Below are 115343 nucleotides of genomic sequence, written 5' to 3'. Positions count from 1 at the left end.
ATGTCCACCGGTAATGCCAAACGCATCGTGCATCACCAGAATTTGTCCATCGGTCACGTTGCCTGCGCCAATACCAATCACCGGAATCGCCAGTGCCTGCGTTACGCGCTGGGCCAGGGCCACCGGTACGCATTCCAGCACCATCAGCTGTGCGCCTGCGGCCTCAAGCGCCAGCGCGTCAGCCATAAGCTGCTCTGCACCGGCTTCATCACGTCCCTGCACTTTATAGCCGCCAAAAATATTTACGGACTGTGGCGTTAAGCCCAGATGACCACACACGGGCACGGCGCGTTCGGTCAGCATGCGCACGCTGTCGGCCAGCCATGCGCCGCCTTCCAGCTTCACCATATTGGCCCCGGCGCGCATGAGCTGCGCCGCGTTATCAAAAGTTTGCTGTGGTGTGGCATAACTCATGAAAGGCAAATCGGCTAACAGGAGCGCGTGAGGCGCACCACGACGGACGGCGGCGGTATGGTAAGCAATATCACTTACCGTGACGGGCAGCGTGGAATCATGACCCTGCACCGTCATGCCAAGCGAGTCACCAACCAGCAGAACCTGAATGCCTTCGTCAGCAAACAGGCGGGCAAAACTAAAATCGTAAGCGGTCAGCGTCGCGAATTTTTTACCGCTCGCTTTGCACTGACGCAGATGAGAAAGGGTGGTGGGTTTCATGACGATCTCAGCTCAGAAATTCAGATGGACGCATTTTACTGTATCGCGTTGCTGAGCGGAATCTGTGACGCGCGAATAGATGGTCAGCTGTGCCAGGGACGGATGCTGGCGCAGTCAAGCGTTGCCATAAGCGGCTGGAGCGGACGGCCATCAGGCAGGCGCAGATCGGGCGCAATTTCCAGCAGCGGCACCAGCATAAACGCACGGTTCAGCATATCGTAATGGGGGACGATCAGGCGTTCGCTGTGAATCTGCTCTGAACCAAACAGCATAATATCAATATCCAGCGTGCGTGGCCCCCAGCGCTCGGCTTTACGCACCCGGCCATGTTCCCGCTCGATGCGCTGCGTCTCATCCAGTAAGGCCTCAGCCGACAACGTGGTCTCGAGGGCCACCGCCGCATTGAGATAATCGGGCTGATCGGGTGGGCCATAAGGTGGCGTGCGGTAAAAGGACGAGGTGGCGATGCGCTGAACACCGGTGAGCGCATCCAGCGCTGACAACGCTGCATCAATCTGATGCAGCGGATCGGCAAGGTTACTGCCTAATGCCAGATAAACGCGCGTCATGACGCGTTAGAGTTATCACGACGGGGCGCGGAAGAACGACGACGCGGGCGGCGCGTACGGCTGCGCGGTGCCGGATCGTCTCCCAGCGTGTTGAGCATGGTTTTCTGCTGCGGCGGCGCAGCGACCTGGAACTCTCCCCACCACTTACTCAGGCGCAGCAGCTCCGGGTTATTTTCCACTTCAGCCCGCAGGGCCAGCAGATCATAAGCCGCACGGAACTTCGGATGCTCCATCAGCTTCCAGGCGCGTTTACCGTGACGACGGGACATGCGTAACTGCAACTGCCAGATATCACGAATCAGCGACGTAATGCGCTTAGGGATGGCCAGCGCGCGGCAGGCTTCATCCAGCGTATCATTCATCGCCAGGGCAAACGCATCGTAATAAGTCAGGCCGCTTTCCTGCGCAATGCGCTCGGCGGCTTCAAGCTGCGGATACCAGAACATGGCCGCGAACAGAAACGCCGGATTGACGCGCATATCATTTTGAATGCGGTTATCCGTATTCTTTAGCACCTGGGCGAGCATGCGCTCCATATGGCTGTCGCCCTGTTCGGTAAAGTTGCGTGCCAGCGTAGGGAACAGCGGCTGGAATAACTGATATTCACACAGTTTTAGCCAGGTACTGTAGCCATAACCGGCCTGAAGCAGCTTTAGCGACTCTTCAAACAGGCGCGCAGCAGGTACATCGCGTAACAGCGATGCCAGGCGGGGAATGGGCTCTGCCGTTTCAGGAGCAATGCGCATATTCAGTTTGGCCGCGAAGCGCGCGACGCGCAGCATGCGCACCGGATCTTCGCGATAGCGTGTTTCCGGATCGCCGATCAACCGAATGATGCCTTGTTGCAGATCGTTCAGGCCGCCAACATAATCCCGCACCGAAAAATCGGCCACGCTGTAATACAGGCTGTTAATGGTTAAATCACGCCGCTGGGCATCATCTTCAATACTGCCGAAAATATTGTCCCGTAGCAGCATACCGCTCTGGGCACGCTGGGAATTGTTGTGATCTTCGCTGTTCTCTTCAATCTGATGATGACCGCGGAACGTAGCCACTTCGATCACTTCCGGACCAAACATCACATGTGCCAGACGAAAACGGCGGCCAACCAGACGGCAGTTGCGGAACAGTTTACGCATCTGCTCCGGCGTGGCGTTTGTGGTCACGTCGAAGTCTTTAGGCTTCTGCCCCAGCAGTAAATCGCGAACGCCACCGCCCACCAGGTAGGCCTCATAACCGGCTTTATTCAGACGATACAGCACCTTGAGGGCATTTTCGCTGATGTCTTTACGTGAGATGGTGTGGCTTTCACGAGGAATGATGGTCATATGACTCTCAGGTTCAACCTCTGCTGGTGCTTCCTCGTCATCACGCTTCAGGACTTTCCGGCAAAAATTAGCGACTCGGGTAAAAATGGGACACCTCGACAGTGACAATTAGGGTGTAGGTAAAATCAGCGGCTAATCATAGCCTGTTGTGAATCATTTGAGAATGCTGTTGTCTATGCATCCGCTCTCAGGGCGTTATCATGCGGTATCAAAGCGATATTCCACTGCTTCACAGCATCAGACAGCAGTTTCTCCTGAGAATCGTCCTGCCAGCCTTCGCTGACCGGCTGTCCCAGAAACCGTAAGGCCTGCACCAGGCACGGGCGCGGATCGCCATCCGGCAGCGTGGGCGCATGATTTTGCTTAGAAAGTTTGTGTCCGTCAGCAGTGATGGCCAACGGCAAATGCAGATAATCCGGAACGGCCCAGCCAAACTGTCGATAAAGGGCAATCTGCCGCACCGTCGGCTCGATTAAGTCTGCGCCACGCACGATCTCGGTGACGCCCTGATGATGGTCATCAACCACCACGGCCAGATTGTAGGCAAACAGGCCGTCGCGACGATGAATAATAAAATCCTCTTCAGCCAGCCGCCGATCGGCCACAAGCGTGCCCCGTAACCGGTCTTCAAACTGGAAAACCGGCGCATGCTGACGCAACCGCAGTGCCGCATTCTCCGGACCTGAACCTGCATCCCGGCAGTGCCCGTCGTAAAAACCACCCAGTTGCTGAATGCGGCTTCGGCTGCAGGTGCAGTAATAACTCTGCCGGTGCGCTCTTAACCACTGCAGGGCGTCCCGATAAGCGTCATGGCGCTGTGACTGCCACATGACTTCACCGTCCCAGTGCAAACCGTACTGTTCTAGCTGACGCAGAATACGCGTGGCGGCCCCTGCGACTTCACGGGGAGGATCAATATCCTCAATGCGCACCAGCCAGCGGCCATGCTGCGCGCGTGCGCTAAGGTAACTGCCTAAGGCAGCGATCAGCGATCCAAAGTGGAGTTCACCAGAGGGAGACGGCGCAAAGCGCCCGATACAGGATGAGAATGCCATAGGTTTCATGAACCAGACGGCGGAAAAAGAGGGTCTTTTCCCGCCGCATGGCTGCAGTCAGACGGCAACATTAGCCCGCCATTTGCTTCTCACGAATTTCTGCCAGTGTCTTACAGTCGATGCACAGATCGGCCGTCGGACGCGCTTCAAGACGGCGGATACCGATCTCAACGCCACAGGAATCGCAATAGCCAAAGTCGTCATCTTCAACTTTCTTCAGCGTTTTTTCGATCTTTTTAATGAGCTTGCGCTCGCGATCGCGGTTACGCAGTTCCAGGCTGAATTCCTCTTCCTGAGCGGCACGGTCAACCGGGTCCGGAAAGTTAGCGGCTTCATCCTGCATGTGTGTAACGGTGCGATCAACTTCGTCCCGCAATTGATTACGCCAGGCTTCCAGAATCTTGCGAAAATGGTCCAGTTGCGCGTCATTCATATACTCTTCGCCCGGCTTCTCCTGATAAGGCTCCACCCCAGCGATGGCGAGAATACTCAGGGACGATGTTTTACGGTTTTGCCCTTCTTGCATGTTGTTTCTCCTGGATAACACGCACTATACCCTTCGATTGCCATCGGCCAGTATATTCACACTAACCTTCATTGATGACGCACTCTTGGGTACATCGATCCCCCAACGGGGAAAAACAGGCCGCTATAAATAACAGAAGCTGTCAAGGTTGGCAATTATTCCTGCGCCCATCTTGACAAGCCTGTGAGGAACAGCGTAGTTGGCCCCTGACAGAAGATAGTCCTATCACAGAAGGATGCCACTGATATTACAACGTTACGTCAACAGCCGTTGTAATAAACATGCCTTCTGATGACAGTTCTGCCCGGTACGCCAAAATTTCCACGCCACTCAGCCGCGCCTGTACCAGTTGTTCTGCGTAAGCCGCATCGATGTGACGCGCCGGGGAAACGTCCTCAATCCCCGAGTGCAGAACGGCAAACAACAAAACGGCCCGATGACCTTCTGCCGCAGCCTGACTCAGCTCGCGCAGGTGTTTTTGTCCTCGAATCGTCACCGCATCCGGAAAATAGCCTTTACCTTCCTGTAAAAGCGTTACGGATTTCACCTCAATATAGCACTCAGGTCGGTCCTGTGCTGTAAGCAGGAAATCAATTCGACTTTTTTCGCTGCCGTATTTTACTTCAGCCCGACACGCTTCGTAGCCCGACAGCGGCAGAATTCGGTTTTCGCTTAACGCCTCCTTTACCAGTTGATTCGCGCGCAACGTATTCACGCAAATCCAGTGGCCTTGCTGCGTCTCGGTCATCTCCCAGCTGTGCGGGTACTTGCGTGTCAGGCTGTCGGACGTGGAGTACCACACGGTATCACCCGGCGTAGCACAGCCGGTCATGGCGCCGGTGTTGGCACAATGGATGGTGAGCGTCTCGCCTTCCGGCGTAATGACATCCGCCAGAAAGCGTTTGTAACGGGTAATCAGACGTGCCGGTTTGAGGGCGGGGGAAAAAAGCATAGGGCTCCTGATTATGACTGTAACGGCCAGGTGGCCAGTGTCCGGTAGCGCGTCCGCCCTTTTACGTACTCTGAGGCAAAAAGCGAAAACTGACTGGCCGTAAAGCGCCAGAGAAAGCCGCGAGGGGGCAGGGCAACGGGTTGCGTTGCCGAGCGCAGCAGGGTGATGTGTGGATGAAAAGGCTGAGCGGGCTGCTCACAGCCGTGCCGGGCGGCCTGGGCGCGCAGCAGACTTGCCAGCTGCAGCAATCCCCGGGGCGGGCGCTGACAGCCCAGCCAGACCACGCCGGGGCGCGGCCAGTGCCCCGCATCATCTAACGTCACATCAAAAGCAGGCTGATGGATGCGCGAGGCCAGGGTTTGCAGCTGTTTTGAGGTCTCCGCTGAGACCTCGCCCAAAAAAGCCAGCGTCAGATGAAGGTTCGCGGCCGCAATCGGGCGACCTGCCTCCTCACTGAAGGTCTCAGCTCGCCACTGCACCAGTTGCTGTTGCAGGTCTTCGGGTGGGGCAATAGCAAAAAATAAGCGCTGTAACGCCATGGCGGTCTCCGGTAATCCTCACGGATGAGTGCTACAATGCGCGCCATCTTAACACAGCCATTAGCGGAGTTTTTGGTGAGTGATCTCCCCGTCAGCGCGGTGTTGCCTGACCTGCTGAGCGCCCTTGATCAGGCCTCGAACGTCCTGCTGGCTGCGCCTACCGGCGCAGGTAAATCCACCTGGTTACCCCTTCAGCTGTTACAGCACAAGGCGCTGTCAGGGCGCATTATCATGCTGGAGCCACGCCGACTGGCCGCGCGCAACGTGGCGCAACGGCTGGCTGAGCTACTGGGCGAACAGCCCGGCGCCACGGTGGGTTACCGCATGCGCGGCGAAAACTGCAGCGGACCCATGACCCGGCTTGAGGTAGTGACCGAAGGTATTCTGACGCGCATGTTGCAGCAGGATCCGATGCTGGATGGCGTGTCGCTGGTGATTCTGGATGAATTTCATGAGCGCAGCCTGCAGGCGGATCTGGCGCTGGCGCTGTTACTGGATGTTCAGCAGGGATTGCGTGACGATCTGAAAATTTTGCTGATGTCAGCCACGCTCGATAATACTCGCCTGGCGACGCTGCTACCGGACGCGCCGCTGATTGCCTCAGAAGGTCGCAGCTATCCGGTCGAACGGCGTTATGCTCCGTTGAGTCCGAGCCTGCGTTTTGACGAGGCGGTAGCGCGTGAAGTCGCGCAGTTGCTTCGACAGGAAAGCGGCTCGCTGCTGCTTTTTCTGCCCGGCGTGGCAGAGATAGCGCGCGTAAAACGCGAGCTGGAAACCCGTGTCGATGAGGATGTCGATTTAACGCCGCTTTATGGCGCGCTTCCGCTGGCCGCTCAGCAGCAGGCTATTTTGCCTGCCGCCCCCGGACGCCGCAAAGTGGTGCTGGCGACCAATATTGCCGAAACCAGCTTAACGATCGAAGGTATTCGCCTGGTCGTGGACAGTGCCCAGGAGCGACGCGCGCTGTTTGATGCACGCAGCGGCGTAACGCGGTTGCAGACTCAGCGCATCAGTCAGGCGTCGATGACGCAGCGCGCCGGACGTGCCGGACGACTGATGCCGGGCATCTGCCTGCACCTGACTTCACAGGAGCAGGCGGAACGGGCGCCTGCACAGGGCGAAGCCGAAATCCTGCACAGCGATCTCGCGTCGTTGTGGCTGGAACTGCTGCAGTGGGGCTGTACGGATATTGACCAGCTACAGTGGATCGATCGGCCACCCGAAAAGCACTTACGGGCAGCGCAGCAGCAGCTGATGCGCCTTGGAGCGCTGGATGAATCAGGACGACTGAACACACAGGGCAGACGCATGGCGCAGCTCGGCAGTGATGCCAGGCTGAGCGCGATGTTATGTGCCGCAGGGCGTGATACCGATGCGGTGGCCAGCGCGGCACTACTCGTCGCCGTGCTGGAGGATCCGCCCCGCGCGGGCAGTGTTGATCTACGTGATGTTCTCTGTCGGCCTTTACCGCACTGGTTGCGGCGCGCGCAGCACTGGCAAAAACGCCTTGGCGTCACAGGCGGACGGGTCAATGACGCGCATTTTCCCGCGTTGTTAACGGCGGGATTTCGCGATCGTCTGGCGCGCCGACGCGATAACAGCGGACGCTATCAGTTAGCCAACGGACTGGGGGCAGGGCTGGACGAACAGCAGGCGCTCACGCGTTACGAATGGCTCATTGCGCCTGTCTTATTACAGGGCAGCAGCGCCCCCGATGCACGTATCCTGCTGGCCCTTCCCGTCGAGCTTGCGGCATTGACGCAGGCCTGTCCACAGCTAGTCGAGCAGCGTACCGACGTGGAATGGGATGACGAGAAGGGCACGTTGCGCACCTTACGCCGTGAGCAGATTGGCGAACTGATACTGAAGACTCAGCCGCTTGCCCGACCGGATGCCGAGGCGTTACAGGCCGCGCTGCTACGCTGGGTCGCTAAAAAGGGGTTATCGGTACTGGGATGGACGCCGGAGGCTGAGCAACTGCGGTTACGTATCCAGTGTGCTGCCCAGTGGCTGCCCGAAGAGAACTGGCCCGCCGTCGATGAGGCCAGCCTGCTTGACTCGCTGGATCGCTGGCTGCAACCGCAGATGAGCGCCGTGCGGGATCTGAAGAGTCTGCAGTCGGTCAATCTGGTCACTGCGCTCTTACATTTGCTCACATGGTCACAACGTCAGCGGCTGGATACTGTGCTGCCAACTCATTACACTGTGCCCACCGGAAGTCGGCTGCCGATTCGCTATGATGCAGATAAACCGCCTGCGCTGGCGGTGCGTATTCAGGAAATGTTTGGCGAAGCCAGTAATCCTGCCGTCGCAGAAGGTCGCGTGCCGCTGGTGCTGGAACTGTTATCGCCCGCCCAGCGTCCCTTACAGATCACCCGCGATCTGGCGGCGTTCTGGCGCGGTGCCTATAAAGATGTGCAAAAAGAAATGAAAGGGCGTTATCCCAAACATCCCTGGCCCGACGATCCGGCCTCCGCAATACCGACCCGGCGGACGAAAAAGAATACGTCACAGGGCGGGCCCGCTGTTTAATTCAGAGGGTTCTGCCATGCGACAGTGAAGAAAGCAGTTAGAGTAGCGGCGCAGCCGTAAGCTATGCCTGGAGAATGAAACCAATGTCTGGGAACGATCGCGAACCTATTGGGCGCAAAGGAAAACCGTTGCCACCGCGCAACAGCGCCCGCCGTGGGCGGCGCAGAGACATCGATAGTGATGTCGCTCAGGACGATTTTGATGATGATTACGAGGAGGAAGCGCCGGTGCCACGTAAAGGTAAAGGTGGAAAACCGCCGCGCGGCAAACGCCGTTGGCTGGGATGGTTTATTAAGCTGTTCCTGGTATTTGTAGTGGTCATGGCCGCGTGGGGCGTATACCTCGATTCGGAAATTCGCAGCCGCATTGACGGTAAAGTGTGGCAACTGCCCGCTGCTGTCTACGGTCGTATGGTCAGCCTCGAACCTGGCATGGCCTACAATAAAAGCGAAATGATTGCCCTGCTGGAAGGCACGCAGTACCGCGAAGTCTCGCGCATTACGCGTCCGGGAGAATTCTCGGTCAAAGGTAACACCATTGAACTGCTGCGTCGTCCGTTTGATTTCCCGGACAGCAAAGAAGGGCAGATTCATGCCCGAATGACATTCAGCAAAGATGAGCTGAGTGAGATTAAGAACGTCGAAACCGGGCGTGATTTTGGTTTCTTCCGGCTTGATCCTCGTCTGATTACGATGCTGCAGTCACCCAATGGTGAACAGCGCTTGTTCGTTCCCCGTGCCGGTTTCCCTGATCTGTTGGTGGATACCTTAATCGCAACGGAAGATCGCCACTTTTATGAGCACGACGGCATCAGCCCGTACTCCATTGGCCGTGCCTTCCTGGCGAACATCACTGCCGGAAAAGCGGTGCAGGGCGGCAGTACGCTTACCCAGCAACTGGTCAAAAACCTGTTCCTGACTAATGAGCGTTCGCTGTGGCGTAAAGCCCGTGAAGCCTATATGGCCGTGATCATGGATGCCCGTTACAGCAAAGATCGTATTCTGGAGCTTTACCTGAACGAGGTGTATCTCGGTCAGGCAGGTAACGATCAGATCCGCGGTTTCCCTCTGGCCAGCCTCTACTATTTTGGCCGCCCGGTTGACGAGCTGAGTCTCGATCAGCAGGCGATGCTGGTGGGCATGGTGAAAGGGGCATCGCTCTATAACCCATGGCGTAACCCGAAACTGGCCCTGGAACGACGTAATCTGGTGCTGCGCCTGCTGCAGCAGCAGAAAGTGATCGATCAGGAACTGTACGACATGCTGTCGGCCCGTCCGCTGGGCGTGCAGCCGAAAGGCGGTGTGATTACGCCACAGCCTGCCTTTATGCAGATGGTGCGTAATGAGCTTCAGGCAAAACTGGGCGACAAAGTCAAAGATCTGTCGGGCGTGAAAATTTTCACCACCCTGGATCCGGTTTCTCAGGATGCGGCCGAAAAAGCCGTTGTAGACGGTATTCCCACCCTGAAAAAACAGCGCGGTCTGAAAGATCTGGAAACCGCAATGGTGGTCGTTGACCGCTTTACGGGTGAAGTTCGCGCGATGGTCGGTGGGGCCGATCCGCAGTTTGCCGGGTATAACCGCGCGTTGCAGGCGCGCCGATCCATCGGCTCGCTGGCGAAACCGGCCACCTATCTGACCGCGCTGAGCCAACCCAACACTTACCGCCTGAACAGCTGGATTGCGGATGAGCCTATTGCGCTGAAACAGCCGAATGGCAGCATCTGGAAACCCATGAACGACGACCGGCGGTTTAGTGGCAAAGTGATGCTGGTCGATGCGCTGACGAACTCTATGAACGTGCCAACGGTTAACCTGGGCATGACGCTGGGACTGAATGCGGTGGTGGACACCTGGACGAAGCTGGGTGTGCCTAAAGATCAGCTGAATCCGGTTCCGGCGATGTTACTGGGCGCACTCAACCTGACGCCTGTGGAAGTGGCTCAGGCCTTCCAGTCCATTGCCAGCGGCGGGAATCATGCAGAACTGTCAGCCGTGCGTTCGGTCATCGCGGAAGACGGTACCGTGCTGTACCAGAGCTTCCCGCAGGCGCAGCGCGTAGAACCGGCACAGGCGGCTTACTTAACGCTGTATACCATGCAACAGGTCGTCGATCGCGGTACCGCCCGGGCGCTGGGGGCACGTTTCCCGAATGCGCATCTGGCAGGGAAAACCGGCACCACGAACGATCTGGTCGACAGCTGGTTTGCCGGGATTGATGGTAAAGAAGTGGCGATCACCTGGGTTGGCCGTGATAACAACCAGCCGACCAAACTCTATGGTGCCAGCGGGGCGATGCAGATTTACCGCCGCTACCTGGACAATCAGGCTCCGATGCCGCTGCAGCTTACGCCGCCGGAAGATGTGACGATGATGAACATCGATACTGCGGGTAACTTTGTTTGCGGTTCAGGAAGCAGCACATGGCGCACGCTGCCTGTCTGGACGCTGGATCCAAATGCGCTCTGCCAGCAGCAGCAACAGCAGGTTCAGCAAATGCAGCAACAGCAGCAGATGCAGGACCAGCAACAGCAGCAGTTACAGCAGCAGCAACAGCAGGAACAAAAAGACAGCAACGGCGTTGCCGGCTGGATAAAAGATATGTTCGGTAAATAACCCGTCAAACGCGGATGAAAAAGGCACTTCGGTGCCTTTTTTTATTCCACATCAAAACCCCTTGTTATCGCCCGTGAAACGACGCCACGCCGGGGAATTCTGCTTGCAGAAATTGCGAGACTTCGCATATTATCCAATCGTTATAATAATCATTATCGTTTCGATTCGCTTAATCATCCCCATTTGAGAGACACCTTCATGACAGCGCGTTCTATCCCTTTTGCTTCTCCATCCGGCGTATTTACGCGTCGGCCTCTGGCTTTGATCATTGCCCTGGTGACCAGCGGCGCAAGCGTAATGGCTTACGCTGAACAAACGGTGGTGGTATCTGCAAATGGCGGTGGTGCGGTGGCGCAGGAAAACGCGTGGGGCCCGGCGCCCACCATCGCCGCAAAACACAGCGCCACCGGCACCAAAACGGACACGCCGATTGAAAAGAATCCGCAGTCGGTTTCTGTGGTGACGCGGGAAGAGATGGAGATGCGCAGCGTCACCAGCGTGAAGCAGGCCTTTAATTACACGCCGGGTGTGCTTACCGGTAACCGCGGCAGTTCAGGCGTCTATGATGCGTTGTCAATTCGCGGTTTTAGCGAAACCAACACCAACCAGTATCTCGATGGGTTAAAGCTGCAGGGCGACAACTACTCGGAATTCGCTATTGATCCCTATTTCCTGGAGCGGGCTGAGCTGCTGCGCGGGCCGGTGTCGGTGCTGTACGGTAAGAGCAACCCGGGCGGTGTGGTCGCGCTGGTCAGTAAACGTCCCACCCAGGAAACGCTGCGTGAAGTGCAGTTCCAGATGGGCAATCACAATCTTTACTCCACCGGCTTTGATTTTGGCGGTGCGATCGATGACGCAGGCGTTTACAGCTACCGTCTGACAGGCCTGGCGAGCAGCCAGGATGCCCAGCAGGCGAACAACAAGCAAAAGCGCTACACCATCGCGCCGTCCTTCAGCTGGCGACCAGACGAAAACACCCGTCTGGATCTGCTGACCTACTTCCAGAATGAACCGGACACGGGTTATTACGGCTGGTTACCGCGTGAAGGCACTGTCGTGCCCATTACGCGTCCTGATGGCAGTCAGTACAAACTGCCCACCAACTTTGATGAAGGGGAGAAGAGCAATCGCATCTCCCGTAACACCAAAATGGTCGGCTACAGCTTTGAACACCGTTTTGATGAGACCTGGACGGTACGCCAGAACCTGCGTTATGCCGAGTTAACGACGGATTACCGCAGCATTTATGGCAATGGATTTAACGCCGCCACACAGGAAATCACGCGAGGTTATGCCACTTCAGACGAAAAACTGAATGAGTTCGCCGTCGATAACCAGGCACAGGCAAAATTTGCAACCGGTCAACTCGGCCATACGCTTTTGCTTGGGGTGGATTATCAACGCATGCGTAATGATATCAAAGCAGCGTTTGGTTCAGCATTTCCTTTGAATGCGGTTGCTCCTCAGTACGGTAATGATTCGCTTAACGGCACGCCTTTCCCCTATCGTTATCTGAACAAACAGGAACAAACCGGCCTTTACGCGCAGGATCAAATGGCGTGGGATCGTTGGGTGCTGACGTTAGGCAGCCGTTATGATTACGCGATGACATCTGCGTTAAATCGCGACACCAATACCGAAGTCAAAAATCATGATCAGGCCTTCACCTGGCGTGGCGGCGTAAACTACGTTTTCGATAACGGTATCGCGCCTTATTTCAGTTATAGCGAATCCTTTATCCCAACGGCCGGGACGACAGTGAGCGGGCAACCTTTCGACCCATCGCGCGCTAAGCAGTACGAAACGGGGGTGAAATATGTGCCGAAAGATCGTCCTGTCGTGGTTACGGCTGCGATTTATGAACTGACTAAGTCTAAAAATTTAACAGCCGATCCTGACCATACCCTTTTCAGCATCCAGAGCGGCGAAATCCGTTCTCGCGGTGTCGAACTGGAAGCCAAGGCGGCCCTCAATGCCAACGTCAACCTGACCGCGTCTTACACCTACACCGATGCTGAATATACGGAAGATACACAGCTCAAAGGCAAAACCCCGGTGCAGGTGCCTAAGCACATGGCCTCGCTGTGGAGCGACTATACCTTCCATGAAACGGCGCTGTCCGGCGTAACGGTGGGCGCGGGCGTCCGTTATGTGGGCGAAACACAGGGGTTATACAGTGCGGGTCCCGACGTGAACCAAAACTTCACCGTCGCGGGTTACACTACCGTCGATGCCGCGTTGAAATATGATTTAGGCCGTTTTGGTTTGCCTGGCTCAACGGTTGGCGTTAACGTTAACAACCTGTTTAACCGTGACTACGTTGCCAGTTGCTACCGTGAATACGCGTGCTACTGGGGCGCAGAGCGACAAATTGTCGGCACCGCCACGTTCCGGTTCTGATCGATGAGGGCGCTTCGGCGCCCGTTTACAGGGATAACCATGCAGCTTCCGCAGTACCAACAGACCGCCTTCCGACTGGATAACGCCAGCTTTCGCGTACCGGGCCGTACGCTCCTTCATCCCGTTTCTCTCGCTTTTACGCCAGGTAAAGTCACCGCGCTGATTGGGCACAATGGTTCAGGGAAATCCACGCTGTTAAAAATGCTGGGGCGGCATCACGCGGCCAGCGAAGGGCGGGTTCTGCTCAACGAACAGCCTGTTGATCGCTGGAGCAGCAAAGCGTTTGCCCGTGAGGTCGCCTATTTGCCGCAGCAGTTACCGGCTGCGGAAGGCATGACGGTACGTGAGTTGGTGGCCATTGGGCGTTATCCCTGGCATGGTGCGCTGGGGCGCTTTACGCAGGACGATCGCGAGCGGGTCGCGCAGGCAATCGCGCGGGTTGGACTAACGCCATTCGCCTCGCGGCTGGTCGACAGCCTCTCCGGTGGTGAGCGCCAGCGTGCATGGCTGGCAATGATGGTCGCTCAGAACAGCCGCTGCCTGTTGCTGGATGAACCTACCTCTGCGCTGGATATTGCCCACCAGGTGGATGTGCTGGCGCTGATTCAGACGCTGAGCCATGAACATGGCTTAACGGTCATTACCGTCTTACACGATATTAATATGGCGGCTCGCTATTGTGACCATCTGGTCGCCTTGCGCGGCGGCGAACTGATTGCAGAAGGTGGACCAGAACACATTATGCAGGCAGATGTGTTGCAGGCGATTTACGGTATCCCAATGGGCATCTTCCCCCATCCTGGCGGCGGCGCGCCGGTGAGTTTTGTGTGTTAAGGATACGATAATGCCGGATTTATATCGCCGTCGCCTGCTGATGGCAATGGCGTTGTCGCCTCTCATCCCGTCTTTCCCATCGCCTGCGGCACAGCCTGACAGCGACCGCGTTATTGCGCTGGAGTGGCTGCCCACCGAGTTACTCCTGGCGCTGGGCGTGAACCCGTTGGGTGTGGCGGACGTGCATAACTACAACGTCTGGGTCGGACAGCCGCCATTGCCTGCGGGCGTGGTGGATGTCGGGTTACGTACCGAGCCAAATCTTGAGCTGATGACCCAGATGCATCCCTCGCTGATTCTCTGCTCGAACGGTTACGGTCCACCGAAAGATAAGCTGCGGCGCATTGCGCCGATCATGGGGTTTGACCTGCACAATGGCGATGGCAAACCGCTGAGTCGCGCACGGGCCTCATTGCGGGCGTTGGCGGCCCGACTGGGACGGGAGGCGCAGGCTGAGGCGCATCTGCAACAGGTGGATGCGGAGATTGCGGCGGCGCGTCAGCGTCTGGCGCCGCACGCCGGTCGGGCCATTTTGCTGATGTCGCTACTCGACAGCCGCCACGCTATTACCTTCGGTAAAAACAGCTTATTCCTGGAAGTGATGGCGCTTTTGAATCTGAAAAATGCCTGGCAGGGCGAAACCAGTTTTTGGGGCAGCGCCGTGATTGGACTGGAACGGCTGGCCGTTTTCCATGACGTAGAGGCCATCTGCTTCGATCATGACAATGATGCTGTGATGCAGCAACTGTCGCGAAGTCCGTTATGGCAGTCCATGCCGTTTGTTCACAGCGGCCATTTCCAGCGCGTTCCGGCGGTGTGGTACTACGGTGCGACCTTGTCAGCCCTGCACTTTATTCGCGTGCTGGAACGTGCGCTGGAGAAATCGTAATGCGTCATCGTTTTTTCCCGTTAGCCGTGACAGGTACGCTGTTCTTCCTGGCGTTGATGTTAACCGCGATCAATCTGCAACAGGCGCTGCCCACGAACCAGTGGTTGCAGGCGCTGTGGACACCGGACAGCAGCAACATTGAGCAAATGGTCTTTCACTACAGCTTACTGCCGCGCTGGTCACTGGCGCTGCTGGTGGGGGCAGGGCTGGGGTTAGCCGGATTACTGTTTCAGCAGGTGTTGCGCAATCCGCTGGCCGAACCGGGCACGTTAGGCGTTTCATCCGGCGCGCAGTTAGGAATGACCGTCGCGACCTTATGGCACCTGCCGGGTGGGGCGCTGGCTCATCAGTTCGCCGCGTCGGGTGGCGCGCTGTTGGTCGGTGCGCTGGTGTTCAGCGTGGCCTGGCGCAAACGTCTGTCGCCCGTTACGCTGATTCTGGCAGGGCTGGTTCTCAGCCTGTACAGCGGCGCAGTGAACCAAATATTTGCCATCTTTAACCACGATCAACTGCAGAATATGTTTCTGTGGAGCACCGGCACGTTGAATCAGATGAGCTGGGACAGCATTACCCAACTCTGGCCACGTCTGGTGCTGGCGCTGGTGCTGTCTCTGGCACTACTGAGACCGCTTACGCTGATGGGGCTGGACGATGGCGTCGCCAAAAATCTTGGGTTAGCGCTGTCTGCTACGCGGCTGGCCGTCCTGGTTCTGGCCATCTTGCTGAGCGCTCAGTTGGTGAGCGTAGCGGGGATCATTGGCTTTATTGGTTTATTTGCACCGCTGCTGGCAAGGCTGCTGGGTGGACGGCGGTTACTGAGCCGCATGCTGCTGGCCCCCCTGATTGGTGCACTGCTGCTCTGGCTGGCGGATGCCTGCGTACTCTGGCTCACGGCGCACTGGCGCGAGGTCTCCACCGGAACCGTGACGGCGCTGCTGGGCGTGCCCATTCTGTTGGCGCTGTTACCTCGCCTGCGAACCGGATCCGTTCCGCCTGCGCTGGATCAGGGGGACAACGTGCCGGTCGAGCGATACCGTTACGGGCGCTGGACGCTGGTGGGATTGCTGATGCTGGGCGGACTGACATGGCTTTGCCTGGCCTTTGGGCGCGATGCGCATGGCTGGGTTTGGACGTCTGGCGACATGCTGCAACAGTTGTTACCCTGGCGCGCGCCGCGAGTGCTGGCGGCACTGGAGGTCGGCCTGATGCTCGGTGTGGCGGGCAGCCTGATCCAGCGCCTCACCGGTAATCCCATGGCCAGTCCTGAAGTGCTGGGCATCAGTTCCGGCGCGGCCTGCGGTGTGGTCATGATGCTGTTCTTTGTTCCCGGCAACGCGCTGGCATTTCTGTTGCCGGCAGGTGCGCTGGGGGCGGCGATAACGCTGGCGGTTATCATGCTGGTCGCCAGTCGTGGTGGTTTCTCACCGGAACGTATGCTACTGGCGGGTATGGCACTCAACAGCGCCTTTGTCACCATTCTGATGCTGTTGATGGCAAGTGGCGATCCGCGTATGGCGGGGTTACTGACCTGGATATCCGGATCAACTTACAACATCAGTGCTACGCAGGCGCTGCAAAGTGCAGGCTTTGCGGCTGTTTTAGTGGCATTAGCGCCACTGGCCAGCCGCTGGTTAACCATTCTGCCACTTGGCAGCATGACCGCACGGTCTGTCGGTATGGCACTGAGGGGTTCACGACTCGCCCTGTTGCTGTTAGCGGCGGCCTTAACGGCTTGCGCCACGCTGACGATTGGGCCGCTGAGCTTTGTCGGCTTAATGGCACCCCATATGGCCCGTATGTTGGGCTTTCGCCGCGCGCTGCCACAGGTGTTACTGTCTGGCGTGCTGGGGGCCGGGTTAATGGTGGCCGCAGACTGGTGCGGGCGCATGCTGGCCTTTCCCAGTCAGATTCCGGCGGGCCTGATGGCGACCTTTTTGGGCGCACCCTATTTTATCTGGCTACTGCGCCGTTCACGTTAAAAAAAGACCGGCTCAGCCGGTCTTTTCTCATCAGAGCTTCGCGAAACAGCGCCGGGCCGCCTCGACGGTGTGCTGAATATCCTCATCAGTGTGTGCCAGCGACATAAACCCGGCCTCAAAGGCGGACGGCGCAAAATACACGCCTTCTTCGAGCATCAGGTGGAAGAAGCGCTTGAAGCGTTCCACGTCGCACTGTGTCACGTCCTGATAGCAGGTGACGCTGTCGGCATCGGTAAAGAACAGGCCAAACATGCCGCCAACCTGATTTACCACCACGGGAATATTTTCCTGTTTGGCTGCCTCAACCAGCCCCTGAGCCAGTTGTTCAGTCAGACGGTTCAGCCTGTCATGCATACCTGGCTGCGCAATCTGTGTCAGGCAGGCATAACCCGCGGCCATAGCTACGGGATTACCGGACAACGTACCGGCCTGGTAAACCGGCCCGGTCGGTGCCAGCGCGGACATGACCTCGCGACGGCCACCGAACGCACCCACTGGCATGCCACCGCCGATGATTTTGCCCAGGCAGGTGAGATCCGGCTTCACGTTATAGTGCGCCTGTGCGCCGCCCAGCGCCACACGGAAGCCTGTCATCACTTCATCAATAATCAGCAGCGCACCGAACTCATCGCACAGGGCACGCAGGCCCGGCAGGAAGTCAGGCTGCGGAGGGATACAGTTCATATTGCCGGCAACAGGCTCAACGATAATGGCAGCGACAGCCGTGGGATACTGTTCAAAGGCCGCACGAACAGAGTCCAGATCGTTATAGGTGCAGGTCAGCGTATGCTTAGCAAAATCGGCGGGTACGCCCGGCGAGTTGGGTTGGCCCAGCGTCAGCGCACCTGATCCGGCTTTCACCAGCAGGTGGTCGGCATGGCCGTGATAGCACCCTTCGAACTTGATGATCTTATCGCGTCCGGTAAACCCGCGCGCCAGACGAATCGCACTCATGGTCGCTTCGGTGCCGGAGTTGACCATGCGCACCATTTCCATACTCGGTACCAGGTCACATACCAGCTGCGCCATGGTGACTTCCATCTCGGTCGGCGCACCAAAGCTCAGGCCGCGCTGGGCTGCCTCAATCACAGCCTGACGAATGCCTTCGTTGTTATGTCCCAGTACCATTGGCCCCCATGAGCCAACATAGTCGATATAGGCTTTGCCATCGGCGTCATACAGACAGGCGCCATCAGCATGCTCAATGAACAGCGGAACGCCGCCGACACCGGTAAACGCACGGACCGGCGAGTTCACACCGCCGGGGATCAGGCGTTGTGCTTCGGCGAACAGTTTTTCAGACTTACTCATTTTCGGCTCCAGCAGTTCATATAATTTCGGGCTATTCTACGGAAGAGGGGCGGCCGACGAAAGCCAGATATCCCTGCGTACGACTTCTCCGCGTCAATCCGGCACAGAGTGCGAAGCTGAGCGCTTGATTGCGGCGGGTCGCTGGCAGATAATAGCAACATTGAGGTCGTTTTCTGACCCGGACGTTTACGGAGTAACTCATGAGTGATGAAGTAGTAGCACTGCCGTTGCAGTTTACCGACGCAGCAGCCAACAAAGTGAAAAATCTGATTGCTGACGAAGATAACCCGGCGCTGAAGCTGCGTGTGTATATCACTGGTGGTGGTTGCAGCGGCTTTCAGTATGGTTTCACCTTCGACGATCAAATGAACGACGGTGATATGACCATTGAAAAGCAGGGCGTTTCGCTGGTGGTGGATCCAATGAGTCTGCAGTATCTGGTAGGCGGTTCGGTGGATTACACCGAAGGTCTGGAAGGGTCGCGCTTTATCGTAACCAACCCGAACGCCAAAACCACCTGCGGTTGCGGGTCTTCCTTCAGCATCTGATCATCAGGCCGCTCTCTCCGGGCGGCCTCTTACCATTCTATTGTCACCAGTCTGTCGTTCGTCGTGCGGCTTCCCTGACGCTTCAGCACCGTTTGCGTCACGCGCGGCTGTGCGCTGCTCTGGCGACCGCAGTCAACCTGTGGCGAAGACGGGCTTCGCACGCTGTTGACTTCGCAACGTGAATAGATAACAAGTCTGGCATTGATAGAGCCGGTCGTGGATCCCGCGCACGCCTGCTGCGCGATCACAAGCCCTATGGCCAGAAGCAGGGCTTTAGTCATAGTGAATTCCTGGTGTAGTCAAAAGCGCATCGCGCAGAAGGACGGCGGGCTTACATGGCACGCGTCTCTTAAATAACGTTAACGGCAGTGAAAATGATTACTTTAATCGGCAGGGCAATATTCAGTGGCCTGAAGATGCCTTTGGGGCGGGATGCAGTGCCTCACAGAGCTGCTCTGCGGCTAACAGGATACGCGGGCCCGGACGGCTGAGCCAGTCCTCGTTAATGGCAATGATGCGTACGTTGAGCTGTGGCCGCCAGAACTGCGCAAGCGTTTCAGCCTGTTGCGAACCGCCCGTTGTCACAATGACCTGAGGGTGGCGCATCAGGACCTGCTCCCGGCTCACCTGAGGCCAGCTCACCGGACTTGCGGCAAAAATATTTTGCCCTCCACACAGGCCGATAATGTCATTTTGCAGCGTCGCTTTAGCCGCCGTATACATGGGGGAAAGACCAAACTGCACAAAAACGCGTACGGGGGGGTGCGGACGGTAGCGTTGGCGCAAGGCTGCGACCTGCTGGCGTAGTTGCGTAGCGGCCTGTGTAGCACGCTGGGGGGACGGGCTCCATCGGGCTAATCCAGCCAGCGAATGAATCATGTCATCCAGTGTCGAGGTGGCGACCCATTCCACATGAATCCCTGAGTGCACTAACTGCGCCACCTGACGGGATGAGGTGCCGCCGGGCCATGCCAGCACAACATCGGGCTTAAGCTGTAAAATGCGCTCAAGATTCATCCCCTGCCAGGTCGCGACCTGCTCAATCTTTTGTGCTTCAGCGGGATAACCCGACCAGGCACTGACCGCAACCGGCGTGATGCCGGCGGCAAAAGCCAGTTCAGTCAGGTGAGGAGCCAGGGTGATGACGCGGGGCGGTGCAGCAGGCAGGCTGCTGCAAAACAGCAGCAGCCAGCAAAACAGCAGGGATTTAGCCATGTGCCAGGCGGGCCAGCAGATTTTCCACCATCAGGGAGGACTGCTTAGCGGCAACGCTCAGGAACTCATCGAAACTCAGGTGCGATTCCTGATCGGCCACATCGGAGATCGCGCGGACGACCACAAACGGCACGTTAAACTGGTGGCAGACATGGCCGATAGCGGTGGCTTCCATCTCAACGGCAATCGCCTGTGGGAACGTGGCGCGAATGCGGGCCAGAGGGGCTGCGCCATTGATAAACGCGTCACCGCTGACCACCAGGCCGCGAACCGCGTTGAGATTCAACTGCTGAATACAGGCTTCTGCGGCGGCGATCAGCTTACTGTCTGCGGTAAAGGCCGCAGGGCAGCCCGCCATCTGGCCCGGTTCATAACCAAAGGCTGTGACATCGGCATCGTGATAGCGCACTTCATCGGACACCACAATATCGCCTACCTTTAACGAAGAGGCTAAGCCGCCCGCTGAGCCGGTGTTAATCACCAAATCGGGTTTGCACAATTGCAGTAACAATGTGGTGCCCATAGCGGCCGAGGTCTTACCAATGCCGGATTTCAGCAACGCAACGTCCACACCATTCAGTGTGCCAGTGTAAATTTCACAACCAGCCAGAGACAGGGTCTGGCGATTTTCAATTTTGTCTCGCAGCAGGGTAACTTCCTGCTCCATTGCGCCAATGATGCCTGCTTTCATTTTACGTCTCGCTAATGTAATGGATGTCAATATCAGGCATAGTCTATCATGGCAGTGACGGGATTATTTCACGAAAAAATAAGGGGACAGCTATGGCGACGATCAATTTCAGGAAGAAGATCAGCTTCACTCGCCCTTATAGCAACCGTAAAGATCCACAGGGGGAATATTTTATTACCCGCCATTTCGAAAGCGATCGTGGGCGGATCATTAATTCAGCGGCAATTCGTCGACTGCAACAAAAAACCCAGGTATTCCCGCTTGAGCGCAACGCCGCCGTACGTTCCCGTCTGACGCATTCGCTTGAAGTGCAACAAACCGGCCGGTATATCAGCAAAGAAATTCTGCAGACGCTAAAGATGCAGGGTGGACTGGCAAAATATGGTCTGGATGACATGGAAGGGGCGTTCGAAAGCCTCGTCGAAATGGCCTGCCTGTTACATGATGTAGGTAACCCACCGTTTGGGCATTTTGGCGAAGCCGCCATTAATGACTGGTTTGAAGATAACCTGCCCGCTGAACTGGTCGATCCGCTGGTTGCGGGTGTTGAAAACGAGGCGCAGCGCGCGGACTTTGATCGCATGAACGCCATGATTCGTCAGGATTTGTGCCACTTCGAAGGGAATGCTCAGGCTATTCGCATGGTGCATTCGCTGCTGCAACTCAACCTGAGCTATTCTCAGGTAGCCTGTATCCTGAAATATACCGCGCCCGCATGGTGGCAGGGGGAAAAACCGGCTCAGTTTAGCGTATTAATGAAAAAGCCGGGCTTCTATTTATCTGAGCGGGAATATATCGATGAGCTTCGCACCGCCACAAATTTGACGGAACACCATCGCTTTCCGCTGACCTATATCATGGAAGCCGCTGACGACATCTCCTATTGTATTGCCGATTTAGACGATGCCGTTGAAAAAGCCATATTTAACGTGGACAGTCTGTATGAATATCTCAGCAAGGCCTGGGGAACAATAAATAATAACGATGCCTTCAGTCGTACAGTGGGGGAAGCGTGGCGCGAAGCGGGCAGTAAAAAACGCCGTAGCCGTAGCGATCAGTTTTTTATGTCGCTGCGGGTCAATGTTCAGAATGTTTTGGTCACCTACGCGGTGAAACGTTTTATTGATAATCTGCCTGCCATATTCGAGGGGCACTTCAACCATGCTTTATTAGAAGACGAAGGTGAAGAGGGCCGTTTATTACAGATTTTTAAAACCGTGGCGCGCCAGCAGGTGTTTAATCATTCCGAAGTTGAGCAACTGGAACTGCAGGGTTATCGGGTAATTAAGGGCTTGCTGGAAATATATCAGCCGCTGATGTCGCTCAATTATGAAGCGTTTACCACACTGATAAATGAAGACTTTTTACGCCATCATCCCATAGAGACCCGACTGTTCCATAAACTGTCTGGCAAACACCGAAAAGCCTATTTGTATAAAATGCGTACATTGGTTGTTGAGCATAAATATGAGCGTTTGTTATGGGAACGTTATTATCGTTTTCGCCTGATTCAGGATTACATTAGTGGCATGACGGATCTCTATGCCTGGGATGAGTATCGTCGCTTAATGGCGGTGGAATAACCCGAGAATTGTAAAGAGCGCGAATAAATTTTTACTTTTGCCTAAAACTTTTAGAGGAACTTCGCGCTAAAACATTTATCTCAACATTCGACCACAGCAATGGTCAGTATATCCATCATTGTGAGATACCAAAATGAAAAAAACCTCGTTAATGTTAAGCGCCCTGGCGCTTAGTCTTGGCATGGCACTGACCCCTGTGAGTGCTTTCGCTGCGGAAACATCCTCTTCCGTGTCATCCACCAACAGCCAGCAGTTGCCGAGCCTTGCGCCAATGCTGGAAAAGGTTATGCCTTCAGTCGTGAGTATCAGCGTTGAAGGAAGTACGACGGTCAAAACGCCACGGATGCCGCAGCAGTTTCAGCAATTTTTTGGCGATAATTCGCCTTTCTGCCAGGACGGTTCGCCGTTCATGGGCTCACCGCTTTGCCAGGGCGGTGACGGTGGCGGTGCCCCTGCCGCGCCAGATACGCAGCAGCAAAAATTTAGAGCGCTGGGCTCTGGTGTCATCATTAACGCTGAAAAAGGCTATGTGGTCACCAATAACCATGTGGTAAACGACGCGACGAAAATTCAGGTAAAACTGAGCGATGGTCGCAGTTACGATGCCAAAGTGATTGGTAAAGATCCCAGCTCGGATATCGCATTAATTCAGCTGGAAGGTGCTAAAAATCTTACCGCGATTAAGATGGCCGACTCTGACAATTTACGGGTGGGCGATTACGCCGTGGCGATTGGTAACCCGTATGGTCTGGGTGAAACCGTTACGTCTGGTATCGTGTCCGCGCTGGGACGCAGTGGCCTGAATGTTGAAAACTATGAGAACTTTATTCAAACCGATGCGGCCATCAACCGGGGTAACTCGGGTGGCGCTCTGGTAAATCTCAACGGCGAGCTGATTGGCATCAACACCGCTATCCTGGCACCGGACGGCGGCAATATTGGTATTGGCTTCGCCATCCCGAGCAACATGGTGAAAAACCTGACGGCACAAATGGTGGAATACGGTCAGGTTAAACGCGGCGAGCTGGGCATTATGGGGACCGAGCTTAACTCTGAGCTGGCGAAGGCGATGAAAGTCGATGCGCAACGCGGTGCATTCGTCAGTCAGGTCGTACCGAACTCCGCGGCGGCGAAGGGCGGTATTAAAGCGGGTGACGTCATTGTGTCGATGAACGGTAAGCCGTTAACCAGCTTTGCTTCACTGCGTGCCGAAGTCGGCTCGTTGCCGGTAGGAACCACGCTGAAACTTGGCATACTGCGTGACGGTAAACCGCTGGATGTGACGGTTCAGCTGCAGCAGAGCACGCAGGACAAGGTGCAGTCCGCCACCATTTACACCGGTATTGAAGGCGCGGATCTGAGCAATAATTCAGGTAAAGAGAAAGGCGTTCGGGTTGACAGCGTGAAAGCGGGCAGCGCGGCGGCCAGAATTGGCCTGAAAAAAGGCGACCTGATTCTTGGCGTCAACCAGCAGGCCGTCAGCAATCTGGGCGAACTGCGTAAAATCCTCGATACCAAACCACCGGTACTGGCGTTGAACGTGCAGCGCGGAGACAGTTCACTGTATCTGCTGGCGCAGTAATCACAGGCAGGGGTTTATCAGGCGGACTTCGGTCCGCCTTTTTTATGGCGACGCGCACAAATGTGATGGTCGCCGCATTTCTGTTAATGCCTGCCAGGCCTTGTGCAGATGCACAATGTTCTCCCGGTATCGCGCGTCTATGCTGTTTTCCCCCTCTTTATGACTCAGGAGTACAGGATGGCAACCTGTCATCTCGACGCACGACTGGCGCAGGAAATTGTCGCGCGCACTATGAAAATCATTGATGGCAATGTCAACGTTATGGATGCACGAGGACGGATTATTGGCAGCGGTGACCGGGAGCGCATCGGCGAATTACATGAGGGTGCATTGTTAGTGCTGTCTCAGGGACGTATTGTGGATATTGACGATGCGGTGGCCCGGCATCTGCATGGAGTCAGGCCGGGAATTAATCTGCCGTTGCGTATCGACGGGATGATTGTTGGAGTGATTGGTCTGACGGGCGAGCCGGGTGCGCTGCGTCACTATGGTGAATTAGTCTGTATGGCCGCAGAGATGATGCTGGAGCAGGCGCGGCTGTTGCACATGCTGGCGCAGGACAGCCGTCTGCGGGAAGAGTTGGTGCTCAATCTCATTCGCAGTGACGCGCTCTCCCCGCAACTCACCGAATGGGCGCAGCGCCTCGGCATCGATCTTAATCAGCCCCGAATCGTGGCGGTGATCGAAGTGGACAGCGGGCAGCTTGGCGTTGACAGTGCGATGTCAGAATTACAGCAGTTGCAGACGTTATTGACGACACCGGCGCGGGATAACCTGATTGCCATCGTCTCACTAACCGAAATGGTCGTGCTGAAACCGGCATTAAATGCACACGGACGTTATGATCAACATGATCACCGCAGGCGGGTCGAACAGCTTATGCAGCGCATGAAGGAAAGTGGTCATCTGCGCATGCGTATCGCGCTGGGCAATTTTTTTACGGGCATGGGCAGCATTGCACGTTCATATCGTACTGCGCGAACAACGATGGCGGTGGGAAAGCAGCGTATGCCCGAGGTTCGCAGCTATTTTTATCAGGATTTGATGCTGCCGGTCCTGCTCGACAGCTTACGGGGTGGCTGGCAGTCAAATGAACTGGCGCGTCCGCTGGAAAAGCTAAAAAGCATGGACAGCAACGGTTTGCTGCGACGCACGCTGAGTGCCTGGTTCAGCAACAACGTGCAGCCCGGCGCGACGTCGCGTGCGCTTTTTATTCATCGAAATACCCTGGAATACCGTTTAAATCGTATCGCTGAATTGACGGGACTCAACCTGGGCAAGGTCGACGATCGCCTGCTGTTGTACATCGCGATCCAACTGGATGAGCAGGGCTGAAAGGGCCCGAAAAAACGAAGAGGACAGACTGATGCGCGCACTGAGTTGGGGATGTGGCTTACTGATACTTGCGTTCACCTGCCAGGCGGCGGCGGCGGACACGCTGATTTTTCTCTCGACAAAGGCTTTGCTCACCACACCACAGGCCATCCAGAATCAGCAGGCAAGCCCACGTACGCAGCAAGCCTGGCAACAGCTGAAACAGCAGGCGGATAAGGCGCTTAAGCAGCCCGATCCCAGCGTCATGGACAAAGGTCTGGTGCCCCCCAGCGGCTCGCGACACGATTATCTCAGCCTGAGCGCGTACTGGTGGCCGGACGCCCGGCAGAAAACGGGGCTTCCGTGGAGCCGTCGGGATGGCGAGGTGAATCCCGACACAAAAAACAACCAAACAGACGGGCTGCGTTTTGCGCGTTTTAGTGCCGATGTGCAGGCACTGACGCTGGCCTGGTTCTTTTCGGGCGATGTACGCTATGCCAGTAAAGCTCAATCGATGATCCGTCACTGGTTTATCGATCCTGCCAGCCGCATGAACCCCAACCTTAACTTTGCGCAAGGCGTGCCGGGCATCAGCACGGGCCGGCATGATGGCGTACTGGATGGGCGTTATTTTGCCACCCGCATTGTTGATGCGTTGATATTGCTGCGTCAGTCACCTGGCTGGCGTGCAGGCGACGAGGCCGCGCTACAGCGCTGGTTCCACGACTACCTTACCTGGCTGCAAACCAGTAAGCTGGCGCGCCAGGAGCGGCATGCGGCCAACAATCACGGTAGCTGGTATTGTGTTCAGGTGGCCGGGATTGCCGCTTACCTGCATAACGATGCCGTTATGAGGGACATGATGGCGCTGGCTAAAACGAAGATCGGTGGGCAGATAGCGCGTGATGGCACGCAGCCGCTTGAACTGGCCCGCACCCGCTCTTTTCACTACAGTTTTTTTAATTTACAGGCGCTGACTGCGATAGCGGCCTTGTCGTCTCAGCGCGGTGGGGACGATCTCTGGCACTACTCTGGCAAACAGGGCGGCTCGCTGCTGGCTGCGTTGGATTATATGGCACCGTTTAGTGATTCTGCGCGCCGCTGGCCATGGAAGACGCGCGACCGTAACAGCGGACGCGTCATTCCCCTGCTTATGCTGGCGGATAATGCGCTGGGTTCTGCACGCTATCAATCCTGGATTGACCGGTTTGACTGGCGTGAGGCGACTGAAGATGTCTTGCGTGAAGGGGCGTTGCTGCGGCAGGAGTAGCAGGGCATAAAAAAGGCCCGCCGCACAAAGTGACGCTCACTCAGGACGGCAGGCTATAGTGCGTTTGAAGGGATTAACGACCGCTGCGGGTCAGTTTTTCCAGATCGGATTCAATTTCCGCGATCTTGTGTGACACCACGCCTTCCAGATGACGCAGATCGTCCAGAATTTTACGTTTCAGATCGACTTCAACCTGATCGCGCTGACAAATTTGATCCAGCTCATCAATGACATAGCGCAGGTTAGGGCTGATTTCCTGCACTTCACGGTAGCCCTGCGACGCATTATCGGCGACGACCGTTTTACGCTGACGAGGATATTTAAATTTCACGCTTTTAGCGAAAAATTCGCCTTTATCTTTGCGGAAATAAATTTTCAAAATATCGTTATTCGCTTCCTGACGCAGGCTGTAGCGATCGATATCGTCGGGGTTACTAATGCCTAAGCTCTTAATATTGTCATACATAACGTTTTTTCCACCAAATGATAAGCGCGCAGAATTGTTCATGACTTAATGACTGTAGACATAAATAACATGAATCAGTGCGCAACAGGATTTAACTGGCGCGAATTATGACCTGGATGAAAAGTAAACGCACCCGTTGGTTCGCGTTGAAAAACAACATTACCCGTAACAGCTGTAAACAAAAGATGACGGGCTGTCAGGCAGCCCGTCCACAAGCTTAGTCGATCGTGCGCAGCAATTCATTAATGCCGGTTTTGGCCAGTGTTTTGGCATCCACTTTTTTCACGATAACCGCGCAATACAGACTGTAGCTGCCATCTTTTGACGGCAGATTACCCGAGACGACGACCGATCCGGCAGGTACGCGTCCGTAATGAATTTCACCGGTTTCGCGGTCATAAATTTTGGTGCTTTGACCAATATAAACGCCCATTGAAATAACGGAACCTTCTTCAACAATCACGCCTTCAACAATTTCAGAACGTGCGCCGATGAAGCAGTTATCTTCAATAATGGTCGGATTAGCCTGCAGAGGCTCAAGCACCCCACCGATGCCTACGCCACCAGATAAGTGGACATTTTTACCAATTTGCGCACAGGAGCCCACGGTGGCCCAGGTGTCCACCATCGTTCCTTCGTCAACAAAGGCACCGATGTTCACATAGGAAGGCATCAACACGGTATTACGTGCAATAAAGGCACCTTTACGCACGGCGGCGGGCGGTACGACGCGGAAACCGGCGGCTTTAAAGCGCGCATCGTCCCAGTCAGCGAATTTCATTGGCACTTTGTCGTAAAAGCGTGTTTCTGCGCCTTCCATGACCTGATTGTCATTGATGCGGAAAGAGAGCAGAACGGCTTTTTTCAGCCACTGATGCGTTACCCATTCACCGTCGATTTTTTCAGAAACGCGCAGCTCACCACTGTCCAGTTTGGCGATAACCTGATTAATCGCGTCGCGGGTTTCAGTATCCACACTGGTCGGGGTGATATCAGCGCGACGTTCGAAGGCAGATTCAATAACACTCTGTAACTGTTGCATATTTTTTCCTGATCTGTCATTTGTGGTGCCGGTCAGCGACCAGCACAGGTAAAAAGTGAAAGTTCACAAATTGAAGCGGGTCACACTTTATCGTTTGGATTAAGGGCCTCTGTCAACCGTTGTTGCAGGGTCTGGCGCATTTCCTCATCCAGTGCCCGGCGTTCGCTATTGGCCAGAATAAACAAATCTTCGACACGTTCTCCAATGGTACTGATGCGCGCGCCATGCAGTGATACGCCGAGATCGGCAAACACCTCGCCGACGCGCGCCAGCAAGCCCGGCTGATCGAGCGCCACCAGTTCCAGATAACTCCGGCGATCGGTATGCGTCGGCAGAAAGTTTACTTCGGTATCCACGCTGAAATGGCGGAGTCGGGCAGCCTGACGGCGGGTACGTGGCGGCACCCAGTCTGACTGCGTAATCGCCTGTTCCAGCGCCTGAATGATCAGCGCATGACGATCGGGAGCCAGCGGGCTGCCATCCGGCTCCAGCACGATAAACGTATCCATCGCCATACCATCGCGGCTGGTAAAAATCTGCGCATCATGCACGCTGAGATTGCGGCGATCCAGCTCACCGGCCACGGCGGCAAACAGGTGGGGCCGGTCCGGGCTCCAGATAAAAATTTCTGTACCGCCTCGTGTAGCCTGTGGGCTTACCAGCACCAACGGTTTACGCAGATCGTGTTCCAGTAAATGGCGCGCATGCCAGGCGATCTGATTCGGCGTATGACGCAGGAAATAGTCGGCACGGCACCGGTTCCAGATGTGGTGCAGGCGGGCTTCATCGATGTTGTCCATGCGCAACAGTGCCAGCGCCTGTAAACGGTGATGACGGACACGCTCACGGAGATCCGGGCTGTTCTCCATGCCGCGGCGCAGCTGTTTTTCAGTGGCAAAGAACAGTTCTCGCAGCAGGCTTTGCTTCCAGCTGTTCCACAAGCTTTCATTAGTGGCGCAGATGTCGGCAACGGTCAGGCAAACCAGATAACGCAGCCGGTTCTCGTTCTGCATGACTTCGGCGAACTGTTGAATGACCGTAGGATCCTGAATGTCGCGGCGCTGCGCGGTAACTGACATCAGCAGATGATGACGAACCAGCCAGGCCACTAACTGGGTTTCACGTGAGTTAAGACCGTGCATCTCCGCAAACGCCAGCGCGTCCTGCGCACCCAGCACGGAGTGATCGCCGTTACGCCCTTTCGCGATGTCGTGTAACAGCGCAGCCATTAACAGTAATTCCTGTTGTGGCAGGCGAGGCCAGAGTTCAACGCACAACGGATGTTGCGGGCGCGTTGCTTCATTGGCAAAGCTCTCCAGTTTCTGCAACACCCGGATAGTGTGCTCATCGACGGTATAAGCATGAAATAAATCAAACTGCATCTGCCCGACAATGTGGCCCCAGAGCGGCGTATAGGCCCAGAGCACGCTGTGGCGATGCATCGGTACCAGCGCGCGACTGACCGCACCGGGATGACGCAGAATCGACATAAACAGGCGACGCGCTTCAGGCAACTGGCATAAGGGTTGCTCAAGATGACGTCGTGTATGACGCAGGCGGCGCAGTGTAGTGGAGTAGATCCCTTTGATGTTTTCATTGCGTACCATGACATAGAACATACGCAAGATCGCCTGGGGTTCCCGATCAAACAGGGTTTCATCACGCAGATCGATCAGGTTACCGCGCAGCTGGAAATCGTCATCAATGGCATAAGGTTTTTCATTGGTGGAGAGCGCCAGAATGGCCTCATCGAACAGTTGCAACAGCATCTGGTTAAGCTCACCGATGCGCCGCGTGACGCGGTAAAAATCTTTCATCATGCGTTCGACCGGTTCGTTGCCTTCTCCCTCATAATTCAGGCGCCGGGCAACGCTGAGCTGGCGGTCAAACAGCAGGCGGTTATCGTACCGTGGCAGAGACAGGTGCAGGGCAAAGCGAATGCGCCAGAGAAACGCCTGGCACTCATTCAGCTCGCTGCGCTCTGCGTCCGTCAGGAAACCAAAGCCTGACATCTCATCCAGCGTGGTCGCGCCAAAGTGGCGACGGGCAACCCATTGTAAGGTATGAATGTCACGTAACCCGCCGGGGCTGCTTTTGATATCCGGTTCCAGGTTATAGCTGGTACCGTGATAACGTGTATGGCGTTCCTGCTGCTCGTCGATTTTGGCGGCAAAAAAGCGGGATGATGGCCAGAAGCCATCGCTGAAGACATTTTTTTGTAATTCCAGAAACAGCGCGACATCGCCGGTCAGCATTCGGGCTTCAATCAGATTGGTCGCCACGGTCAGATCGGACAGCCCTTCCAGCAGGCACTCTTCGAGGCTACGTACACTGTGGCCGACCTCCAGCTTGAGATCCCACATCAGCGTCAGTAGCGCGCTGGCGCTCTGCGCCGCCTGCTCATCCAGCGGTTGACGGCTGAGAATTAAGATATCAATATCGGAAAGGGGATGCAGTTCACCGCGGCCGTAACCGCCGACGGCGACAAGCGTGATGGCTTTCATGCTGTCGAAGCCAAAAAAACGCCACAAACGGCGCAGCAGGCGATCGATAAACAGCGTTCGGGCGTGAATCAGATCTTCGACAGGCTCACCGGCATCAAACGCCGCCGCCAGGTGCTGCTGGAAGCCCTCCAGACGTTGCTTTAAGACGTCGCGTGTCAGCGTATCGTCTTGCCACTCGCCAGGGGAATCATTCAGGCCGTTTTTCACTTCTTGCGACAGGCTCATGCAACGCTCTCATCATTAACCATAAAAAAACCGGCAGAGCGCCGGCTTTTTTATTCGTGGTGGAATTACTCCTGGTTAACTAACACCGCAGGCAGGGTGTCGTCTTTTCGCAGGGTTAAAATCTCACAGCCGTTATCCGTCACCACAATAGTATGCTCGTACTGCGCCGACAAGCTGCGATCTTTGGTTTTCACCGTCCAGCCGTCTTTCATGGTACGAATGCGGTAATCACCGGCGTTCACCATCGGTTCAACGGTAAAGGTCATTCCTGCCTGCAGGACCACTCCGCCGTCATCCGCGTCGTAATGCAGCACCTGAGGCTCTTCATGGAAGCCTTTGCCAATGCCGTGACCGCAGTATTCCCGCACGACAGAGAAGTCATTCGCTTCGACGTATTTTTGAATCGCGCGGCCCAGCTCGCGCAGCCGAATGCCCGGCTTAACTAAACGCAGTGACAGATAAAGGCTTTCCTGCGTCACGCGGCACAGACGTTCGCCCTGAATGGTGGGTTTACCCACGATAAACATTTTGGACGTATCGCCATGGTAATCGTCTTTAATCACGGTCACGTCAATGTTAACGATATCCCCGTCTTTTAACGGGCGATCGTCACTGGGAATGCCATGGCAAACCACTTCATTCACTGAGATACAGACAGATTTAGGGAAACCGTGGTAACCCAGGCAGGCAGACACCGCCTGCTGCTTCTCGGTAATGTGCGCATGACAAAGGCGATCCAGTTCGCCCGTCGTCACGCCAGGCTGCACGTGCGGTTCGATCATTTCAAGCACTTCCGCAGCCAGCCGACCTGCGACGCGCATTTTTTCGACTTCTTCAGGAGTTTTTATTGAGATTGCCATTAAATTATTCCGCTGTTGCTGAAATTTTCAGCAATAATGAACGCTGTGCTGTCATGTTAACAGCAAGCCAAAAGGGCTGCCAAACGGAGAACGCATCGCGCGCCATAAGCGAACAATTATTGGCGTCCAGAGCCTGATTGTGGTATAAAGCGCGCCGACGATTCTCTGTGGGCTGCAAGGTCAACGGGAACCGCAATAATCTCACTATGTGTACTAAAACACACATGTATCGACACATACGCCGGGGTGCCTTGAAAGAGGTCGGTTGTATGGGATACATGGAGGCCCAACCCCAATTAAACTAGAGGTAGTAATCATGGCAACTGTTTCCATGCGCGATATGCTCAAGGCTGGTGTTCACTTCGGTCACCAGACCCGTTACTGGTGCCCAAAAATGAAGCCATTCATTTTCGGTGCGCGTAACAAAGTTCACATCATCAACCTTGAGAAAACCGTACCAATGTTCAACGAAGCTCTGGCTGAGTTGACCAAAATCTCTTCCCGTAAAGGTAAGATTCTGTTCGTTGGTACCAAGCGCGCTGCTGCCGAAGCGGTAAAAGAGTCTGCACTGAGCTGCGACCAGTTCTTCGTAAACCACCGCTGGTTGGGTGGTATGCTGACTAACTGGAAAACCGTTCGTCAGTCTATCAAACGTCTGAAAGAGCTTGAGACCCAGTCTCAGGACGGCACTTTCGACAAACTGACCAAGAAAGAAGCGCTGATGCGCGCTCGTGAGCTGGCCAAGCTGGAAAACAGCCTGGGCGGTATCAAAGACATGGGCGGTTTGCCGGATGCACTGTTTGTTGTCGATGCTGACCACGAACACATCGCAATCAAAGAAGCAAACAACCTGGGCATCCCAGTATTTGCTATCGTTGATACTAACTCTGATCCGGATGGCGTTGATTACGTTATCCCAGGTAACGACGATGCGATCCGTGCTATCAACCTGTACCTGACTGCCGTTGCGACTACCGTTCGCGAAGGCCGTTCTCAGGATCTGGCTGAGCAGGCTGAAGAAGCGTCTTTAGAAAACGCTTAATTAAGGTTTGCTCTGTAGAAGAGCCCTTAGCATTCAGATGTGATCTGTAAGGGGCCAAACATGGCCCCTTTATTTTATCCAAGTCTGTAACGCCCCTGTTCAGGTCGGCGGGACAGAGTAAATTTTCCGCAAATAAGTACCTGTTGATGCACCCGTGCTCAGGTACGAACCGAGGATTCTGGAATGGCTGAAATTACCGCTGCACTGGTAAAAGAACTGCGTGAGCGTACTGGCGCAGGCATGATGGACTGCAAAAAAGCGCTGACTGAAGCGAGCGGCGACATCGAGCTGGCGATTGAAAACATGCGTAAGTCTGGCGCAATCAAAGCAGCGAAAAAAGCAGGTAACGTTGCTGCTGACGGCGTGATCAAAACCAAAATCGTTGGTAACTACGGTGTGATTCTGGAAGTAAACTGCCAGACTGACTTCGTTGCAAAAGATGGCGGCTTCCAGGCATTTGCTGACAAAGTGCTGGACGCGGCTGCGGCTAACCGCATCACCGACGTTGAAGCGCTGAAAGCACAGTTTGAAGAAGAGCGCGTTGCACTGGTTGCCAAAATCGGTGAAAACATCAACATTCGTCGCGTTGCAGTGCTGGAAGGCGAAGAGCTGGGCAGCTACCTGCACGGCGCACGTATCGGCGTTCTGGTTTCAGCGAAAGGCGCTAACGAAGATCTGATCAAACAGATCGCGATGCACGTTGCGGCAAGCAAGCCTGAGTTTGTTAAGCCAGAAGACGTTTCTGCCGAAGTGGTTGAGAAAGAGTACCAGGTTCAGCTGGATATCGCGATGCAGTCTGGCAAGCCAAAAGAAATCGCAGAGAAAATGGTTGAAGGCCGCATGAAGAAATTCACCGGTGAAGTTTCTCTGACCGGTCAGGCATTCGTTATCGATCCAGCCAAAACCGTTGGCCAGGCGCTGAAAGAGCAGGGCGCTGACGTGATCAACTTCATCCGCTTCGAAGTGGGCGAAGGCATCGAGAAAGTTGAGACTGATTTTGCTGCTGAAGTTGCAGCGATGTCCAAACAGTCTTAATGATCTGAAAGAACCGCCAGATGGCGGTTCTTTTTTGTCTGCCACAGGCAAAAGATACGTTTTCAGTTTCATCCCAATAGCAATTCTTTTGCTGTAAGCGGATGATTGATCGGAATTACTTCTCACTCATCATATCTTCCAGGAAGAACTGACCATGGCGACCAACGCAAAACCTGTTTATCAACGTATCCTGCTAAAACTCAGCGGTGAAGCACTGCAAGGTGCAGAAGGTTTTGGTATCGACGCGAGTGTGCTTGACCGCATGGCTCAGGAAGTTAAAGAGCTGGTCGAACTGGGTATCCAGGTGGGCGTTGTGATTGGCGGGGGCAACCTGTTCCGTGGAGCGGGGCTGGCACAGGCGGGCATGAACCGCGTTGTCGGCGACCACATGGGGATGCTGGCCACCGTAATGAATGGCCTGGCAATGCGTGATGCGCTGCATCGTGCCTATGTTAACGCCCGTCTGATGTCGGCGATTCCCCTGAACGGCGTGTGCGACAACTACAGCTGGGCAGAAGCCATCAGCCTGTTGCGCAATAACCGCGTTGTCATCTTCTCCGCAGGTACCGGTAACCCCTTCTTTACGACGGATTCTGCCGCCTGTCTGCGCGGTATCGAAATCGAAGCCGATGTGGTGTTGAAAGCCACCAAAGTTGACGGCGTTTATTCTGCGGACCCCGTGAAGCACCCCGATGCAACACTGTACGAAAAACTGACCTATGCGGAAGTGCTGGATCAAGAGCTAAAAGTGATGGATCTCGCCGCGTTTACGCTGGCGCGCGATCACAAACTGCCTATCCGCGTTTTCAACATGAACAAGCCTGGCGCATTGCGTCGCGTAGTGATGGGTGAAAAAGAAGGCACCCTGATTACGCATTAATACCCGAGGCGAGATAAAATAGGGTATATTCTGTCAGTGCGGCGCGGTATTGCCGCACGCCATTCAGGATTATCGATGCTTATCGATCCCGCTTCCGGTAATGCCGGAACTGGCCAGGTCAAACCGAATCCAAGGGTTTTAACGTGATTAACGACATTAAAAAAGATGCTGATACGCGCATGGATAAATGCGTGGAAGCATTCAAAACCACTATCAGCAAGGTGCGCACAGGTCGTGCTTCACCTTCACTGCTCGACGGCATCATCGTTGAATATTACGGCACGCCGACGCCACTGCGTCAGCTGGCTTCCGTCACTGTTGAAGATTCCCGCACGCTGAAAATCAACGTGTTTGATCGCTCTCTCGGCCCGGCCGTTGAAAAAGCGATTATGGCGTCTGATCTTGGGCTGAATCCCAGCTCTGCCGGTTCGGACATTCGTGTTCCGCTGCCTGCACTGACCGAAGAACGTCGTAAAGACCTGATTAAAATCGTGCGCGGCGAAGCCGAGCAGGGCCGTGTGTCGGTACGTAACGTCCGTCGCGATGCCAACGATAAGATCAAAGCGCTGCTGAAAGATAAAGAGATCAGCGAAGACGACGAACGTCGCGCGCAGGATGAAATCCAGAAAATGACCGATGCGCACATCAAGAAAGTCGATGCAGCATTGGCCGAAAAAGAAACGGAGCTGATGGATTTCTAATTCCATCTTCGCCGACGAAAACGCCGTACAGGGAGGCCTTCTGACTGAATGCCATCTCTGGCGGCGTTTTACGTTGTGCCCCACGCTTTTACCGATACAGGGACAGCATTATGAAGCGATTAACTCTGCTGGGTTCGACCGGATCAATCGGCACCAGCACGCTGGCCGTTGTTAAAGCCAATCCGGCGCTTTACCAGGTCACGGCGCTGGTGGCGGGCAAAAATGTAGCCCTGATGGCAGAACAGTGTGCACAGTTTCAACCGCGCTACGCCGCCATGGCAGATGAAGACGCTGCCGCCGCGCTACGTGAGCGACTGAGAGCATTGAAGATCAGGACTGAAGTGCTCTCCGGCGTTCAGGCAGCCTGTGAACTGGCCGCGCTGGATGAGGTTGACCAGGTGATGGCCGCAATTGTGGGTGCATCGGGGTTATTACCCACGCTGGCCGCCATTCGCGCCGGCAAAACGGTCTTGCTGGCGAACAAAGAATCGCTGGTCACCTGCGGCCGTTTATTTATGGAGGCGGTACGTCAACATAACGCGCAGTTGTTGCCGGTCGATAGCGAGCACAATGCCATTTTTCAGAGTTTGCCCGCTTCCATCCAGCATCAGTTAGGTTACGCTGACCTGCAGAATAACGGCATTGAGTCGATTATTCTTACGGGATCGGGTGGCCCTTTTCGTGACACAAATTTAGCGGATCTGAGCAATATGTCGCCAGATCAGGCTTGTGCACATCCGAACTGGACAATGGGGCGTAAAATCTCTGTTGATTCGGCCACCATGATGAATAAAGGTCTTGAATACATTGAAGCGCGCTGGCTGTTTAATGCCAGCGCAGCGCAGATGGAAGTGATTTTGCACCCACAATCGGTGATCCACTCCATGGTGCGGTATTGCGATGGCAGCGTGCTGGCCCAGTTAGGTTCGCCTGACATGCGGACACCAATCGCCCACAGTATGGCCTGGCCCGCACGTATTGAGGCTGGGGTCACACCGCTGGACTTTACCCGCATGTCGGCACTGACCTTCTCGGCACCTGATTTTGGTCGTTACCCCTGTCTCAAACTCGCGATTGATGCCTGCGAAGCCGGACAGGCAGCGACCACCACGCTCAATGCGGCCAATGAGATTGCCGTGGCGGCTTTCCTGGATAAGCAGATCCGTTTTACGGATATTGCCGCGTTGAACAGCGCAGTGCTGTCGGCGCATCACTGTCAGGAGCCGGACTCCGTGGATGCGGTCATTGACATTGACCGAAGCGCACGCGCGGCGGCAACAGAAATGTTGTCCCATTTCACGTCGTAATAACGATTACGCTGAGGCTATTTGTTCGCTTCGGGTGAAAATGTTATAGTCGCTGGCTCGCGTTTAACGGTCTGTCACCGAATTCGGTGTGGCCCGGCAGGCAATGTCGGGATTTGTACCGGGCGCAATGTATTCAGAAACCACAGCATTTCTGATGAAAGGAATTGATTACGCGTTATGTCGTCTGAAAATCACAACAACACCGATGACCAACAGGGTACCGGTCCGCGCCACGTCGCTATCATCATGGATGGCAATGGCCGCTGGGCTAAAAACCAGGGAAAACTGCGTATTTCCGGCCATAAAGCGGGCGTGAAATCAGTACGCCGCGCCGTTAGCTTTGCTGTCAATAATAATCTGGAAGCGTTAACGCTTTACGCCTTTAGCAGCGAAAACTGGAGCCGTCCTGCGCAGGAAGTGACAGCCTTAATGGAACTGTTTGTCTGGGCGCTGGATAGCGAAGTGAAGAGCCTGCATAAACACAATGTCCGCTTACGCATTATTGGCGATATCAGTCGATTCAGCCCGCGTATTCAGGAACGTGTCCGTCGGGCCGAGGCGCTGACGGAAAATAACGATCGCCTGACGTTAAACATCGCCGCTAACTACGGCGGACGTTGGGATATCATCGAAGGTGTTAAAAAGTTGGCTGAACAGGTACAGGAAGGCTTGTTACGCCCTGATCAGATAACCGAAGAGAGTCTGACGTCGCAGCTGTGTATGAACCAGCTGGCGCCAGTGGATTTAGTGATAAGGACCGGGGGAGAGCATCGGATTAGCAACTTCCTGTTGTGGCAGATTGCCTATGCGGAATTCTATTTTACTGATGTGCTCTGGCCGGATTTTGATGAACACGTTTTTGAAGGTGCACTGAATGCATTCTCTCTGCGGGAGCGACGCTTTGGCGGCGCTGCACCAGGCGGCGCCTGAGCAATCTGGGGGTAACCTTTGCTGAAGTCTCGTCTGATCACCGCGCTGATCCTTATTCCGCTGGTGATCGCTGCATTGTTCTGGTTACCGCCTGTTGGCTTTGCAATTGTTACGATTATCATCTGCATGCTTGCCGCCTGGGAATGGGGGCAGCTGTCCGGTATGGCATCGCGTCAGCAACGTATCTGGCTGGCCGTGATCTGTGGCCTTGTGCTGACGCTTATGCTCCTTACCCTTCCCCCTTACGAACATAACGCCTATCTGCCGCAGGTTACAGGCTGGCTGTGGGCTTCGCTGGCCTGGTGGACGGGCGCGCTGCTGTTGGTTCTTTTTTATCCGGCCTCTGCGACACTCTGGCGTCATTCCCGGCTTCTCCGCCTGCTGTTCGGTGTCTTAACCATTATTCCTTTCTTCTGGGGCATGATGGCGCTCCGCCAGTATCACTACGAATCTGATCATTTTGCCGGTGCATGGTGGCTGTTATTTGTCATGTTTCTGGTCTGGGGGGCCGATTCAGGTGCCTATATGTTCGGTAAGCTGTTTGGCAGGCATAAGCTGGCCCCCAAAGTGTCACCCGGTAAAACCTGGGAAGGATTTTTGGGCGGACTGGTCTCTTCCGCGCTTATTGCTGTGCTGTTTGCCAGCTTTGCGCCGCTGACCATCCCGACGGGCACGCTGGTCATGTGTGCGGTGATGTCGACGCTCGCATCAGTCCTGGGCGATCTCACGGAAAGCATGTTTAAACGTGAAGCCGGTATCAAAGACAGCGGTAACCTGATCCCGGGACATGGCGGCATCCTCGACCGCATTGACAGCCTGACAGCAGCCGTACCGGTCTTTGCCTGCCTGTTACTGTTGGTGTTTCAGAAACTCTAAGGGCAAACGACGATGTTAAGCGTAATCTGGAGTTTTGCCGCATTCATCATTGCACTGGGCATATTAATTACGGTGCATGAATTTGGCCATTTTTGGGTGGCGCGGCGCTGCGGGGTCAGAGTCGAACGTTTTTCAATCGGTTTTGGTAAAGCGTTATGGCAACGCCGTGACCGCCATGGGACCGAATTTGTTCTTGCCCTCATTCCACTTGGCGGTTACGTCAAAATGTTGGATGAGCGGGTCGAAAGCGTCCCTGCGGAACTCCGGCACCAGGCGTTTAACAATAAAGCCATCTGGCAGCGCGCCTCCATTATCGCTGCTGGTCCTGTCGCCAATTTCCTGTTCGCCATCTTTGCCTACTGGGTCGTCTTCATTCATGGCGTGCCGGGTGTGAAACCTGTGGTTGGTGAAATTCTGAACGGTTCGGTAGCGGCGGAAGCGCAAATTACACCCGGAACGGAACTTAAGGCCGTCGACGGTATCGAAACGCCTGACTGGGAAGCTGTGCGCATGGCGCTGGTCGGTAAAATCGGTGACAGCAGCACGACGCTGACAGTGGGTCGCTTTGGCGAACAAGGGACGCAGCAAAAGCACGTTGATTTGCGGAACTGGCAGTTTGAGCCTGATAAGCAGGATCCGGTGGTGGCGCTGGGGATACGTCCTCGCGGTCCACAGATCGAAACGACACTGGCTGAAGTGCAAAAGAATTCACCCGCCAGTGAAGCCGGTTTGCAAGCGGGCGACAGGATCGTTAAAGTCGATGGTCAGTTATTAACGCAATGGCAGCTTTTTGCGACTCAGGTTCGGGATAACCCCGGAAAAAGTATGGCCCTTGAGGTCGATCGCAACGGTGAAGCGGTGAAGTTGACCCTGACGCCGGAAGCGAAACCTGGAAATAAAGCGGAAGGGTTTGCGGGCGTCATTCCGCGAGTTGTTCCTCTGCCAGACGAGTACAAAACGGTAAGACAATATGGCGCGTTCCCGGCCATTGGTGAGGCCAGTGTAAAAACCTGGCAACTGATGAAACTGACCGTCTCCATGTTGGGCAAGTTAATAACCGGTGATGTGAAGTTGAACAACCTGAGCGGCCCAATCTCGATTGCGCAAGGTGCAGGTTTGTCAGCCGAGTACGGAATGATTTACTACCTGATGTTCCTGGCGTTGATTAGCGTCAACTTAGGAATCATCAATCTGTTCCCGCTGCCGGTTTTAGATGGTGGGCACTTGCTCTTCCTGGCGATCGAAAAGATCAAAGGGGGACCGGTGTCCGATCGAGTTCAAGACTTTAGTTATCGCATCGGCTCAATACTGCTGGTGATGTTAATGGGGCTTGCACTTTTCAATGATTTCTCACGCCTGTAACCGCTGGAACGCGAGCTTGCGTGGGATGTGTTAGGAAAACGCATAATAACGATGGCGATGAAAAAGTTGCTCATAGCGTCGCTGCTGTTTAGCAGCGCCACCGTTTACGGTGCAGACGATTTCGTGGTGAAGGACATTCATTTCGAAGGGCTGCAGCGAGTCGCCGTCGGCGCGGCTCTGCTGAGCATGCCAGTTCGGGTTGGCGATACGGTGAATGACGATGACGTCAGAAATACCATTCGCTCCCTGTTCGCGACTGGCAACTTTGAGGATGTTCAGGTCCTGCGAGATGGTAATACGCTGATTGTTCAGGTTAAAGAACGTCCTACCATCGCCAGCATTACCTTCAGCGGTAACAAAGCGGTTAAGGACGATCAGCTCAAACAGAACCTTGAAGCCTCAGGTGTGCGCGTCGGCGAAGCGCTGGACCGCACCACAATCTCTTCAATCGAGAAGGGACTGGAAGACTTCTACTACAGCGTGGGTAAATATACCGCCAGCGTAAAAGCCGTTGTCACACCGCTGCCGCGTAACCGCGTCGATCTGAAACTGGTCTTTACCGAAGGTGTTTCTGCCAAAATTCAGCAGATCAACATTGTAGGTAATAAAGCCTTCAGTTCAGACGAACTCATTTCCCGTTTCCAACTGCGTGACGAAGTGCCGTGGTGGAACGTGGTGGCTGACCGTAAATACCAGAAACAGAAACTGGCGGGTGACCTTGAAACCCTGCGCAGCTTCTATCTGGATCGCGGTTATGCCCGTTTCAATATTGATTCGACGCAGGTGAGCCTGACGCCGGATAAAAAAGGCATCTACATCACCGTTAACATCACCGAAGGCGATCAGTACAAGATTGCCGGCGTTATTGTTAACGGCAGCATGGCCGGCCATTCGGCGGAAATCGAACACCTGACCAAAATCCCGGCGGGCGAGCTGTATAACGGCGCAAAAGTCACGTCGATGGAAGATGATATCAAGAAGCTGTTAGGCCGCTACGGTTATGCCTATCCGCGCGTCGTGACGCAGCCTGAAATTAACGATGCCGATAAAACCGTTAAGTTGCATATCAACGTGGATGCGGGCAACCGCTACTACGTGCGTAAAGTGCGCTTTGAAGGTAACGATACCTCGAAAGATGCCGTACTGCGTCGCGAAATGCGCCAGATGGAAGGGGCCTGGCTGGGCAGCGATCTGGTCGATCAGGGTAAAGAGCGCCTGAATCGTACAGGTTACTTCGAAACCGTTGACGTGGATACGCAGCGTGTACCGGGCTCACCGGATCAGGTTGACGTGGTTTACAAAGTTAAAGAGCGTAACACCGGTACCTTTAACTTCGGCGTCGGCTACGGTACGGAAAGTGGCGTCAGCTTCCAGGTCGGCGTGACCCAGGATAACTGGCTGGGTACCGGGAATACCGTCGGTATCAGCGGAACCAAAAACGACTACCAGACCTATGCAGAGTTCTCCCTGACCGATCCTTACTTTACCGTTGATGGTGTGAGTCTGGGCGGCCGGGTGTTCTACAACAACTTTAAGGCCAGCGACGCCGATCTCTCCGGCTATACCAACAGAAGTTACGGTACAGACGGGACATTGGGCTTCCCAATCAATGAGAACAACTCGCTGCGCGTCGGTCTGGGTTATGTACACAACGACCTGTCGGATATGCGTCCTCAGGTTGCGATGTGGCGCTATCTGGACTCGGTTGGTAAGCCACAGCAGTTAAACCGCAATGGCGATTTCTCGGCTGACGACTTCACCTTTAACTATGGCTGGACGTATAACACGCTGGACCGCGGTTTCTTCGCGACCTCGGGTAACCGTACCAACCTGAACGGTAAGGTGACGATCCCGGGTTCGGATAATGAATTCTACAAAGTCACCCTGGACAGCCAACAGTATGTGCCGATCAATAAAGATCACACCTGGGTTGTGCTGGGCCGTGGCCGTGTCGGCTATGGTGACGGGCTGGGCGGCAAAGAGATGCCGTTCTATGAGAACTTCTACGCCGGTGGTTCCAGTACTGTGCGTGGCTTCCAGTCCAACACCATCGGTCCGAAAGCGGCCTACCTGAATGATGGCTCATCGTACTGTAACCTGAGCGATCCTAACGGTATCTGTAAATCGAGTGATGCGGTGGGCGGTAACGCGATGGCGATTGCCAGCCTTGAGTTGATTACGCCCACGCCGTTCCTGAGTGAGAAATATTCGAACTCGGTGCGTACATCGCTGTTTGTCGACGCCGGTACCGTCTGGGATACCAAATGGCAGAACACCGCTGAAACGCGCGCTGCCGGTATTCCTGACTACAGCGATCCAAACAACATTCGCGTCTCGACCGGTGTGTCTTTACAGTGGATGTCGCCGCTGGGGCCGTTAGTGTTCTCCTACGCCCAGCCGGTTAAGAAAGTGGATGGAGATAAGTCAGAGCAGTTCCAGTTTAACATTGGTAAAACCTGGTAACGTTCTGTACAGGGATGTGAAAAAAATAGCTTGCAGCTGTGGAGCATTGTTATGCTCCGCACTGCAAACATACATGTTGAGGGTAAGGAGTTTATAGTGAAAAAGTTGTTATGTGCAGTTACTCTGGGTGTTGCATTGGCTGCTTCTGCTGGCGCACAGGCGGCCGATAAAGTCGCAACTGTTGATCTGAGCCAGGTTTTCCAGAAATCACCTCAGCGCGCTGCTATCTCCAAACAGCTTGAGAGTGAGTTCCAGGGCCGCGCCACTGAACTCCGTTCTCAGCACGACAAAATTCAGCAGGAAATGCAGGATCTGCAGCGCAATGCGCCGACCATGAAGGCGAGCGAGCGCAACAAGAAAGAGAAGCAGATCGAATCTGAGCGCAATGCCTTCCAGGCGAAAGCAGACGCGTTTGAGAAAGACAACCAGACTCGTCAGGTTCAGGAACGTAACAAGCTGCTGGAAAAAATCCAGACTGCCGTTCAGTCAGTTGCCAAAAGCGGCGGATATGACCTGGTCCTGAATTCTCAGGCTGTGCTTTATTCTGGTTCTGATGTGAAAGACATCACTGATGAAGTTGCGAAGCAGGTTAAATAATCGATGTCATCAATTCGACTGGCTGATTTAGCCCAGCAGTTGGATGCAGAATTGCACGGAGATGGCGATATCGCCATCTCCGGCATTGCTTCTATGCAATCCGCCACAACTGGTCAAATCACATTTCTTGCCAACAGCCGCTACCGCGAGCAGCTCGCGCTGGTCCAGGCATCAGCCGTGGTGCTGACGGAAGCGGATCTGGAATGGTGTAAAACCGCCGCGCTGGTGGTGAAAAATCCTTATCTCACCTATGCGAGAATGGCGCAGCTGCTCGACACTACGCCACAGCCCGCGCAGGATATTGCGCCAAGTGCTGTGATTGATCCCAGCGCGAGACTCGGTGCCAATGTCTCTGTCGGGGCCAATGCGGTTATTGAATCTGACGTTGAGCTCGGTGATAACGTTGTCATTGGCGCAGGCTGTTTTGTGGGTAAAAAAACCCGTATCGGCAGCGGTACGCGTTTGTGGGCTAACGTCTCGGTTTACCATGAAGTAGTCATTGGTCAGCATTGCCTGATTCAGTCCGGCACCGTCATCGGTTCTGATGGCTTCGGCTACGCGAACGATCGGGGTAACTGGGTGAAAATACCGCAGTTGGGCTCGGTGATTATTGGCGATCGGGTAGAAATTGGTGCCTGTACGACCATTGATCGTGGTGCGCTGGATAACACTCTGATCGGCAATGGTGTTATCATAGATAACCAATGTCAGATTGCCCACAACGTAGTGATTGGCGACAATACTGCGGTTGCTGGCGGTGTGATCATGGCGGGTAGTTTAAAAATTGGTCGTTATTGTATGATTGGCGGTGCCAGCGTCATCAACGGCCATATGGAAATCTGTGACAAAGTAACCGTAACCGGTATGGGCATGGTTATGCGTCCGATAACAGAACCTGGTGTATACTCCTCAGGAATTCCATTACAGCCCAACAAAACCTGGCGCAAAACTGCAGCGTTGGTGATGAATATCGACGACATGAGCAAACGCTTAAAAGCAATCGAGCGCAAAGTCGGCAAAGACGACTAAACGCCATCCCATGACTGACCGGCTTTCATAATAACAGTGTAAGCAGGGAAGCCAGGCGCCACGGAAACTATTTGCGGCCTGCCAACGATCATGATGATCGGTGCAGGCCGTGTTATTGATGTCATCAGATTTTTAGGACAGGAAGAGTATTTTGACTACTGAAACTCATACTCTGCAAATTGAAGAGATTTTAGAGCTGCTGCCGCACCGTTATCCGTTTCTGCTGGTAGACCGCGTGCTGGATTTTGAAGAAAACAAATATCTGCGCGCGGTAAAGAACGTCTCCTTTAACGAACCGTTTTTCCAGGGGCATTTCCCTGGTAAACCGATTTTTCCCGGCGTTCTGATTCTGGAAGCGATGGCGCAGGCCACCGGTATTCTGGCATTCAAAAGCGTGGGTAAACTGGAGCCAGGCGAGCTCTATTATTTTGCAGGCATTGATAATGCCCGTTTCAAGCGTCCGGTCGTACCGGGCGATCAAATGATTATGGAAGTGACTTTCGAGAAAACCCGCCGTGGTCTGACGCGCTTTAACGGCGTAGCGACCGTGGACGGTAAAATCGTTTGTGAAGCGACCATGATGTGTGCCCGTAGCCGGGAGGCATAATTCGTGATTGATCCAACCGCCAACATCCATCCCAGTTCTGTCATTGAAGACGGGGCCATCATCGGCCCTGGCGTTCATATCGGCCCGTTCTGCTTTATCGGGGCGAATGTTGAAATTGGTGAAGGAACCGTACTCAAGTCACACGTTGTGGTGAATGGCCATACACGTATCGGTAAAGACAATCAGATCTATCAGTTCGCCTCCATTGGTGAAGTGAATCAGGATTTAAAATACGCGGGCGAACCTACCCGGGTTGAGATTGGCGATCGTAACCGAATCCGTGAAAGCGTCACCATTCATCGCGGCACGACGCAGGGCACGAATGTCACGGTTGTCGGCAGCGACAACCTGCTGATGGTTAACGTCCACATCGCCCATGACTGTGTGATCGGCAACCGCTGCATCATGGCCAACAACGCCACGCTGGGCGGCCATGTCACGGTGGATGATTTCGCCATCATTGGCGGTATGACCGCTGTGCACCAGTGGTGCACCATTGGCGCGCATGTGATGGTTGGCGGGTGTTCAGGCGTTGCTCAGGATGTGCCGCCCTATGTTATTGCACAGGGGAATCACGCGACGCCATTCGGAATCAATATTGAAGGCCTGAAACGTCGCGGCTTCAGCAAAGAGTCACTGCACGCGATTCGTAATGCCTATAAGTTGCTTTACCGCAGCGGCAGAACGCTGGATGAGGTTAAGCCAGAAATCGAAGCGATTGCTCAGCAACACAGTGAAGTGCAGCCTTTCTATGACTTTTTTGCCCGTTCAACTCGTGGATTAATTCGCTAATTCATGTCAGCGCGTCCCCTTACGATAGCCGTCGTCGCCGGAGAAACCTCTGGCGACATCCTTGGTGCAGGCCTGATTCGTGCCTTAAAAACGCGTCATCCTGATGCCCGGTTTGTTGGCGTCGCAGGCCCATTGATGCAGGCCGAAGGCTGTGAAGCCTGGTACGAAATGGAAGAACTGGCGGTGATGGGCATTGTGGAAGTGCTGGGACGATTGCGCCGCTTGCTGGCTATTCGTCGCGATCTGACACAGCGCTTTATCTCGCTGAAACCCGATGTGTTTGTCGGTATTGACGCACCGGATTTCAATATCACGCTGGAAGGTAATCTTAAGCGCGCAGGCATTCGCACGATTCATTACGTCAGTCCCTCTGTCTGGGCCTGGCGGCAAAAACGGGTGTTCAAAATCGGTCGCAACACCGATCTGGTGCTGGCATTTCTGCCGTTTGAAAAAGCCTTTTACGATCGTTTCGGTGTTCCGTGCCGTTTTATCGGCCACACCATGGCGGATGCTATGCCGCTACAGCCCGACAAAGCCGCCGCCCGTCGCCATCTGGGCATTGACGACAATGCCCAGTGTCTGGCGTTATTGCCCGGCAGTCGCGGTGCCGAAGTTGACATGCTGAGTGCTGACTTTCTTAAAACGGCGCAGATACTGCGTAAGCGCTATCCGGCGCTGGAAATTGTGGTACCGCTGGTTAACCCGAAGCGCCGCGAGCAGTTTGAGCAAATCAAAGCGCAGGTTGCGCCGGAGCTGCCCGTGCATCTGCTGGACGGGCAGGGCCGTGAAGCAATGGTGGCCAGTGATGCTGCGCTGCTGGCGTCCGGCACCGCGGCGCTTGAATGCATGCTGGCGAAATGCCCCATGGTCGTGGGCTACCGCATGAAGCCGTTTACCTTCTGGCTGGCAAAACGCCTGGTCAAAACCGACTACGTTTCGTTGCCTAACCTGCTGGCCGGGCGAGAGCTGGTCAAAGAGCTGCTGCAGGATGAGTGCCAACCTGAAGCGCTGGCTGCTGCGCTGGATCCGCTGTTACATGCCAGTCATGAACGCGAAACGTTATTGCAGACCTTCCACGAACTGCACCAGCAGATTCGCTGGAATGCGGACGAACAAGCCGCAAATGCGGTACTGGAGCTCGCCAATGGCTGATTTTATCTATCCCAACGCCCGACTGATTGCCGGTGTGGATGAAGTGGGGCGCGGCCCGCTGGTTGGTGCGGTGGTGACTGCGGCGGTAATTCTCGATCCGGCGAAACCCATTCCGGGCCTGGCCGATTCGAAAAAGCTCTCAGAGAAACGTCGCCTGGCGCTGTTTGATCAGATTAAAGAGCATGCGCTGGCCTGGAGTCTGGGCCGTGCCGAACCGGAAGAGATCGACAGCCTGAATATTCTGCATGCCACGATGCTGGCGATGCAGCGCGCGGTGGCCGGCCTGGCGATCACGCCTGATTATGTGCTGATTGACGGCAATCGCTGTCCGGCCTTGCCTGTGCCATCACTGGCCGTAGTAAAAGGCGACAGCCTGGTTGCTGAAATCAGTGCGGCCTCGATCATCGCCAAAGTCACGCGCGATCGTGAAATGGCAGAGCTGGATTTGTTGTTTCCGCAGTATGGTTTTGCGCAACATAAAGGTTATCCTACGGCGTTACATATGGAAAAGTTAACGCAGTATGGCGCAACACCACATCACCGCCGCAGCTTTGCGCCGGTGCGTAATGCGCTCATCGATGCCGAAGTGCTGGCGAGCAGCGCCTCCACGCTGCGCTAATCCGACCCTGTTTTAACCGGAAACTGATATGGCCGAACCCCGTTTTATACATCTGCATGTTCACAGCGACTATTCCATGATCGACGGCCTGGCGAAAACCGGCCCGCTGATTAAGAAAGCGGCTGCGTTAGGCATGCCAGCCATGGCGATTACCGACTTCACCAACCTGTGTGGTCTGGTGAAATTTTACGGTGGTGCGCATGGGGCGGGGATCAAACCGATTATCGGGGCGGATTTTAACGTTGCCAGTGAGCTGATGGGGGATGAACTGACCCAGATTACGGTGCTGGCGGCCAACAACACCGGCTATCAAAACCTCACGTTACTTATTTCCCGCGCGTATCAACGCGGTTACGGTGTGGCCGGTCCGATAATCGATCGTGACTGGCTGGCTGAATTACAGGAAGGTCTGATCCTGTTGTCAGGTGGCCGTCGTGGAGATGTGGGGCGCAGTCTGCTGCGCGGTAACAGCGCACTGGTTTCAGAGTGCCTGGCATTTTATCAGCAACATTTTGCCGATCGCTATTACCTGGAACTGGTACGTACCGGACGACCCGACGAAGAGACCTATCTGCACGCCGCCGTTGAGCTGGCGATTGCCGAAGGCATCCCGGTTGTGGCCACGAACGAGGTCTGCTTCCTGAATGAAGAGGACTTTGATGCGCATGAAATTCGCGTCGCCATTCATGATGGTTATACGCTGGACGATCCTAAACGGCCCCGTAATTACAGTCCTCAGCAATATATGCGCAGCGAAGACGAGATGTGCGAGTTGTTCGCAGACATCCCTGAAGCGCTCGAAAACAGCGTAGAGATTGCTAAGCGTTGTAACGTCACCGTCAGACTGGGTGAGTACTTTCTGCCGCAGTTCCCGACGGGCGACATGACCACCGAGGATTTCCTGGTAATGAAATCCCGTGAGGGGCTGGAAGAACGTCTGGCGATGCTGTTCCCGGATGAAGCCGTGCGGGCGGAAAAACGGCCGGAATACGATGAACGTCTGGACGTTGAACTGAACGTAATCAACCAGATGGGATTCCCCGGCTACTTCCTGATCGTAATGGAGTTTATACAGTGGTCGAAAGATAACGGCGTACCGGTAGGGCCGGGACGCGGTTCGGGGGCCGGTTCGCTGGTGGCCTATGCGCTCAAAATTACCGATCTCGATCCCCTTGAGTTCGACCTGCTGTTCGAACGTTTTCTTAACCCTGAACGCGTTTCCATGCCCGATTTCGACGTCGATTTCTGTATGGAAAAACGTGACCAGGTGATTGAACACGTGGCCGATATGTACGGCCGCGAAGCGGTATCCCAGATTATTACCTTCGGTACGATGGCGGCCAAGGCGGTCATTCGTGACGTGGGTCGCGTGCTGGGCCATCCCTATGGTTTTGTCGATCGTATTTCAAAACTGGTGCCGCCCGATCCGGGCATGACGCTGGACAAAGCCTTTGCCGCGGAACCGCAGCTGCCTGAAATTTATGAGGCGGATGAAGAGGTTAAAGCGCTTATCGATATGGCGCGGAAGCTGGAAGGGGTAACCCGAAACGCCGGTAAACATGCGGGTGGCGTGGTGATCGCGCCAACGAAGATCACCGATTTTGCACCGCTGTATTGTGATGAAAACGGTCAGTATCCGGTAACCCAGTTCGATAAAAATGATGTGGAATATGCGGGCCTGGTGAAGTTTGACTTCCTGGGGCTGCGAACGCTCACCATCATTGACTGGGCGCTGAAAATGATTAACCCGCGCCGCGAAAAGCAGGGCTTACCGCCGATCGATATCGCAACCATTCCGCTTGAAGACAAAAAGAGCTTCGACATGCTGCAGCGCGCGGAAACCACCGCGGTTTTCCAGCTTGAATCGCGCGGCATGAAAGATCTGATTAAGCGCCTGAAGCCTGACTGTTTTGAAGATATGATCGCGCTTGTGGCCCTGTTCCGTCCGGGGCCCTTACAGTCGGGCATGGTTGATAACTTCATTGACCGTAAGCACGGTCGGGAAGCCATTTCTTACCCGGATATTCAGTGGCAACACGAAAGCCTGAAGCCGGTACTGGAGCCGACCTACGGTATTATCCTCTACCAGGAACAGGTCATGCAGATTGCCCAGGTCCTGTCCGGCTACACGCTGGGCGGGGCGGACATGCTGCGTCGCGCCATGGGTAAGAAGAAGCCTGAAGAGATGGCCAAACAGCGCTCTGTTTTTAAAGAGGGCGCGGAGAAGATGGGCATCGATGGAGAACTGTCGATGAAAATCTTCGATCTGGTGGAGAAATTCGCGGGTTATGGCTTCAACAAGTCGCACTCCGCCGCTTACGCGCTGGTGTCTTATCAGACCTTATGGCTGAAAGCGCACTATCCAGCGGAATTCATGGCGGCTGTGATGACGGCGGATATGGACAACACAGAAAAAGTGGTGGGTCTGGTAGATGAATGCTGGCGCATGGGCCTGAAAGTCCTGCCGCCGGACATTAACTCAGGTCTGTATCAGTTCCACGTTAATGATGAGGGCGAGATCGTTTACGGTATCGGCGCCATCAAAGGTGTGGGGGAAGGGCCGATCGAAGCGATCATCGATGCGCGTAACGAAGGCGGTTACTTCCGCGAACTGTTCGATCTCTGCGCGCGAACGGATACCAAAAAGATCAATCGCCGCGTGATGGAAAAGTTGATCATGTCCGGCGCCTTTGATCGTCTGGGCCCACATCGTGCCGCCCTGATGAGCGCACTGAACGATGCGCTGAAAGCGGCAGATCAGCATGCTAAAGCGGAAGCGATCGGTCAGGCCGACATGTTTGGCGTGCTGGCCGATGAGCCTGAGCAGGTCGAACAGTCTTACGCCAGCGTCACGCCATGGCCGGAACAGGTGCAACTGGACGGTGAACGGGAAACCCTGGGTTTGTATCTGACCGGCCACCCGATTAACCAGTATCTGAAAGAAATTGAGCGTTACGTGGGTGGGATGCGTTTGAAAGATATGCATCCGACCGATCGTGGTAAGATTACCGTCGCGGCAGGCCTGGTGATTGCTGCGCGTGTAATGGTGACCAAACGCGGCAACCGAATTGGTATTTGTACACTGGACGACCGCTCTGGCCGTCTTGAAGTCATGTTATTTACCGATGCGTTAGATAAATACCAGCAACTGCTGGAGAAAGACCGTATCCTGATCGTCAGCGGACAGGTCAGCTTTGATGACTTTAGTGGTGGCCTTAAAATGACCGCCCGTGAAGTCATGGACATAGATGAAGCGCGTGAAAAATACGCGCGCGGACTTGCTATCTCGCTGACAGACAGGCAAATTGATGACCAGCTATTAAACCGACTCCGTCAGTCCCTTGAGCCTCATCGTTCAGGGACAATTCCGGTGCATCTCTACTATCAGAGAGCCGACGCGCGAGCGAAGCTACGCTTTGGTGCAGCGTGGCGAATATCGCCCAGCGATCGTTTACTCAACGATTTGCGGTCGTTAATTGGATCGGAGCAGGTAGAACTGGAGTTTGACTAAAACAGGAACATTATGAGTCTTAATTACCTGGATTTTGAACAGCCAATCGCAGAACTGGAAGCAAAAATTGATTCGCTTACCTCGATTGGTCGTCAGGACGATAAACACGTCAATCTCGACGAAGAAGTTAAGCGTCTGCGCGAGAAAAGCGTTGAGCTGACACGTAAAATCTTCGCCGATTTGGGCGCATGGCAAATCGCCCAACTGGCGCGACATCCATTACGTCCTTATACCTTTGATTATGTGCGCAATGCGTTTGACGATTTCGATGAGCTTGCGGGTGACCGCGCTTATGCGGATGACAAAGCGATTGTCGGCGGGATTGCCCGCCTCGACGGCCGTCCTGTGATGATCATCGGTCACCAGAAAGGGCGCGAAACCAAAGAGAAGATTCGCCGTAATTTTGGTATGCCGGCACCGGAAGGCTATCGCAAAGCGTTGCGCCTGATGGAAATGGCCGAACGCTTTAAGATGCCTATCATCACCTTTATCGACACGCCGGGTGCGTATCCGGGCGTGGGCGCGGAAGAGCGCGGTCAGTCTGAAGCTATCGCACGCAACCTGCGCGAAATGTCAGGCCTGAAAGTACCGGTTATCTGTACCGTTATCGGTGAGGGCGGTTCGGGTGGCGCACTGGCTATCGGCGTGGGCGACAAAGTGAACATGCTGCAGTACAGCACCTATTCGGTCATTTCACCGGAAGGCTGTGCCTCTATTCTGTGGAAAAGCGCCGATAAAGCGCCGCTGGCCGCAGAAGCGATGGGCATTACCGCGCCGCGTCTGAAAGAGCTTAAGCTGATTGATTCGGTCATCCCTGAGCCACTGGGCGGCGCGCATCGCCATCCGGTAGAAATGGCGCAGACGCTAAAACAGCAACTGCTGGCCGATCTGGCTGACCTGGAAGGGTTAAGCACCGAAGAATTATTAGATCGCCGTTATCAGCGTCTGATGAGTTATGGCTACGCCTGATTCAGTGCTGTGACGTAAAAGCGGACTCCGGTCCGCTTTTTTTATGCCACGAATCTGACTGCGGTTTCGTGGCGTAATTCGCTATGCTTACTCAATGCCTCAACAATCAGGGAGATGTGCATTGAATATTCTGGCGATCATGGGCGCGCATGGCGTGTTTTACAAAGATGAACCGTTACGCGAGTTGGATGTAGCACTGAGTCAGCAAGGTTTTCAGCTCATACGGCCTAAAAACACAGATGATCTTCTCAAACTGATTGAACACAATCCCCGTATCAGCGGTGTGATTTTTGACTGGGATGAGCACAACAGCCCTGAGCTGTGCGGTGAAATTAATCAGCTCAATGAATACCTGCCCCTGTATGCCTTTATTAATACCCACTCGCAAATGGATATCAGCATCAATGAGATGCGGCTACCGCTGCATTTTTTTGAGTACGCGCTGAATGCGGCCGACGATATCGCCTTGCACATCCGCCAGTACACGGATGATTACCTCGACCACATTACACCACCGTTAACCAAAGCGTTGTTCACCTATGTGAAAGAGGGAAAGTACACGTTCTGCACTCCGGGCCATATGGCCGGGACGGCCTTCCAGAAAAGCCCGGTGGGCTGTTTGTTCTATGACTTCTTTGGCGCGAATACGCTTAAGTCGGATATTTCGATTTCGGTGACTGAGCTGGGCTCGCTGCTGGATCATACCGGACCACATCTTGAGGCCGAAGAGTACATCGCCCGCACGTTCGGTGCGGAACAGAGCTATATGGTGACTAACGGCACCTCGACTTCGAACAAGATCGTGGGCATGTATGCCGCGCCGGCAGGCAGCACGATTCTGGTTGACCGCAACTGCCACAAGTCGCTTACCCACTTGCTGATGATGAGCGATCTGATTCCTGTCTGGCTAAAACCCACACGCAATGCCTTAGGCATTCTGGGCGGCATTCCGCAAAAAGAATTTACCCGTGCCAGCATTGAACAGAAAGTGGCTGCCACGCCGCGCGCCAGCTGGCCCGTTCATGCAGTAATTACTAACTCGACCTACGACGGTTTGCTTTATAACACGCAGTACATCAAGCAAACGCTCGACGTCCCCTCGATTCACTTTGATTCGGCCTGGGTGCCTTACACCAATTTTCACCCTATCTATGAGGGGAAAAGCGGCATGAGCGGTGAGCGGATACCGGGCAAGGTGATTTATGAAACCCAGTCCACGCATAAACTGCTGGCTGCCTTTTCGCAGGCCTCATTAATTCACATCAAAGGCGAGTACGACGAACAAACCTTTAATGAAGCCTACATGATGCACACCACCACATCGCCCAATTACGCGATTGTTTCCTCTATTGAAACAGCCGCCGCCATGCTGCGGGGGAATCCGGGGAAAAGGCTCATCAATCGGTCAGTCGAGCGCGCGTTACATTTTCGTCGTGAAATACAGCGGTTGCGCGAAGAGTCGGACAGCTGGTTCTTTGATATCTGGCAACCAGAGCATGTGGATGAAGCGCAGTGCTGGCCGATCCAGCCGGGAGACGAAGCGTGGCATGGTTTCACCCAGGCCGATCGCGATCATATGTATCTCGATCCGATCAAAGTCACCATTCTTACACCGGGCATGAGCGAGTTAGGTGAAATGGCCGAAGAGGGGATCCCCGCTGCGCTGGTGGCGAAATTCCTTGATGAGCGTGGGATTGTGGTGGAAAAGACCGGTCCGTATAACCTGTTGTTCCTGTTCAGTATTGGCATCGACAAGACCAAGGCGATGAGCGTGCTGCGTGGATTAACCGAATTTAAGCGCGCCTACGACCTGAATCTGCGCGTAAAAAACATGCTGCCGGATCTGTATGCGGAAGATCCCGACTTTTACCGCACGATGCGCATCCAGACGCTGGCGCAGGGGATTCATCGCCTGATTCAGCAACATGACCTGCCGCGTCTGATGCTGAAAGCCTTTGATGTCTTACCTGAGATGAAAATGACGCCGCATCAGGCGTTCCAGCAGCAGGTGAAAGGCAATATTGAGACCGTAAACATGAATGAGCTGGTGGGCCGTATCTCTGCCAACATGATATTGCCTTATCCTCCCGGTGTACCGCTGGTGATGCCTGGCGAAATGATCACAGAACAAAGCCGCGCCGTGCTCGACTTCCTGCTCATGCTGTGTAGCATTGGGCGCCACTATCCTGGCTTTGAGACAGATATTCACGGCGCGACGCTAACCGATGAAGGTGAATATCGGGTACGTGTGCTGAAACAGAGCGGGGAACAGGAATGAAGGACCAACAGGGAGCAAACATGCTACAGCTAACGCACATTCACCATATCGCCATCATTGCGTCAGATTATCATCGCAGTAAAGCCTTTTACTGCGACATACTGGGATTTGAACTGCAAAGTGAGCACTACCGCGAAGCGCGCGATTCGTGGAAAGGCGATCTGGCGTTAAACGGTCAGTACACCATTGAGCTGTTTTCCTTTCCACACCCGCCCGCCCGGGTCAGTCAGCCGGAAGCCTGTGGCCTTCGCCATCTGGCTTTCAGCGTGCCGGACGTGGAAGCCGCGGTGCGCTATCTGGACACGCAGGGCGTGACATGCGAACCCATTCGCATTGACGCGCTTACCGGGAAACCCTGTACCTTTTTTGCTGACCCGGATGGTTTGCCGCTTGAATTGTATCAGGCGTAAACTGGCGGCTTTATGGCTCGTCCCACTGCCTGAGTTATGGAATTATCATGTCTGATTTTGACGCACTGCTGAATGAAAACGACGCGCTGGTAGTGGCGTTTAGCGGTGGCCTGGATTCTACCGTCCTGCTGCATAAGCTGCGGGACTGGCAACAGCACCATCCGGCCTCGCGGTTGCGTGCGCTGCATGTCCATCATGGCCTCAGTGCTAATGCCGACCACTGGGCGGCGCATTGCCAGACCCTGTGCGCAACATGGCAGATCCCCTGCGAAATCCTGCGCGTGCAGGTTACCGATCAGGGCGACGGCATTGAAGCGGCGGCGCGGCAGGCGCGTTATCGGGCATTGCACCAGGCGCTCCATACTGATGAGAAACTCCTTACCGCACAGCACCTGGACGATCAGTGTGAAACCGTCCTGCTGGCCCTGAAACGCGGCAGTGGCCCGGCCGGTCTGGCGGCCATGCCGGTGGCGGGCTCTCTGGGTAAAAACCCTCTGCTTCGCCCGCTGTTAAGCTGTTCCCGGCAGTCATTAGAGCAGTATGCCCAAACGCATCAGTTGCAATGGGTTGAAGATGAGAGCAATCAGGATGTGCGTTACGACCGCAATTTTCTTCGTCAGCAACTCTTACCGGCCGTCGTGGCACGCTGGCCCCATTTCGCCAGTGCGACGGCGCGCAGTGCGGCACTCTGTGCTGAGCAGGAGCAACTGCTGGATGAGTTGCTGGCGGAACAACTCGCTGCGCTGATTCAGCCGGACGGTAGCCTGTGTTTCTCCGCGTTACTGACGATGAGTGAGGTACGCAGTAATGCTTTGCTGCGTCGCTGGCTGGCCGGACAGGGCGCGCAAATGCCCTCGCGCGATGCGTTGCGCCGCATTCGTCAGGAAGTGATGCTGAGTCGTGAAGATGCCCAGCCACGGCTACGGTTAGGCCACAGCGAAATTCGCCGTTATCGCCAGCGGCTTTATATTTTGCCGATCAGAGACTCGTTACGTGACTGCGAAATCGCCTGGAAGAATCTCAACCAGACATTGCCCCTGCCGCAGCATATCGGCACGCTTCAGCCCGACTATACAATGCCTTCACTACGACGACCGACGCCGGAGGAACAGGTATTTGTGCGTTTTCATGCGACAGGGTACGTGCATATAGTGGATCGCGCGGGCGGGCGCGAGATGAAGAAAATCTGGCAGGCGTTGAATATCCCGTCATGGCAGCGGGAACGTATTCCGCTCATTTATTACAATCAAACGCTTATTTGTGCGCCCGGCCTGTTCGTGACCCGTGAAGGCGCAGCAGGGGAGGCACAGGGCTGGCAGATTCACTGGCACAAACCTACAGGAGTATCGTTGTGAGGCAATGGATAGTGGCATTAACGTTTTTTACGTTGTTTCCGGCCTGTGCCGCAGGCGATATTCACGCGGGCGAACAGCGTTCGGCGGCCTGTACGGCCTGCCATGGTCCGAAAGGCATTGCGACGGTTCCCCTTTATCCCAGCCTGGCGGGCCAAAACGCCGCTTATCTCGCGCACGCGCTACAGGCCTATAAGAAGGGAGAGCGCAACGGTGGTCAGGCAGAGGTGATGAAAGCGTTTGTTGCGGGGCTCAGCGATGAGGAGATAACAGATTTAGCGGCGTACTACAGTTCGTTAAAGCCCTGATGAGATGGGCGGGAATGCATCCCGCCCGACGGGAAGTAAATTACTCTTCGCTGACCACGACGGTGCCGAGTTCAGGATGGCTAAAACTGGCAATATGATCGAGACGTAACTCGCGCGTTTCACCGGACAGTTCAATGGCCAGATACTCCACGTTTTTACGTGAAAGGATGTCCCTGGCCTTTGCCTTTAGCTGCTCGCCATCTTTTAACGCCAGCGACAGCATCCAGTTTTTTTGGCAGGCGAGTTCCAGATTATCGTAGTCATCGCAATTGATGGGTTTATAAGCTTCATTCATCAACATAGTCGCTCACCAATAAGTTTGCGGCGGCATAAGCCGCCTGTTCCCTGAGAGAAGAGTTTAGCGCAGCATTCGCGGCAATAGCATCAAGCGCGTTAAGCGCGCAGCCGATGGCATCGGGAATATAGCCCAGATCTCCGCTGCCAATTTCGGCATATTTTTGGCGAACTAACTCACAATATTTTTGCACGGGCACCTCCTCAGCAGAGCATAAATACTCTGGTTGATTTGCGACTATATCACAGGCATTTCAAGAAAATCAGCCAGGCGAAAGCAGGAACAGCGAGCAAATCACTGCTAAAGTAGCGGACTACGCCGTATCAGACGTTTCAGGATAAAGCACGAAAGGTTAAGTTGATGAACAGGTCAGAGCGAAAAAACGGGAACCGGACAAAGGCGGGTGGACGATGATTGCGCTGTCACGGAATGTCGAGCTGCCAGACAATGAAATTGAACTGACGGCCATTCGGGCGCAGGGGGCAGGGGGCCAGCACGTCAACAAAACCAGCACCGCTATTCATCTGCGTTTTGATATCGCCGCGTCTTCCCTGCCGCCGTTTTATAAAGAGCGGTTGCTCAGTGCCAGCCATCATTTAATTACCGGCGACGGGACGATTATCATCAAGGCGCAGGAATACCGCAGCCAGGAGATGAACCGCGAAGCGGCGCTGCAACGGCTGGTGAATTTGATTCAGGAGCTCACGAAGGTAGAGAAAGTCCGGCGCTCAACACGACCGACACGCGCGTCGAAAGCGCGCAGGCTGGAAGGGAAATCACGGCGCAGCCAGACCAAAGCATTGCGCGGTAAAGTGCTGTAAGACGTGGCCAGAGAATTACCTGTGGTCGTCAGGAGAACAGAGTCGACCATGCGTTAAAAAAAACGCCCCATGAAGGGGCGTTATGGCAGGCTTACTTGTTCAGTGCCTTGAGCAGGAAATCGACAATCTCATCCTGCTTAATCATCTGCTTTTCACCGGCACGACGGGCTTTGTATTCGATCTCCTGGTTATCAAGATTGCGATCGCCAATCACGATGGTATGCGGGACGCCAATCAGTTCCATATCGGCGAACATAACGCCTGGACGTTCTTTACGGTCATCCAGAATCACCTCGACGCCTTTCGCGCGCAGCGTGTTGTACAGTTCTTCCGCTAACTCTTTTACGCGGAATGATTTCTGCATGTTCATTGGCAGAATCGCTACGTCGAACGGGGCCAGTGCCGCAGGCCAGATGATACCGCGATCGTCATGGTTCTGCTCGATCGCCGCCGCCACTACACGGGTAATACCGATGCCGTAGCACCCCATCGTCATGACCTGATTACGACCATCTTCACCCTGAACGGCCGCTTTCATCGCTTCGGAGTATTTGGTGCCCAACTGGAAAATATGGCCTACTTCGATACCACGTTTGATCTGCAATGTGCCTTTGCCGTCCGGGCTCAGATCGCCTTCTACCACATTACGGATATCAGCAACCTCGGCCATGGGCAGATCGCGTTCCCAGTTAATGCCAACGTAGTGCTTACCGTCCACATTTGCACCGGCGCAGAAATCACTCATCTTCGCCACGGTACGGTCTGCGATAATCGGCATCGTCAACCCGACCGGCCCCAGCGAACCAAAGCCAGCACCCACCACGGCACGAATCTCTTCTTCGGTCGCGAAAACCAGCGGTGACGCAACCAGCGGCGATTTTTCAGCCTTAATTTCGTTCAGTTCGTGATCGCCGCGGACCAGGAAGGCAACCAGAGCATGACCGCTTCCCTCTGCACCCTTGACCATCAGCGTCTTCACGGTTTTCTCAATCGGCATCTGGAACTGATTCACCAGATCGGCGATGGTTTTGGCATTCGGTGTATCGATCTGACGCATTGTTTCCTGAGGCGCAGGGCGTTCGCCCGCCGGTGCCACGGCTTCGGCCAGTTCAATGTTCGCCGCATAGTCAGAGTCGGTTGAGAAGATCACATCATCTTCGCCGCTCTGTGCCAGCACCTGGAACTCATGTGAGGCACTGCCACCAATCGAGCCGGTGTCCGCCTGCACGGCACGGAAATCCAGACCCATACGGCTGAAGATCTGACTATAAGCGCGGTACATCGCGTCATAGGTTTCCTGCAATGATTCCTGCGTGGTATGGAAGGAGTAGGCGTCTTTCATGATGAACTCGCGCGAACGCATCACGCCAAAACGTGGGCGCACTTCATCACGGAATTTGGTCTGAATTTGATACAGATTCAGCGGCAGCTGTTTATAAGAGCTCAGCTCATTACGAATCAGATCGGTAATCACTTCTTCATGCGTTGGGCCGAGCACAAACGGACGTTCATGACGATCGGCAACACGCAGTAATTCTGGACCGTACTGCTCCCAGCGGCCGCTCTCCTGCCACAGGTCTGCGGGTTGGACCACAGGCATTGAAATCTCAATGGCACCGGCGTTGTTCATTTCTTCGCGAACGATGTTTTCGACTTTTTTTAATACGCGCAGTCCGGTTGGCAGCCAGGTATATAACCCTGAGGCCAGTTTACGGATCATGCCAGCACGCAGCATCAGCTGGTGGCTGATCACTTCCGCGTCAGACGGTGTCTCTTTCTGAGTAGAGAGCAGATATTGAGTAGTACGCATTGATTACAATTCCAGTTGATCGGAAATTCACGGACAAAAATAGGCTGGCGGCTAGTGTACCAGTGAGATCACCGGCTAAAAAGCGGGTTTTAACGCGGATCGATGGCCACGACTTCCGTGCCTGCGTGATCAACGCGCCAGCGCACAGTAAACTCAAGCAGCGAGGCGGCATAAATGCGATCCTTTTCCTCACCTTTACGGTAAGCGGGGCGCGGATCCTGCGCAAGAACCTCACGGATAAAGCGGGCAAGATAGGGATAGCGCGCATACTGCTGCAACTGCTGCCCGGCCAGCGGCGAAAACCGCACAGGCATGCTGCTTTCCGGCGCGGACTGCGCAAAACCCGCTCTCGCCTCAGGCAGGGCTTCGGCGAAGGGCAGATAGGGCTTGATATCGACCACCGGCGTGCCGTCCACCAGATCCAGACTGCCCAGCTCCAGAATGACCTGTTGCTTCGCGCAGCGGATGCCTTTGAGCTCAATCAGCGACATCCCAATCGGATTAGGGCGAAAGGTCGATCGCGTAGCAAAAACGCCCATGCGCGCGTTACCGCCCAGGCGGGGCGGGCGAACGGTCGGACGCCAGCCGCCTTCCAGGGTCTGATGAAAAACAAACAGCACCCAGAGATGGCTGAAGTCTTCCAGGCCGCGCACGGCCTCTGCCTGATTATAAGGCGGCAAAAGATGCAGTTCGCCGCCGCCGTCCTGAACCAGACCAGGCTGACGCGGGACAGCGAACTTCTCTTTCCACGGCGAACGGATTACGCCGATCTGCGCAAAGGCAAAATCACTCATTGACTGGTGACTTTCAGCGCCGAACCCTGGCAGACAGCCTGACGGTAGCAGCCCGGGGTGCTGCTCACGATTTCACATTTGTGAAGCAGTACCGCATTAGCTTTCATCTGCGCGGCTTTAATCTGCATACGTTTACGCGCGGTAGCGATGTTGGGCGGTGAACTCTGATTGCTCATCTGGCAATCCTCTGCGGAGACTTCACCCAGATCGCGGAAGGGCTTGCTCACCAGATCGGCAGCATCGGTGTACACCTTAACGGGGGCGGGACGATACGTTGGCTTACGTGTCGGTTCGCTGGATTGCTGCGGATGAGAAGGTGCGCTGCTTATTGGGTGGTATTCCCGAACACACCCTGTCAGCATCAATGCTAACAAGCAGAGCGGTAAAAAACGCATAGCAACATCCTCAAGTGTCAAAAAGTGGCGTTATTGAAACAAGGACACGGATAAATAACAAGTCAGCAAATGGCAATAACAGAAAGGGCGGCTAAAAGCCGCCCTGAGGGAAGAGATCAGACGACCTTACCAGCCTTTAACGGCACCACCGTTAAACACTTTGTTGGCCGCGTCAGCCACTTCGTCAGACTGATAAGCCTGCACGAATTTCTTCACATTTTCCGCGTCTTTGTTGTCTTCACGCGCCACAATCAGGTTCACGTAAGGGGAGTCTTTATCTTCCACAAAGATGCCATCTTTCGCCGGCGTCAGGCCAATCTGGCTGGCGTAAGTGGTGTTGATCACGGCCAGGGCGATTTGCTGATCGTCCAGTGAACGTGGCAGCTGTGGCGCCTCCAGCTCAACAATCTTCAGGTGTTTTGGATTCTCAACAATATCCAGCGAGGTTGGCAGCAGGCCAACACCGTCTTTCAGCTTGATCAGGCCCACTTTCTGCAGCAGCAGCAGCGAACGGCCCAGGTTGGTTGGGTCGTTAGGAATGGCAACCTGTGCGCCATCCTGCAGTTGATCCAGCGATTTGATTTTTTTCGAATAGCCCGCAATCGGATAAACAAAAGAGTTACCTACAGAAACCAGCTTGTAACCGCGATCTTTGATCTGTTGATCCAGATACGGTTTGTGCTGGAACGCATTCACATCGATATCGCCTTTGCTCAGTGCTTCGTTCGGCAGCACATAGTCATTAAAGGTCACCAGCTCAACATCCAGACCATACTTATCTTTCGCCACTTTGGCCGCCGCTTCGGCAACCTGCTGTTCAGCGCCGACGATCACGCCCACTTTGATATGGTTGGGATCTTTGGCTTTTTGATCGCATCCTGCCAGCGCAATCGCGCCAATTAATGCACCCACAGCGGCAATGTTTTTAAATTTGAAAGACATATCCTTTCCTTAATAGTGATATTGCTTGCTTATTTATGGGACACAGCACGCACGATGCGGTCGCCACAGAATTGTATGAGATACACCAAAACGACTAATAACACTAATACCGTATTCATCACCGTCGCGTTATATCCGATATAACCATACTGGTAGCCAATTTGTCCGAGGCCGCCCGCGCCGACTGCGCCGCCCATCGCCGAGTAACCTACCAGGGTAATCAACGTAATGGTGGCCGCGTTAACAAGACCGGGCAGGGCTTCAGGCAGCAGGACTTTGCGCACGATTTGCATCGGCGTGGCACCCATCGCGCGTGATGCTTCAATTAACCCGGTCGGGAGTTCCAGCAGGGCATTTTCAACCATGCGGGCAATAAACGGTGCCGCACCGACAGTCAGGGGCACGATGGCCGCCTGTAAGCCAATAGAGGTTCCAACAATGACGCGGGTAAACGGAATCATCCACACAAGGAGGATAATGAAAGGGATCGAGCGGAAAACGTTAACCAGGGCGGACAGCACACGGTACAGCCCTTTGTTTTCAAGAATCTGTCCCGGACGGGTAACATACAGCAGTACGCCGACCGGTAAACCCAGAACGAAGCCGAAAAAGCCAGAGACAAAGGTCATCATCAACGTTTCCCAGACGCCGCGCCCCAGCAGCGCAATCATCGCTTCAGACATAACCTAATACCTCGACTTTGACATGATGTTCCTGCAGCCACTGAATGGCGGCTTGTGTATCGCTTTCGCTACCGTGAATTTCCGCCAGCATGATGCCAAACTTCACACCGCCGGCGTAATCCATCTGCGCACTGATAATGTTGTTATTGATATTGAAACGCCGCGCTGCTTCAGACAGCAATGGAGCATCGACGGACTGGCCGGTAAATTCCATACGCAGTAATGGCATGCTGTCAGGGCCCGCTTCGGGCGACAGGCGCTGCTGGTAGTCGTCTGGAATATCCAGATGCAGGGTTGACTGGATGAACTGTTGCGCCAGCGGGGTTTTGGGGTGCGAGAAGACTTCACTTACGCTGTCTTTCTCGATCAGCTCACCCTGGCTGATGACCGCAACCTGATCGCAGATGCGTTTCACCACATCCATCTCATGGGTAATTAACAGAATAGTCAGGCCCAGACGGCGGTTAATATCTTTCAGTAATTCCAGAATTGAGCGCGTGGTCGCTGGATCTAATGCGCTGGTGGCTTCATCACACAGCAGAACTTTCGGGTTACTGGCCAGAGCGCGGGCAATGGCAACACGCTGTTTTTGCCCGCCGGAGAGATTGGCTGGCCAGGCATCGTGCTTATCCGCCAGGCCGACCAGCTCCAGGAGCTCAGAGACGCGCTTTTTAATTTCATCACGAGAAAGGCTACCCAATTCTAATGGCAGCGCAACATTGCCGGCGACGGTGCGGGAGTTCATCAGGTTGAAGTGCTGAAAAATCATACCAATCTGGCGGCGGGCCTGCGTCAGCTGTCGTTCGCTCAGCGCCGTTAAATCCGCGCCATCAACCAACACACGACCTGAAGAAGGGCGTTCGAGCAGATTCACGCAACGAATCAGCGTACTTTTTCCGGCACCGGATGCGCCGATGACGCCATAGATCTGTCCGGCCGGGACATGCAGGCTGACGTTAGATAACGCCTTTATCGTTCGCGAACCTTGCTGGAACACTTTGGTTATATTTTCTAATTTAATCATTACGTTATTTATTGCCGTCTTGCATTATCCGTGGTCTGGTGTGCTGCCATAAAGGACAGCATGCATAAGCTGGATGGATGTTAAGGCATCCAGACGTCTAAATCAATCGAAGTCATGTAAACGGGCATTCTCCCTTTTATGACAATCGTGCGATACTGAGCGGCAATTTTTATAGCAGGAGTTTCTACGTGGCGAATAAAGTCCCGGCCATTTTTCTCGATCGCGATGGCACCCTCAATGTTGATCACGGCTATGTCCACGAAATCGATCATTTCCAGTTTATCGATGGTGTAATTGAAGCGTTGCAGCAACTCAAAAAGATGGGCTTTGCGCTGGTTATCGTGACAAACCAGTCTGGCATCGCACGTGGCATGTTTAGTGAAGATCAGTTTATGCAGCTTACCGAGTGGATGGACTGGTCGCTGGCCGATCGCGATGTCGACCTTGATGGGATCTATTTCTGTCCACATCACCCGGATGCGACGGTAGAAGCGTATCGCCAGCAGTGCGACTGCCGTAAACCGCAACCCGGCATGCTGCTGGCGGCGCAAGAAGAGCTGCATATCGATATGGCTGCGTCTTATATGGTAGGGGATAAGCTGGAAGATATGCAGGCTGCCCAGGCCGCCGGTGTCGGTAAGAAAGTGTTAGTGCGCAGTGGGAAGCCGGTTACGCCGGAAGGCGAGGCATTGGCTGACTGGGTAATAGAGAGTCTTGCGGCGCTCCCTTCCCGTATTAAAAAGGGTTAAAACAGCGCTTTTGTGCAAATTTCAGACGAACAGCAAAAAAGTTTAAATTTGCACTTGCGCTCTGCGAAAGCTTCCCTATAATGCGCCTCCACTGACACGGCACAACGACTTACGGAATGCGGTGTTCAGCAGAGAACTCCCCGGAGTTTTCGCCGGAGAAAAACTTCTGAAAAAGAGGTTGACTCTGAAGGAGGAAAGCGTAATATACGCCACCTCGCAACAGACGGTTAACCCGCTGGTTGCACTGCTCTTTAACAATTTATCAGACAATCTGTGTGGGCACTCGCAGGATTGATATCCGCGTCTCCGGACGCAAAAAAAATATCAAGTCTTAAGAGTGAACACGTATTGAAATTCATTACGACGTTTTCCTTGAGCATCGCTGCACTGGTTGCAGCAAATCAAACTTTAAATTGAAGAGTTTGATCATGGCTCAGATTGAACGCTGGCGGCAGGCCTAACACATGCAAGTCGGACGGTAGCACAGAGGAGCTTGCTCCTCGGGTGACGAGTGGCGGACGGGTGAGTAATGTCTGGGAAACTGCCCGATGGAGGGGGATAACTACTGGAAACGGTAGCTAATACCGCATAACGTCGCAAGACCAAAGTGGGGGACCTTCGGGCCTCACACCATCGGATGTGCCCAGATGGGATTAGCTTGTAGGCGGGGTAACGGCCCACCTAGGCGACGATCCCTAGCTGGTCTGAGAGGATGACCAGCCACACTGGAACTGAGACACGGTCCAGACTCCTACGGGAGGCAGCAGTGGGGAATATTGCACAATGGGCGCAAGCCTGATGCAGCCATGCCGCGTGTATGAAGAAGGCCTTCGGGTTGTAAAGTACTTTCAGCGGGGAGGAAGGTGGTGAGGTTAATAACCTCAGCAATTGACGTTACCCGCAGAAGAAGCACCGGCTAACTCCGTGCCAGCAGCCGCGGTAATACGGAGGGTGCAAGCGTTAATCGGAATTACTGGGCGTAAAGCGCACGCAGGCGGTCTGTTAAGTCAGATGTGAAATCCCCGGGCTTAACCTGGGAACTGCATTTGAAACTGGCAGGCTTGAGTCTCGTAGAGGGGGGTAGAATTCCAGGTGTAGCGGTGAAATGCGTAGAGATCTGGAGGAATACCGGTGGCGAAGGCGGCCCCCTGGACGAAGACTGACGCTCAGGTGCGAAAGCGTGGGGAGCAAACAGGATTAGATACCCTGGTAGTCCACGCCGTAAACGATGTCGACTTGGAGGTTGTTCCCTTGAGGAGTGGCTTCCGGAGCTAACGCGTTAAGTCGACCGCCTGGGGAGTACGGCCGCAAGGTTAAAACTCAAATGAATTGACGGGGGCCCGCACAAGCGGTGGAGCATGTGGTTTAATTCGATGCAACGCGAAGAACCTTACCTACTCTTGACATCCAGCGAACTTTCCAGAGATGGATTGGTGCCTTCGGGAACGCTGAGACAGGTGCTGCATGGCTGTCGTCAGCTCGTGTTGTGAAATGTTGGGTTAAGTCCCGCAACGAGCGCAACCCTTATCCTTTGTTGCCAGCGATTCGGTCGGGAACTCAAAGGAGACTGCCGGTGATAAACCGGAGGAAGGTGGGGATGACGTCAAGTCATCATGGCCCTTACGAGTAGGGCTACACACGTGCTACAATGGCGCATACAAAGAGAAGCGACCTCGCGAGAGCAAGCGGACCTCATAAAGTGCGTCGTAGTCCGGATCGGAGTCTGCAACTCGACTCCGTGAAGTCGGAATCGCTAGTAATCGTGGATCAGAATGCCACGGTGAATACGTTCCCGGGCCTTGTACACACCGCCCGTCACACCATGGGAGTGGGTTGCAAAAGAAGTAGGTAGCTTAACCCTCGGGAGGGCGCTTACCACTTTGTGATTCATGACTGGGGTGAAGTCGTAACAAGGTAACCGTAGGGGAACCTGCGGTTGGATCACCTCCTTACCTGAAGATACCTTCGTGCGCAGTGCTCACACAGATTGTCTGATAGAAAGCTGAAGAAGCAAGACGGCTGCGAAGCCGAGACACACGTACGTGTCCCCTTCGTCTAGCGGTTAGGACTCCGCCCTTTCACGGCGGCAACAGGGGTTCGAATCCCCTAGGGGACGCCACTTGCTTGGTGACAGGTGAAAGGTGTCTCCACGAAGTATCTCAAAACTGGCCTCAGGGTCACGTTTGAGATATTTGCTCTTTAACAATCCGGAACAAGCTGAAAATTTGAAACGACGCACGTCGTGTTCCTCCGTAATAAGGAACACAGCACGATGCGTTCGGGTCTCTCAAAAGCTCACGACACGCAAGCGCAAAACGCCTGTGGGTTGTGAGGTTAAGCGACCAAGCGTACACGGTGGATGCCCTGGCAGTCAGAGGCGATGAAGGGCGTGCTAATCTGCGATAAGCGCCGGTAAGGTGATATGAACCGCTATAACCGGCGATACCCGAATGGGGAAACCCAGTGTGACTCGTCACACTATCATGCAGTGAATACATAGCTGTATGAGGCGAACCGGGGGAACTGAAACATCTAAGTACCCCGAGGAAAAGAAATCAACCGAGATTCCCCCAGTAGCGGCGAGCGAACGGGGAGGAGCCCAGAACCTGCATCAGCTTGTGCATCAGTGGAAGCGTCTGGAAAGTCGCAGGGTACAGGGTGATACTCCCGTACACAAAGGTGCACAGGCTGTGAGTTCGATGAGTAAGGCGGGACACGTGGTATCCTGTCTGAATATGGGGGGACCATCCTCCAAGGCTAAATACTCCTGACTGACCGATAGTGAACCAGTACCGTGAGGGAAAGGCGAAAAGAACCCCGGCGAGGGGAGTGAAACAGAACCTGAAACCGTGTACGTACAAGCAGTGGGAGCACCTTCGTGGTGTGACTGCGTACCTTTTGTATAATGGGTCAGCGACTTATATTCTGTAGCAAGGTTAACCGTATAGGGGAGCCGCAGGGAAACCGAGTCTTAACTGGGCGTTAAGTTGCAGGGTATAGACCCGAAACCCGGTGATCTAGCCATGGGCAGGTTGAAGGTTGGGTAACACTAACTGGAGGACCGAACCGACTAATGTTGAAAAATTAGCGGATGACCTGTGGCTGGGGGTGAAAGGCCAATCAAACCGGGAGATAGCTGGTTCTCCCCGAAAGCTATTTAGGTAGCGCCTCGTGAACTCATCTCCGGGGGTAGAGCACTGTTTCGGCTAGGGGGCCATCCCGGCTTACCAACCCGATGCAAACTGCGAATACCGGAGAATGTTATCACGGGAGACACACGGCGGGTGCTAACGTCCGTCGTGAAGAGGGAAACAACCCAGACCGCCAGCTAAGGTCCCAAAGTCATGGTTAAGTGGGAAACGATGTGGGAAGGCACAGACAGCCAGGATGTTGGCTTAGAAGCAGCCATCATTTAAAGAAAGCGTAATAGCTCACTGGTCGAGTCGGCCTGCGCGGAAGATGTAACGGGGCTAAACCATGCACCGAAGCTGCGGCAGCGACGCGTAAGCGTTGCTGGGTAGGGGAGCGTTCTGTAAGCCGTTGAAGGTGTGCTGTGAGGCATGCTGGAGGTATCAGAAGTGCGAATGCTGACATAAGTAACGATAAACAAGGTGAAAAACCTTGTCGCCGGAAGACCAAGGGTTCCTGTTCAACGTTAATCGGAGCAGGGTGAGTCGACCCCTAAGGCGAGGCCGAAAGGCGTAGTCGATGGGAAACAGGTTAATATTCCTGTACTTGGTGTTACTGCGAAGGGGGGACGGAGAAGGCTATATCGGCCGGGCGACGGTTGTCCCGGTTTAAGCGTGTAGGTGTGTGCGCCAGGCAAATCCGGTGCACTTTACACTGAGGCGTGACGACGAGGCACCACGGTGCTGAAGTGATAAATGCCCTGCTTCCAGGAAAAGCCTCTAAGCATCAGGTAACACGAAATCGTACCCCAAACCGACACAGGTGGTCAGGTAGAGAATACCCAGGCGCTTGAGAGAACTCGGGTGAAGGAACTAGGCAAAATGGTGCCGTAACTTCGGGAGAAGGCACGCTGGCGCGTAGGTGAAGGGACTTGCTCCCGGAGCCGAGGCCAGTCGAAGATACCAGCTGGCTGCAACTGTTTATTAAAAACACAGCACTGTGCAAACACGAAAGTGGACGTATACGGTGTGACGCCTGCCCGGTGCCGGAAGGTTAATTGATGGGGTTATCCGCAAGGAGAAGCTCTTGATCGAAGCCCCGGTAAACGGCGGCCGTAACTATAACGGTCCTAAGGTAGCGAAATTCCTTGTCGGGTAAGTTCCGACCTGCACGAATGGCGTAATGATGGCCAGGCTGTCTCCACCCGAGACTCAGTGAAATTGAAATCGCTGTGAAGATGCAGTGTACCCGCGGCAAGACGGAAAGACCCCGTGAACCTTTACTACAGCTTGACACTGAACACTGAGCCTTGATGTGTAGGATAGGTGGGAGGCTTTGAAGCGTGGACGCCAGTCTGCGTGGAGCCGTCCTTGAAATACCACCCTTTAATGTTTGGTGTTCTAACGTGGGCCCGTGATCCGGGCTGCGGACAGTGTCTGGTGGGTAGTTTGACTGGGGCGGTCTCCTCCCAAAGCGTAACGGAGGAGCACGAAGGTTGGCTAATCCTGGTCGGACATCAGGAGGTTAGTGCAATGGCATAAGCCAGCTTGACTGCGAGAGTGACGGCTCGAGCAGGTGCGAAAGCAGGTCATAGTGATCCGGTGGTTCTGAATGGAAGGGCCATCGCTCAACGGATAAAAGGTACTCCGGGGATAACAGGCTGATACCGCCCAAGAGTTCATATCGACGGCGGTGTTTGGCACCTCGATGTCGGCTCATCACATCCTGGGGCTGAAGTAGGTCCCAAGGGTACGGCTGTTCGCCGTTTAAAGTGGTACGCGAGCTGGGTTTAGAACGTCGTGAGACAGTTCGGTCCCTATCTGCCGTGGGCGCTGGAGAATTGAGGGGGGTTGCTCCTAGTACGAGAGGACCGGAGTGAACGCACCGCTGGTGTCCGGGTTGTCACGCCAGTGGCACTGCCCGGTAGCTAAGTGCGGAAAAGATAAGTGCTGAAAGCATCTAAGCACGAAACTTGCCCCGAGATGAGTTCTCCCTGAGGCTTCGAGCCTCCTGAAGGGACGTTGAAGACGACGACGTTGATAGGCCGGGTGTGTAAGCGCAGCGATGCGTTGAGCTTACCGGTACTAATGACCCGTGAGGCTTAACCTTACAACGCCAGAGGCGTTTTGGGTTGAGAGACAGAAGAATTTTCAGCCTTGTTTACCGGATAACGCCGTGCGGCCTGAGAGGGCGGTGCGGCAGACAGAATCTGCCTGGCGGCTGTAGCGCGGTGGTCCCACCTGACCCCATGCCGAACTCAGAAGTGAAACGCCGTAGCGCCGATGGTAGTGTGGGGTCTCCCCATGCGAGAGTAGGGAACTGCCAGGCATTAAATTAAAAAACCTGCACGTAACTTCGGGCAGTTCGCTACTCAACAGAGAGTAGGACAAAAGCGAACGCTTTTGAACGCTGCAACGCAGCGGCCCGAAGGGTGAATCACAGCGTGATTCATAAACTGCCAGGCATTAATTTAAGACCAGCACGCTGGTCATGACCTTACCGGTGACGCGGAAGGGCGAAACACCTGACAGCAGAACGTTTTTCTGCGATCAGTACAGAATCGGTGGAGCGGTAGTTCAGTTGGTTAGAATACCTGCCTGTCACGCAGGGGGTCGCGGGTTCGAGCCCCGTCCGTTCCGCCACTTAATTGGAAAGCCCTGACTTAACGGTCAGGGCTTTTTCCATTTCTACGGCAATCAGCCCAGGGAAATCACTTCACAACTTATTGATCGCGCATTGGCGTGCTACTCAGTCCTTTCCTTAATATAAAAGACATTACCTCCGCGCACTCTCCCGGCTGCACAATCTTCCTGCTGACATTCCGGTCTGTCCTCGACTGGCGCTCAAAACAGGCGTATTGAAGGTCCGGCTTCACCTCACCCTCTTTGCACTACACTGTCAGGCGGTCATTCTCACGACGCCGTATTCGCTTACGCCCTCCTGCGCTTTCAGGGACGCAGAACGGCTGCAAACGCGGCTGGATTTGCGCTGTAAACGTCATCAGAAGATGATGTTTAAACAGTTTGGGGGAGGGAAGTTACTGCTTTCAGGTGTGGGTGTACGGCTGTAACTGAGCCTGTATATGCCAGGGTTGCTCTACTACCCATTCGCTTAAAAAATCAATAAAGGCACGCACGCGCTGGCTTACGCCAAGATCGCTGTAATAGACAGCATTGAACGGCATCTCTACCGGTAAACGTTGATCGGCCAGGATCTCAACCAGACTTCCGTCAGCGATCTCTTTATGCACCATATAATCAGAAAGGCAGGCAATCCCATTACCGTCCAGACAAAGCTGCTTGATGGTTTCTCCGCTGTTAGAATCCAGTTCCGAACGGATGGTATAAAGTTCCCCATCGTCACAGGCGATTGGCCAGCGGTTAAGACGTGGCGCATCAATAAAACCGAGACACTGATGATTATCCAGATCGGCTGCGCACACAGGAATACCATATTTCTCCAGATACCCGGGAGAGGCAATAAAGCGGCGATAGCTGGTGAACAGCAGTCGTGCCCGCAGGCCTGAATCGGTAAGGCTGCCTGCCCGAATCGCCACATCGACTTTACGCTCGATGAGATTAATAAAGTTTTCAGATGAAATCAGTGAAAGGGCAATCTCGGGATAGCGCTCCCGAAAGGCTTTTATCATGGGCATCAGGAGATGCAGTATGACCGGAGTGGCGGCATCAATACGTAACAACCCCTTGGGCGCATGACGGCTCTCTATCAACGCGTCTTCTGCGGCCGTCATCACCTGAAGAAAATGCTGAACCTGCTGGAAATAACGTTCTCCTTCCTGCGTTAACGCAAGATTGCGTGTGGTGCGCGTCAGTAAAGCCAGTCCGAGTTTATTTTCCAGTTTTTTGATGGTGCGGCTGACGGCGGAATTGGCCATCTGCAAGGCGTCTGCCGCGCGGCTAAAGCTCCCGTTTTCAACCACGCTGACAAATACTTTGAGTTCTTCAGAAGATGCCTTCATTGTTTCCTTCATGTGAAATAGCGCCTGAGGCCATATACCGCTAATTAAAGCACAGCCTGCCGTTTACCCCCTTGGCGCGGATGGCTTTTTGGTAAAGCGGGCTAAAGAAGACGAAAGCGCCTTTCCGTCAGGCCGGTTATCTTTTTAGTGGAAGAAACGGTCTGCACAGGCCGGATTACGCCATTCGTGACGACAATAAAGTGGGAGGGCGGTCTCGAACAATCGTCGGCATCGATTGAAACTGCGTACTAAAATCCCTATAACAGATAAGTGACATGAATTTCTGAATGATTAGCCAGGCGGGACAGTGCGCAAAAAAACCTATGCGATGAGATATGTAGCCGGACAGCCAGCGGAAAGGATCTTTCCTCCGGGTGCCATGTTTCATCTCGGCCAGGCACTGCCACCGGGTGAGCCACTGCCCGCCGATCCCACTTTGAAAGTATTAGTATGGAATATCTTTAAGCAGCAGCGCGCTGACTGGATGTCCGTGCTGGAAGGGTTTGGTAAGGATGCCCATCTGGTTCTGCTTCAGGAAGCGCAGACGACGCCCGAGCTAATCCGCTTTGCGACCAGTAACTATCTGGCGGCCGATCAGGTTCCGGCTTTAGTACTGCCTCAGCACCCCTCTGGCGTCATGACGTTAGCTTCTGCTCACCCTGTTTATTGTTGCCCCCTGCGCGAGCGAGAACCCCTGTTAAGGCTCTCAAAATCCGCCTTAGTCACGGCGTATCCGCTTCCCACGGGCGAGATGCTGATGGTTGTGAACATCCACGCGGTAAATTTTAGCCTGGGCGTGGATGTTTACAGCAAGCAGCTCGGCCCCATTGGCGAACAGATTATCCATCATCGCGGGCCTGTCATTATGGCGGGCGACTTCAACGCCTGGAGCCGCCAGCGCATTAACGCCCTCTATCGCTTTGCGCATCAGATGAAACTGGAAGAGGTGATGTTTACCGCTGATCACCGGCGTAAAGCCTTTGGCAGACCTTTAGATTTCGTTTTTTATCGCGATATACACGTCAGTGAAGCCTCGGTTCTGGTGACGCAGGCATCCGACCATAACCCGCTTTTGGTTGAGTTCAGTACCAGACGATAAAGGTGACATCAGGCAGGAAAGGGCAGAGAGAACGTGGTCACGGGCAGGATGTAGAATCAAACAAGAAAAAAGGCTGACAAATGTCAGCCTTTTCAACGTATCAGGTATCTGGTGTTGCGTTATTCTTAACGAACAACGTGAGCTCGTCACCAGGCTGAATATCTTTTGCGTTACTCACAACCCTGTTCCAGCGCATCACGTCTTTGATGTTAACGCCGTGACGACGGGCGATACTGTCAAGAGAATCACCCTTACGAACGCGATAGGTGATGCTGTTGCTATTATCCGCCAGGCTCGTGCCATTCGAACCCACAGTCAGTAACTGACCGGGACGAATACTGGCACTGCGCAGGTTATTTTGCTGCTTCAGTGCGGCCACGCTGACGCCTAACTTATTCGCAATACCGGATAAGGTATCGCCGCTTCGCACTTTGTAGCCCCCCTCATTGCTGGCTTTCGCCAGTTGTGTGGGCTGCACGGCAGAGATATCACCGGAAGCCAGTGAATCACGCAGCTTTGCGACGTTAGACTTCGGCACCAGAATGTAATGTGGCCCATTGGGTGCTGTTGCGCCGCCTTTATAACCGGTATTGAAGCTCTTCAACTTGGTGAGCGACATCCCCGCCATTTCTGCGGCCTGCGTCAGTTTTATCTGCTGACCCACTTCAACGCGTGCCAGAGCACGGTTTTCGTCAGGCGTCGGCAGTTTGATACCGTAACGCTTGTTGTGCTTAAGCAACTCGCTCAAGGCCAACATTTTTGGTACATAAACCGTGGTTTCACGTGGAAGCGAAAGATGCCAGAAGTCGGTAGGCTTACCGCGCGCCTTGTTCTGTTTAATCGCTTTGAGTACCCGTCCTTCTCCGCTGTTGTAAGCCGCCACTGTCAAAAGCCAGTCACCACCAAACATCGTATTAAGACGCTGCATCATATCCAGTGCTACTTTCGTTGAGGCGACAACATCGCGACGACCATCGTAGTAACGGTTCTGTTTTAAACCATAGTTTCGACCCGTACTCCCAACGATCTGCCAGATGCCAGCGGCATTTGCAGATGACGTTGCGTGAGGATCAAAAGCGCTCTCCACTATGGGTAGCAGTACCAGTTCCATCGGCATATTACGTTTCTTAATCTGCTCGACTATCCAGTACATGTACGGCTCTGCCCGTAATGTTACATCGTGGAGATAGCTCTTATTTTTTAAAAACTTTAATTTCTGTTCGCGGATCCGGGCGTTTTCCGGAATCCCCATCTTCAACTCGTCACTAATGAAACGCCAGAGATCATTATCTTCTGCGAGGCCAGTTCCATCTTCCTGCCATCGCGGCGATAAAAGTCGATCACCGTATTTTCCATTTTCACTTTGACCAGCTGAAGACAGACTCTGGGCATGCTGTTCGGGGATATTGGCGTCATTCCGTGATGCCTGACATCCTACCAGCAAGACCGAGGCGAATAATATCGCTTTAGCCTTCATGTGTGTGTCAATAGTTCGCTTAAAAGACGAGCAACTATACGTGACGGTCCTTCACAACACAACCCGAAAAATCAAAAAGCGTCTTTCTTCTCGCGTAGAACAGCAAATGTTTGCCATACGGGCCCAACCCCAGCATCAACGTTTAAAGCGCGTTGTAAATCAGCATCTTGCGTTCGGAGAAATAAATTTATTACACGCTCATGGGCCAGTTTTGTAGGTAAAGTAATGCGGTTTTCGGCCCGTAAGTCCTTAATTTTATGGTATTCAGCCGTTATTTGCGGATCGTGGGGTAAAATTGCGGCAGCAAACTTCAAATTGGATAAAGTATATTCATGCGCACAGCACACCAATGTGTCTTCCGGGAGCGAGTTAAGCTTTTGAAAGGATTGGTACATTTGCTCGGGGGTGCCTTCGAAAAGCCGTCCGCAACCACCTGAGAACATCGTATCTCCACAAAAAAGATAAGGTGCACTGTAATATGAGATATGTCCTAAAGTGTGCCCCGGCGTAGCGATGACCGCGAATGACAGGCCCAAAACGTCAACGTTATCTCCTTCACGCACGCATGTTTTTGCCCCTTTATCTGCCGTTTCCTGCGGACCGTAAACGGCAATCTCGGGAAAATGTTCACAGAGCGTTTTCACGCCACCGACATGATCGTTGTGATGATGCGTCAGCAAAATGGCGACAGGCTGCCAGCCATTGGCCTGAATTTTCTCCAGAACCGGCTGGGCTTCACCCGGGTCAACAATCAGGCATTTTCCTTCGTCATCTGTTAACGTCCAGATGTAGTTATCTTGCAGTGCAGGAATGCTGGTAAGATTCATAAATACCTCTCGCTGGTCGTTAAAAGGAAAATGGTAAAGCATGAAGCCCGCCAAGACACGCCAAATCCTGAACGCCCCACGCTCATGGCACGATATGCCATGGGGCATTTACTTTCGCGATGCCCTGACGCAGCAACTTCAGCCTTACCTCGGAAAGCTTTATGGCTTTCATATGCTTAAGCTTGGCAACCTCAGCGCAGAAATCAATACGGAACAGTGCGCGATTTCCCATCAGGTCAGCGTAGGTGTCGAAGGTGAAGGCTTACAGGTCCTGGCGCATCCCACCCAGCTCCCGTTCGAAGCCAAGTCTGTCGATGCCTGTTTACTGGCCCATACGTTATCCTGGAGTCAGGATCCCCACCGGGTATTGCGGGAAGTGGACCGGGTATTGATCGATGATGGCTGGATGATAATCAGCGGCTTCAATCCGTTCAGTCTGCTGGGTATCAGTAAAATAGTACCCGGAATACAGCGTAAAGCGCCCTGGAGCGGGCGCATGTTCAGCCAGATGCGATTACTGGACTGGCTGGGATTGCTGAATTATGAAGTGGTCTTTCGTACGCGTTTTCAGGTGTTGCCCTGGCACCGGCAGGGCGGCAGAATGATCAGCGCTCACTTACCTGCTTTAGGGTGCCTGAATATCGTCGTTGCGCGTAAGCGCAGTTTCCCCCTCACGCCGACCAAGGCAAGGATGAGTCTGAGCAAAAGGCCCCTGCCGCAGCCTGTGAATGCGACACGGCAGTTCAGACACGTCAACGATCAGGATTCTGGTTGATAGCCGATATCATCAAAAGCCGGATGGTTTGCGGCATGGCGTGCCAGTTCATCGCAGCGTTCATTCTCCGGGTGGCCCGCATGGCCTTTAACCCACTCCCATTGAATCTGATGGGTGCTGAGCGCAGTATCAAGCCGTTGCCACAGATCGACGTTTTTAACCGGCTTCTTATCGGCTGTTTTCCAGCCGCGTTTTTTCCAGTTATGAATCCATTGCGTAATGCCCTGGCGCACATACTGACTGTCGGTACTCAATACCACGTCACAGGGTTGTTTCAGGGCTTCCAGCGAGACGATAGCCGCCATCAGTTCCATGCGATTATTGGTCGTCAGGCGGTAACCGGCGCTAAATGTTTTTTCATGTTGCCCATAACGCAAAATTGCGCCATAACCCCCCGGGCCCGGGTTGCCGAGGCAGGAACCATCGGTATAAATTTCTACCTGTTTGCGCATCTCTGGTAGACTTCCTTCTGACAAAACGCCAAGTCTGACATAAAACGAGCCCTATGAGCACTGCAAATAACCGCCAAATCGTTCTCGATACTGAAACCACCGGTATGAATATGATCGGGGTGCATTATGAAGGTCACCGCATCATTGAGATCGGTGCCGTTGAAGTGGTGAACCGTCGCCTGACAGGGAACAACTTCCACATGTATCTCAAGCCCGATCGGCTGGTCGACCCGGAAGCGTTTGGCGTTCACGGTATTGCCGATGAGTTTCTGCTGGATAAACCGACCTTCAGTGAGATTGCCGATGAGTTTCTTGACTACATCCGTGGTGCAGAACTTGTTATTCATAATGCCTCGTTTGATATCGGCTTTATGGATTATGAGTTCAGCAAGCTTGAGCGCGGCATCGAAAAAACGGAAACCTTCTGCAAGATTACTGACAGCCTGGCGATGGCGCGCCGTATGTTCCCCGGTAAGCGCAACAGCCTCGACGCGCTGTGTTCACGTTACGAGATAGACAACAGTAAGCGTACGTTGCACGGCGCACTGCTCGATGCCGAGATCCTGGCCGAAGTCTTTTTAACCATGACGGGCGGACAAACGTCCTTGTCTTTCTCGTCGGAAGAGGATCGCTCGCGTCAGCAGCAGAGCGAAGGCATTCAGCGCATCGTTCGGCCCATATCAGGATTGCGCGTGGTCACCGCCAGTGATGAGGAAATCAGTCATCACGAATCACGGCTGGATCTGATCATGAAGAAGGGGGGCAGTTGCCTCTGGCGCGCCTGAGTCGCAAAGATTTGTGTGTAAAATCAACATCGGGGCGAAAATAGCAGCAAACGGAAGCGGGCAGGGGGAAAACCGTTGACGGCGAGTAATGATGTGATTAATATGCGCCTCGTTCCCGACGGGGAACAAAGCGCGGAGCGGTAGTTCAGTTGGTTAGAATACCTGCCTGTCACGCAGGGGGTCGCGGGTTCGAGCCCCGTCCGTTCCGCCAAATTTTGACGCCATGCTGGTTATCAGCATGGCGTTTTTGCTTTCTGGCTCTGGACGTTTCTCGTCTTCCTCTCAACAGCCGGTTTGCCCGTCACGCTCAGTGCTATCCCGTATTTTCGATCTGATGCCCGTCGCACCCAATAAATGCCCCATAAAGGCAGGGTAAGAACGACGTTCCCACAGCCAGTCCTCACAGAAACGGACTGACTGAGAGTAAGCGTGAATCAGTCTTTCTGCATCGCGACGGCACCCGACGGGATTGTCGTATGTTTTCCTGCAACCTGTTTTTCCCGCGCCACCAGCCAGTAGCAGCTCGCCGCCAGCGCCACGCCGATAAACCAGCTAAAGTTGGCGACCTGATGCAGAGAAGGGATAAAGCTAATCACCAGACAAATAGCGACCGAGGGCAGCAGGGCAACAATGGCTTTTGGGTTAAATCCACCGCGATACCAGTAGCGCCCCTGCGGTGTGGCATCGAACAGATCGTCCACAGAAATACGACCGCCTTTGATCAGGTAAAAATCGGCTAACAGAATGCCAAACAAAGGCCCGATAAACGAACCCAGTACGTCCAGCGTATAGTGAATCAGTTCAGGCGACTGGAACAAATTCCACGGCGTGAGCAGGACCGAACCCACCGCTGCAATCATCCCCCCGGTACGAAAACTGATTTTCTGAGGCGAGCAGTTAGAAAAATCGAAAGCAGGAGACACGAAGTTCGCCACAATGTTGATGCCAATCGTCGCGGTGATCATGGTCAGTAAGCCAATCGCCACGGCTAAATCGCTGCCAACCATGCTCACGGTTTCGATAGGATCGGTGATCATTTTACCAAACAAGGACTGCGTACCCGATACAATCACAACGGTCACGATGGAGAACAGCAGGAAATTGAACGGCAGTCCCCAGCGGTTACCCCGGCGAACCTCACTCATGCTTTTGCCGTAGCGAGAAAAGTCACCAAAGTTCAGCAGCGGGCCTGAGAAGTAAGACACGACCAGTGCCGTTGCCGTAATCATCTGCCAGGTTTGTTCACCGACGGACAGCGATTTGCTGGCCAGCGTAAACGAAATACCGTCGAATCCGGTTTTGTATACAATCCAGCCCGCCAGTGCCAGCATGACGACGTAAACGGCGGGACCAGCGATATCAATAAAGCGCTTAATCGCACTCATGCCGTGCCAGAACACCATCGCCTGCAGAACCCACATCACGCCAAAGCAGTACCAGCCCAGTTGCGATAAGCCAAGCCAGTGGCTGTGCGTCAGGCTTTCCAGCGACGGATAAAACTTCAGCAGCACCAGCATCAGCGCATTCGCCGCCAGCCAGGTCTGAATACCGTACCAGGCAAACGCAATCAGGCCGCGGATCACCGCCGGAATATTGGCGCCAAAGACACCGAATGCCTGGCGGCAAATGACCGCATAAGGCACGCCGGCCATCTGGCTGGGTTTAGCGACCAGGTTGGCGCAGAGCTGAACAATACAGATCCCCGCCAGCAAACACAGCAGCACCTGCCAGCTGGCCAGCCCTAATGTGAAGAAGCTTGCCGCGACCACGTAGCCGCCCATGCTGTGCACATCCGACATCCAGAAGGAAAAGATGTTGTACCACGACCAGTTTTGATGACGGGTAGGCGCCAGGTCAGCATTACATAGCTTCGGACTGTATGCTTTTCCGGCTTCAGAGGCCGATGTGTTACCCACCGTTGAATGATTTGGCATGAAACCTGCTCCTCTCAAAGACATGAATAAAATAACCTTGTGAAATCACATTGCAGGATCCAGGCCAGATTTGTTTTTTGTATACAAAATTTATTTTTAACGTATACGATAAGTGACGCAATGATGTTTACCGGAGCGGGTGATGAAGAGTGAAACAGGCCAGAGAACGGCGGCCGAGCTGCATGATAAAGATGAACCTATCTATCAGGCGTTAATGAACGCCATTGTCGAACATCAACTGCCGCCCGGCAGCAAATTGCCGGAAGAAGCGCTTTCAGAGGTCTTTGGCGTGAGCCGCACGGGCATCCGTAAGGTCTTGCAGCGCCTTGCTGCGGTGCAAATGATCACGCTCACGCCCAAACGTGGTGCACATGTCGCCACACCGGGCGTGGAGGAAGCGCGGGATATTTTCCGCACCCGAAGCCTGCTTGAGTGCGGCAATCTTTCTGCGGTGCTGGAACATCTGCAGGCACCCCACCTGGCCGGGCTCACGGCCCTGGTTGAGCAGGAAAAAGAAGCGATTGCCCGGCATGACGGGCCGGCGGCGATTCGTCTGTCCGCGGCCTTTCATATCCAGTTGCAGGCGATTTCGGGCAATCAGGTATTAACGGATTTGGTGACGCAACTGGCCCAGCGATCGTCGCTGGTGATTGCCACCTGGGGCGCGCCCTGGCAGCGCGGTTGTCGCTGTGACGATCACGGCCAGTTACTCCAGCGACTCCGGGAAAAAGACCTGGTATCACTGACCGCCTCGCTGCAGCACCATTTTGAACACATCGTTGCCAGCCTCCATTTTGAGCGCGGAGGCGAAACACTACCGGATTTTTCCCGACTGTTTGCCGGGCATAAAGGAGCTGTATCATGAGCCTGATTCAGGTTATCAATCCCAATACCAGCCAGGCGATGACCGAAACCATCGGTCAGGCGGCCCGCGCGGTGGCCGCACCTGGAACGGACATTATTGCCGTTTGCCCTTCGCAAGGCGTGCCGTCGATTGAAGGGCATTTTGATGAGGCGATAGCGGCGATCGGCGTGCTGGAACAGGTGAAGCTCGGCAAAGCGCAGGGCGTTAGTGGCCATGTGATTGCCTGTTTTGGCGATCCTGGCTTGCTGGCGGCACGCGAACTGGCCAGCGGGCCGGTCATCGGTATCGCGGAGGCGGCCATGCATACCGCCACATTGGTGGCAACGCGTTTTTCAATTGTCACGACGTTGCCCCGCACGCTGGTCATCGCACGCCATTTACTTCAGCAGTACGGTTTTACGCACCATTGTGCCGCTTTACATGCTATTGATTTACCCGTGCTGGCGCTGGAAGACGGCAGCGGCGTGGCGCAGGAGAAAGTGCGCCAGCGCTGTATCCAGGCAAAGCGGGAAGATGGCTGTGGCGCCATTGTTTTAGGCTGTGGGGGCATGGCAACGCTGGCCGCGTCGCTGACAAAAGAGCTGGAGATGCCGGTGATTGATGGCGTCAGCGCCGCCGTCAAGATGGTGGAATCGCTGGTGGCGCTGGGTTTTGGCACCAGTAAACAAGGCGATTTAGCTTATCCGCTACATAAACCGCTCTCAGGTGTCTTTCAGCACCTAAACTAAGCAGATGTTCCCGTTCAACGACAGGATGCAAGTGATGACTGAAAGCCAGGATAAAAAAACCTACAGCTTCAATAAGAATTACCCGCGTGACCTGATCGGTTACGGTGGAAAGCCTCCACATGCGCGCTGGCCAAAGAAAGCGCGCGTCGCGGTGCAGTTTGTACTCAACTATGAGGAAGGGGCAGAAAACAACGTTTTGCACGGCGACACGGGTTCAGAACAGTTCCTGTCTGACATCATTGGGGCGGCCAGTTATCCGGATCGGCATATGTCGATGGAATCCCTGTACGAGTATGGATCCCGTGCCGGTTTCTGGCGCATTCACAATGAGTTTCAGAAGCGCGGACTGCCCCTGACCGTGTTTGGCGTCGCGATGGCGTTGGCGCGCCACCCGGACATCGTGGACGCCATCAAACAGGCGCAGTATGACGTGGTCAGCCACGGCTGGCGCTGGATCCACTATCAGGGCATTGATGCTAAAACCGAACGTCAGCACATGCAGCAGGCGGTGGATGTGTTAACGGACCTGTTTGGCAAAGCGCCCACAGGCTGGTACACCGGACGCGACAGCCCCAATACGCGGCGGCTGGTGGTGGAACAGGGCGGCTTCAGTTATGACAGCGACTATTATGGTGATGATTTGCCATTCTGGACTCAGGTCACCTGTCAGGACGGTACGGTAAAACCCCATCTGATCATTCCTTACACGCTGGAATGCAACGATATGCGCTTTGCCTCGCCCCAGGGTTTCAATACCGCAGAGCAGTTCTTCACCTATCTGCGCGATACGTTCGACGTGCTGTATGAAGAAGGCGAAACCGCGCCCAAAATGATGTCGGTGGGGATGCACTGCCGCCTGTTAGGTCGCCCGGGAAAATTCCGCGCCTTGCAAAATTTCCTCGACCACATTCAGCAGCATAAAGATGTGTGGATTTGCACCCGGCAGCAGATTGCCGATCACTGGATAAAAACCTACCCCGCGCCAGAGGCGTAATCTCCCGGCGGCAAGCGCTTGACGGCAAAAGGATGTCGCCACGCGCTGCCCCGGTTTCCGGCATTGTCGTCCGCACGGCCCCACTCAGTCACATAACGTGGGATCGGCCTCAATCATCAACTGCTTCATCTCTTCGAAATGCCGCAGAGAGAAGTCGGGGATGCCTTCCCAGTCACGGGCCGTTTTTTCCGCGACCTCGTCGCTCAGCACCTTCAACGGTTGCCCGGTAGACCAGGCGGTGACCAGAATCTGGCAGGCCCGCTCCAGTGTCCAGATATCATCATAGGCCTCGCCCACCGTCTGGGCGGTAACCATAACGCCGTGATTACCCATCAACAGACGACGCTTATCGGTCAGCAGGCTGGCCAGTCGGGCGCCTTCCTCCTGAGTGTCTGCCATGCCCCCGTACAGGGTATCCACCGCGATACGGTTGAAGTAGCGCGCACTGTTTTGATCGACAGGCGGAATGTGTGGCTGCGCCAGACAGGCGACGCTGGTGGTGTAAACCGGATGCAGATGCATCACGACCCGGGTTTCTGGCAGCCGCTGATGAATTTGCCCATGGATCGACCAGGCGGTGGCGTCTACATCGTCCCGCTCTCCACAGGCGGTATCTTCTGCATTGAGCAGCAGCAGGTCGCTGGCGCGAAGCCGTGAAAAGTGTTTCCACTTTGGGTTCATCAGAAACTGCTTACCATCCGGTGAAACGGCGGCACTGAAATGGTTCGCTACCGCCTCATGCATGCCCAGATGGGCAATAATGCGAAAGGCCGCCGCCAGATCGATACGGGTCTGCTCTTCAAAAGAAAGCGCCATATTCCCTCCTGAAAATGAACGCGTGACGGGCACGCGTTTGAGATTAAGGTTTTGGCATCAGGGTGTTGAGATCGTCGGCTGTTGGCGCTTCAAAATGGTATTTTTTGAGCAGCGCGGCATATTCGGGCGTTTTACTGAAGGTAGCCAGCGCAGCGACCAGGGCTTTTTTCACCTCCGTATTGTCCTTCTTCACGCCAAAACCGTTTAACACCGGATAGATAAGTGTCGTGGAGGAAATCTGAATACGGTCGCCCAGCTTTTGCACCACGCCACGCGCCACGGCGGCATCGGTAATCTGTGCTTCGACCGCATGGGAGAGCATCGCCTGCGTTGTCTGCGGATCGGTCGAATATTCGCTAATCGCGATGGGGGGTTTACCGTTTTTCACACAGTAATCTTCAGACAGTTTGTGTAACTGCTGCAACCACGACGTGGCGCCCATCGAACCGATTTTATGGCCGCAGAAATCTTCAGGCGTTTTGGGTTGGTAATCGCTTCCCTTCAACGACAGGATAGCTTCGCCGCTTTTCAGATAGGGAATCATGTCGATCACTTTCATGCGATCGGCGGTGATGTACATCGACGAATTAGTCATATCAAACCGGTTACTCTGCAAGCCGGTAATCAGGTTAGGGAAACGGGTATCAATGTTAACGGCCTGACGGCCCATCACTTTGGCCAGACCATCAAGAAACTCAATGTCAAAGCCGGCGGGTTTATTATCCTTCATGTACTCATACGGAAAGAAGGTCATATCCGATCCGGCGATAATTTTGCCGGGTTGTAAAAAGGCTGAGGCGTTAAAGGACGCCAGTACAGCGCCTGCGACAAGCAGACTTAACACGTAGGTTTTCATCATTATTCTCTCTCTGAAAAATGCCATCAGACGTTGGCAAGATCTTTACCGGCCTGTTGAACAAAAAACGAAGCACCGCGCGGTTTCTGCGGCAGGCGGAAGGCGTTTGCGGTGCTGCGGATCATGCCGCTCTCCTGACCGTAAACCAGCGTGCCCGCATCCGGGCTGGGTAACGGGTTTTCACCGAACGGCAGTGCATCTTCAGCGGCGTACACGGCGATAAACAGTGTGCGCGGCCATTCGGTTTCATTGGGACTGGAGGCGTGCAGCAGTCGGGTATGCATAAAGCACACAGAACCCGAGGGACCAAAACAGGCGGTAGGTTGTTGGCACTGTTCTTTCACCACTGCGGGATCAACGGCACCGGTAAAGCGGCCACCCTGCCAGTGTGAATAAAGCGGCCCCTGATGGCTGCCCGGCACCACGTTCAGCGGACCATTTTCCTGCGTGACCTCACTGACCATCAGCAGCGCGGTCACGATATCGTCGTTGCTGTGCGGGGTGAACAGGAAATCCTGGTGCCACTCCACTTTCGTTGCGGTATGGGGCAGTTTCGAGTTGATCTTACTGTGATGATAGCGTGCACCGCTGCCCCCGATTAACTGTCCGGCAATCTGCGCCATACGTGAATGCAGTGCCGCATGGCGATAGGCGGCAGAGATATCGTTCGGTGAGCTGACGCGGCGCAAAGAAGGATGATCGGCACGGTGATCGCTCTCAATATCGAAACGCGGACGCCCATCCTGCGTATCGCCCCAGGGCGCATTCTGGCTGCGGCTTTCCTCAACCCACTGGTCAAAGTCGTGTTGTAGCGCTGCGATTTCATCGCTTGTCAGGACATTTTCAACTACCAGAAATCCCTGCTGGTGATACTGATCTACCTGCCACTGTTCAATCATGGTCGTGCCCTCGTGATTAATACATCGTTACGCCAGCGAGACATCCTTCAGAAAAGCTTCCACGCGCGGATGCTGGCCATCGCGTAGAGCCTGCGGCGCGTCGTCACAGACCACGCGTCCTTTTTCCATAAAGACAATCCGGTCAGACACCTTGAAGGCGAAGTTCATCTCATGAGTCACGATCACCATGGTGATGCCCTCGCTTGCCAGGGCTTCAATGACCTGAAGCACTTCATTCACTTTTTCGGGATCCAGTGCAGAGGTGGGTTCATCGAACAGCATGATTTGCGGACGCATCATCAAGGCACGTGCGATAGCCACGCGTTGCTGCTGACCGCCGGAGAGCTGATGAGGGTACTTCCACGCATGGTCGAGCATGCCGACTTTAAAAAGCAGCGCAGCAGCCTGCTGTTTTAATACCGCGGCAGGCGCGAGCTTGTGATAGCGAGGCGCCAGCAACAGGTTGTCCATAACGCTGAGATGACTGAACAAATTAAAGCTCTGAAAGACCATCCCGATATTAAGACGATGCTCTGCATGCTCAACGAAGCGTGGCTTGCGTTGCTCTCCCTGCTGACTGAGATGAATAAAGGGTTTTCCGTTAATACGAATTTCACCGTTATCGATCTGCTCCAGACCATTAAGCAGGCGAATCAGCGTAGTTTTTCCTGAACCTGAAGGCCCGATTACGGAAACCACTTCGCCAGGATGGATCTGCAGGTTAACGGCGCCCAGCACTTCAACATTGTTGTAAGCCTTGTGCAGACGCAGGGCCTGCAACGCTGGTCCGCTGGCGTGAAACGCCTGACGGACAGGATTCACCGCTGCGCGTTGTGCGAGTTCGAAAAGATGTGCATCAGGTTTGCCGGACGGTTGGCGTTGTGTCACGTCCAGATAGCGCTCCAGCTGTTTCAGCAGGAAGTCAAAGACGGTAACGATCAGCACGTAATAGAAGGCCACCGCCGCCATGGTTTCCATGACCAGAAAGTTTTGCGAGTAGAGTCGCTGGCCGACCATCAAAATTTCGGTAAGCGAGATAACAGAGACCAGTGACGTCAGCTTCACGATCGCGATGTATTCATTCGCCAGTGCCGGTAAGGCCACACGCAGTGCCTGCGGGATAATGATGCGCCACTGAATGCCTGCATAGCGTAATCCCAGTGCCCGGGCAGCCTCGCTCTGGCCTTTGGGAATCGCCAGCAGCCCGCCACGGTGAATCTCTGCGATATAGGCGCTTTCACACATGGTCAGCGCAATAAATCCTGCCCAGAATGGATCGCTCAGTACCGTCGACGTGGCGGGCAATGCCTGAGGCAGGTTATAAACAAAGATCAGCAGCACCAGCAAAGGCAGGCTGCGAAAGAGCCAGATATAAAACCGGGCCGGCAGCGTCAATAAGGGATGGCGCGACTGCTTGGCCAGCGCCAGGATAAATCCCGCAATAATGCTCGTTCCCCAGGTCAGCAGGCTCAGTTTGATGACAGTCCATGTCGCCAGCCAAAAATTAGCGTCGCTAAACAGACTGAACATATAGTTCCAGTTAAATGTCATGGGCTTGCTCACATTAAACAGAAGGGGTGAATAATTCTGTAATTCACTATGGCGGCAGGACGGGAACGATAGCAATTAGTAATTTGCTGGCTTCTGATTTTAAAAAAACTATCCAACTGTTATATCCCTTTTTAAACGGTGTCTTTTTAACAGGGCCGGGCAATAATTAACGTATTCTTTCCCTGTTTGCGCTTATTTAGGGCAGCACGCTGATCATTGCGACGCAGGGTGAGAGTTATTGGTGCAATTTCTTTTTGATGATTACGTTTCTGCCAGACGTAAAAAAACAGGTGGAATGGCGTTAATACATAAACGGCGTTCAGGTGGAACGGGCAGGTAAGTGGCACAGCATTTGCAGTGCTGCTTAGGCCGGAACGAAGCAAGGTGTCTTGCTGACCATAAAAAACAGAGGTAACGCCATGAGTCGCTTTACACTTAAACAGCTCAGATATTTCGTCGCCGTGGTGGAGACGGAAAGCATTGCGGAAGCCTCGCGTCAGTTGCATATCGCCCAGCCCTCCATTTCCGTTTCCATCAAAAACCTGGAGGACGCCTTCGATCAGCAACTGCTCATCCGCCATCACGCACAGGGTGTTTCGCTGACGCCTGGCGGCCGCCGTTTTTACGAAAAGGCGCAGGAGCTGCTACGTCTGACACACGAGTTTGAGCAAAACTCACGTGCAGATAACACCCTGATTTCAGGCACGATTGCGGTGGGATGTTTTGAATCTGCGGCGCCGCTGTATATGCCCAAACTGATAGCCGGGTTTAAAAAACACTATCCGGATATTACCATTGAACTGTACGACGGCGAGCAGCATGAACTGATGCATGGACTCCATCGCGGACGTTTTGATCTGGCTTTTCTCTACGATCTCGAGCTGGATAACACCATTCAAAAAACCACGTTAAACGCCCCGCATAAACCTTACGCACTCCTGCCGGTAAACCATCCACTGGCACAAAAATCCCTGGTCACGCTGCGTGAGCTGAGTCAGGAACCTATGATTTTGCTGGATGCGGTACCCAGCAGGAATTACTTCATCAATATTTTCAAAAGCAAAGGGTACCACCCGCAGGTAGCCTACAGTTCGCCCTCCATTGAAATGGTGCGTTGCATGGTAGGACAGGGGCTGGGGTTTTCAGTTCTGGTCACACGCCCCTGCACTGATGTGACTTATGACGGTGAAAAGCTGGCGCAGATTGATATTGAAGATGATATGGAAGCCTCGACGTTAATCATGGCCTGGTTAAGTCATAATGAACCGACGCGACCGACAAAACTTTTTATGGACTATTGCCAGAATAGTGCGTTGGGGCCCACCGTGTAAAAAGTGCCGCGCAATTACCGTGCTGTTTGGTAAGAAAAAGAAATGTATTTGCGGTAAATCTCATCGGCTAATTTCGCGCTTTATTCGCTGAGTGGCTTTAATAACCGGGCACGTATCTTCTGCTTATTAATTTCTTATTCAGATATTAGCTTTATAATATTTTACCCATTCATCTGCCTCAAATAGTCTTGGCGCTGGCGCGTGTCAGGAACACGTCATTAAAACGTCGGGCTTGAGGATGATGGAATGACAATATCAGAGCAAGAAACAGATACCCTGGTGATTGGGGCAGGGCAGGCCGGCATCGCCATGAGCGAGCATCTGGGGCGGCTCGGCATTCCGCATTGCGTGCTGGAAAAAAATCGTATTGCCGAAGCGTGGCGGACCCGGCGCTGGGACTCGCTGGTCGCCAACGGCCCGGCCTGGCACGATCGGTTTCCCGGCATGACTTTTCCGGGGCAGGATCCTGACAGCTTTGTGCCTAAAGAACAGATTGCTGACTATTTTGAAGCGTATGTGCAGCAGATCGAGGCGCCTGTCAAAACGGGCGTCGAAGTCATCAGCGTGGTACCGCGTGTCGGGCGCAGCGGGTTCGACGTCTCAACCTCCGCTGGTCCGATCGTTGCCCGGCGCGTAGTCGTCGCCACAGGGCCTTTTCAGAAGCCTGTGATTCCCGCCATTGCGCCCACGGATACACGGTTCACCCAGTTACATTCGGCGGACTACCGTAACCCGCAACAACTGCCTGAAGGTGGTGTGCTGGTTATCGGCGCGGGCTCGTCAGGGGTGCAGATTGCCGATGAGCTTCAGCGTGCAGGAAAAGACGTGTGGCTCTCCGTTGGTCCCCACGATCGTCCGCCTCGCCGCTATCGCAACCGGGACTTTTGCTGGTGGTTAGGAGTCCTTGGCCTGTGGGATGCGGCAGCCAGCCAACCGGGGAAAGAACACGTCACCATCGCGGTCAGCGGCGCGCGCGGCGGGCATACCGTCGACTTTCGCAAACTGGCGGAGCAGGGCATCAACCTGGTCGGATTGACGGAGCGCTTTTCCGGCGAGGTCGTGACCTTTAAGCCCGATCTGGCGCAAAACATTGCCGCAGGCGATGAAAACTATTTATCCCTGCTGGATGCGGCCGATGCCTGGGTTGAACGCCATGGCCTGAATTTACCTGAGGATCCGGCCGCACGCACCTTTCTGCCCGATCCGGAAAGCGTCTCGCATCCTGTGCAGTCGCTCAATCTGGTCCGCGCAGGGATCACGACGCTCATCTGGGCGACAGGCTATGCCACGGATTATACCTGGCTGAAGGTTAACGCCTTTGACGAGAAAAACAGACCTCTCCATCAACGCGGCGTCTCCCCGGAGTCCGGACTCTATTTCCTCGGGCTGCCCTGGCAGTCGCGCCGCGGCTCCTCGTTTATCTGGGGCGTGTGGCATGACGCAAAGTATGTTGCCGACCATATTGCTATCCAGCGCCAATATCAGGATTACCGTGCCGCGTCAGAAAACTGAACCAGGAGACTGCTGTTATGCCAACCCATACTCGTATTCGGATGTTTAACACCAAAGAAACGTACCCTAATCAAACGCTGGACAACGATCTTTGCCAGGCCGTACGTGCAGGTAACACGGTGTACCTGCGCGGCCAGGTCGGCACTGACTTCGACGGTAATCTGATTGGCCTGGGCGATCCGGCCGCGCAGGCGGCGCAGGCGATGAAAAATGTGAAGCAACTGCTGGAAGAGGCGGGGAGCGATCTGTCGCATATTGTTAAAACCACCACATATATTGTCGACCCGCGTTATCGCGAACCGGTCTACCGGGAAGTCGGAAAGTGGCTAAAAGGTGTTTTCCCCGTCTCAACAGGGCTGGTGATTTCGGCTCTGGCACAGCCGCAGTGGCTGATGGAAATTGATGTCATTGCGGTGATTCCGGATGACTGGAAACGTGGAGCAGACCAATGACCTTATCAGTGACGGCACGGTGTGAAGAAACCGGTCAGCTCGGCATCGCTATCAGTTCATCCAGCATTGCGGTAGGCGCGCGCTGTCCCTGGCTCCAGGCCGGCGTGGGTGCCGTATCCAGCCAGAATATTACGTTGCCCTCTCTGGGGCAGCAGATTCTGTTGCATCTGGATCAGGGCAGCGATCTGAACGTGGCGCTAAAGCGGGCGCTGGCTGGCGACAGATTCAGTGATTACCGCCAGGTCGCCGCGATTGATATTCAGGGTAACACGGCGTTTTTCAGTGGCAGCAAGACGCTGGGTATCTGGAGCATGGCCGAAGGAAAAAACTGTATCGCCGCAGGCAATATGCTGGCGAACAAGGGCGTAACGGCATCCATGTGCGCGGCCTTTGAAGCGGCCTCCGGTGAACTGGCCAGTCGGCTACTTGCCGCCCTTCAGGCCGGCGTGGCGGCAGGCGGAGAAGCCGGGCCGTTACATTCTGCTGCGCTCAAACTCGTGGATGATTATCCCTGGCCGCTGGTGGATCTGCGCATCGACTGGACCGGGCACGACCCTGTCGGGCAGTTGACACAACTGTGGCTTGCCTATGAACCTCAGATGGAAGCCTATGTCACGCGCGCGCTGGATCCGCGTGAGGCACCGGCCTATGGTGTGCCCGGCGATGAATGAGACGTTACGGGCGCTTCTGGCCTCCCTGCTGGCCTTTGACACAACCAGTCGGGTGTCAAACCTGGCCCTGATCCAGTTTATTGACGACTACCTGACTGACAGAGGCATAACGACGCAGTGGCTGTATGACGACAGCGGTAAAAAAGCCAATCTGTATGCGCGTCTGGGGCCGGAGGGCGAAGGCGGCGTTATGCTGTCAGGGCATACGGACGTGGTGCCGGTTGAGGGGCAAAACTGGTCCGTGCCGCCTTTCGCCCTGACGGAACGTGACGGACGATATTACGGTCGGGGAAGCGCCGATATGAAAGGCTTTATTGCCTGCGTGCTGGCCATGCTGGATGCGTTTCTTCAGCAGCCTCTGCGCATGCCTTTGCATCTGGCGTTTTCCTGTGACGAAGAGGTGGGGTGCCTGGGCGTGCGCTCGCTGGTGGCGATGCTCAATGCCTCACCGGCAAAACCGGCGATGTGTATTGTGGGTGAGCCGACCGCCATGCAGCCGGTTTACGGACATAAGGGAAAACGGGCGGTGCGCTGTCGGGTGCAGGGCCACGCCTGCCACTCTGCCTATACGCATCAGGGCGTGAATGCGGTTCACTACGCCGCCCGGTTAATTGCGCATCTTTTGCAGCAGGAAGAAGCGTTAAAGCTGCAACGTGACGAACGGTTTGAACCGCCTTACAGCACGCTGCAGATTGGCACGATTCAGGGCGGGACAGCACTGAATATTGTTCCTGAGACCTGCCAGTTTGATATGGAGTGGCGAACGCTGCCCGGTACGGATGCTCAGGCGCTGTATGACAGCGTACGCCACTTCGCCGAAGCAGAACTGGTGCCTGAAATGCAGCGCACTGAACCGTTGTGCAACATTACCTTTCAACCACTGAGCGACTACCCCGGCTTATTGACCGATCCGCAGACCGACTTTGCCCGCTGGCTGGCGCAGTGGAGCGGACATAACGACTTCGCTACGGTCGCCTTTGGCACCGAAGGGGGATTATTTGACGAGATTGGGGTAGCCACGTTGGTCTGCGGGCCGGGAAGCATGGAACAGGGACACAAAGCAGATGAGTTTGTCAGTCTTGAACAGCTTGAACGCTGTATGGCAATGCTACAAAACCTGCGTCAGTGGATGGCGGTAACGTCCACCAATAAAGCCACGCAGGGTGGAGCGCGCCGCGCGGCCAGATGATCGGCAAAAACGTTTGCGGGTGCGGTTTACAACCGGCCGTAAAACGTCAGGCGGGCCGTTTCCGACAGGGCGATGCCGGGCGCGGTATTGTAGGCCAGCACCGCCAGCATGCGCGTGACGTCGCCTTCTGTGGGCGTCACGCGATGCAGTGAATTTCGCCCACGAAACAGTACCAGGTCACCGGCATCCATAGCCAGTTCATCGACGGCGTGCTGTTCATCGAGCACGGCGGCCACGCCCGCGTAATTCATTTCGCCTGCATCAGCATCCCGCAGGTCTTTCACATACTGAAACCGTCCACCGCCCAGCGGTTTCTGCACCAGCAACGTGATGGCAAACGAGGAGTTGTCAAAATGCCATCCCAGCTCTTTACCCTGTGGCGCATAGTGCAGGTTAATCGAAGACAACGGGTCGGCGTAGGGATACAGCGCCTCTTCGTCCAGCACTTCGCATAAGAAAGACTGAAACAGCGCATCGTCATACAGCTGACGCAGCGGGGAATCCGCTGCAATCATATCGTCCGTAATGCACCCTTTGGTGCTGTTTACTTCGCGGTTGCGTGGATGGCTGTCGCTGAAGCCGGCCTCCGTTTTCATCAGGTAAACGTTGTGCTGACTGACAGTGTAATAAGCCCGATCGCGCTGCGCATTGCCTTCTGCGACGATGGCCTGCAGGGCGGCAGGCTGCAAAAAATGCCGCAACACCAGCGCGCCGTGTTGATTAAGTTGCCTGCGACAGTCTTGACGCCAGGCGTGGTCGGTCAGAGGATGTAAGTCAGTACGTACCAGGGCTTTGGGCATCGTCGCGGTCTCATAATGAAGGGATGAATTGTCACACTAGCCTGCCCGGCATCAGCTGAATACCAATAAATCGTTAATACCCTGATAAGGAATGCTTAATGCCCAACCCGTCATCGCGCTTGCCTAAAATCAACGTGATTCAGTCATTTAAAGTGGCTGCGGAAACCGGCAGCCTGACCAGGGCCGCGGCACAGCTGGCCTTAACCCCTGCGGCGGTGAGCCAGCAAATTCGCCAGCTTGAAGATCATCTTGGCTGCGTCCTGTTTTTACGTACGCAACAGGGCGTGATGCTGACGGAGACGGGCAAGCAGTATCTTCGCTATGTCACGGAAGCCTTTGCGGTTCTCCAGCTTGGTCAGCGTAACATAGGACGCACTGAGACCGCCGCACAGCTTACGCTTTACACGCTGCCGGCGCTGGCGTCGAAATGGCTGTTGCCACATCTGTGCCGCTGGCGTGAACGCTGTCCGGATGTCAGTCTTTCCTTACATGGCACGCACGCGGAGGTGGATTTTGCTCAAACGCCAGCCGACTTTGTGATGTGTTTCGGCGAGGAGGCGTATCCCAGACTGAATAAAGCGTATCTGTTTCATGATGAGGTGCTCCCGGTCGCCAGCCCGCGGCTGATCGACGCCTTTTCCCGCGAGGATCTGTTACGGCATGCGCCGCTGATTCATCTCGACTGGGGCAAAGAAGGGCGCTTTTTGCCAGACTGGTCGGGCTGGTTTGAGGCGAAAGGAATGGCTGTGCCAGCAGCTCGTCCAGCCATGACCTTTAACCTGACCTCGCTGGCGATTGATGCCGCCGTGGCCGGCGCTGGTGTGCTGCTGGGACAGCGCCGGATGATCGCCCAGGTGCTGGACCGGGGCGAACTGGTCATTGTAGATGCGCTCGCGTTGCCGCTCAGCAAGCCCTATTATCTGGCCTGGCCGAATCGCACGCTGAACCAGCCTGGCGCAGAGGCAATGATCGCCTGGTTAGGCGAGCTCGCCGCCCTGTAGGGCGGCGTAGGGGTTGCAGTTGAGCGCTTTCGCGACGTGAAGCGTTAGACTCAGGCCTCCCGGCCTTAACATATGACTGCTCCGCCGGGCTTAGCTCATCAGACTGACCTGCGCTGCTACGATGCGCCAGCCCTGCGGAAACTTCACCCAGGTCTGTTGCTGACGGCCAATTTTCTCCGTGCCCGCCCGGGTAAATTCGGTGCTGCACACCGCATACGCGTCACCAAACGTGGTGATCACCGTATTGCGCAGCATGCGGTCCAGCCCCGCTGACGGTCTTGCCGCGCGAAACGCGCGGATTTCATCAATGCCGTACAGGTTCTCGCCAGCGCCTAAGCGCACGGTCCGCGGATCGTGCCAGAACAGCTCATCCAGGACGGCAATGTCGTTGCCCGTCAGCGCCTTTTCATAACGGTAGAACGCGGCGGTAACGGCGTTCAGCACCTCGGGAAGATTAATCGCGTCAGTATTCATTGTGCTCCTGCCCTGCGGGTGGGCGAAAATGTCAGTCCTTGTTGTTCAAGGGCACAGGCTGCGCGTAAGACAGCCTGTTCGTTAAAGGGGGCGCCAATTAACTGTACGCCAATCGGTAAACCGCTCGCCGTCGTCATCGGCACAGTACAGACGGGAAGTCCAAGGAAGGAGATCGGCTGCGTCAGCATGCCCATGCTGGCCTTCGTCGGCAGATTCTGCCCGTTAATGGCAATCGTTTCCTGACCAATTAACGGCGCGCTACATGGCGTGGCAGGGGCGATAAGCACATCGTACTGCGCAAACAGCGGGACGACCTGCTGCTGAAAGTGGCGGCGGAAGCGCTGGGCCTGAACATACCATGCCGCGGGCAGCATCGCACCAGCCAGCAGGCGTTCACGCGAATGGGGCTCAAACAGGTCGGGCTGCTGACGCAGCGCAGGCAGGTAATGATTGCCGCCTTCAGAGGCGGTCATAATAAAGGCGGCCGAGCGCGCTAACTCAGCCTCCGCGATTACCACGTCGTCCTGAGCCTGTAACGCCTGCGCCACCTGTAATTGCGCCGCGCGGGCATCATCATTACACCAGGTCGAAAAGAAGCCGCCCAGTACGGCGCAGCGCAAATCCTGTGCACCATTTTTCAGCTGCGGTAAGGTGGCTGCCAGCGGGCGATCGGCCTGGAAGGCATCCGTGCTGTCGTGCCCTTGCAGCAGATCGTAAACCAGGGCCAGATCGTCCACCCGACGGGCAAAGGGACCGATATGATCCAGACTGGCGACAAACGGATGGCTGCCGCTGCGGGATAAACGGCCAAAAGTCGGTTTCAGGCCAAAAATCCCACACAGGGAAGCCGGAACGCGGATTGAGCCGTTGGTGTCCGTCCCCAGCGAGAAAGGCACCAGCCCCGCTGCCACGGCGGCGGCCGAACCGCCGGATGAGCCGCCCGCAATGCGCGCCAGATCATGCGGGTTGTGCGTCGCCCCGTAGTGGGTATTTTCGGTGGTAAAACCGTAGGCATAGGCATCCATGTTGACCATGCCGGAAAGCAGGGCACCGGCCTGCTGAAGTTGGGTGATGGCAAAGGCATCCCGGGTTGCGGCCGGACGCTGACGAAACAGTCTGGCCCCCGCCAGGGTAGTGTACCCCTGCACGTCAAACAGGTTTTTTACCGCATAGGGAATGCCTGCCAGCGGCGGCAAGTTCTCGCCGCGCAGGCGTTGCTTGTCTATCGCATCCGCTTCCTGCACCATCCGCGTTGCGGTGATATCCGTCCAGGCATTAAGCTGCGGATTCTGTTTCTCAATCGCGGTCAGTGTCTGCTCCGCCACTTCACGGGCGCTGATATCACCGTGCTGAATCGCCTGCTGAAGTGCCTGAATGGAAACCTCGTCTGGTCTCATGCTTTGTACACTCCTGCGACTTCGAGCCGGTCGTCCAGCGGATAAGCCATCAACGGGGCCGCCATATCGGCAATGCGCGTCATCTGTTGTAGCAGGGCGACACGGCGATCTTCGTCCAGTTCCACGTTCAGGATTTGCTCCATTTGGGCAATATAGGCTGCCCAGTCACTCTGATTCATGATTTACTCCTGTCAGAAACCGGCGGCGCTGCCGTTGCTGCGCGGATCGCTTGCGCCTTCAAACATACCGTTGTTGTGACGAACAATGGCACCTGCATGGCCGACGGCCTCACTGTAGGCCGGCAGCGACTCCACGTCATGTCCTAACGCACGTAGCGCCTCCAGGGTGTCGGGCGCGAAGCGACTTTCCAGTTTGAGCGAGTCCGACAGCTGGCCCCAGGTCCGCCCCAGCAGCCAGCGAGGTGCGCTAACGGCCTGCTGCAGCGGCAGGCGCTGAATAACATGGCGGGTAAAAATGGCTGCCTGAGTTTGCGGCTGGCCATCGCCGCCCATGGAGCCGTATACCATGGTGCGACCATCCTTCAGGCGTGCGGCGGCAGGATTCAGCGTATGGAAGGGTTGTTTACCGGGCGCCAGCGCCAGCATATGGTCGGGATCGAGGCTAAAAGCCGCGCCCCGGTTTTGCCAGACAAGTCCGGTGCCGGGCACCACTACACCGCTGCCAAACTCATGATAAATACTTTGGATAAAGGAAACGGAAAGCCCGCTGCTGTCCATCACGCCCATCCAGACGGTATCGCCAGGCCCGCGACCGGTTCCCCAGGGCGCAGCGCGATCATCCTGAATCTGGCTGGCGAGGGTGGCGAGGGTTTCGCCGTCAAGCAGTGCCTGCAGATCCTCAACCACATGGCGGGGATCGGTAATATGCTGATCCCGAAGGGCAAACGCTTTTTTGGTGGCTTCGACGATACGGTGGATCGTCTGCACCTCATCTGCGTTCGCCATGTCCAGATGATCCGTGATGCCCAGTATGGCCAGCGACACCATACCTTGTGTCGGTGGCGTGATATTCCAGATATCGCCTTCGCTGTGGCGAATATGGAGCGGCGTGACGCGGCGAGCCCGTTGCTGCTGTAAATCCGCCAGGGTGATGGGAATGCCCAGATTGACCATTTCTTCCGCAAGGTGCTGTGCCAGCGTGCCGCGATAAAAACTGTCCAGACCTTCTTCGCTCAGCAGGCTCAATGTACGGGCTAAATCAGGCTGGGTGAAACGGCTGCCTTCCGCTGGCACATCGCCGTCCGGTAAAAACGTGGCGGCAAAGCCAGGCAGATGCTGTAGCTCGTCGCGCTTCGTCCGCGTCGCCGCGGCTTGTGAGGCGGTGACGGGAATGCCATCGGCAGCATAGCGAACAGCATCGCGGAGTAAGCGCGGTAAAGGCAGGGTGGTTCCCCCCAGTTCTGCGGACAGGTCCAGTGCCGCCTGCCAGCCGCTCACCGTGCCCGCCACCGTCAGGGCCGCTTTAGGCCCACGATGAGGGATATGGGTTTCCCCCTTATAGAAGTCAAAATTCGCCAGCGAACCCGCTCTGCCACTGCCATCAATGCCAACCGGATCGCCTTTGCCTGGCATGATCAGCCAGAATCCGTCACCGCCCAGCCCATTCATGTGCGGATAGACCACCGCAATCGTCGCCGCGGCGGCCACCATGGCCTCAATCGCGTTCCCCCCTTCCCGCAGTACCGCCAGCGCACTTTCACTGGCCAGATGATGCGGCGTCACGGCCATGCCTAACGGGGCCAAATTGCTCTGAATCATGCTCTTCTCATTCTGTTTTTCAGGGTACAAAGCAAAAGGTTAAGCAAGAGCCGTTCCAGTTTTTAAGAAGACAACGTCTCTGGACAGGTTTATCTGGCCCAAATTATGCTAGCTTCTGTGGCAATCCCGCGATTGAAACAAAAGTTACAGGACCTGAATGAAACAGCTTGATGAGCGACTCAGAACGCATTACCCCCAGCTTTCGCCGCAGGAGCAGCGTATAGCCGACTTTATTTTTGACCACTTTGATGACCTGATTAGCTATAACAGTGCCGAGCTGGCACGCCTGAGCGGTGTCTCAAAAGCCACGGTGAGCCGACTGTTTAAGCGCCTGGGCTATGACAAATATAAAGACATGCGCGATGAGCTCCGTACCCTGCGCCAGAGCGGTATGCCGTTAACGGATAACCGGGATGCGGTGCAGGGAAATACCCTGCTGTCGCGGCATTACAAGCAGGAAATGGCCAATCTGACACAATGGGTTAACAGCATTGATCCCCAGCAATTCGCCGATGTGATCGCCCAGCTGGCGCAGGCAAAACGTATCTATATTGTTGGCATGCGTAATGCCTATCCGGTGGCGCTGCATCTGCGTCAGCAGCTCATTCAGACGCGTGCTCAGGTGCATATTCTGCCCCAGCCGGGCCAGACGCTGGCAGAGGATTTGGTGGACATCACGCCGGAGGACATGGTGGTCGTGATTGCGTTTCGCCGCCGCACCCGCATTATTCAGCCGTTAATGCAGCAGCTGCAAAGCGCAAGGATTCCGGTACTGGCGCTGTGTGAGCCCCAGGCGCAGAACGTGATTTCACTGGCGCGCTGGCAGTTTTGCGCCCCGCTGGACAGCGTCTCCGCCTTCGACAGCTACGCCTCGGCCATGAGCCTGGTGAACCTGCTCGCCAACGCCCTGCTGCATGAATTACTGGCGCTGGGGCGGCCGCGTATTCATCAGATTGCCGATCTTTATCAGCACCTTGATGAGCTGGAGCACCGTTAGCAGGCACCATTTTGGTGCTTTGCCCCTTTTTGGACCGTCTCCCGGGGTGACTCGGGAATCGTATCGAGCTTAGTAAAAGCCGCCATTTCAGCGTTAATCCGCATTTATCTCCCTCCCGTTGCGTTGGCACATTAGTTGCAGAATGCCAATCATAAGAATCTTTTGTTTCACATAATCTCACCGGGGTGCATAATGAAAAAAGTATTAATGGCCGTTGTCGCGGCAGCCGTACTGATGGCACAGGCTGGCAGCGTGCTGGCGGATCAACTGCAGGACATCCAGAAACGCGGCGTACTGCGGGTGGCAGTGCCGCAGGATTTCCCACCGTTTGGCTCCGTAGGAACCGATCTGCAACCGCAGGGCTATGACATCGACATGGCAAAGTATCTGGCCAAACAGATGAAACTTAAGTTGCAACTGGTGCCGGTCAGCAGTGCCAACCGTGTGCCTTATCTGCAGACGGACAAGGTGGATCTGGTGATCTCCAGCATGGGGAAAAATCCTGAGCGTGAAAAGGTAATTGATTTCAGCCGGGCTTACGCGCCGTTCTTTCTGGGCGTTTTTGGACCTAAAGGCGATCATCTGAAAGATCCCGCGGCGCTGAGCGGCAAGTCGGTGGGTGTCACCCGTGGTGCGGTGGAAGATATGGTGCTGAGCGAGGTGGCACCGAAAGACGCGCAGGTGAAACGTTATGAAGATAACAACACCACGTTATCAGCCTATCTCTCCGGACAGGTGCAGTATGTCGCTACCGGCAACCTGGTCGTCGCAGCCATTACGCGTCAGAACCCGGCTAAAGCCCCTGTTGCGCAGTTCATGCTGAAAGACTCGCCGTGCTATATCGGACTGAAAAAAGACGAGCCGGCACTGAAAGAGAAAGTGAATGCGCTGATCGACCAGGGCATTAAAGACGGCACGCTGAACAAAATGTCCGAAGAGTGGCTGAAAGCGCCGCTGCCAGCCAACCTGGGCGCATAAGGACGGGGCAATGACCGGGCAACTTAATTTCCCTGCATTGTTGCCGTACTGGCCGGAGTTGCTCTCCGGCCTGTGGGTAACGATCCAGTTAACGGTGCTGGCGACGGTCGGCGGCGTCAGTATCGGCATTATCGGCGCGGCGCTGCGCAGCGGTAAACCCAGTTGGTTAAGCCGCCTGTGGGGCATCTATGTCGAACTGATTCGTAATACGCCGTTTGTGGTGCAGCTGTTCTTTATTGTGTTCGGTTTACCCAACCTGGGGCTGAAACTCACCGCAGGGGAAGCCGCACTGCTGGCGATGCTGGTTAATCTGGGTGCCTACAGCACGGAAATTATCCGGGCGGGCATTCAGGTCACGCCAAAAGGGCAGTGGGAAGCCGGTCGGGTGCTGGGATTAACGCGCAGCCAGACCTTTCTGCGCGTGGTGTTGCCACCGTCGCTGCAACGGATTTATCCGGCGCTGGTGAGTCAGTGCATCATTGTGATGCTGGGATCGTCGGTCGTCTCGCAGGTCTCCTACGAGGAGCTGACCTTTGCCGCCAACCTGATTCAGTCACGCACGTTTTTGAGTTTCGAAGTCTACTCGGTGACCACGTTGATCTACCTGGCGTTGTCGATAGTAATGCGTCAGCTGCTGCTGGCGATTGGCCGCAAGTGGCTGGGGGTGCAGGCATGATGACAACCTTTACCGACTGGGACATCGTGCGCAACCTGCTGCTGGCCGCGCGCTGGACGATTGCCCTGTCGCTGGTGGCCTTTTTAGGCGGTACGCTCGTGACGTTACCTCTGCTGTTTTTACGTCTGTTAAAGCGTAAATGGCTGACGCGAATCATTCGCGCGTACACCGAGCTGTTCCAGGGCACACCGCTGCTGATGCAGCTGTTTCTGGCTTTCTTTGGCGTCGGGCTGTTTGGCATCGACGTTGCGCCCTGGACCGCTGCGTCGCTGGCGCTGACCTTTTATACCAGCGCCTATTTGCTGGATATCTGGCACGGCAGTATTCAGGCGCTGCCAAAAGGGCAGTGGGAAGCGTCACGCTGCCTCGGCCTGAACTTTGGTCAGACGCTCACGCGGGTGATTGCGCCTCAGGCGATTCGCATTGCGATTGCCCCGACAGTGGGGTTTGCCGTGCAGGTGATTAAAGGCACCGCGCTGGCCTCCATTATCGGATTTGTCGAGCTGACCAAAGCCGGCACCATTTTGAATAACGTGACCTACCAGCCGTTTAAAGTCTTTGGGCTGGTGGCACTGGGCTACTTCCTGATGTGTTATCCGCTGTCGCGTTACAGCCAGTATCTGGAGAAAAAATTCAATGCCGCTCATCACCATTAATCAGGTCCAGAAGTATTACGGCACCAACCATGTTTTGAAGGGCGTGGATCTGGATATCGATATGGGAGAAGTGATCTCGATTATCGGTCGCAGCGGTTCCGGCAAAAGTACACTGTTGCGCTGCATGAACGGGCTGGAAGGCTATCAGGATGGCAGCATTAAACTCGGCGGCATGACCATCACCGACCGCGACTCACAGGCGCGCGAAATCAGCCGCTCCGTAGGGATGGTATTTCAGAACTTCAACCTGTTCCCACATATGACGGCGCTGGAAAACGTCATGCTGGCACCGCGTCGGGTTCTGAAAAAAAGTCAGGCCGAGTGCCGCGAACTGGCAGCCCGTATGCTGGAAAAAGTGGGGCTGGGCGAGCGGCTGGATTATTACCCGTCCAGCCTGTCAGGCGGACAGCAACAGCGCGTAGCCATTGCCCGCGCACTGGCCATGGAACCCCGGGTATTACTGTGTGATGAGATCACCTCAGCCCTGGACCCGGAGCTGGTCGGCGAAGTGCTGAAAGTGCTGGAGCAACTTGCCGCCGAAGGCATGACGTTAATTCTCGTCACCCATGAAATGAACTTCGCCCGCGATGTGGGCGATCGTGTGGTCTTTATGCATCAGGGGCGCGTCTGGGAACAGGGGGACAGCAAAACACTGTTTGCCCATCCGCAGACGGCGGAGCTAAAGCAGTTTATTTCCTCTGTGCGTCTGTGAGTGCTTAACAAGGAATTCACTATGGATATCTCTCAATTTTCGCAAATTAATCCGCCTCAGCGCCTGTTAATGGGCCCCGGTCCGATCAACGCCGATCCGCGTGTGCTGCGCGCGATGTCGAGCCAGTTGCTCGGACAATATGATCCGGCGATGACCCATTACATGAATGAAGTGATGGCGCTCTATCGCGGCGTGTTCCGCACCGAAAACCGCTGGACGCTGCTGATCGACGGTACCTCACGCGCCGGTATTGAAGCGATCCTGCTGTCGGCGATTCGCCCTGGCGATAAGGTGCTGGTGCCGGTCTATGGCCGTTTTGGTCATCTGCTGTGTGAAATCGCCCGTCGCTGCCGGGCCGATGTGCACACCATTGCGGTGCCGTGGGGAGAGGTGTTTACGCCCGATCAGATCGAAGATGCGATTAAAAAAGTAAAACCGCGTTTGCTGTTGACCGTACAGGGCGATACCTCAACCACTATGCTGCAGCCGCTGGCGGAGCTGGGGGCGATCTGCAAAAAATATGGTGTGCTGTTTTACACCGATGCCACGGCGTCGCTGGCGGGCAATGCGCTGGAAACCGATGCATGGGGCCTGGACGCGGTGTCCGCCGGCATGCAGAAATGCCTGGGTGGCCCGTCCGGAACTTCGCCGATCACGCTGAGCGATGAGATGGCAGCGGTGATCCGCCAGCGCAAATGCGTAGAGCAGGGGATCCGCACGGATGCGCACCAGGATGGCGATGACGAGATGATCTACTCCAACTATTTCGATCTCGGCATGATCATGGATTACTGGGGCCCGGAACGCCTCAATCACCACACTGAAGCGACCAGCGCCCTGTTCGGCGCGCGTGAATGCGCGCGTCTGATTCTGCAGGAAGGGCTGGATAACGGGATTGCGCGCCACAAGCTGCACGGCGAAGCGATGTTAAAAGGCATTCAGGGGATGGGGCTGGAAACCTTTGGCGATCTCAGCAACAAAATGAGTAACGTGCTGGGCGTAGTGATCCCTCAGGGCGTCAATGGCGATGAGGTCCGTAAGCTGATGCTGGAAGATTTCGGCATTGAAATCGGCACGTCGTTTGGTCCGCTGCATGGCAAAGTCTGGCGCATCGGCACGATGGGTTACAACGCGCGCAAAGACTGCGTGATGCAAACCCTGGCCGCGCTGGAAATGGTGTTGTCGCATGTCGGTTACCGCACGCCACAGGGCGCGGGCTCGCAGGCGGCATGGAACCACTACGGGAGCCATGCATGATGATGAATGCCAGCGAGGCTCAGGTTGCCGCCCGGCGCGTGATGGCGCGCTGTGATGCGCTGGCTGAGATCAGTGAAAGCGAACAAGGGCTGACACGGGTTTATCTGTCGCCGGAACACCTGCGTGCCAACGCGCGCGTCGGTGAGTGGATGCAGGCCGCCGGTATGACGGTCTGGCAGGATGAAGTCGGCAATATCTGCGGCCGCTACGACGCGGCCCAGCCTGGCGCACCTGCGCTGCTGCTGGGCTCGCATCTGGACACGGTTCGTAATGCGGGCCGCTATGACGGCATGCTGGGCGTGCTGAGCGCGATTGAAACCGTGCAGTGGCTCCACGATCGCCAGCGTCGCCTGCCCCTGGCCATTGAAATCATCGGCTTTGGTGATGAAGAAGGCACGCGTTTTGGCATTACCCTGCTGGGCAGTCGCGGCATTACCGGCACCTGGCCTGACAGCTGGCCGACCCATCCTGACGGCAATGGCATTACGGTGGCAGAGGCGATGCAGGATGTCGGCCTGGACGCCAGCCAGATCTCACGCGCCGCGCGTAACGTCAGCGACATCGTGGCCTATCTTGAACTGCACATAGAGCAGGGGCCTTGCCTGGAGCAGGAAGATCTCGCGTTGGGTGTGGTTACCGCGATCAACGGTGCCCGTCGCCTCAATTGCTGTTTCACCGGTGAGGCCGGTCATGCCGGAACCGTACCCATGGCGCATCGTAAAGACGCGCTGGCCGCTGCCGCAGAGTGGATGGTATTCATCGAGCATACCACGCGCGAGCAGACTTCACCGCTGGTCGCCACGGTGGGCACGCTGAACTGCGCGCCGGGCGCGGTGAACGTCATTCCGGGGGAGGTGCATCTGTCGCTGGATGTGCGTGGACCCGAGGACGCGCCGCTTGAATCGTTGCTGTCCTCGTTGCTGACCCAGGCGGAAGCCATTGCACTGCGTCGCGGTTTAACCTTTAGCGCGCAGGAGTATTACCGTATCGCGGCAACGGCCTGCGATGCCGGATTGCAACAGGCGCTGAGCCACGCGGTAGAAACCGTTCAGGGACGCTGCCTGGCGCTGCCCAGCGGGGCGGGTCATGATGCTATTGCCATTGCAGAGCGCTGGCCGGTGGGGATGCTGTTCGTGCGTAACCACCGCGGCATCAGCCACCATCCGGCAGAATCGGTGAATGAAGCCGATGTCGCGCCAGCGGTTCAGGCCTATTTGCAGACGATTTGCCACCTTGCGGAGCAGCATTAATATGGATCTGGATACCTTTAACCAGTTACCGGAAGCCGCTGCACAGCTTGCCCTGTCCCACTGCGTTGCGCTGCCGCACTGGCAGCTGGCGCTGGTGGCGGCCCGCCCGTTTCACAGCCTTGATGCCCTGCTGGCTGAAGCACAACGGCTGACACAGGACTGGCAGGAGGACGATCTGAATCAGGCGCTCTCCGCTCATCCACGTATCGGGGAAAAGGCGCAGGGCAGCGAGAAGGAAAAACAGTTGTCGCGTAGCGAACAGGCGGCCATGCAACACGCAGACGACGCGTTACATCAGGCCATGGTGCGGGGCAATCAGGCATATGAGGCGCGCTTTAACCGGGTATTTTTGATTCGGGCCAAAGGACGCAGCGCACAGACGCTGCTTGATGAACTCACGCGGCGGCTGGACAACAGCCCGGAAACCGAGCAACAGGAAGCCCTGTCGCAGTTGCGGGAAATCACCCTGCTGCGCTTAAAGGAGAGTTTTTCATGAGCACCATCAGCACTCACATCCTGGATACGGCGCTGGGAAAACCCGCGCCGGGCGTTGCCATGTTGCTGGAACAGCACACGGCACAAGGCTGGACTCCCTGTGCACAAGGCGTCACAGATAACGATGGTCGTCTGAAGGATCTGACACCTGAGCCACTTGCGCCTGGGCAGTACCGCCTCACGGCAGATATTGGCGCCTACTTTCGCGCGGACGGACGGGAAACCTTATACGTCAGCGCACAAATTGATTTTGTCCTCACGGAAAGCGGCAGCCATTACCACTTGCCCTTTTTGATATCCCCCTGGAGCTGGTCCACCTATCGCGGCAGCTGACGGGTCCATCGGGCGCAGCTTTTTTTTCGCTGCGCTTGAAAGCTAATGGCTATCAATACCTTCGGCCCATCCGACTATATTCCTGCTAACGCCAGGGTTATCTTAGCGATGACAATGTGAAGGCAACGGAGCCGATAATGAGCACGCCAAAAGATAATGATGTAGCCGCTTCAGGTAAATGTCCCTTTCATCACGGTAAATCGGAAGAAGAAAGCGTTCTGGCTCGTGGAGCCGGTAGTGGCACCAGCAATCGCGACTGGTGGCCAAATATGCTGCGCGTGGATCTGCTGAACCAGCACTCCAACCGCTCTAATCCCCTCGGCGAAAACTTCAACTACCGCGAAGAGTTCAGCAAACTGGACTATTCCGCACTGAAAGCCGATATCCGGGCGTTGCTCACCGACTCCCAGTCATGGTGGCCTGCCGACTGGGGCAGCTACATTGGTCTGTTCATCCGCATGGCGTGGCACAGTGCCGGCACATACCGCACTATCGATGGCCGTGGCGGCTCCGGTCGTGGTCAGCAGCGTTTCGCGCCGCTGAACTCCTGGCCTGACAACGTCAGCCTGGACAAAGCCCGTCGCCTGCTGTGGCCGGTCAAACAGAAATACGGCCAGAAAATTTCCTGGGCCGACCTCTATATTCTCGCGGGTAACGTTTCGCTGGAAAACTCAGGTTTCCGTACCTTTGGTTTTGGTGCCGGTCGTGAAGACGTCTGGGAACCGGATATGGACGTGGACTGGGGTAACGAAACCGAGTGGCTGGCCCACCGTCATCCCGAAAGTCTGGCTAACGCCCCGCTGGGCGCAACCGAAATGGGGCTGATCTACGTGAACCCAGAGGGGCCTGAAGCCAGCGGCGATCCGGCATCTGCCGCGCCAGCGATTCGCGCCACCTTTGGCAACATGGGCATGAACGATGAAGAGATCGTCGCGTTGATCGCAGGCGGGCATACGCTGGGTAAAACCCACGGTGCGGCGGCGGCCAGCCATGTTGGCGTCGATCCGGAAGCGTCACCCATCGAAGCTCAGGGCTTTGGCTGGAACAACAGCTACGGCAGCGGTGTCGGTGCCGATGCGATTACGTCGGGTCTGGAAGTCGTCTGGACGCAGACGCCAACGCAGTGGAGTAACTACTTCTTTGAGAACCTGTTTAAATATGAGTGGGTGAAAACCCATAGCCCGGCAGGGGCCATTCAGTATGAAGCCGTTAACGCAGAAGCCATTATTCCGGACCCGTTCGATCCTGAGAAAAAGCGTAAACCCACCATGCTGGTTACGGACCTGACGCTGCGTTTTGATCCGGAGTTCGAGAAAATCTCTCGTCGTTTCCTTAACGATCCGCAGGCCTTTAACGAAGCCTTCGCCCGCGCCTGGTTTAAACTGACGCACCGCGATATGGGGCCAAAAGCACGTTACATCGGGCCAGAAGTGCCGAAAGAAGATTTACTGTGGCAGGATCCGTTACCGCAGCCGACTCATCAGCCCACGCCAGCGGATATCAGTGAGCTGAAGGCGAAAATCGCGGCGTCAGGTCTGAGCGTGAGCCAGCTGGTTTCAGCGGCCTGGGCATCGGCATCAACCTTCCGGGGTGGCGACAAACGTGGCGGAGCGAACGGTGCCCGTCTGGCCCTGGCACCGCAGAAAAGCTGGGCTGTGAACGCCAGCGTGATTAACGACGTGTTACCGAAACTGCAGCAGATTCAGCAGGAATCCGGCAAGGCCTCGCTGGCTGACGTCATCGTCCTTGCGGGCAGCGTCGGTATCGAAATGGCCGCCGCCGCTGCGGGCGTGGCCGCGCAGGTCCCCTTTACGCCAGGTCGTGTGGATGCTCGTCAGGATCAAACCGATGTCGAATCCTTTAACGTGCTTCAGCCGCTGGCGGACGGGTTCCGTAACTACCGTCGCGTGAAAGGCGGCTCGTCAACCGAAACCCTGCTGCTGGACAAAGCACAGCAGCTGACGCTGAGCGCGCCGGAACTGACGGTGTTACTGGGTGGTCTGCGTGTGCTGGGGACCAACTTTGACGGCAGCCATCATGGCGTCTTTACTGACCGCGTCGGCGTCCTGAGTAACGACTTCTTCGTAAACTTGCTGGATATGCGCACCGCCTGGCGTGCGACCGACAGCAGTGAAGAGATCTTTGAAGGCCGTGACCGTCAGAGTGGCGAAGTCAGGTTCAGCGCCACGCGTGCCGATCTGGTGTTCGGTTCCAACGCCATCCTGCGCGCCCTGGCGGAAGTCTATGCCAGCAGCGATGCGAAACAGAAGTTTGTTGCTGACTTCGTGGCGGCCTGGACAAAAGTAATGAATCTGGACCGTTTCGACCTGCAATAACTGACTGAAGCGCCCCCGGCCTTGGCCGGGGGCGCTTTTATTCTGCCAGCGTAAAGCCATCCGCATCGCGCCACGCCGGAAACCGCTCGCGATAAGCCTGCAGATCGGCAAGCGACAGCGACGTCTCAACCTTACCTGCCGTAAAGGGCTCACCTGCAGCCAGCACCTCGCCTTGCGGTGAAATAATTCGGCTGTCCCCACTGTACTGATGTTGGTTGCCATCGCTGCCCACGCGATTGCAGCCCGCGACAAACGCCTGATTCTCAATCGCCCGGGCCAGCAGTAGCGCCTGCCAGTGCAGCGCGCGCGGCGCAGGCCAGTTGGCCACATACAACGCCAGATCGTAGTCATTTTGGTTGCGCGAAAAGACCGGAAAGCGCAGGTCGTAACAGATTTGCGGCAAAATGCGCCAGCCGCGCCACTGAATCACCGTGCGCGCCGTGCCCGCGACGTAATGCTGCTGTTCATCCGCCATGCGAAACAGGTGTCGCTTGTCATAGTGATGCAGCGTGCCATTCGGCTCAACCAGCAAAAAACGGTTCACGGCACCTGCTGGCGTTTGTATCGCGGCACTGCCGCCCACCAGCGCATTCGCGCGCTTCGCATGGCGGTGTAACCATGTCACGACCTGCTGTTGCGGCAGGGCCTGCTGTGCAGCCTCCATCGCAAAACCGGTGGTGAACATCTCCGGCAGAATAATCACATCCCGGTCTGTCATGTCAGCCAGCAGATTATCGAAATGGCGCAGGTTAGCCTCGCCATCCATCCACGTCAGCGGCGCTTGCAACAACGTAATGGCTAGAGACGACATAAGCGCTCCGCTGCGGCGTCGAGCGTCGCTTCCTGTTTTGCAAAGCACAGCCGGATCAGTTTGTGTGGGAAAGGCGCTTCACAGAAGACCGACAGCGGGATCGCGGCCACGCCCACTTCGCGCGTCAGCCACTGGCAAAACTGCACGTCATCCAGCGCCGATATAGCGCTGTAGTCCGCCAGCAGGAAGTAGGTGCCTTCGCACGGTAAAATGCGGAAACGGCTACGGCTCAGTGCCTGTATCAGCCGGTCTCGGCGCGCGCGATAGAAGTCGGGCAGCTCACGATAATGTTCAGGATGCTGGCGCAGCATATCGGCAATCGCCAGCTGAGCGGGTGTGTTGACGGAAAAAGTGAGGTACTGATGGATCTTGCGGATTTCTGCGCTGATCGCCGCGGGGGCGACGCAGTAACCCACTTTCCAGCCGGTCATGTGAAAGGTTTTGCCAAACGAGGAAACCGCCACCGCACGTTGACGCAGTTCGGGGTGCGCCAGCACGCTGGCATGACCGTCCTGGGCAAAACAGATGTGCTCATAAACCTCATCGCTCAGCACATAGATTTCCCGGTCAGCAATCGCCTGCCATAAGGCCGCATAGTCCGCCTGGTGCCAGACGCTGGCCGAGGGATTATGTGGCGTATTTAAGATAACCAGTCGGGTTTTATCGCTTAACAGCGCGGAGAACGCTGGCCAGTCAACTGCAAACGTGGGCGGCTGCAGGGTGAGGCGTTTCAGTACGCCGCCCGCCAGTTGCACCGCGGGCGCATAGCTGTCGTAACTGGGATCGAAGCAGATCACCTCGTCACCCGGGCGAACCAGGGCAGTGATCGCGGCATACAGCGCTTCGGTTGCGCCTGCGGTCACGGTGATATCGCTGTTCACATCGGGACGATAGTCGTACAACGCAGCGGTCTTTTCGGCAATGGCTTCGCGTAACGGTTGTGCGCCGGTCATGGGGGCATACTGATTGGCACCCTGACTGACATGATAAGCCAGCCTGTCCTGCAGGTAGCGCGGACCATCAAAATCCGGAAAACCCTGGGAAAGATTGATGGCGTTATGCTGCTGTGCCAGCGCGCTCATCTGCGTGAATATCGTGGTGCCGAGGGCGGGTAACTTGCTCTCAGGCGTGAGGATGGATTGCGTCATGATTAGGTTGCCTTACGCGCAAAAACGGTTACGGAGAAACGCTGAGTTGCTGCCACTATAAACAGGATGCTAGTATTTGGCAATCAAGACGCTTAGACGGCTAAAAGGAAGAGTAATGTCCGATTCTCATGCTTTAGATCAGCTGGTTGCCGCCTGTCACTGGATAGGTGCGAAGGGCTGGGCGCCCGCCACCGGCGGCAATATGTCGGTGCGCCAGGATGCGCATTTCTGCCTGCTCAGCGAGTCAGGCAAAGATAAAGGCAGCCTGACGCGGGATGACTTTATTCAGGTCGACATTGCCACCAGCCAGGCCCCCTCGGGTCGCAGGCCTTCTGCCGAGACCGCACTGCACACGCTGATCTACCGCCTGTTTCCGGAGGCGGGCGCAGTACTGCATACGCACACGGTCAATTCCACCGTTCTGTCGCGCGTAGAGCAGGGCGCGGCGCTACTGCTGTACGGCTATGAGATGCAAAAGTCGCTGAGCGGTCAGTCCACGCATGAGGATACCGTGGCGATTCCGGTGTTTGATAACCGCCAGGATGTTGCCGCGCTGGCGTCAGAAATTGAAGATTATGCAGCCCGTTTTCCGCTGCGTTACGGCTTTCTGCTGCGTGGTCATGGCCTGACCTGCTGGGGCAACGATGTGGCAGAAGCGCGCCGCCATCTGGAAGGGCTGGAGTTTTTATTTGAATGCGAACGTCAACGTCGCTTGCTGGAGAAGGCATGATTAAGGCCATTGTTACCGATATTGAAGGCACCACCAGCGATATCCGTTTTGTACATAACGTCCTGTTTCCCTATGCCCGTGCCCATCTGGCCGACTATGTGCGCCAGCATCAGGCGCAGCCCGCCGTTCAGGACGCGCTCAATGCCGTGCGTACGGAGGCCGGACAGCCCGATGCCGACGTCGACAGCGTGATCGCCATCCTGTTTTCTTACATGGATGAGGACCGCAAATCGACCGGCCTGAAAGCGCTGCAGGGGATGATTTGGCGCGAGGGCTATCTGAGCGGGCGTTTTACGGGGCACCTTTATCCGGATGTCCTGCCTGCGCTCACGGCCTGGCACGCGCAAGGCATTAAACTTTATATATATTCCTCTGGCTCGGTTGCCGCGCAGAAATTGTTATTTGGCTACAGCGATGAAGGTGATATTACTGGTTTGTTTAGCGGTTACTTTGATACCCACGTGGGCGCCAAGCGCGAGGTAACGTCGTATCAAAACATCGCGGCGCAAACGGGCTTGCCGGCCGGACAATTGCTGTTCCTCTCTGATATTCATCAGGAGCTGGACGCCGCCAGACAGGCTGGCTGGCACACGTTGCAGCTGATTCGTGACGCGGCGGATGATGACAGCCATCATCGTCAGGTCGCTGATTTTTCCCAGATTAACCCGGAGTCGATTTGAAATGAGTGCACTGACCATTTTTAGCGATAGCGATCCGAGCCAGCCGTTGTGGCACAGCACCGATCCCGAGGCGATCCGTGAGCGTCTGAACGCCAAAGACGTTCGCTTCGAGCGCTGGCAGGCAGACCGCGATCTGGGCGAGAATCCCGATGCGGAAACGGTGATCAACGCCTATCAGCACGCCATTGACCGCCTGGTCGCCGAAAAAGGCTATCAGAGCTGGGACGTCATCAGTATGCGGGCAGACAATCCGCAAAAAGACGTGCTGCGCCAGAAATTCCTCTCAGAACATACGCACGGTGAAGACGAAGTGCGGTTCTTTGTCGAAGGCGCCGGGCTGTTCTGCCTGCATCTGGACGGTGAAATCCTGCAGATCCTGTGCGAAAAGAACGATCTGATCTCGGTGCCCGCAGGCACGCCGCACTGGTTTGATATGGGCTCATCCCCGCATTTCACGGCGATACGTATTTTTGATAATCAGGAAGGCTGGATCGCCAACTTCACAGGCGACAGGATCGCCGATGCCTATCCGCGCCTGGCGTAATTATGACGGTGCGTTCTGCGGGCGGCTGAATCAGCCGCCCGTTTTGTTTAGTGTGGCTGAAAAACGCCAGCAGCCACCTGCGCCGGTGTGATCACGCCGGTATCCAGTACCCAACCACTGATGAGCGCCGCAGGCGTGACATCAAAGGCCGGATTAGAAACCTGCGCATCCGCGGGCGCCCACTGCACGCTGCCGAAGCTTCCCGACACACCGGTAACTTCACTGGCGGCACGCTGCTCAATCGGGATGGCATCCCCCGTCGGGCATTGACGATCCAGCGTGGTATGCGGCGCGGCAACATAAAACGGAATACCATGATAGTGCGCCAGTACCGCCAGGCTGTAGGTGCCGATTTTATTCGCCACGTCACCATTGGCGGCAATGCGATCCGCGCCGACCCAGACAGCATCAACCTTGCCCGCCGCCATCAGGCTGGCGGCCATCGAATCCGTGATCAACTGGTAAGGCACACCCAGCTCGCCCAGTTCCCAGGCGGTTAAGCGTCCTCCCTGCAACAGCGGGCGCGTTTCATCAACCCAGACATTGTGAACGTGGCCTTGTTGATGCGCACGCGCGATAACGCCCAGTGCCGTACCCACACCCGCAGTCGCCAGACCGCCGGTGTTGCAGTGGGTTAACAACTGACTGCCGGGTTTGACCAGCGCACTGCCGGCATCGGCGATGCGATCGCACAGCTGTTTATCCTCATGCACCAGACGCAACGCTTCTTCCACCAGGCTCGTTGCCATTTCTGGCTGCGCCAGCGCCTGTTTCATACGATCAAGGTTATTCATCAGGTTTACGGCAGTAGGGCGGGCGGCCCGCAGGGTGTCCAGCGATTGCGCCAGTTGCTCGCGTGATTCCCCCTGTTCTGCCAGCAGGGCCAGCAGCAGTGATGCAGATAAACCAATTAACGGCGCGCCGCGCACCCGCAGGGCATGAATATGGTCAACCAACTGCGCCACAGTATGGGCGGGCAGCCAGTTCTTTTGCTGAGGCAGGGCCTGCTGATCCAGTATCCAGAGCTGGTTGTTGCGAACCTGTAAGCTTGTGGTTTGGAATGTCTGCATTGTCGGTGAAATCCATGTTGCGTTGATGACGGATATTGTGCCAACATGCGTAACGGATGTATAGACGTCTGAACGGCTTGTTACGAAAGATTAATCAGCTCCGGCGCACACCGGCGTTTGTTGATGAGGAAAGGTCAATGTCGCAATACCGTACGTTCACCGCTGCTGATGCGGTTGAATATGCCAAACAGTTTGGTGGGCTGGAAGATCCCTCGGTTTTACGCAGTGCGGAAGAGATTGGTGATGGTAACCTCAACCTGGTGTTCAAAATTTACGACGGCCAGGGCAACAGCCGCATTGTGGTCAAGCAGGCGTTGCCCTATGTGCGCTGTGTGGGCGAATCCTGGCCGTTAACTCTTGATCGTGCGCGTATTGAAGCGCAGACGCTGGTCGAGCATTACAAATATTGCCCGCAGCACACGGTCAACGTCACGCATTACGATGCAGACCTGGCGGTGATGATCATGGAAGATCTGTCCAGTCACCGTATCTGGCGCAGCGAGCTGGTGAAGGGCGCTTACTATCCGGAGGCGCCGCGTCAGCTTGGCGAATATCTGGCCCAGACGTTGTTCCATACCTCAGACTTCATCCTGCATCCGCATGTGAAAAAAGCCGAAGTGGCGCGCTTTATCAATCCCGAACTGTGTGAAATCACAGAAGATCTTTTTTTCAACGATCCCTATACCGACCATGTGCGTAACAGCTATCCCGAGGCGCTGGAACCCCTGGTGGCATCGCTTCGTACCGATGAGGCGCTGCGCATTGCTGTCGCCGGGCTGAAGCACCGTTTCTTCAGTCATGCAGAAGCCTTACTGCATGGCGATATCCACAGCGGCTCCATTTTTGTGGCTGACGGTAGCTTAAAAGCGATCGACGCAGAGTTTGGCTATTTTGGACCGATGGGATTTGATGTCGGTACGGCATTGGGCAATCTGCTGATTAACTACTGTGGCTTACCAGGGCTGCTGCCGCCCCGTGAAGCCGCGGATGCGCGCGAGCAGCGCCTGAGCGACGTGCATGATGTCTGGCAGACCTTTGAAACGCGTTTTCTGGCGCTGGCGGAGAGCAAGACGCAGGATGTGGCCATGGCTTATCCCGGCTATGAGCAGGCGTTTCTGCGTAAAGTGTGGGCAGATACCATTGGCTATTGTGGCACCGAACTGATTCGCAGAACCGTTGGCATGTCGCATGTGGCGGACATGAAACTGATTCGGGATGAGGAGATGCGGACTGACTGCATTCGCAATGCGATTACCTTGGGCCGCACCCTGATTCTGGCGGCCGGGCATGTGGACGATGTGGATGCACTGATTGCCCGCATCCGTCAGGCGGGATAAAAAAAGGCCGACGTGATGTCGGCCTGATGGGTTATGCCGCCTCGCTGGGGCGCGCGGGCTTAGTCACATCCTGTCTGACCGGCACGGCCAGCGCATCGGGCTCAAACTCGTCCACGTTGATTGAACGCAGACGGCTCTCTTCGGCACGCTTCAGCACCTCTGCCTCTTTCTGATCGATCCAGCCCTGTTCCAGCGCCTGTTTAGCCAGCGCATCCAGGCGCGTAAACGAGAGGTGTTTGTTCTGCTGCTTGCACAGGCGATCGTGAATCACCTCAGCCGCCATCACATCCTGTAGCGCCTGCTCTAACTGGCCCGCCGGATTATGCTCGCTGGGAGCCAGATACTGACCACGACCTAAGCGCGTACGCGTCGCCGACGGCACCTGCAGCATTTTTGCCAGCTTATGATCCAGGCGATCGGACGGTGCCGGGCAGTGCTGACCACCGGCAAAGACCACCAGGCGCATGACGCCAGCGACCAGACGGTTCGGGAAGTTGCTCAGCAGATCGTCCATAGCTTTCTCGGCTTTGTGCAAGGCATCCTGCACGCCCCAGTGCACCAGCGGCAGATCGGCTTCATGACGGCCTTCATCCTCATAACGTTTCAGCGTCGCCGAGGCCAGATACAGCTGGCTCAGCACATCGCCCAGGCGCGCTGACATACGTTCGCGACGTTTCAGGCTACCGCCTAACACCGCCATGGACACGTCCGACAGTAACGCCAGATTGGCACTGATACGGTTCAGGTGCTGATAATAGCGACGGGTGGCATCACGCGTTGGCGCGGCGCTGGTGCGTCCGCCCAGAAGGCCCAGCCACAGGCTGCGCATCGCATTGCTGCCAACGTGGCCAATATGGCTAAACAGCGCCTTATCAAAGCCCGCCACATCATTGCTGGCGGCGGCCGCCATTTCCTGCAACACATACGGATGGCAGCGGATAGCACCCTGGCCAAAGATGATCATACTGCGGGTCAGGATATTCGCGCCTTCCACGGTAATGGCGATAGGGGCACCCTGATAAGCCCGGGCCAGGAAGTTGCTGTCGCCCAGCATGATACCTTTACCCCCGGCAATATCCATTGCATCGATAATTGACTGTTGGGCGCGGTGGGTACAGTGATATTTCACAATCGCAGACAGCACCGCAGGTTTCTCGCCCTGCATAATGCCGGTGGTAATCAGCGTCGCGGCAGCGTCCATCACGTAGGCATTACCGGCAATGCGCGCCAGGGGTTCTTCAATCCCTTCCATTTTACCGATAGACAGTTTGAACTGACGGCGGATATGCGCATAGGCGCCTGTGGCCAGCGCTACGCTTTTCAGGCTGCCGGTTGAGTTAGACGGCAGGGTGATTCCACGGCCCACCGACAGACATTCCACCAGCATCCGCCAGCCCTGTCCGGCCATTTCCGGGCCACCGATAATGAAATCGATCGGCACGAAAATATCTTTACCGCGGGTTGGGCCATTCTGGAACGGTACGTTAAGCGGGAAATGGCGATGGCCGATTTCCACGCCCGGTGTGCTGGTGGGGATCAGGGCGCAGGTAATGCCCAGTTCGTCTTTGTCGCCCAGCAGATGGTCGGGATCGGAAAGTTTAAACGCCAGGCCCAGCACAGTGGCAATCGGGGCCAGCGTAATATAGCGCTTGTTCCAGGTAAGGCGCATGCCCAGCACCTGCTGGCCCTGCCACTCGCCCATGCACACAACGCCCGTATCCGGAATCGCTCCCGCATCTGAACCGGCTTCCGGGCTCGTCAGGGCGAAACAGGGGATTTCATCGCCACGCGCCAGACGCGGCAGATAGTGGTCTTTCTGTTTTTCCGTTCCGTAATGTTGCAGCAGTTCGCCAGGGCCCAGTGAGTTAGGCACGCCCACGGTAATCGCCAGAATGCCTGAGACGCCGGCCAGTTTCTGCAACACGCGCGCCTGTGCATAGGCAGAGAACTCCAGGCCGCCGTACTCTTTCTTGATGATCATGGCAAAGAAGCGATGGGCTTTCAGATGCGCCCACAGTTCTGGCGGCATATCGGCCAGTTCATGGGTAATCTGGAAATCATTTGCCAGACGACAGGCTTCTTCTACCGGCCCGTCAAGAAACGCCTGTTCTTCCGGCGTCAGTCGCGGTTGCGGGTAGTTATGCAGTTTCTGCCAGTCGGGTTTGCCCTGAAACAGGTCGCCTTCCCACCAGGTAGTGCCCGCATCGATCGCCTCTTTTTCCGTACGAGACATCGGCGGCATCACCTGCTGAAAGCGGTGCAGCATTGGTTTGGAAAACAGGCTGCGGCGCAGGCTGGTGAGATTCAGCGGTAACAGGATAATCGCCAGCGGCACAAGCAGCCACGGCGTCCAGAGATGGACCACCGCCATTGCTGCGGTCCACAGCAACAGGATGACGCTGCTGAGCAGCAGCGAGATGCGGTGATAGAACAGTGCGCCAGTCAGCAGCACTGTCGCAAGAATCGAGACAACCATCATAATGAAGTGCTCCGTAAGTAGTAAGAGGTCTGACCTGTTATGATGAAGGTGTAATTCAGATGAGGGCATTTATCAATTTGTTTACATCGCAATTACAACCTGACTCACAAAATCAGCGAAAGCGCGAGCAACGCCCAGGCTGTGGTCGCGAAAAAGCGCGGCGCGAAAAGGATCCGGCGGCGTGATGCTATGCGTGCGTCAGCCATTCCGTTAAACTTGCTGCGATTACCCTCTCCTACAAAGGACAAGTCTATGTATCAGGACATTATTCGTTCAGAGCTCAACGAAGCTGCAGAAACGTTGAATAACTTTCTGAGTGACGACGCGAACATTCATACCATCCAGCGTGCAGCGGTGATGTTGGCGGACAGCTTCAAAGCGGGCGGCAAAGTGCTCTCCTGTGGCAACGGCGGATCACACTGTGATGCGATGCATTTTGCGGAGGAACTGACGGGCCGTTACCGTGAAAATCGTCCGGGCTACCCGGCGATTGCCATTTCAGACGTCAGCCACCTTTCCTGTGTGAGTAATGATTTTGGTTATGACCATGTCTTTTCCCGTTATGTAGAAGCGGTAGGGCGCCCGGGCGACGTGTTGCTGGGGATTTCAACCTCAGGTAACTCGGCTAATATCATCAAAGCCGTAGAAGCGGCGCGCGCCCAGGGGATGAAAGTGATCACGCTGACCGGTAAAGATGGCGGTAAAATGGCCGGCAGCGCGGACATTGAAATTCGTGTGCCCCATTTCGGTTATGCTGACCGTATTCAGGAGATCCACATCAAAGTGATTCATATCCTGATGCTGCTGATTGAAAAAGAGATGGTCAGGTAACAGCGTGTGTCGCCTCCTGACCGACAGGAGGCTTTTACTCTAAGGCGGTTGCTATGTGCGAATTGCTCGGGATGAGCGCTAACGTTCCCACCGATATTTGTTTTAGTTTCACCGGACTGGTGCAGCGCGGCGGCGGAACAGGGCCGCATAAAGACGGCTGGGGCATTACGTTTTATGAAGATAAAGGGTGCCGCACCTTTAAAGATCCCTTGCCGAGTTTTAATTCCCCCATTGCGCGCCTGGTGCAGGAATATCCCATCAAATCCCACTCCGTCGTGGCGCACATTCGCCAGGCGAATCGCGGCCCGGTTTCGCTGGAAAATACGCACCCGTTTACCCGGGAGTTATGGGGACGCAACTGGACCTATGCCCACAACGGACAACTGAAAGGTTACCGGCAACTGGAAACCGGCACGTTTCGGCCAGTGGGCGAAACCGACAGCGAAAAGGCCTTTTGCTGGATTCTGCATAAGCTGGCCACGCGCTATCCGCGCACGCCGGGAAACTGGCCTGCGGTCTTCCGCTACATCGGCGAGCTGGCGAGCGAGCTGCGGCAAAAGGGCGTGTTCAACATGTTGCTGTCGGACGGGCGCTATCTGATGGCCTTCTGCTCGACCAATCTGTTCTGGATCACCCGCCGTGCCCCTTTTGGCCGGGCACAGTTGCTCGATCAGGATGTGGAAATTGATTTCCAGAAACATACCGGGGCGAACGACGTGGTCACGGTCATTGCCACACAGCCGCTGACGGGGAATGAAACCTGGCACCGGATCGTGCCAGGCGAGTGGGCCTTATTTTACCTTGGAGAGCGCCAGGAACGACTGTGATGCCGCTTCGGGTTGGGTTATGACCGGGCTGCTGTTCATCACATATCTGCCGCTGGCGACATTGACTGTCGGCGGTTGATGATACTTCGCAAAGTAGACATAACCCGGCTGAAGCTGCTTCCAGAAATCCGCGTAGGTCGAATAACGATGGCGCTGCATGTTGCTGTCCGTCATGCGGAACGGATAAA

104 protein-coding genes, 3 tRNA genes and 3 rRNA genes (2 of these 110 running past the window's edge) are annotated in these 115343 nt (G+C 55.3%); 68 read left to right on the top strand and 42 right to left on the bottom strand.

All coding sequences use genetic code 11. The annotated features are described in order from the left end of the window. The 7 genes from panB to thpR all read right to left on the bottom strand — a co-directional run. Nucleotides 1–675 carry the 5' portion of a 3-methyl-2-oxobutanoate hydroxymethyltransferase gene (gene panB, locus GC090_RS16660; protein WP_033740290.1) on the bottom strand. 120 nt of this gene lie to the left of the window's left edge, so the window shows 675 of its 795 coding nt (coding positions 1–675); it begins with the start codon at nt 673–675; its stop codon lies off the left edge, out of view. An 83-nt stretch (nt 676–758) separates the two neighbouring features. Beyond that, a complete protein-coding gene (gene folK / locus GC090_RS16655) occupies nt 759–1244 on the bottom strand; it encodes a 2-amino-4-hydroxy-6-hydroxymethyldihydropteridine diphosphokinase (protein WP_054634482.1) in 486 nt (161 codons plus the stop codon). After that, the gene (pcnB, locus tag GC090_RS16650) at nt 1241–2659 is read right to left on the bottom strand and encodes a polynucleotide adenylyltransferase PcnB (protein WP_203232196.1); all 1419 of its coding nucleotides are present in this window, start codon (nt 2657–2659) and stop codon (nt 1241–1243) included. Before pcnB ends, folK begins: the two co-directional genes overlap by 4 nt. An 86-nt stretch (nt 2660–2745) precedes the next feature. Beyond that, nucleotides 2746–3627: a tRNA glutamyl-Q(34) synthetase GluQRS gene (gluQRS, locus tag GC090_RS16645; protein ID WP_324020453.1), complete on the bottom strand. Its 882-nt coding sequence runs from the start codon at nt 3625–3627 to the stop codon at nt 2746–2748. 70 nt (nt 3628–3697) lie between these two features. Beyond that, entirely contained in the window at nt 3698–4153 is a 456-nt protein-coding gene (gene dksA / locus GC090_RS16640) for an RNA polymerase-binding protein DksA (RefSeq protein ID WP_006117731.1), read from the bottom strand. Between the two features lie 247 nt (nt 4154–4400). Further along, nucleotides 4401–5105, bottom strand: a complete 705-nt coding sequence (gene sfsA, locus GC090_RS16635; protein ID WP_033740294.1) for a DNA/RNA nuclease SfsA — start codon at nt 5103–5105, stop codon at nt 4401–4403. A gap of 11 nt (nt 5106–5116) precedes the next feature. Next, on the bottom strand, nt 5117–5644 hold the full coding sequence (thpR, locus tag GC090_RS16630; RefSeq protein WP_039338696.1) for an RNA 2',3'-cyclic phosphodiesterase: 528 nt from the start codon (nt 5642–5644) through the stop codon (nt 5117–5119). 36 nt (nt 5645–5680) lie between these two features. On the opposite strand from thpR, the gene hrpB reads away from it, so the two are divergent. The 6 genes from hrpB (at nt 5681) to fhuB (ending at nt 16893) form a co-directional block, all read left to right on the top strand. Further along, on the top strand, nt 5681–8176 hold the full coding sequence (gene hrpB / locus GC090_RS16625) for an ATP-dependent helicase HrpB (RefSeq protein WP_324020450.1): 2496 nt from the start codon (nt 5681–5683) through the stop codon (nt 8174–8176). An 83-nt stretch (nt 8177–8259) separates the two neighbouring features. After that, nucleotides 8260–10791: a bifunctional glycosyl transferase/transpeptidase gene (mrcB, locus tag GC090_RS16620; protein ID WP_039338694.1), complete on the top strand. Its 2532-nt coding sequence runs from the start codon at nt 8260–8262 to the stop codon at nt 10789–10791. A gap of 198 nt (nt 10792–10989) precedes the next feature. Further along, complete coding sequence (gene fhuA / locus GC090_RS16615) at nt 10990–13191, top strand: ferrichrome porin FhuA (protein ID WP_324020448.1); 2202 nt, start codon at nt 10990–10992, stop codon at nt 13189–13191. A 39-nt stretch (nt 13192–13230) separates the two neighbouring features. Next, on the top strand, nt 13231–14025 hold the full coding sequence (fhuC, locus tag GC090_RS16610) for a Fe3+-hydroxamate ABC transporter ATP-binding protein FhuC (RefSeq protein WP_033740296.1): 795 nt from the start codon (nt 13231–13233) through the stop codon (nt 14023–14025). Between the two features lie 10 nt (nt 14026–14035). Next, nucleotides 14036–14914: a Fe(3+)-hydroxamate ABC transporter substrate-binding protein FhuD gene (gene fhuD, locus GC090_RS16605; protein WP_039338689.1), complete on the top strand. Its 879-nt coding sequence runs from the start codon at nt 14036–14038 to the stop codon at nt 14912–14914. Then, the gene (fhuB, locus tag GC090_RS16600) at nt 14914–16893 is read left to right on the top strand and encodes a Fe(3+)-hydroxamate ABC transporter permease FhuB (protein ID WP_324020447.1); all 1980 of its coding nucleotides are present in this window, start codon (nt 14914–14916) and stop codon (nt 16891–16893) included. The genes fhuD and fhuB overlap by 1 nt, the downstream gene beginning before the upstream one ends. Nucleotides 16894–16923: 30 nt before the next feature. Here the strand turns inward: fhuB and hemL are convergent, their stop codons facing one another. Further along, on the bottom strand, nt 16924–18204 hold the full coding sequence (gene hemL, locus GC090_RS16595; RefSeq protein WP_324020445.1) for a glutamate-1-semialdehyde 2,1-aminomutase: 1281 nt from the start codon (nt 18202–18204) through the stop codon (nt 16924–16926). 200 nt (nt 18205–18404) lie between these two features. On the opposite strand from hemL, the gene erpA reads away from it, so the two are divergent. Continuing rightward, a complete protein-coding gene (gene erpA / locus GC090_RS16590) occupies nt 18405–18752 on the top strand; it encodes an iron-sulfur cluster insertion protein ErpA (RefSeq protein WP_006117744.1) in 348 nt (115 codons plus the stop codon). 29 nt (nt 18753–18781) lie between these two features. Here erpA and GC090_RS16585 read toward each other — a convergent pair whose 3' ends face one another. The 3 genes from GC090_RS16585 to mtnN form a co-directional block, all read right to left on the bottom strand. Next, nucleotides 18782–19033: a hypothetical protein gene (locus tag GC090_RS16585; RefSeq protein WP_324020441.1), complete on the bottom strand. Its 252-nt coding sequence runs from the start codon at nt 19031–19033 to the stop codon at nt 18782–18784. Between the two features lie 121 nt (nt 19034–19154). After that, on the bottom strand, nt 19155–19967 hold the full coding sequence (gene btuF, locus GC090_RS16580) for a vitamin B12 ABC transporter substrate-binding protein BtuF (protein ID WP_324020439.1): 813 nt from the start codon (nt 19965–19967) through the stop codon (nt 19155–19157). Then, nucleotides 19960–20658, bottom strand: coding sequence for a 5'-methylthioadenosine/S-adenosylhomocysteine nucleosidase (gene mtnN, locus GC090_RS16575; protein ID WP_006117747.1), 699 nt, complete (start codon nt 20656–20658; stop codon nt 19960–19962). The genes btuF and mtnN overlap by 8 nt, the downstream gene beginning before the upstream one ends. 92 nt (nt 20659–20750) lie before the next feature. Here mtnN and dgt point away from each other — a divergent pair, with 92 nt between their 5' ends. The 4 genes from dgt (at nt 20751) to GC090_RS16555 (ending at nt 26407) form a co-directional block, all read left to right on the top strand. Continuing rightward, nucleotides 20751–22241, top strand: a complete 1491-nt coding sequence (gene dgt / locus GC090_RS16570) for a dGTPase (protein ID WP_006117749.1) — start codon at nt 20751–20753, stop codon at nt 22239–22241. 133 nt (nt 22242–22374) lie between these two features. After that, complete coding sequence (gene degP, locus GC090_RS16565) at nt 22375–23823, top strand: serine endoprotease DegP (RefSeq protein ID WP_033740303.1); 1449 nt, start codon at nt 22375–22377, stop codon at nt 23821–23823. 177 nt (nt 23824–24000) lie between these two features. Further along, entirely contained in the window at nt 24001–25158 is a 1158-nt protein-coding gene (locus GC090_RS16560; RefSeq protein WP_054634472.1) for a CdaR family transcriptional regulator, read from the top strand. A 31-nt stretch (nt 25159–25189) separates the two neighbouring features. Beyond that, nucleotides 25190–26407: an alginate lyase family protein gene (locus GC090_RS16555; protein ID WP_324020435.1), complete on the top strand. Its 1218-nt coding sequence runs from the start codon at nt 25190–25192 to the stop codon at nt 26405–26407. A gap of 73 nt (nt 26408–26480) precedes the next feature. On the opposite strand, the gene GC090_RS16550 is transcribed toward GC090_RS16555, so the two are convergent. From GC090_RS16550 to map, 4 genes are all read right to left on the bottom strand, one after another. Further along, on the bottom strand, nt 26481–26873 hold the full coding sequence (locus GC090_RS16550) for a DUF3461 family protein (protein WP_006117754.1): 393 nt from the start codon (nt 26871–26873) through the stop codon (nt 26481–26483). Nucleotides 26874–27090: 217 nt separating this feature from the next. Next, nucleotides 27091–27915 carry a 2,3,4,5-tetrahydropyridine-2,6-dicarboxylate N-succinyltransferase gene (gene dapD / locus GC090_RS16545; RefSeq protein WP_033740308.1) on the bottom strand — a complete coding sequence of 275 codons (825 nt, stop codon included), beginning with the start codon at nt 27913–27915 and terminating at the stop codon, nt 27091–27093. An 80-nt stretch (nt 27916–27995) separates the two neighbouring features. Further along, complete coding sequence (gene glnD / locus GC090_RS16540; protein WP_039338672.1) at nt 27996–30644, bottom strand: bifunctional uridylyltransferase/uridylyl-removing protein GlnD; 2649 nt, start codon at nt 30642–30644, stop codon at nt 27996–27998. A 65-nt stretch (nt 30645–30709) separates the two neighbouring features. Next, nucleotides 30710–31504, bottom strand: coding sequence for a type I methionyl aminopeptidase (gene map, locus GC090_RS16535; RefSeq protein ID WP_324020432.1), 795 nt, complete (start codon nt 31502–31504; stop codon nt 30710–30712). A gap of 316 nt (nt 31505–31820) precedes the next feature. On the opposite strand from map, the gene rpsB reads away from it, so the two are divergent. The 21 genes from rpsB (at nt 31821) to GC090_RS16430 (ending at nt 55724) form a co-directional block, all read left to right on the top strand. Next, on the top strand, nt 31821–32546 hold the full coding sequence (gene rpsB / locus GC090_RS16530; protein WP_006117758.1) for a 30S ribosomal protein S2: 726 nt from the start codon (nt 31821–31823) through the stop codon (nt 32544–32546). A 183-nt stretch (nt 32547–32729) separates the two neighbouring features. Then, nucleotides 32730–33581: a translation elongation factor Ts gene (gene tsf / locus GC090_RS16525; protein ID WP_006117759.1), complete on the top strand. Its 852-nt coding sequence runs from the start codon at nt 32730–32732 to the stop codon at nt 33579–33581. A 154-nt stretch (nt 33582–33735) separates the two neighbouring features. After that, nucleotides 33736–34461: a UMP kinase gene (gene pyrH / locus GC090_RS16520; protein WP_006117760.1), complete on the top strand. Its 726-nt coding sequence runs from the start codon at nt 33736–33738 to the stop codon at nt 34459–34461. 143 nt (nt 34462–34604) lie between these two features. Further along, entirely contained in the window at nt 34605–35162 is a 558-nt protein-coding gene (gene frr, locus GC090_RS16515) for a ribosome recycling factor (protein WP_006117761.1), read from the top strand. 110 nt (nt 35163–35272) lie between these two features. Continuing rightward, complete coding sequence (gene ispC / locus GC090_RS16510; RefSeq protein WP_006117762.1) at nt 35273–36469, top strand: 1-deoxy-D-xylulose-5-phosphate reductoisomerase; 1197 nt, start codon at nt 35273–35275, stop codon at nt 36467–36469. 177 nt (nt 36470–36646) lie between these two features. Then, a complete protein-coding gene (gene ispU, locus GC090_RS16505; RefSeq protein WP_006117763.1) occupies nt 36647–37399 on the top strand; it encodes a (2E,6E)-farnesyl-diphosphate-specific ditrans,polycis-undecaprenyl-diphosphate synthase in 753 nt (250 codons plus the stop codon). A gap of 18 nt (nt 37400–37417) precedes the next feature. Continuing rightward, entirely contained in the window at nt 37418–38275 is an 858-nt protein-coding gene (cdsA, locus tag GC090_RS16500; protein ID WP_324020430.1) for a phosphatidate cytidylyltransferase, read from the top strand. A 12-nt stretch (nt 38276–38287) separates the two neighbouring features. After that, nucleotides 38288–39637, top strand: a complete 1350-nt coding sequence (rseP, locus tag GC090_RS16495; RefSeq protein ID WP_033740312.1) for a sigma E protease regulator RseP — start codon at nt 38288–38290, stop codon at nt 39635–39637. A gap of 51 nt (nt 39638–39688) precedes the next feature. After that, nucleotides 39689–42100, top strand: a complete 2412-nt coding sequence (gene bamA / locus GC090_RS16490) for an outer membrane protein assembly factor BamA (RefSeq protein ID WP_033740313.1) — start codon at nt 39689–39691, stop codon at nt 42098–42100. 51 nt (nt 42101–42151) lie between these two features. Further along, nucleotides 42152–42697 carry an OmpH family outer membrane protein gene (locus GC090_RS16485; protein ID WP_191091151.1) on the top strand — a complete coding sequence of 182 codons (546 nt, stop codon included), beginning with the start codon at nt 42152–42154 and terminating at the stop codon, nt 42695–42697. A gap of 3 nt (nt 42698–42700) precedes the next feature. Further along, the gene (lpxD, locus tag GC090_RS16480; protein WP_033740314.1) at nt 42701–43726 is read left to right on the top strand and encodes a UDP-3-O-(3-hydroxymyristoyl)glucosamine N-acyltransferase; all 1026 of its coding nucleotides are present in this window, start codon (nt 42701–42703) and stop codon (nt 43724–43726) included. A gap of 151 nt (nt 43727–43877) precedes the next feature. Beyond that, entirely contained in the window at nt 43878–44333 is a 456-nt protein-coding gene (gene fabZ / locus GC090_RS16475) for a 3-hydroxyacyl-ACP dehydratase FabZ (RefSeq protein ID WP_006117769.1), read from the top strand. A 3-nt stretch (nt 44334–44336) separates the two neighbouring features. Then, nucleotides 44337–45125 (top strand): acyl-ACP--UDP-N-acetylglucosamine O-acyltransferase, encoded by a 789-nt coding sequence (lpxA, locus tag GC090_RS16470; RefSeq protein ID WP_006117770.1) that lies wholly within the window; start codon nt 44337–44339, stop codon nt 45123–45125. A gap of 3 nt (nt 45126–45128) precedes the next feature. Next, the gene (lpxB, locus tag GC090_RS16465; RefSeq protein ID WP_324020424.1) at nt 45129–46277 is read left to right on the top strand and encodes a lipid-A-disaccharide synthase; all 1149 of its coding nucleotides are present in this window, start codon (nt 45129–45131) and stop codon (nt 46275–46277) included. Further along, nucleotides 46270–46896 carry a ribonuclease HII gene (gene rnhB / locus GC090_RS16460; RefSeq protein WP_033740315.1) on the top strand — a complete coding sequence of 209 codons (627 nt, stop codon included), beginning with the start codon at nt 46270–46272 and terminating at the stop codon, nt 46894–46896. Before lpxB ends, rnhB begins: the two co-directional genes overlap by 8 nt. A 28-nt stretch (nt 46897–46924) precedes the next feature. Beyond that, nucleotides 46925–50407 carry a DNA polymerase III subunit alpha gene (gene dnaE, locus GC090_RS16455; protein WP_033740316.1) on the top strand — a complete coding sequence of 1161 codons (3483 nt, stop codon included), beginning with the start codon at nt 46925–46927 and terminating at the stop codon, nt 50405–50407. Between the two features lie 12 nt (nt 50408–50419). Then, nucleotides 50420–51376 (top strand): acetyl-CoA carboxylase carboxyl transferase subunit alpha, encoded by a 957-nt coding sequence (gene accA / locus GC090_RS16450; RefSeq protein ID WP_033740317.1) that lies wholly within the window; start codon nt 50420–50422, stop codon nt 51374–51376. 121 nt (nt 51377–51497) lie between these two features. Continuing rightward, a complete protein-coding gene (locus GC090_RS16445) occupies nt 51498–53654 on the top strand; it encodes a lysine decarboxylase LdcC (RefSeq protein WP_058708986.1) in 2157 nt (718 codons plus the stop codon). A 20-nt stretch (nt 53655–53674) separates the two neighbouring features. After that, entirely contained in the window at nt 53675–54064 is a 390-nt protein-coding gene (locus GC090_RS16440; RefSeq protein ID WP_033740319.1) for a VOC family protein, read from the top strand. 47 nt (nt 54065–54111) lie between these two features. Next, complete coding sequence (tilS, locus tag GC090_RS16435; RefSeq protein WP_324020422.1) at nt 54112–55419, top strand: tRNA lysidine(34) synthetase TilS; 1308 nt, start codon at nt 54112–54114, stop codon at nt 55417–55419. Beyond that, the gene (locus GC090_RS16430) at nt 55416–55724 is read left to right on the top strand and encodes a c-type cytochrome (protein ID WP_033740321.1); all 309 of its coding nucleotides are present in this window, start codon (nt 55416–55418) and stop codon (nt 55722–55724) included. Before tilS ends, GC090_RS16430 begins: the two co-directional genes overlap by 4 nt. 40 nt (nt 55725–55764) lie before the next feature. Here the strand turns inward: GC090_RS16430 and rof are convergent, their stop codons facing one another. Both rof and GC090_RS16420 read right to left on the bottom strand, forming a co-directional pair. Then, nucleotides 55765–56025 carry a Rho-binding antiterminator gene (gene rof, locus GC090_RS16425; RefSeq protein WP_033740322.1) on the bottom strand — a complete coding sequence of 87 codons (261 nt, stop codon included), beginning with the start codon at nt 56023–56025 and terminating at the stop codon, nt 55765–55767. Further along, on the bottom strand, nt 56012–56212 hold the full coding sequence (locus GC090_RS16420; RefSeq protein WP_033740323.1) for a YaeP family protein: 201 nt from the start codon (nt 56210–56212) through the stop codon (nt 56012–56014). The genes rof and GC090_RS16420 overlap by 14 nt, the downstream gene beginning before the upstream one ends. Nucleotides 56213–56429: 217 nt before the next feature. Here GC090_RS16420 and arfB point away from each other — a divergent pair, with 217 nt between their 5' ends. Continuing rightward, nucleotides 56430–56840, top strand: a complete 411-nt coding sequence (gene arfB / locus GC090_RS16415) for an alternative ribosome rescue aminoacyl-tRNA hydrolase ArfB (protein WP_006117783.1) — start codon at nt 56430–56432, stop codon at nt 56838–56840. Nucleotides 56841–56931: 91 nt separating this feature from the next. On the opposite strand, the gene proS is transcribed toward arfB, so the two are convergent. The 6 genes from proS to metN form a co-directional block, all read right to left on the bottom strand. Continuing rightward, complete coding sequence (proS, locus tag GC090_RS16410) at nt 56932–58650, bottom strand: proline--tRNA ligase (protein WP_033740325.1); 1719 nt, start codon at nt 58648–58650, stop codon at nt 56932–56934. An 89-nt stretch (nt 58651–58739) separates the two neighbouring features. Next, a complete protein-coding gene (gene tsaA / locus GC090_RS16405; RefSeq protein ID WP_033740326.1) occupies nt 58740–59444 on the bottom strand; it encodes a tRNA (N6-threonylcarbamoyladenosine(37)-N6)-methyltransferase TrmO in 705 nt (234 codons plus the stop codon). Further along, nucleotides 59441–59839, bottom strand: a complete 399-nt coding sequence (gene rcsF, locus GC090_RS16400; protein ID WP_006117786.1) for an envelope stress sensor lipoprotein RcsF — start codon at nt 59837–59839, stop codon at nt 59441–59443. The genes tsaA and rcsF overlap by 4 nt, the downstream gene beginning before the upstream one ends. A gap of 126 nt (nt 59840–59965) precedes the next feature. Beyond that, the gene (locus GC090_RS16395) at nt 59966–60781 is read right to left on the bottom strand and encodes a MetQ/NlpA family lipoprotein (protein ID WP_033740328.1); all 816 of its coding nucleotides are present in this window, start codon (nt 60779–60781) and stop codon (nt 59966–59968) included. A 29-nt stretch (nt 60782–60810) separates the two neighbouring features. Next, the gene (locus GC090_RS16390; protein WP_039338652.1) at nt 60811–61464 is read right to left on the bottom strand and encodes a methionine ABC transporter permease MetI; all 654 of its coding nucleotides are present in this window, start codon (nt 61462–61464) and stop codon (nt 60811–60813) included. Further along, nucleotides 61457–62488 carry a methionine ABC transporter ATP-binding protein MetN gene (gene metN / locus GC090_RS16385; RefSeq protein ID WP_033740329.1) on the bottom strand — a complete coding sequence of 344 codons (1032 nt, stop codon included), beginning with the start codon at nt 62486–62488 and terminating at the stop codon, nt 61457–61459. Before metN ends, GC090_RS16390 begins: the two co-directional genes overlap by 8 nt. 188 nt (nt 62489–62676) lie before the next feature. Here metN and gmhB point away from each other — a divergent pair, with 188 nt between their 5' ends. From gmhB to GC090_RS16355, 6 genes are all read left to right on the top strand, one after another. Continuing rightward, complete coding sequence (gmhB, locus tag GC090_RS16380; protein ID WP_164482980.1) at nt 62677–63237, top strand: D-glycero-beta-D-manno-heptose 1,7-bisphosphate 7-phosphatase; 561 nt, start codon at nt 62677–62679, stop codon at nt 63235–63237. A gap of 410 nt (nt 63238–63647) precedes the next feature. Then, nucleotides 63648–65189 (top strand): 16S ribosomal RNA (locus GC090_RS16375). 92 nt (nt 65190–65281) lie between these two features. Further along, a tRNA-Glu gene (locus GC090_RS16370) sits at nt 65282–65356 on the top strand. 213 nt (nt 65357–65569) lie between these two features. Next, nucleotides 65570–68475 (top strand): 23S ribosomal RNA (locus GC090_RS16365). Nucleotides 68476–68578: 103 nt separating this feature from the next. Continuing rightward, a 5S ribosomal RNA gene (gene rrf, locus GC090_RS16360) occupies nt 68579–68694 on the top strand. Together the 16S, 23S and 5S rRNA genes with 2 tRNA genes alongside form the textbook arrangement of a ribosomal RNA operon. A 237-nt stretch (nt 68695–68931) precedes the next feature. Further along, a tRNA-Asp gene (locus tag GC090_RS16355) sits at nt 68932–69008 on the top strand. A 404-nt stretch (nt 69009–69412) separates the two neighbouring features. On the opposite strand, the gene yafC is transcribed toward GC090_RS16355, so the two are convergent. Then, the gene (gene yafC / locus GC090_RS16350; protein WP_205957307.1) at nt 69413–70345 is read right to left on the bottom strand and encodes a DNA-binding transcriptional regulator YafC; all 933 of its coding nucleotides are present in this window, start codon (nt 70343–70345) and stop codon (nt 69413–69415) included. A 307-nt stretch (nt 70346–70652) separates the two neighbouring features. Between yafC and GC090_RS16345 the strand changes: the two genes are divergently transcribed. After that, nucleotides 70653–71444, top strand: coding sequence for an endonuclease/exonuclease/phosphatase family protein (locus GC090_RS16345; protein WP_006117999.1), 792 nt, complete (start codon nt 70653–70655; stop codon nt 71442–71444). 100 nt (nt 71445–71544) lie between these two features. Here the strand turns inward: GC090_RS16345 and mltD are convergent, their stop codons facing one another. Together mltD and gloB are read right to left on the bottom strand one after the other, a co-directional pair. Beyond that, nucleotides 71545–72921, bottom strand: coding sequence for a murein transglycosylase D (mltD, locus tag GC090_RS16340; protein WP_282498543.1), 1377 nt, complete (start codon nt 72919–72921; stop codon nt 71545–71547). A gap of 71 nt (nt 72922–72992) precedes the next feature. After that, nucleotides 72993–73748, bottom strand: coding sequence for a hydroxyacylglutathione hydrolase (gene gloB / locus GC090_RS16335; RefSeq protein ID WP_054688126.1), 756 nt, complete (start codon nt 73746–73748; stop codon nt 72993–72995). Between the two features lie 40 nt (nt 73749–73788). Between gloB and GC090_RS16330 the strand changes: the two genes are divergently transcribed. Then, entirely contained in the window at nt 73789–74523 is a 735-nt protein-coding gene (locus tag GC090_RS16330; RefSeq protein ID WP_006118002.1) for a class I SAM-dependent methyltransferase, read from the top strand. On the opposite strand, the gene rnhA is transcribed toward GC090_RS16330, so the two are convergent. Then, a complete protein-coding gene (gene rnhA / locus GC090_RS16325) occupies nt 74508–74975 on the bottom strand; it encodes a ribonuclease HI (protein WP_006118003.1) in 468 nt (155 codons plus the stop codon). The genes GC090_RS16330 and rnhA overlap by 16 nt on opposite strands. A gap of 53 nt (nt 74976–75028) precedes the next feature. Here rnhA and dnaQ point away from each other — a divergent pair, with 53 nt between their 5' ends. Together dnaQ and GC090_RS16315 are read left to right on the top strand one after the other, a co-directional pair. Next, a complete protein-coding gene (dnaQ, locus tag GC090_RS16320) occupies nt 75029–75760 on the top strand; it encodes a DNA polymerase III subunit epsilon (RefSeq protein ID WP_324020417.1) in 732 nt (243 codons plus the stop codon). 134 nt (nt 75761–75894) lie between these two features. Next, nucleotides 75895–75971 (top strand) — tRNA-Asp (locus GC090_RS16315). Between the two features lie 223 nt (nt 75972–76194). Here the strand turns inward: GC090_RS16315 and GC090_RS16310 are convergent. Next, entirely contained in the window at nt 76195–77694 is a 1500-nt protein-coding gene (locus tag GC090_RS16310; RefSeq protein ID WP_033738495.1) for an NCS1 family nucleobase:cation symporter-1, read from the bottom strand. A 142-nt stretch (nt 77695–77836) separates the two neighbouring features. On the opposite strand from GC090_RS16310, the gene GC090_RS16305 reads away from it, so the two are divergent. Genes GC090_RS16305 through puuE form a run of 3 tightly spaced genes read left to right on the top strand, consistent with a single transcriptional unit; the run spans nt 77837 to nt 80281 of the window. Further along, a complete protein-coding gene (locus tag GC090_RS16305) occupies nt 77837–78559 on the top strand; it encodes a GntR family transcriptional regulator (RefSeq protein WP_006118006.1) in 723 nt (240 codons plus the stop codon). Beyond that, nucleotides 78556–79287 (top strand): allantoin racemase, encoded by a 732-nt coding sequence (gene hpxA, locus GC090_RS16300; protein ID WP_033738498.1) that lies wholly within the window; start codon nt 78556–78558, stop codon nt 79285–79287. Before GC090_RS16305 ends, hpxA begins: the two co-directional genes overlap by 4 nt. Nucleotides 79288–79321: 34 nt before the next feature. Next, nucleotides 79322–80281, top strand: a complete 960-nt coding sequence (puuE, locus tag GC090_RS16295; RefSeq protein ID WP_033738501.1) for an allantoinase PuuE — start codon at nt 79322–79324, stop codon at nt 80279–80281. Nucleotides 80282–80365: 84 nt separating this feature from the next. Here puuE and GC090_RS16290 read toward each other — a convergent pair whose 3' ends face one another. From GC090_RS16290 to GC090_RS16275, 4 genes are read right to left on the bottom strand one after another with little or no spacing between them, the layout of a single operon-like run. Beyond that, entirely contained in the window at nt 80366–81097 is a 732-nt protein-coding gene (locus GC090_RS16290; protein WP_006118009.1) for a class II aldolase and adducin N-terminal domain-containing protein, read from the bottom strand. A gap of 43 nt (nt 81098–81140) precedes the next feature. Next, nucleotides 81141–81956 (bottom strand): ABC transporter substrate-binding protein, encoded by an 816-nt coding sequence (locus GC090_RS16285; RefSeq protein ID WP_277281287.1) that lies wholly within the window; start codon nt 81954–81956, stop codon nt 81141–81143. 23 nt (nt 81957–81979) lie between these two features. After that, nucleotides 81980–82852, bottom strand: coding sequence for a phytanoyl-CoA dioxygenase family protein (locus GC090_RS16280; protein ID WP_324020415.1), 873 nt, complete (start codon nt 82850–82852; stop codon nt 81980–81982). A gap of 27 nt (nt 82853–82879) precedes the next feature. After that, nucleotides 82880–84403, bottom strand: a complete 1524-nt coding sequence (locus GC090_RS16275) for an amino acid ABC transporter permease/ATP-binding protein (protein WP_033738506.1) — start codon at nt 84401–84403, stop codon at nt 82880–82882. Nucleotides 84404–84822: 419 nt separating this feature from the next. Here GC090_RS16275 and GC090_RS16270 point away from each other — a divergent pair, with 419 nt between their 5' ends. The 5 genes from GC090_RS16270 (at nt 84823) to argE (ending at nt 89558) form a co-directional block, all read left to right on the top strand. Beyond that, nucleotides 84823–85734 (top strand): LysR substrate-binding domain-containing protein, encoded by a 912-nt coding sequence (locus GC090_RS16270; RefSeq protein WP_033738508.1) that lies wholly within the window; start codon nt 84823–84825, stop codon nt 85732–85734. 246 nt (nt 85735–85980) lie between these two features. Further along, on the top strand, nt 85981–87246 hold the full coding sequence (locus tag GC090_RS16265) for a flavin-containing monooxygenase (protein ID WP_324020413.1): 1266 nt from the start codon (nt 85981–85983) through the stop codon (nt 87244–87246). Nucleotides 87247–87263: 17 nt separating this feature from the next. Then, entirely contained in the window at nt 87264–87698 is a 435-nt protein-coding gene (locus tag GC090_RS16260) for a RidA family protein (RefSeq protein WP_033738510.1), read from the top strand. Continuing rightward, a complete protein-coding gene (locus GC090_RS16255; RefSeq protein ID WP_162286961.1) occupies nt 87695–88369 on the top strand; it encodes a DUF1028 domain-containing protein in 675 nt (224 codons plus the stop codon). Before GC090_RS16260 ends, GC090_RS16255 begins: the two co-directional genes overlap by 4 nt. Continuing rightward, on the top strand, nt 88347–89558 hold the full coding sequence (argE, locus tag GC090_RS16250; RefSeq protein ID WP_324020410.1) for an acetylornithine deacetylase: 1212 nt from the start codon (nt 88347–88349) through the stop codon (nt 89556–89558). The genes GC090_RS16255 and argE overlap by 23 nt, the downstream gene beginning before the upstream one ends. A 26-nt stretch (nt 89559–89584) precedes the next feature. Here argE and GC090_RS16245 read toward each other — a convergent pair whose 3' ends face one another. After that, nucleotides 89585–90358 carry a HalD/BesD family halogenase gene (locus GC090_RS16245; protein WP_205951306.1) on the bottom strand — a complete coding sequence of 258 codons (774 nt, stop codon included), beginning with the start codon at nt 90356–90358 and terminating at the stop codon, nt 89585–89587. 98 nt (nt 90359–90456) lie between these two features. On the opposite strand from GC090_RS16245, the gene GC090_RS16240 reads away from it, so the two are divergent. Further along, nucleotides 90457–91359, top strand: a complete 903-nt coding sequence (locus GC090_RS16240) for a LysR substrate-binding domain-containing protein (protein ID WP_324020408.1) — start codon at nt 90457–90459, stop codon at nt 91357–91359. Between the two features lie 90 nt (nt 91360–91449). Here GC090_RS16240 and hpxZ read toward each other — a convergent pair whose 3' ends face one another. The 4 genes from hpxZ to GC090_RS16220 are packed head-to-tail and all read right to left on the bottom strand — an operon-like array spanning nt 91450 to nt 95008. Further along, nucleotides 91450–91833: an oxalurate catabolism protein HpxZ gene (gene hpxZ, locus GC090_RS16235; protein ID WP_058702735.1), complete on the bottom strand. Its 384-nt coding sequence runs from the start codon at nt 91831–91833 to the stop codon at nt 91450–91452. Then, nucleotides 91830–93230, bottom strand: coding sequence for an AtzE family amidohydrolase (locus GC090_RS16230; RefSeq protein WP_058702736.1), 1401 nt, complete (start codon nt 93228–93230; stop codon nt 91830–91832). Before GC090_RS16230 ends, hpxZ begins: the two co-directional genes overlap by 4 nt. Next, a complete protein-coding gene (hpxX, locus tag GC090_RS16225; protein WP_033738521.1) occupies nt 93227–93409 on the bottom strand; it encodes an oxalurate catabolism protein HpxX in 183 nt (60 codons plus the stop codon). The genes GC090_RS16230 and hpxX overlap by 4 nt, the downstream gene beginning before the upstream one ends. Nucleotides 93410–93421: 12 nt before the next feature. Beyond that, nucleotides 93422–95008: a gamma-glutamyltransferase family protein gene (locus GC090_RS16220; protein WP_006118024.1), complete on the bottom strand. Its 1587-nt coding sequence runs from the start codon at nt 95006–95008 to the stop codon at nt 93422–93424. Nucleotides 95009–95165: 157 nt separating this feature from the next. On the opposite strand from GC090_RS16220, the gene hpxU reads away from it, so the two are divergent. From hpxU to katG, 10 genes are all read left to right on the top strand, one after another. After that, the gene (hpxU, locus tag GC090_RS16215) at nt 95166–96005 is read left to right on the top strand and encodes a MurR/RpiR family transcriptional regulator HpxU (protein WP_324020405.1); all 840 of its coding nucleotides are present in this window, start codon (nt 95166–95168) and stop codon (nt 96003–96005) included. A gap of 192 nt (nt 96006–96197) precedes the next feature. Next, nucleotides 96198–96983 (top strand): transporter substrate-binding domain-containing protein, encoded by a 786-nt coding sequence (locus GC090_RS16210; RefSeq protein WP_006118026.1) that lies wholly within the window; start codon nt 96198–96200, stop codon nt 96981–96983. A gap of 10 nt (nt 96984–96993) precedes the next feature. Next, on the top strand, nt 96994–97659 hold the full coding sequence (locus GC090_RS16205; RefSeq protein WP_006118027.1) for an amino acid ABC transporter permease: 666 nt from the start codon (nt 96994–96996) through the stop codon (nt 97657–97659). Then, the gene (locus tag GC090_RS16200) at nt 97659–98315 is read left to right on the top strand and encodes an amino acid ABC transporter permease (RefSeq protein WP_033738775.1); all 657 of its coding nucleotides are present in this window, start codon (nt 97659–97661) and stop codon (nt 98313–98315) included. Before GC090_RS16205 ends, GC090_RS16200 begins: the two co-directional genes overlap by 1 nt. Then, nucleotides 98296–99027, top strand: a complete 732-nt coding sequence (locus GC090_RS16195; RefSeq protein ID WP_006118029.1) for an amino acid ABC transporter ATP-binding protein — start codon at nt 98296–98298, stop codon at nt 99025–99027. Before GC090_RS16200 ends, GC090_RS16195 begins: the two co-directional genes overlap by 20 nt. A gap of 21 nt (nt 99028–99048) precedes the next feature. Then, nucleotides 99049–100284 carry a (S)-ureidoglycine--glyoxylate transaminase gene (locus GC090_RS16190; RefSeq protein WP_006118030.1) on the top strand — a complete coding sequence of 412 codons (1236 nt, stop codon included), beginning with the start codon at nt 99049–99051 and terminating at the stop codon, nt 100282–100284. Beyond that, nucleotides 100281–101534: an allantoate amidohydrolase gene (gene hpxK / locus GC090_RS16185; protein WP_324020402.1), complete on the top strand. Its 1254-nt coding sequence runs from the start codon at nt 100281–100283 to the stop codon at nt 101532–101534. Before GC090_RS16190 ends, hpxK begins: the two co-directional genes overlap by 4 nt. Before the next feature lies 1 nt (nt 101535). Then, on the top strand, nt 101536–102030 hold the full coding sequence (gene uraD, locus GC090_RS16180) for a 2-oxo-4-hydroxy-4-carboxy-5-ureidoimidazoline decarboxylase (RefSeq protein ID WP_324020401.1): 495 nt from the start codon (nt 101536–101538) through the stop codon (nt 102028–102030). Next, a complete protein-coding gene (uraH, locus tag GC090_RS16175; RefSeq protein ID WP_006118033.1) occupies nt 102027–102362 on the top strand; it encodes a hydroxyisourate hydrolase in 336 nt (111 codons plus the stop codon). The genes uraD and uraH overlap by 4 nt, the downstream gene beginning before the upstream one ends. A gap of 137 nt (nt 102363–102499) precedes the next feature. Continuing rightward, a complete protein-coding gene (gene katG, locus GC090_RS16170; protein WP_324020399.1) occupies nt 102500–104698 on the top strand; it encodes a catalase/peroxidase HPI in 2199 nt (732 codons plus the stop codon). A gap of 37 nt (nt 104699–104735) precedes the next feature. Here katG and GC090_RS16165 read toward each other — a convergent pair whose 3' ends face one another. Next, nucleotides 104736–105509, bottom strand: coding sequence for an amidohydrolase (locus tag GC090_RS16165; RefSeq protein WP_324020398.1), 774 nt, complete (start codon nt 105507–105509; stop codon nt 104736–104738). Further along, complete coding sequence (locus GC090_RS16160) at nt 105497–106657, bottom strand: pyridoxal phosphate-dependent aminotransferase (protein WP_054688098.1); 1161 nt, start codon at nt 106655–106657, stop codon at nt 105497–105499. Before GC090_RS16160 ends, GC090_RS16165 begins: the two co-directional genes overlap by 13 nt. Before the next feature lie 115 nt (nt 106658–106772). On the opposite strand from GC090_RS16160, the gene GC090_RS16155 reads away from it, so the two are divergent. The 3 genes from GC090_RS16155 to GC090_RS16145 are packed head-to-tail and all read left to right on the top strand — an operon-like array spanning nt 106773 to nt 108611. Then, a complete protein-coding gene (locus tag GC090_RS16155; protein ID WP_006118037.1) occupies nt 106773–107387 on the top strand; it encodes a methylthioribulose 1-phosphate dehydratase in 615 nt (204 codons plus the stop codon). Next, entirely contained in the window at nt 107384–108067 is a 684-nt protein-coding gene (gene mtnC, locus GC090_RS16150; protein ID WP_006118038.1) for an acireductone synthase, read from the top strand. Before GC090_RS16155 ends, mtnC begins: the two co-directional genes overlap by 4 nt. A 1-nt stretch (nt 108068) precedes the next feature. Next, the gene (locus tag GC090_RS16145) at nt 108069–108611 is read left to right on the top strand and encodes a 1,2-dihydroxy-3-keto-5-methylthiopentene dioxygenase (protein WP_039338570.1); all 543 of its coding nucleotides are present in this window, start codon (nt 108069–108071) and stop codon (nt 108609–108611) included. Between the two features lie 47 nt (nt 108612–108658). Here the strand turns inward: GC090_RS16145 and mtnA are convergent, their stop codons facing one another. Next, a complete protein-coding gene (mtnA, locus tag GC090_RS16140; RefSeq protein WP_324020395.1) occupies nt 108659–109681 on the bottom strand; it encodes an S-methyl-5-thioribose-1-phosphate isomerase in 1023 nt (340 codons plus the stop codon). A gap of 137 nt (nt 109682–109818) precedes the next feature. Here mtnA and mtnK point away from each other — a divergent pair, with 137 nt between their 5' ends. Beyond that, nucleotides 109819–111018, top strand: a complete 1200-nt coding sequence (gene mtnK / locus GC090_RS16135; RefSeq protein WP_324020393.1) for an S-methyl-5-thioribose kinase — start codon at nt 109819–109821, stop codon at nt 111016–111018. 31 nt (nt 111019–111049) lie between these two features. Here the strand turns inward: mtnK and fadE are convergent, their stop codons facing one another. Then, on the bottom strand, nt 111050–113497 hold the full coding sequence (gene fadE, locus GC090_RS16130; protein WP_324020391.1) for an acyl-CoA dehydrogenase FadE: 2448 nt from the start codon (nt 113495–113497) through the stop codon (nt 111050–111052). Nucleotides 113498–113749: 252 nt separating this feature from the next. Between fadE and lpcA the strand changes: the two genes are divergently transcribed. Continuing rightward, entirely contained in the window at nt 113750–114328 is a 579-nt protein-coding gene (lpcA, locus tag GC090_RS16125; RefSeq protein WP_039338565.1) for a D-sedoheptulose 7-phosphate isomerase, read from the top strand. A gap of 53 nt (nt 114329–114381) precedes the next feature. Next, on the top strand, nt 114382–115155 hold the full coding sequence (locus GC090_RS16120; RefSeq protein ID WP_006118044.1) for a class II glutamine amidotransferase: 774 nt from the start codon (nt 114382–114384) through the stop codon (nt 115153–115155). On the opposite strand, the gene dpaA is transcribed toward GC090_RS16120, so the two are convergent. Continuing rightward, on the bottom strand, nt 115120–115343 hold the final stretch of the coding sequence (dpaA, locus tag GC090_RS16115; protein WP_033738547.1) for a peptidoglycan meso-diaminopimelic acid protein amidase. The gene runs 517 nt beyond the window's last position; the window shows 224 of its 741 coding nt (coding positions 518–741); its start codon lies off the right edge, out of view; it ends in the stop codon at nt 115120–115122. The genes GC090_RS16120 and dpaA overlap by 36 nt on opposite strands.

Origin of the sequence: Pantoea sp. JZ29 (genome assembly GCF_035190385.1) — a bacterium.
Lineage (GTDB): Bacteria > Pseudomonadota > Gammaproteobacteria > Enterobacterales > Enterobacteriaceae > Pantoea > Pantoea stewartii.
Note: the sequence above shows the minus strand (reverse complement) of the source record. Positions and strands in the feature narration are given on the sequence as shown.

Coding starts and splice junctions, on each gene's coding strand:
- erpA (WP_006117744.1), top strand. CDS start 18,405: ATGAGTGATGAAGTAGTAGCACTGCCGTTGCAGTTTACCGACGCAGCA.
- hpxK (WP_324020402.1), top strand. CDS start 100,281: ATGATGATGAATGCCAGCGAGGCTCAGGTTGCCGCCCGGCGCGTGATG.
- proS (WP_033740325.1), bottom strand. CDS start 58,650: ATGCGTACTACTCAATATCTGCTCTCTACTCAGAAAGAGACACCGTCT.
- fhuB (WP_324020447.1), top strand. CDS start 14,914: ATGCGTCATCGTTTTTTCCCGTTAGCCGTGACAGGTACGCTGTTCTTC.
- GC090_RS16275 (WP_033738506.1), bottom strand. CDS start 84,403: ATGACATTTAACTGGAACTATATGTTCAGTCTGTTTAGCGACGCTAAT.
- map (WP_324020432.1), bottom strand. CDS start 31,504: ATGGCAATCTCAATAAAAACTCCTGAAGAAGTCGAAAAAATGCGCGTC.
- folK (WP_054634482.1), bottom strand. CDS start 1,244: ATGACGCGCGTTTATCTGGCATTAGGCAGTAACCTTGCCGATCCGCTG.
- GC090_RS16285 (WP_277281287.1), bottom strand. CDS start 81,956: ATGATGAAAACCTACGTGTTAAGTCTGCTTGTCGCAGGCGCTGTACTG.
- hpxZ (WP_058702735.1), bottom strand. CDS start 91,833: ATGAATACTGACGCGATTAATCTTCCCGAGGTGCTGAACGCCGTTACC.
- lpxD (WP_033740314.1), top strand. CDS start 42,701: ATGTCATCAATTCGACTGGCTGATTTAGCCCAGCAGTTGGATGCAGAA.
- GC090_RS16245 (WP_205951306.1), bottom strand. CDS start 90,358: ATGCCCAAAGCCCTGGTACGTACTGACTTACATCCTCTGACCGACCAC.
- GC090_RS16145 (WP_039338570.1), top strand. CDS start 108,069: ATGAGTGCACTGACCATTTTTAGCGATAGCGATCCGAGCCAGCCGTTG.
- puuE (WP_033738501.1), top strand. CDS start 79,322: ATGACTGAAAGCCAGGATAAAAAAACCTACAGCTTCAATAAGAATTAC.
- mtnA (WP_324020395.1), bottom strand. CDS start 109,681: ATGCAGACATTCCAAACCACAAGCTTACAGGTTCGCAACAACCAGCTC.
- GC090_RS16330 (WP_006118002.1), top strand. CDS start 73,789: ATGAAGCCCGCCAAGACACGCCAAATCCTGAACGCCCCACGCTCATGG.
- GC090_RS16240 (WP_324020408.1), top strand. CDS start 90,457: ATGCCCAACCCGTCATCGCGCTTGCCTAAAATCAACGTGATTCAGTCA.
- GC090_RS16550 (WP_006117754.1), bottom strand. CDS start 26,873: ATGTATGACAATATTAAGAGCTTAGGCATTAGTAACCCCGACGATATC.
- uraH (WP_006118033.1), top strand. CDS start 102,027: ATGAGCACCATCAGCACTCACATCCTGGATACGGCGCTGGGAAAACCC.
- fhuA (WP_324020448.1), top strand. CDS start 10,990: ATGACAGCGCGTTCTATCCCTTTTGCTTCTCCATCCGGCGTATTTACG.
- GC090_RS16395 (WP_033740328.1), bottom strand. CDS start 60,781: ATGTCTTTCAAATTTAAAAACATTGCCGCTGTGGGTGCATTAATTGGC.
- GC090_RS16155 (WP_006118037.1), top strand. CDS start 106,773: ATGTCCGATTCTCATGCTTTAGATCAGCTGGTTGCCGCCTGTCACTGG.
- argE (WP_324020410.1), top strand. CDS start 88,347: ATGGTGTGCCCGGCGATGAATGAGACGTTACGGGCGCTTCTGGCCTCC.
- GC090_RS16290 (WP_006118009.1), bottom strand. CDS start 81,097: ATGGCGCTTTCTTTTGAAGAGCAGACCCGTATCGATCTGGCGGCGGCC.
- GC090_RS16120 (WP_006118044.1), top strand. CDS start 114,382: ATGTGCGAATTGCTCGGGATGAGCGCTAACGTTCCCACCGATATTTGT.
- GC090_RS16280 (WP_324020415.1), bottom strand. CDS start 82,852: ATGATTGAACAGTGGCAGGTAGATCAGTATCACCAGCAGGGATTTCTG.
- mtnK (WP_324020393.1), top strand. CDS start 109,819: ATGTCGCAATACCGTACGTTCACCGCTGCTGATGCGGTTGAATATGCC.
- btuF (WP_324020439.1), bottom strand. CDS start 19,967: ATGGCTAAATCCCTGCTGTTTTGCTGGCTGCTGCTGTTTTGCAGCAGC.
- dnaE (WP_033740316.1), top strand. CDS start 46,925: ATGGCCGAACCCCGTTTTATACATCTGCATGTTCACAGCGACTATTCC.
- ispC (WP_006117762.1), top strand. CDS start 35,273: ATGAAGCGATTAACTCTGCTGGGTTCGACCGGATCAATCGGCACCAGC.
- GC090_RS16560 (WP_054634472.1), top strand. CDS start 24,001: ATGGCAACCTGTCATCTCGACGCACGACTGGCGCAGGAAATTGTCGCG.
- dksA (WP_006117731.1), bottom strand. CDS start 4,153: ATGCAAGAAGGGCAAAACCGTAAAACATCGTCCCTGAGTATTCTCGCC.
- GC090_RS16255 (WP_162286961.1), top strand. CDS start 87,695: ATGACCTTATCAGTGACGGCACGGTGTGAAGAAACCGGTCAGCTCGGC.
- GC090_RS16305 (WP_006118006.1), top strand. CDS start 77,837: ATGAAGAGTGAAACAGGCCAGAGAACGGCGGCCGAGCTGCATGATAAA.
- GC090_RS16265 (WP_324020413.1), top strand. CDS start 85,981: ATGACAATATCAGAGCAAGAAACAGATACCCTGGTGATTGGGGCAGGG.
- fhuD (WP_039338689.1), top strand. CDS start 14,036: ATGCCGGATTTATATCGCCGTCGCCTGCTGATGGCAATGGCGTTGTCG.
- GC090_RS16190 (WP_006118030.1), top strand. CDS start 99,049: ATGGATATCTCTCAATTTTCGCAAATTAATCCGCCTCAGCGCCTGTTA.
- sfsA (WP_033740294.1), bottom strand. CDS start 5,105: ATGCTTTTTTCCCCCGCCCTCAAACCGGCACGTCTGATTACCCGTTAC.
- arfB (WP_006117783.1), top strand. CDS start 56,430: ATGATTGCGCTGTCACGGAATGTCGAGCTGCCAGACAATGAAATTGAA.
- GC090_RS16205 (WP_006118027.1), top strand. CDS start 96,994: ATGACCGGGCAACTTAATTTCCCTGCATTGTTGCCGTACTGGCCGGAG.
- GC090_RS16585 (WP_324020441.1), bottom strand. CDS start 19,033: ATGACTAAAGCCCTGCTTCTGGCCATAGGGCTTGTGATCGCGCAGCAG.
- rcsF (WP_006117786.1), bottom strand. CDS start 59,839: ATGCGTTTTTTACCGCTCTGCTTGTTAGCATTGATGCTGACAGGGTGT.
- accA (WP_033740317.1), top strand. CDS start 50,420: ATGAGTCTTAATTACCTGGATTTTGAACAGCCAATCGCAGAACTGGAA.
- tilS (WP_324020422.1), top strand. CDS start 54,112: ATGTCTGATTTTGACGCACTGCTGAATGAAAACGACGCGCTGGTAGTG.
- mtnC (WP_006118038.1), top strand. CDS start 107,384: ATGATTAAGGCCATTGTTACCGATATTGAAGGCACCACCAGCGATATC.
- fadE (WP_324020391.1), bottom strand. CDS start 113,497: ATGATGGTTGTCTCGATTCTTGCGACAGTGCTGCTGACTGGCGCACTG.
- GC090_RS16220 (WP_006118024.1), bottom strand. CDS start 95,008: ATGATTCAGAGCAATTTGGCCCCGTTAGGCATGGCCGTGACGCCGCAT.
- hpxU (WP_324020405.1), top strand. CDS start 95,166: ATGAAACAGCTTGATGAGCGACTCAGAACGCATTACCCCCAGCTTTCG.
- hpxA (WP_033738498.1), top strand. CDS start 78,556: ATGAGCCTGATTCAGGTTATCAATCCCAATACCAGCCAGGCGATGACC.
- mtnN (WP_006117747.1), bottom strand. CDS start 20,658: ATGAAAGCAGGCATCATTGGCGCAATGGAGCAGGAAGTTACCCTGCTG.
- GC090_RS16440 (WP_033740319.1), top strand. CDS start 53,675: ATGCTACAGCTAACGCACATTCACCATATCGCCATCATTGCGTCAGAT.
- katG (WP_324020399.1), top strand. CDS start 102,500: ATGAGCACGCCAAAAGATAATGATGTAGCCGCTTCAGGTAAATGTCCC.
- dgt (WP_006117749.1), top strand. CDS start 20,751: ATGGCGACGATCAATTTCAGGAAGAAGATCAGCTTCACTCGCCCTTAT.
- hrpB (WP_324020450.1), top strand. CDS start 5,681: ATGCGCGCCATCTTAACACAGCCATTAGCGGAGTTTTTGGTGAGTGAT.
- GC090_RS16270 (WP_033738508.1), top strand. CDS start 84,823: ATGAGTCGCTTTACACTTAAACAGCTCAGATATTTCGTCGCCGTGGTG.
- uraD (WP_324020401.1), top strand. CDS start 101,536: ATGGATCTGGATACCTTTAACCAGTTACCGGAAGCCGCTGCACAGCTT.
- pyrH (WP_006117760.1), top strand. CDS start 33,736: ATGGCGACCAACGCAAAACCTGTTTATCAACGTATCCTGCTAAAACTC.
- lpcA (WP_039338565.1), top strand. CDS start 113,750: ATGTATCAGGACATTATTCGTTCAGAGCTCAACGAAGCTGCAGAAACG.
- tsf (WP_006117759.1), top strand. CDS start 32,730: ATGGCTGAAATTACCGCTGCACTGGTAAAAGAACTGCGTGAGCGTACT.
- gloB (WP_054688126.1), bottom strand. CDS start 73,748: ATGAATCTTACCAGCATTCCTGCACTGCAAGATAACTACATCTGGACG.
- mltD (WP_282498543.1), bottom strand. CDS start 72,921: ATGAAGGCTAAAGCGATATTATTCGCCTCGGTCTTGCTGGTAGGATGT.
- gluQRS (WP_324020453.1), bottom strand. CDS start 3,627: ATGGCATTCTCATCCTGTATCGGGCGCTTTGCGCCGTCTCCCTCTGGT.
- GC090_RS16390 (WP_039338652.1), bottom strand. CDS start 61,464: ATGTCTGAAGCGATGATTGCGCTGCTGGGGCGCGGCGTCTGGGAAACG.
- lpxB (WP_324020424.1), top strand. CDS start 45,129: ATGTCAGCGCGTCCCCTTACGATAGCCGTCGTCGCCGGAGAAACCTCT.
- degP (WP_033740303.1), top strand. CDS start 22,375: ATGAAAAAAACCTCGTTAATGTTAAGCGCCCTGGCGCTTAGTCTTGGC.
- mrcB (WP_039338694.1), top strand. CDS start 8,260: ATGTCTGGGAACGATCGCGAACCTATTGGGCGCAAAGGAAAACCGTTG.
- GC090_RS16160 (WP_054688098.1), bottom strand. CDS start 106,657: ATGACGCAATCCATCCTCACGCCTGAGAGCAAGTTACCCGCCCTCGGC.
- rnhB (WP_033740315.1), top strand. CDS start 46,270: ATGGCTGATTTTATCTATCCCAACGCCCGACTGATTGCCGGTGTGGAT.
- GC090_RS16210 (WP_006118026.1), top strand. CDS start 96,198: ATGAAAAAAGTATTAATGGCCGTTGTCGCGGCAGCCGTACTGATGGCA.
- rseP (WP_033740312.1), top strand. CDS start 38,288: ATGTTAAGCGTAATCTGGAGTTTTGCCGCATTCATCATTGCACTGGGC.
- rpsB (WP_006117758.1), top strand. CDS start 31,821: ATGGCAACTGTTTCCATGCGCGATATGCTCAAGGCTGGTGTTCACTTC.
- tsaA (WP_033740326.1), bottom strand. CDS start 59,444: ATGAGTGATTTTGCCTTTGCGCAGATCGGCGTAATCCGTTCGCCGTGG.
- hpxX (WP_033738521.1), bottom strand. CDS start 93,409: ATGAATCAGAGTGACTGGGCAGCCTATATTGCCCAAATGGAGCAAATC.
- GC090_RS16230 (WP_058702736.1), bottom strand. CDS start 93,230: ATGAGACCAGACGAGGTTTCCATTCAGGCACTTCAGCAGGCGATTCAG.
- glnD (WP_039338672.1), bottom strand. CDS start 30,644: ATGAGCCTGTCGCAAGAAGTGAAAAACGGCCTGAATGATTCCCCTGGC.
- fhuC (WP_033740296.1), top strand. CDS start 13,231: ATGCAGCTTCCGCAGTACCAACAGACCGCCTTCCGACTGGATAACGCC.
- GC090_RS16310 (WP_033738495.1), bottom strand. CDS start 77,694: ATGCCAAATCATTCAACGGTGGGTAACACATCGGCCTCTGAAGCCGGA.
- GC090_RS16260 (WP_033738510.1), top strand. CDS start 87,264: ATGCCAACCCATACTCGTATTCGGATGTTTAACACCAAAGAAACGTAC.
- GC090_RS16165 (WP_324020398.1), bottom strand. CDS start 105,509: ATGTCGTCTCTAGCCATTACGTTGTTGCAAGCGCCGCTGACGTGGATG.
- GC090_RS16555 (WP_324020435.1), top strand. CDS start 25,190: ATGCGCGCACTGAGTTGGGGATGTGGCTTACTGATACTTGCGTTCACC.
- GC090_RS16195 (WP_006118029.1), top strand. CDS start 98,296: ATGCCGCTCATCACCATTAATCAGGTCCAGAAGTATTACGGCACCAAC.
- rnhA (WP_006118003.1), bottom strand. CDS start 74,975: ATGCGCAAACAGGTAGAAATTTATACCGATGGTTCCTGCCTCGGCAAC.
- thpR (WP_039338696.1), bottom strand. CDS start 5,644: ATGGCGTTACAGCGCTTATTTTTTGCTATTGCCCCACCCGAAGACCTG.
- metN (WP_033740329.1), bottom strand. CDS start 62,488: ATGATTAAATTAGAAAATATAACCAAAGTGTTCCAGCAAGGTTCGCGA.
- rof (WP_033740322.1), bottom strand. CDS start 56,025: ATGTTGATGAATGAAGCTTATAAACCCATCAATTGCGATGACTACGAT.
- GC090_RS16200 (WP_033738775.1), top strand. CDS start 97,659: ATGACAACCTTTACCGACTGGGACATCGTGCGCAACCTGCTGCTGGCC.
- yafC (WP_205957307.1), bottom strand. CDS start 70,345: ATGAAGGCATCTTCTGAAGAACTCAAAGTATTTGTCAGCGTGGTTGAA.
- bamA (WP_033740313.1), top strand. CDS start 39,689: ATGGCGATGAAAAAGTTGCTCATAGCGTCGCTGCTGTTTAGCAGCGCC.
- GC090_RS16485 (WP_191091151.1), top strand. CDS start 42,152: ATGCTCCGCACTGCAAACATACATGTTGAGGGTAAGGAGTTTATAGTG.
- dnaQ (WP_324020417.1), top strand. CDS start 75,029: ATGAGCACTGCAAATAACCGCCAAATCGTTCTCGATACTGAAACCACC.
- dapD (WP_033740308.1), bottom strand. CDS start 27,915: ATGCAACAGTTACAGAGTGTTATTGAATCTGCCTTCGAACGTCGCGCT.
- ispU (WP_006117763.1), top strand. CDS start 36,647: ATGTCGTCTGAAAATCACAACAACACCGATGACCAACAGGGTACCGGT.
- hemL (WP_324020445.1), bottom strand. CDS start 18,204: ATGAGTAAGTCTGAAAAACTGTTCGCCGAAGCACAACGCCTGATCCCC.